Below are 111,546 nucleotides of genomic sequence, written 5' to 3'. Positions count from 1 at the left end.
GGCGGTTGTTGAGGCGGACGGCGGCAGCGCCGTCGGGCAGCTTGTCGACCGTAGCGCCGGTGGCAGCGTCGACGATCTTGCCGTCGCTCTTGGTGATGAACACCATCTTGCTGGCGGGATCGGCCGACAACCGGCCGTCCTGCAGCGCGCTGATGATGGGGGACGCAAGCGGATTGCCTGACGACGCGACCTCGCCGATCGCGGCCTCCGTGTCGGAGAACTCGTCATTGGCGAATTTTGCGACGGAGTCCTCGAACGGCCCGGCCAGCGCCGGCACCACGAAGCAACCCAGCAGCAAGATAGAGAGAAGCAGCGCGCGAGCGCGATCGATACAATAAACAAACACCTGAGGACCCCGGCAGGAGTGTGGGGAGAAGGCGGCGAACGGTGCCGCCTTCCCCGGTGTTGGAAGGTGATGTGTCGTGGATTGAGTCAGGAGCGCCCGATCAGGAGCCCTGGCCGCCGCACTTGTTGGTCTTGACGTTGTAGTTGCCGCACTTCTTCTCGACCCAGTCGCCGATCAGGTCCTTGGAGCCATCAAGCTCCTTCGACCAGGCGTCGCCGGCGACGAGGCCCGGGGTCTTCCAGACCACGTCGAACTGGCCGTTGCCCTTGATCTCGCCGATGAACACCGGCTTGGTGATGTGGTGGTTCGGCAGCATCTTCGAGACTCCGCCGGTCAGGTTCGGCGCCTCGGTGCCGGGAAGCGCGTCGATCACCTTGTCCGGATCGGTCGACTTCACCTTCTCGACCGCCTTCACCCACATGTTGAAGCCGATCACGTGCGCTTCCATCGGATCGTTGGTCACGCGCTTCGGGTTCTTGGTGTAGGCCTGCCACTCCTTGATGAACTTCTCGTTCTCCGGCGTCTTGATCGACTGGAAGTAGTTCCAGGCGGCGAGATGGCCGAGCAGCGGCTTGGTGTCGATGCCGGCGAGCTCTTCCTCGCCGACCGAGAACGCGACCACCGGAATGTCGGTCGCCTTGATGCCCTGGTTGCCGAGCTCCTTGTAGAAGGGAACGTTGGCGTCGCCGTTGATGGTGGAGACCACGGCGGTCTTCTTGCCGGCCGAGCCGAACTTCTTGATGTCGGCGACGATGGTCTGCCAGTCGGAGTGACCGAACGGCGTGTAGTTGATCATGATGTCGTCCTGGGCGACGCCCTTGGACTTCAGGTAGGCTTCCAGGATCTTGTTGGTGGTGCGCGGATAGACGTAGTCGGTGCCGGCCAGCACCCAGCGCTTCACCTTCTCTTCCTTCATCAGGTAGTCGACGGCGGGGATCGCCTGCTGGTTCGGCGCGGCGCCGGTGTAGAACACGTTGCGCTCGGACTCTTCGCCCTCATACTGGACCGGATAGAACAGGATGTTGTTCAGCTCCTTGAACACCGGGAGCACGGACTTGCGCGACACCGAGGTCCAGCAGCCGAACACGACCGCGACCTTGTCCTTGGTGATCAGCTCGCGCGCCTTTTCCGCGAACAGCGGCCAGTTCGAGGCAGGGTCGACCACGACGGCCTCGAGCTTCTTGCCGAGCACGCCGCCCTTCTTGTTCTGCTCGTCGATCAGGAAAAGAATGGTGTCCTTCAGCGTGGTCTCGCTGATGGCCATGGTGCCGGAAAGCGAATGCAGGACGCCCACCTTGATGGTGTCGTCGGCCGCTTGCGCGGGCGAGAACGACGAGGACGCTGCCAGGCCCATAACCAGGCCGGCGGCCGCCGCGAGAGCGCGGCGACGGGTCATCGTCGCTATATCGTGAGTAAGCTGAGTAAGCATGAAATGTCATCTCCCTGACGCAGGCGTGGAACGCTCGCGAAACGGCCGTCTGGCCGCCTGCGGTTAAGGGAATCGCAAGAACTATGCCACGCCTCGCGGGCGCGTTAAGCCAATGAACCGGCTAGGTAATTTCGCGTACTCCGGGTAAATACGGGGCCGATTGCTCAATCCTTGAGCCACGAAAATGGATGCTGAAAAGGCAACCTGATTATTAAATAGGCAAAAATGGCGATTTGGCTAAATTTCCGGCACCCGATTGTGACGCGCGTGCGCGATCGTTGATCGGCCGGCTTTAACCCGCGGCGGCGCCGATAACACCTTGAAAGCGCCGTGTTCCTGCGCCATATCAGTGGCGTTGCCCGCGTGAATCGCGGTGCACCGCGCGAGCTGCGTGTTCCAAGCCGTCCCAACGGCTTCTGGCTCGCCTTTCAGCTAACCCAGCTTGATGCCCCAGACACGCGGGTGTCCCGACGCCCTCGTGCGATCCTGGCAATATTGGCCGGGACGACGACTGTTTTATGGAAAGAACGACTTTTGACCTCCTTTCAGGATTTCGGCCTGGCCGATCCCATCGCCCGCGCGCTTCGAGAAGAGAACTATCTCACGCCGACCCCCATCCAGGCCCAGACCATCCCGCTCGCGCTCACCGGGCGTGACGTCGTCGGTATCGCCCAGACCGGCACCGGCAAGACCGCGTCCTTCGCGCTGCCGATCCTGCACCGGCTGCTCGAGAACCGCATCCGTCCGCAGCCGAAGAGCTGCCGCGTGCTGGTGCTCTCCCCCACCCGCGAGCTGTCCGGGCAGATCCTCGACAGCTTCAACGCCTATGGCCGGCACATCCGGCTCTCCTCGGCACTCGCCATCGGCGGCGTGCCGATGGGCCGTCAGGTCCGCGCCGTGATGCAGGGCGTCGAGGTGATGGTGGCCACCCCCGGCCGCCTGCTCGATCTCGTGCAGAGCAACGGCCTCAAGCTCAACCAGGTCGAGTTCCTGGTGCTGGATGAAGCCGACCGCATGCTCGACATGGGCTTCATCAACGACATCCGGAAGATCGTCGCCAAGCTGCCGATCCGGCGCCAGACGCTGTTCTTCTCGGCCACCATGCCCAAGGACATCGCCGAGCTCGCCGAGGCGATGCTGCGCGACCCCGCCCGCGTGGCGGTGACGCCGGTGTCCTCGACCGTCGACCGGATCGCGCAGCGCGTCATCCAGGTGGATTTCGCGGCCAAACCGGCGATTCTCGCCCAGCTTCTGAAGCAAGAACCGGTCAATCGTGCCCTGGTCTTTACCCGCACCAAGCATGGCGCCGACAAGGTCGTGAAGACCTTGGCGAAGGCCGGCATCGAGGCCAATGCGATCCACGGCAACAAGTCGCAGAACCACCGCGAGCGTACGCTGGCGGCGTTCCGCTCCGGCGAGATCCGCACGCTGGTCGCGACCGACATCGCCGCCCGCGGCATCGATGTCGACGGCATCAGCCATGTGGTGAATTTCGACCTGCCGAACATCCCGGAGACCTATGTCCACCGCATCGGCCGCACCGCGCGCGCCGGTGCCGACGGGGTCGCGATCTCGCTGGTCGCCGGCGCCGAGGAGATGGGTTATCTGCGCGATATCGAGCGGCTGATCCGGATCACGGTGCCGCGGGAAGACCGCCGCACACCGGGCAGCCGCGAGGCCGCAGCGCCGGCCCAGGCGCCCCAGCCGCACCGCGGCGGGCGCTCCGCGCCGCGAGCCCACAATGTCCGTGGGAACGAGGCCACCCAGAGCGCAAAAGGGCCTCGCCGCCGCCGCCGTGGAGGTGGTAACAATGGCGCGCCGCAGACGAACCGGGGCGAGTCGCCGCGTCCGTCGCAGGCCGGCAACAGCGAAGGCATTCAGGGCGTCGCCTTCTTGCATCGCGAGAGCCGGCCAAAACCGCAACACCACCGCAACAACCGACCGAAGCACTAGCCGTCGCTCGATCTGGAGAACCAAATGGCTAAGGAAGAGCTGATCCAGTTCGAAGGACTGGTGACCGAAATCCTCCCCGACGCTCGCTACCGGGTCCAACTCGACGCCGGGCACGAGATCGTCGCCTACACCGCCGGCAAGATGAAGAAGAACCGGATCAAGACGCTGGCCGGCGACCGCGTCACGATCGAAATGTCACCCTATGATCTGGAAAAGGGCCGCCTGATATTCCGCCACAAGGACGAGCGGCCGAGCTCGCCCGGCGGTCCGCCGCGTGGGGGAGCGCAGCGCGGCGGCCAGTTCCGCCGCCGGTAAGCGCGGACTTTGCAACCGTGGCGCGCATGACCGGTCGATGTCATGCGTGATAATGGCCGGCGTCCGCGCCGGCCAAAAAATCGCGCACGTCAGGATTGTTTTGAGGCCTTCTATCGAATAATATCCTACCCATCGATTTTCGGCCGGACGACATTAGCTAATACCGGTACAGCCGGTCCAGACGCTGACGACCCTTCCAAAAATTCGATCTCACCACCCCGCCGACTAGCGGGTCTTGAACTTGTATATCTGAGAAGGGACTACCCACGTGAGCATGGGAACCGTGAAGTGGTTTAACGCAACCAAGGGCTACGGCTTCATCCAGCCGGATGAAGGCGGGAACGACGTGTTCGTGCACATCAGTGCCGTCGAGCGTGCCGGTCTTGGCACCCTGCGTGAAGGCCAGAAGATCTCCTACGAGATCGTGGCTGACCGCCGTTCGGGCAAATCCTCGGCCGACAATCTTCGCGCCGCCGGATAAGCCGATTTCCTGCCGAGCGTGAGCTCCGGGAAATTGCCTTAGGCAACGTCAAAGCAATGATGGCCGCTCCTTCGGGGGCGGCCATTTTGTTTGGATCGCGCCTTGTTTGGATCGCGTTTGTCCGGATCGTGCCGCCTTCCGAATGGAGCGCGGCGCGGCTGATGCCGTCAGGTCGTCGGACAGGACGTAACGGTTCCCGCAGCCGGCGTCGGATAGATCACGCATTGCGATTGCCGCGGGCGGGTGTAGGCGACGTCGCTGAGATTGATGCCGTCCTTGCCCATCACATAGCCGACCGCCGGCGTGTAGATGTAGCTGACCTCGCTGAAGATCAAAAAGGTGTTCGGGATCAGCAGCGCCGACGGAATGACGCTGGTGACGTCCTGCCCGTTGGTGCGGGTCGAGGTCGACAGCGTCGCCTGCGTGGCGCCGGCAGCAATCGTCGCGGCCTTGGTCCACTTCACCTTCGCGATCTTCGTGGCATCGACGTAGACCTCGGTCAGCTGCGCCTTGGTCGGCGACGGGTCATACGGCGTCATGATGCCGACGCTGGCGCTGAAATAGTTGACGAGATCGGTGTCCGCCACCGTCTGGGACTGCGAGGCCAGGTCGGACAGCGTGCGGGCCATCAACGTCACCTTGCGGTCGACCGCGACACCCGACGAGAACTCGACGGTGCCGAAGAACAGCAACAGCATCACCGGCAGGATCATCGCCAGTTCGACGGCGGCAAGGCCCCGGCGGTCGTTCTTGAACGATGCAACGGTGCGGAGAAACACAGGCAGGATCTTCATGACCTTGCTCATGAGCATGTCGTCCCGGAGGCGCCGGAGGGTTCGTTCTTGAATGCCGCGCTCGCGGTCAGCAGCCGCTTGCCGTTGGCGAGGTTGGAGATATTGAAGCCGAGGTTGGTGACGAACAGCGGCCATTGATAGAACAGCCGCACCACGACGACGTCGCCCTCTTTGCCCGGGCACCATTTCATGTCGGGATTGAACGCCCTGGTGGCGTCGATCGGCGGCGCGATGTTGACGGAGCTGAAGCCGTTGTTGGGATAGCTGCGCACGTCGACATAGATTCCGTTGGTGCAATCGAACAGCGCATTGACCTTGCCGCAGACGTACTGCTTGAACTGCGCTTGGGTGTAGGCCGCATTCTGTGCCTGGCCGGTCATGATCATGCGCGCGGAGTCCTGCGTCACGGTCTCGAGCACCTGGCCGGCGAAGAACACCATCGCGACCTCGATGATCGCGAACAGCAGCGCGAAGAACAGCGGCGCCACCAGCGCGAACTCGACCGCGGCCGAACCCCGGCGGTTACGGCGGAAGCGGCGCAGGAGGTGGAGGAAGGAACGGGCGGGCAACGACATCAACGACCCCGGAATTTCATGGCGCCAACAACTACCGAAAACTCATTGTTGAAGTGTTTCGCCGGATCGAGACAGAACCACCCGATCCGTTAGGCCCGTGTTAACCATGTCGTGTGGATCGCCCGGCGATCGGCCCAGGCGCCTGCGGGCGCCTGGCCGGCCATGCGTCAGTTGGCGGGCTTGCCTGCCGCGGCGCCCGACCCGGAGGCCTGGCTGCTCAGCGAGCCTGCCTGGTCCATCGTCGCCTTGAAGTAGTTCTCACCGTCGCCGAGGGTGACACGGCGCTGGCAGACCGGCATGCAGCTGTAGGTCTCGCGGTCGATGCCGCGATAGACCGTGACGAGCTGGTCGGTCGGGCCTTCGACCTGGATCTGGCGATCCACCAGCACCTGACCGGTGCGGTCGAGTGCGATGAAATTGGTTGCGCCATAGCCCTTGCCGGTGACCACGACGACGCCGCCATTCTGCAGCGTGACGTCGGCGATCAGGGGATTACCGACCACGATCGTGGCGATGCCGGTGGGCAGCTTGACGAGCTTGGCCTGGTCGACATTGACCGCGATCCTGTCGGGATCGGGCGCAGCCGTGGAGACCGCCGGCCAAAGCAGCATGGCTGCGGCCGCGAAGATGATTCCGACGCGCGTGACGGCGCGAATACGCTGGGACTTAAACGACATACTCTACCCCGGGACGTTGACAAGCCGGCAAAAGCGATACGCAGCGGACCGGCGCCCGACAGTGGCGAATCTGACCGGAATTCATTTAAGAAGAGCAAAAATCCGCCCGCGAATTGCGCGGATGGAGCAACTTGCCCGGCGCGAGAAAGCCGCCGGGCGCCTTACCGCTCGGCAACCACCGGACTGAGGCGCAGCGGCGACCCTTCGGTTGCACGCTGGCGGCGCAGCACCAGCACGATCAGCGCGATCGTCAGCAGCGGGGCGAACCTGCTCGCGGCAATCAGGGCGGGCGGGCTGATCGTCGGCACCAGCCAGAGCATCAGCGCGAATGTCCAGCACCAGGACGGCTGCACCGCAGACCCCGCCACCGTCAGCCAATAGGCCGCGGCCACCACCAACAGGGCCTGGTCATAGGGCCCGGAGTGCGGCGCAGCGAGCACTGTGGCGGCAAGGAACACCACCATCTTTTCCTTGATGCCGAGCCGCGACCGGAACGCGACGACGACCGAGGCGGCGGCAAACAGGATGGCCGCCAGCTGCAGGGCCGAGGCCAGCCGCTGCGGCGCGCCGAGCAGCACCGTGCAGGTGTAGACGCTGTTGCCCCACATGCGGCCATACTCGATCCACTTCGCATCGGGACTGATCAGGTTCTGGATGATGACGGGAAACCAGCGCAGCCAGAGATCCCAGCCGAAGATCAACCCGCTCGCAGCCGCCAAAGCCAGCGCGGACAGGCCGGATGCCCAGAGTGCACGCCACTGCCCCGCAGCGATCAGGGCCAGCGGCACCAGGATGCAGAACTGCGGCTTGAACGTCAGCAGCCCGAGGACCAGTCCGCCCAGCACCGGACGGCTGTCGAGGAGGCGCAAGCCGCCGACGATCAGTGCCGCCACCAGAAAGACGAGTTGGCCGTCGATCACGTTGATGACGGCGCCCGGACACAGCAGCGCGATCGCGAGCAAGACACCGTAGGCCGCCCAGCCATCGCTCCTCGAGCGCAACGCCAGCGCCAGCAGGCCGGCGCTGACCAGCTGGAACGCGACATAGGAGCCGAAGAAGCCGAGCGGCGCGAACGGCAGCAACATCACCAGGAAGCTCGGCGGATAGGCCCAGGGCCGGAACGCCAGCGGCTGCGACAGCCAGTCTGCAAAGGAGCTGTTGAGGAACGCGGTGAAGCGGTCGCCGTCGAACAGCAGTTCCGCGTGGCCATCGAGCACCGCGCGGATCGCCCCGTAGAACACCATCCAGTCGGTGCCGAGGGTGTTGTGGTCGAACCCGATCTTGCCGGGATGATGAATGGTCGTGACCAGCAGCGCCACGGCGTAGAACGAGGTGACCACACCGGCGATGAACACCACCATCGGCGGCCGCAGGATCGGCCCGGTGATCGACGGCACGGCGGCGCCAGCTAGCTTGTTCATCGCACGATCCATCACGTGGTGGTGACAACGGCCTTCGGCCCGCGGCCGGCCGCGGCAAGCGCATGGCCCAGCCGAATGAAGTGGCGCTCGATCCTGGGCTCGATCAGATAGACGCTGAACGCCAGCGACACCGCAGACGCCACCAGGAACAGCGGCACCGTATCGAGCGAAACGGCAGACACGATCGCCGACACGACGGCGAAGTGGATCAGATAGATCGCGTAGGAATGCCGGCCCAGCAGCGCCATCCACGACGCTGAGGCGTTCGAGAGCAGGATCACGAACGCGATCGCGGCCAGCACGAGCAGCTCCGCGCCCCAGGTCGAGCACAGCGCCGCGCCGCACAGCAGCAGCGCCCCGACGACCGGCCTGCCCTTCAGCTCGACGATGTCGTACATCAGGATGCCGAATGCGAAGCAGATGATCTGGCGCGGCAGCCACGAGGTCGAGATGCCGTCGGCGAGATAGGCCTGGCTGCCCGGCAGCGACGCGGCCAGCCACGGCGTCACATAGTGATCGGCGGCGAGCTGGCCGGTGACCGCGACGAGGGCGAGCAGCGCGTAGCACTGCATCGGGCCATTGGGCCGCCGGAACAGATAGAGCAGCAGCGGAAACAGCAGATAGAACTGCATCTCGACCGCGATGCTCCAGCCGCCCGGCACCACCGAATTGTAGGCGGTGACGCTGGTCCAGTGCAGGAACAGGAAGGTGAGCAGCACGTCACGTGCGCTGACGCCGTCCGGCGCGAAGTTCCTGATGCCCTGCCCTTTCGTCAGCAGCAGATAGAACACGATGGCGATCCAGAACAGCGGCACGATCCGGAAGACGCGCCGGATATAGAAGGAACGCGTCGCGGCGAGATCGACCGTGCGGCCGAAGGTCAGCATCATGGTGTAGCCGCTGACCATGAAGAACAGCGGCACGCCGAGCTCGCCGCAGCGCTGCGCGAACCAGGCCAGCGCCGGGCCGGCGCTCTTCGCCTCTTCCTGGCAGTGCACCAGGACCACCATCAAAATGGCCATGCCGCGCAGCAGATCGAGCGACGCATTGCGCCGCGTCGCGGAGCCGCCGGTCGTGTCCATGCTCATTTCAGCACACCGGGAGCGGCGGGCTCGCCGGCAGCGCGGACGTGCACCACGACGTCGCCGTCGGCGTAGATGCGCCGCCAGCCGCCAAGACGGTCGAGCAGCTGCACCGCGGGCGTCGCCGGCTCGAGCATCACGGCGTCGATGTCATAGGTCTTGAGCAGGCCGAGGAAGCCGTCGACGTCCTTGAGCTGGAGCGCGCGGTAATAGTTCATCTCGAACTTCTCGCCGTAGAGCTCGGCGCGGCCATCGACGAACACCGGCACCTGCCGCCAGATCAGGTAGCCGCCGAACGGCAGGTCGTTGAGCACCCTCTTGGCGCCGTGCGCCTTCAGCGCATCTACAGCAGTCGCGGGCGACCAGGCCACCGGCGGTGCGATGTCGCGACGAGCTGCGACGGCATAGGTCGAGGCGCAGAGGCCGGCGACCAGCAGCACCATGGGCACGACTTGTAACCGGACGGCGGCGGCGCCGCGCCAGCCGAACTGGGTCGCCACCGGGGTGAGGACCACGAGCGGCAGCAGCAGGGCGAAGATCTCGATGTTCCTGGTGTGCGACAGCACCATGTGCAGCAGCCCCAGCACCAGCGCGATCCGCGGCAGCGGCAGCCGCACGCCGCAATAGAGTCCGCCGCCGATCAGGCCGAGCAGGGCCAGCTCGAGCGGCCCGATGCGGCCGAAATCCGCCGGCATCCATTCCGCGATCAGGCGCAGCAACTCGCCGAGGCTGAGGATCTTCAGCGACGCCAGGATCGAGCCCCAGCCGTAGGGCGTCAGGCAGCAGGCGGCGAGCGCACCGATCCCGAACGCGGTCCAGCGCAGCGCCAGCGGCAGCCGCTGCTCCGGCGCGGCGTTCCACAGCGCGTCGAGCGCGAAGGCGCCGAGCAGCACGAGGCCGAACAGGAAGCCGCCGTGCAGATTGGCCCACAGCGCAATCAGCGGCAGCAGCCAGAACGAGGGCGCCTCGCGGCGTTCGCTGGCGCTCATCAGGCTGTAGGCCCACAGGATCATGACCGGCAGCACCAGCACATGCGGACGGGCGAGCAGATGCCCGCAGGCCAGCATCAGCGCCACCAGCGCGACGAGGCTGGCATGGAGCGCCGGCATGCGGCGGCTGAGGATCGAGGTGAGCAGCGCGAAGGCGGCGGCGATGCAGGCCGCGGCCAGCGCCGCAGGCCCGGCCCAGCCGGCCAGGTCATAGGCTTTCGCGAACAGGACCTGCGCGAGCCAGGACGACGATACCCAGGGCTCGCCGGCCTTGGTGAACGAATAGATGTCGGCGGTCGGCAGCGCGCGGTGGTCGAGGATCCAGCGGCCGACGGCGATCTGCCAGTAGGTGTCCGAATCGGCCAGCAGCCTGACGCCAATGATCAGGAGCGCCGCATAGACGCCGCACGCCATCCAGCACCAGGCCGGCACCGCACCGAATGCGGACGCCCTCTGCTGCGGGATCGTTGCGGTTTCAGAACTCATGACGGCAGGCGCCGATCAAGCGGTCATTGACGGAACGGATAGGCCAGCTGCCCGGGCAGCGCCGATGGAATCGCCTTGTCGTCGGCGCCGTAAGCCTCCGGCATCACATCGTCGGGCATGCGGAAGGTGCCGAACAGGATATCCCAGAGCGGAAACGTGCCCGCGAAATTGGTGTCGCCACCCTCTTCCGCCGCGGTGTGATGCCAGCGATGAAACACCGGCGTCGCGATCACGTATTTGAACGGCCCGAGCGTCCAGTTGAGGTTGGCGTGCACGAAGGCCGAATGGAAGGTGGTGAACGGGCCGACCCACAGCATGATGTTCGGGGAGATGCCGGCCATCAGCAGGATGACGTCGACCGTGATCGTGCCGATCAACAGATTGACGGGATGGAAGCGCGCCGCCGAGATCCATTCGAGATCTTCCGATGAATGATGGATGGCGTGATACTTCCAGAAGCCGCCGCCGTGAAACATCCGGTGCAGCCAGTAGAGCATGAAGTCGGAGGCGACGAGGAAGATGATCGCCTGCAGCCACAGCGGCAGCTCCGACAGCGGACCGTGGCCGTTGTCGTAGAACGCGACGAGCTCGTCGGCGCCATGGACGTTGAACACCGCCGCCGCGCCGACCACGAGCAGCCCGATGCGAAACACGCGGGCGAACACCGGCACGAAGAACCAGTAGCAGATGTCGGTGACGAGCTCGCGCTTGCGCCACCACGGCTTGCCGGGATTGCACGCCCAGAAATGGGTCAGCACGGTGAAGACGACTGCCAGCATCAGCGTGATCGGCAGCACCTTCACCAGGGTCTGGCCGATCATCTCGAGGATTTCAAACGGCAGTGTGGACATAGACCGGCCTCATTCGACGGGAAGTCTCATGGGTAACGCTCCGCGCTTAAAGAGCTGTGAATTTCGGCTGCCGGCCGGGCCGCGGAAACAATGCGCAATTTGAGCAAGTCGCTTAATGCCAAATTTACTTTGCGCAACAACAGCCGGTTCCCACCGAGTTTACGCAATCAAATTAACTGCAACGAAATCGTCGAACCGTACGTTGCCGCAATGGTCACGGTGCTGAGAACGCCGGGCAGACCTAATCGAGTTCGACCAGCCACGTGTTCACAGGAGCAAATTTATGAAGAACCTCGTCTCGCGCTTTTTGAAGGATGAATCGGGCGCGACCGCCATCGAATACGGCCTGATTGCAGCCGGCATCGCCATCGCGATCATCGCTGCGGTCAACGGCGTCGGCACCCAGCTGTCCACCAAGTTCAACACGATCTCGTCGTCGCTGAAGTAAGCCGGCTCCGGCACTTCGTAATCAAAGGTCCCGGTATCCCCGGGACCTTTGCTATTTGTCGGGAACGGTTCGCCCCCTTGCCCGCAGCGCGCGGGCGATCCTTTCCCGATTGTTCACCATTGGCCGCTAGCGTCGGTTACCGACCTCAGCTCCCGGCTTGACGGCGTACACCCATGATCCTCGACCTCGCACGCTTGATGCTGTTTCCGGCCCTGATGGCGTTCGCCGCGGCGAGCGATCTCTTGACCATGACGATCCCGAACCGGATCTCGCTGGCGCTGCTGGCCGGCTTCGTGATCATGGCACCGCTCTCCGGGATGGGGCTGCACGAGATGCTCAATCACGCCGGCGCCGGCGCGCTGGTGCTGGTGGTGGCGTTTGGCATGTTCGCGATGGGCTGGCTCGGCGGCGGCGATGCCAAGGTCGCGGCGGCGGCCGGGCTGTGGTTCGGGTTCGACCATCTGCTCGCCTATCTGGTGTTCGCCTCGCTGTTCGGTGGCGCGCTGACCGTGCTGCTGTTGCAGATCAGGCAGTATCCGCTGCCCTACCCGCTGACGTCACAGGCCTGGCTGATGCGCCTGCACGACAAGCAGACCGGGGTGCCGTACGGCGTCGCGCTCGCGCTCGGCGCCCTCGTGGTCTATCCGGAGACCGACTGGATCAAGGCGATCGATCTCGCGCGCTTCGCCATCGGTTGAATCCGGGGCCAAGGCCGGCCGGACAGCGGGTAACCTCCCGTTAAGGCGATTTAGATACGCCTCATTAACCATGCTTTGACGAATAGCTGGTCAACTCCCATCACGGCGGCGGCAGCGTCGCGGCGTCATGTGGAAAGTGAAGCGTAATGAATACGGCCCGCATTCTGGTCCTTGCTATCGCAGGCTGCGCCGGCCTCGCCGCGCTCTATCTGGCGAGCGGACGCGACGAAAAGCCGGCGCCCGCTCCGCAGGTCGTGCAGCTGCCGACGGTCGACATCCTGGTCGCAAAGACCGATATCGGGCTCGGCCAGGCGCTGAAGCCGGAAGATCTGCAGTGGCAGACCTGGCCGGCCGCGACCGCCAGCACGAATTTCCTGCGCCGCGACACCAACGCCGAAGCGATCAGGGACGTCACCGGCTCGATCGCCCGCGCTCCGTTCATCCAGGGTGAGCCGATCCGCGAGCAGAAGCTGGTCAAGTCCGACGGCAGCGGCTTCATGGCGGCGATCCTGCCGAGCGGCATGCGCGCGGTGTCGACCGAAATTTCGCCCGAGACCGGTGCCGGCGGCTTCATCCTGCCGAACGACCGGGTCGACGTGCTGCTGTCGAAGCGGGAAAAGAATTCCGATCGCACCGGCGCCGACATCGTCAATTCCGAGGTCATCCTGACCAATGTCCGCGTGCTCGCGATCGACCAGGCTCCGAAAGAGAAGGACGGCGCCAACGCGCTCGTCGGCAAGACGGTGACGCTGGAGCTGAAGCCCGAGCAGACCGAGACGCTGGCGCGCGCGCGCCAGAGCGGCGTGCTGTCGCTGGCACTGCGCAGCATCGCCGACGTCCATGCGCCCGAAGTCAAGACCGAGGACCTTCACAACAAGCGCGGCGAGACGGTGAACGTCATCCGCTACGGGGTTGCCAGCCAGGCAACCATGCAGAAGTGACGATGAGGGCAGACCAGATGAAGTGCGGGGCAACTCAACGGACGATGCGGACCCTCCTGGTCCGCGCCCTGTCGTTTTCGGCCGTCGCGGCGCTCACGCTCAACCCGGCGCTGACACCGGTGGTGGCGAGCGACTACCGCGCCGCCGCACCCGCGGCCGCGGACGGCAACACGATGAACGCGCGCTTCCTGGCGCTCGGCATCGGCAAATCGGTGGTGATCGATCTGCCGCGGGACATCAAGGATGTGCTGGTGGCCGATCCCAAGATCGCCAACGCCGTGGTCCGCTCGGCGCAGCGCGCCTATATCATCGGCGCCGCGGTCGGCCAGACCAACATCGTGTTCTTCGACGCCAACGGCCAGCAGATCGCGGCCTATGACATCGCGGTCAAGCGCGATCTCAACGGCGTGCGGCAGGCGCTGCGCGCCTCGCTGCCGAATTCCGACATCACGATCGAGGGCGTCGGCGAAGGCGTCATGCTGACCGGAACTGCGGCGAGCCCGATCGAGGCGCAGCAGGCCGGCGAGATCGCGGCGCGGCTCGCCGGCGGCGCCGACAAGGTCGTAAACTCGATCGTGGTCCGCGGCCGCGACCAGGTGATGCTGAAGGTCACCGTCGCCGAGGTGGCGCGCAGCCTGATCAAGCAGCTCGGCATCGACCTCACCGCCAATCTCAATTACGGCACCGCGGTGGTGAACTTCACCAATTCCAATCCGTTCACGGCCTATGGCCGCACGCTGACCAACAACACGCTCGGCACCTCGTTCGGCGCCACCCCGTCGGTGTCGGCGACGCTGCGCGCGATGGAGAGCGCCGGCGTGGTCCGCACCCTGGCCGAGCCGAACCTGACCGCGATATCGGGCGAATCCGCTACCTTCATCGCGGGCGGCGAGTTTCCAGTCCCCGCCGGCTACTCCTGCGACCCGACCACCCATGTCTGTACCACGCAGATCAGCTTCAAGAAGTTCGGCATCTCGCTGAACTTCACGCCGGTCGTGCTGACGGAAGGGCGAATCAGCCTCCGGGTGATGACCGAGGTCTCGGAGCTCTCCAACGAAAACTCGATCACGCTGTCGCAGGCGGTGACCGCCACGACGGTCAACTCGCTGACGGTGCCCTCGATCAAGACCCGCCGCGCCGAGACCACCCTGGAGATTCCCTCCGGCGGCGCCATGGCGATGGCCGGCCTGATCCAGGAGCAGACCAAGCAGGCGATCAACGGCTTCCCCGGACTGATGCAGCTGCCGGTGCTCGGCACGCTGTTCCGCAGCCGCGACTACGTCAACAGCCAGACCGAACTGATGGTGCTGGTGACGCCCTATGTGGTGCGCGCAGTGGCGCAGAAGGACCTCTCGCGTCCGGATGACGGCTTCGCCAACGCGGCCGATCCGCAGGCCGACCTGCTCGGCAGCATCAATCGCGTCTATGGCGTGCCTGGCCGGACCGAGCCGGCGCGGAATTACCGCGGCACCTACGGCTTTATTACGGACTGAGGCGGGACGATGACAAAGACGACATCCACGACTTCGGCCCAACGCAGGCACCCGCTCGGTCTCGCAGCGTCGCTGATCGGCCTCGCGGTGACGCTGGGCGCCTGCCAGCACGCCGCCGACAACAGCCTTGCCTATATCGACGCGCCGGCCGACTACCGCCAGCGGCATCCGATCGCGGTGACCGAGGCCGATCGCTCGATCGTGGTGTTCGTCGGCCGCAGCCGCGGCGGCCTCACCGCCGAGCAGCGCGCCGAGGTGATGGGAATGGCACAGGACTGGATGCGCGAGGGCACCGGCGCCGTCACCGTCGACGTCCCCATCAACACCGCGAACGCGCGCGCCGCCCAGGAATCGCTGCGCGAAATCCAGGCCAGCTTCGCCGCCGCCGGCGTGCCGCCGCGCGGGATCATCGTCCGCAATTATCATCCCGAGGACCCGCGCCAGATGCCGGCGATCCGGGTCAACTATCCGAAGATGACGGCAGTCGCCGGGCCGTGCGGCGTGTGGCCGGAGGACCTCGGCCCGTCGATCTACAACAAGTCCTATACGCAGAACAAATCGTACTACAATTTCGGTTGCGCCAATCAGCGCAACCTCGCCGCGATGGTCGCCGATCCGACCGACATCGTGCAGCCGCGCGCGGAAACTCCGGCCTATACGTCGCGCCGCAATATCGCCTTCGAAAAATATCGCAAGGGTAACACCACCGCGACGACCTATCCCGAGGCCGACAAGGCCAAGCTCAGCGACACCGGCAAATGATCACCTACGCGCGACAAAACTCCGAAGAGCAAACGGACGACACGCCGCCGGCCGCGGAGGATCATATCGCGCCGGCGCCGCGGGTTTCCGTCCAGGCATTCTGCGAGACGGTCGAGACCGCCGCCGCGGTGCAGTCGGCCGGCGAAGACCGCCGGCTCGCCAAGGCGCATCTCAAGATCCAGATGGGCGGCCTGCCGGCCGCCGTCGAGGCCTATCGCTCGGCGCCGACGCCCAACGTCATCATCCTCGAGACCGAGGGCCGCAACGACATACTGAACGGGCTCGACCAGCTCGCCACGGTGTGCGATGCCGGCACCCGCGTGATCGTGATCGGCAAGATCAACGACGTCACGCTGTACCGCGAGCTGGTGCGCCGCGGCGTCAGCGACTACGTGATCGCGCCGGCGCAGGCGATCGACGTGGTGCGCGCGGTCTGCAGCCTGTTCACGGCGCCTGAAGCCAAGGCGGTCGGCCGCATCATCGCCGTCGTCGGCGCCAAGGGCGGCGTCGGCGCCTCGACCATCGCCCACAACGTCGCCTGGGCGATTGCCCGCGATCTGGCGCTGGATTCGGTGGTCGCCGATCTCGACCTCGCATTCGGCACCGCCGGCCTCAACTACAACCAGGACCCGGTGCAGGGCATCGCCGACGCGGTGTTCTCGCCCGACCGCGTCGACACCGCCTTCGTCGACCGCCTGCTGTCGAAATGCACCGACCATCTCAGCCTGCTGGCCGCGCCGGCGACGCTCGACAAGGTCTACGATTTCGGCACCGAGGCGTTCGATGCGATCTTCGACACGCTCCGCACCACGATGCCCTGCATCGTGCTCGACGTGCCGCATCAATGGTCCGGCTGGACCAAGCGGGCGCTGATCGCGGCCGACGACATCCTGATCGTGGCAGCGCCCGATCTCGCCAATCTGCGCAACGCCAAGAACATGTTCGACCTCCTGAAGGCGTCGCGGCCCAACGACCGCGCGCCGCTGTACTGCCTGAACCAGGTCGGCATACCGAAGCGCCCGGAGATCGCGGCCGGCGAATTCGCCAAGGCGATCGAGAGCGATCCGATCGCCACCATCCCGTTCGATCCGCAGATCTTCGGTTCGGCCGCCAACAACGGCCAGATGATCGCGGAGATCGCCGCCAATCATCGCGCCGTCGAGATGTTCCTGCAGATGGCACAGCGGCTGACCGGCCGCGCCGAGACCAAGAAGCCGAAAGGATCGTTCCTGTCGCCGCTGCTCGAAAAGCTGCGGGCGAAGTAGCGAACCGCATGGAGTTACGTCGTGTTTGGTAAGCGTAGCGGAAACGATGGGGACGTGCGGGCGCCCAAGCCCGCATATCAGGCGCCGGAACCTGCCGGCTCGCCGGCGGTGGCGCGCGAGCCCGCGGCGCCGGTGATGCCGTCTCCGCCGCTGGCACCCGCCAAGCCGCCGCCCGCGCCCGTCGTCGAAGCCCGCCGCTCGGACAATTACTACCAGGTCAAGGCGACCATCTTCGGCGCCCTGATCGAGGCGATCGACCTCGCCCAGCTCGCCAAGCTGGACAGCGAATCGGCGCGCGAGGAAATCCGCGACATCGTCAACGAGATCATCGCGATCAAGAACATCGTGATGTCGATCGCCGAGCAGGAAGAGCTGCTCGACGACATCTGCAACGACGTGCTCGGCTATGGCCCGCTGGAGCCGCTGCTGTCGCGCGACGACATCGCCGACATCATGGTCAACGGCGCCGGCACCGTGTTCATCGAAGTCGCCGGCAAGATCCAGCGCACCGGCATCCGCTTCCGCGACAACCAGCAGCTGCTCAACATCTGCCAGCGCATCGTCAGCCAGGTTGGTCGGCGCGTCGACGAATCCTCGCCGATCTGCGACGCCCGCCTCGCCGACGGCTCCCGCGTCAACGCCATCGTGCCGCCGCTGGCGATCGACGGCCCCGCGCTCACCATCCGCAAGTTCAAGAAGGACAAGCTGACGCTGGACCAGCTGGTCAAGTTCGGCGCGATCACGCCGGACGGCGCAGCCATCCTGCAGATCATCGGCCGGGTCCGCTGCAACGTGCTGATCTCCGGCGGTACCGGCTCGGGCAAGACCACGCTGCTGAACTGCCTCACCAACTATATCGAGCACGACGAGCGCATCATCACCTGCGAGGACGCCGCCGAACTGCAGCTGCAGCAGCCGCACGTGGTACGGCTGGAAACCCGGCCGCCGAACATCGAAGGCGAAGGCCAGGTGACGATGCGCGAACTGGTGCGCAACTGCCTGCGTATGCGGCCCGAGCGCATCATCGTCGGCGAAGTCCGCGGACCGGAGGCATTCGACCTGCTGCAGGCGATGAACACCGGTCACGACGGCTCGATGGGCACGCTGCACGCCAACAACCCGCGCGAGGCGCTGTCGCGCTGCGAATCCATGATCACGATGGGCGGCTTCGCGCTGCCGTCGCGCACCATCCGCGAGATGATGTGCGCCTCGATCGACGTCATCATCCAGGCCGCGCGCCTGCGCGACGGTTCGCGCCGCATCACGCACATCACCGAGGTGATGGGCATGGAAGGCGAAACCATCATCACCCAGGACGTCTTCGTCTACGACATCGTCGGCGAGGACGCCAACGGCAAGATCATCGGCAAGCATCGCTCGACCGGCATCGGCCGGCCACGGTTCTGGGAGCGCGCGCGCTACTTCGGCGAAGAGAAGCGGCTTGCGGCGGCGATCGACGCCTCCGAAGCTCCGCCGCCGGCCTAACGGGAGCGCGCGATGCAAACGCAAACCCTCGCTCTGGCCTTCCTCGCCGCCACCACCGTGGGCGGCATCGCCTGGGTGTTCCTGTATCCCTATCTCTCCGGCGAGAAGAAGGCTGCATCCCGCCGCGCGTCGGTGGCGCGCACTGAGCCCGCGGCCGCCCGCGGCGCCGACCGCACGCAGCGCTCGCGCCGCGAGCAGGTCGAGGGATCGCTGAAGGAGCTCGAGGCGCGCAGCCGGCAGGACAAGAAGGTCCCGCTCAGCCTGCGCATCTCGCAGGCCGGGCTGGAATGGTCCGAGCAGAAGTTCTGGATCATCTCCGGCGTGCTCGGCCTCGTCGGCTTCGGCGTCGCATTCATGGCCGGCGGCGGGATGCTCGGCGCAGCCGGCATCGGCTTCGCGATGGGTCTCGGCGCACCGCGCTGGCTGCTCAGCTTCAAGAAGAAGCGGCGCGAAAAGGCCTTCCTGAAGGCGCTGCCCGACGCCGTCGATGTCATCGTGCGCGGCATCAAGGCCGGCCTGCCGCTGTTCGAATCGATCAAGGTGGTGGTCAACGATTCGCCCGAACCGCTGCGCAGCGAGTTCCGCCAGATCATCGAGACCCAGGCGATCGGCATTCCGCTCGGCGAAGCCTGCTCGCGGCTCTACGAGCGCATGCCGCTGCCGGAGGCGAACTTCTTCGGCATCGTGATCGCGATCCAGCAGAAGTCCGGCGGCAACCTGTCGGAAGCGCTCGGCAACCTGTCCAAGGTGCTGCGCGACCGCAAGAAGATGTCCGAGAAGATCCAGGCGATGTCGATGGAAGCCAAGGCCTCCGCCGGCATCATCGGCTCGCTGCCGCCCATCGTGATGCTCCTCGTGTTCATCACGACGCCCGACTACATCGCGCTGTTGTGGACCAATTCGTTGGGCCAGCTGATGCTGGTCTGCTGTCTCGTCTGGATGTCGATCGGCGTGATGGTGATGAAGAAGATGATCAATTTCGATTTCTGACGGTGCAGCATGATTGATTTCCTGATCGCCAAGCTCCACGATCCCAGGTTCATGACCATGATGCTTGCCTTCTTCGCGGCAAGCGCGACGGTCTATACGCTGGTGATGCCGCTGTTCGCCGGCAGCGATCTCAACAAGCGCATGAAGGCCGTCGCCAGCGAGCGCGAACGCATCCGCCAGCGCGAGCGCGACCGGCTCGCCAAGGCGGAGAAGGTCACGCTGCGCCAGACGCCGAAGCAGGTCGTCTCCAAGGTGGTGGACGATCTCAACCTCACCAAATGGCTGGCGCAGGAATCCGCGCTCGAGAAGCTGATCATGGCCGGCTATCGCGGCCATGCTCCCTACGTCACCTTCCTGTTCGCGCGCGCGATCGCGCCGATCGTGATGCTGCTGCTGGCGGCCGTCTACACCTTCCTGATCGCAGGCACGCACTGGTCGCTCACGCTCAAGATCGGCATCTGCATCGGCGCCGCCTATGCCGGCCTGCAGGCCCCGATGCTGTTCCTGAAGAACGCCATCGCCAAGCGGCAGCTCTCGATCAAGCGCGCCTTCCCCGATTCGCTCGACCTGCTGCTGATCTGTATCGAGTCGGGCATGTCGGTCGAAGTCGCCTTCCGCAAGGTGGCGAACGAGATCGCCGGCCAATCGCTGGCGCTGTCGGAGGAGTTCGCGCTGACCACCGCCGAATTGTCCTACCTGCAGGATCGCAAGGCGGCCTATGAGAACCTCGCACGCCGCACCGGGCTCGACGGCGTCAAGTCGGTGTGCATGGCGCTGCAGCAGTCCGAACGCTACGGCACGCCGCTCGGCCAGAGCCTGCGCGTGATGGCGCAGGAGAACCGCGACATGCGCATGAACGAGGCCGAGAAGAAGGCGGCATCGCTACCGCCCAAGCTGACCGTGCCGATGATCCTGTTCTTCCTGCCCTGCCTGTTCATCGTCATCCTCGGGCCGTCCTACATCAAGATCGCGAACATGCACTGAGCGGCAAACGCCCGGCCTGGCCGGGCGTTTTCTTTTGCGGGCCTGTGGGCATCAAGCCCAGCATCAAAGCTGCGATATGCCGCCGTCGACGACGACCTCCGATCCCGTCATGAAGGCAGAATCCTCGCTGGCGAGGAACAGCGCAGCCTTGGCGATCTCCGCGGGCTCGCCGAAGCGATGCAGCGGGACCTGGCTTTCGATCGCCGAGGCCGTTTCATCAAGTTCCTTAGCGGAGAGACCAAGCTTGCCGTGAAACGGCGTGCTGACCGGGCCGGGGCTGATGGCATTGACGCGAATGCCGCGCTGCGCAAGCTCTGCGCCCAGGGTGCGGACCAGCGAACGCACGGCGGCCTTGGTGGCGGACAGGATCGAAAGCCCGGGTGTGCCGACCTCGTTCAGGAATGAGGTCGTGATGACGATGCTGCCGCCCTTGGACAGCAGCGGCGCCGCCTTCTGAACGGTGAAGAAGACGCCCTTGAAGTTCACCCCGAATTGCGTGTCGATCTGATCCTCGGTAACGGCCTCCAGGGGAGCCGCCAGGCCCATGCCGGCGTTCGCGAACAGCACGTCGATACGGCCGAACTTCTCGCGGACCTGATTGATGACGCCTTCGATGTCAGCCGGCTTGGTCACGTCGGCACGCAGCGCGGTGACGCCTTTGCCGAGTTGGCTCGCCGCAGCGTCCAGCCGGGCCTGATTTTGCCCGACGATGATGACGTTGGCGCCTTCCTCCCGAAACAGCTTTGCAGCTTCGAGTCCAATGCCGGAGGTGCCGCCGGTGACGAGAGCGATTTTGTCTGACAGTTTCATGATCTTTCTCCTGGTTCCGATGTTTTTGAGGTCGTAACCGGAGCGCGCGATCCGTGAGCAGGACCATGATCGTTGACCTCGACGGTCACAACTGAGATGATCTGTGCTGGCGACGTAGAAAAAATTGCGCGGAAATTTATGAGAGCGCCCAATCACTTAAACGCGCTCCGCGCCTTCGAGGCGGCGGCCCGGCACCTCAGCTATGTGGCGGCCGCAGACGAACTCAACGTAACCCCCGCCGCGGTCGGCAGCCTCGTTCGCGGCCTTGAGGCGGTCGTAGGGGTCGAGCTGTTTCACCGCTCGCAGGCGGGCCCCGCGCGACTGGAGTTGACCGAGACCGCACGTGCCGTACTGCCCGAACTTCAGGCCGGTTTCGATCATCTGACGATCGCTTTCGAGCGCCTGAAGGCGTCGCGCGGCCAGATCACCATCAGCCTGACGGTCCCGCCTGCCTTTGCAGACAAGTGGCTGTTGCCGCGGGTCGAGCGCTTTGCGAGCAACCATCCACTCTACGAACTGCGCATCGACACCAGCGGTCGCCTCGTTGATTTTGCCGCTGAGCGGATGGACATCGGCATTCGCTATGGTGGTGGCCGCTGGCCCGGTCTCAAATCCACCTTTCTGTTACGCGACGCGTTTTTCCCGGTGTGCAGCCGCGCCCTGCTCGACGGCACGCACCCGCTGCGCGGTCCGGAGGACCTCAAGCACCACACGCTCATTCATGATCGCTCGATGGCGGCTGAGAGCGCATTTCCGACCTGGCGCACCTGGCTGCAAGCCGCGGGCCGTCCCGACATCAATTGCGAGCGAGGCCTGCAGATCAATGACTCGGCGGCAGCCTACCAGGCCGCGATGAACGGTAGCGGTGTCGCCCTGGGCCGAACGACGTTGGTCGCGCTGGATCTGGCCGCCGGACGCCTGGTGCGTCCGTTCGGTGAGGCGTTGGACTGCGAGCTCGCTTACTATCTTGTTCACCGGCCAAAGGCCGATAGCGATCCCGGCATCGCCGCGTTCAAGAACTGGATCTGCGCCGAAGCCGGGACGGATGGTGCGCCCTAATCGTCCTTGGCGACCACCGGCGCGGCACGCGACGCCGTCTTCGGGCCGTCCTTGCGGCTCAGCATGTCGCGCAGATAGGCGACGTTGGCGGCGGCCTCTTCCGGCGGCAGGTCGGCCTTGACGATGCCTTCGGCCTCCGCGAAGCGGCCCTGCAGGCCGACGACGAGCGCGAGGTTCTGCCGGATCCGGGTGTCGGCGCGCGCGCTGGCATAGGCGCGGCGCAGCGTCTCCTCCGCCTTCGGCAATTCCTTGGTCAGCATGTAGGAGAGGCCGAGATTGGACAGTACCGACGGCTCCTCCGGCGCGAGCCGCAGCGCGCTCGCATAGTAGCGGCGCGCTTCCTCGTTCTTTCCCATCCGGTCGAGCGTGGTGCCCTGCACCGAGAGGATCCGCCAATCCGGATTGTCGGGGCTGTGGGCGCGGCTCAGCACATCGAAGGCGGCCTGCGCATTACCGTTGTCGGCGAGCGCGCGGCCATAGGCGGCGAGCAGCGGCCGGTTGCCGGGATTGGCGATCGTCGCCTGCTCCAGAACCGCGCAGGCCTGTGCGCGCTGGCCGGAGGTGCGCAACGCCTGGCCGTAGGCAAGGGCGGCGTCGACATTCTTGGGATTCTTGCGATAGCGCTCGCCGTAGACTTCGAGGGCACGCTGCGGATCGTCAGGCACCCGGTCGTTGCGGGCGGTCAGCGACCCCGTCACATCGGACATGGTCTGGCAGCCGCCGAGGCCTGCGCCCAGGAGCGCCACAAGGGCCGCGAAGGCGAGATGCCGGGCAATGGGCCGGACCGGGTTGGACTGTCGACGCATGGCACTTTGACTCATGAAATCGGGCGAATGGACCGAGCCGAATGGGTCAGCAATAGACTGTTAACCCTAACGTCTGGTTAATTGGCGATCGCCGCCTTGTGCTGCGGCATTCCTCACGCCGTGCGGACGCGCTACCCACCGCGGCGAAAGGCGTGTAGTAGCGAGCACGAGGCCAGAACAGCCGAGAGCCGCATGCCATCGATCTTCGAAACTGCCCCCAGTTCCGCCGCCATACCGATCACCTTCGTCACCAAGGCGACATGGGATGCGATCCGGACCGCGTTGCCGGCCCCTGCGCGGCCATTCGCCGACGCCAACGGCTTCGCCGCCAAGCCCGGCAAATACCTCGCCTTGCCGGCGGCCGACGGCAGCATCGCGCAGGTGCTGTTCGCGCTCGAGGAGGCGACAAGCAAGGCCGTCGATCCGTTCCGGCCGGGCGCGCTGCCCGGCCTGCTGCCTCCCGGCGTCTATCGCTTCGACAACGCGCCGCACGACACGCGGCTCGCCTCGCTGGCGTTCGCGCTCGGCTGCTACCGCTTCGGCCGCTATCGCAAGAACGACGTGCCCGAGGTTCGCCTCGTGCCGCCGGACGACGTCGACGCCGCCGATATCACGCGGATGGCGGATGCGGCGGCGCTGGCGCGCGACCTCATCAACACGCCGTCCAACGACATGGGGCCCGCTGAACTCGCTGACGCCGCGCGCGAGCTCGCGGCGCGGTTCGGTGCCAGCTTTGACTGCATCACTGGCGAAGCGCTCGAACAGGGCTTTCCGCTGATCCACGTCGTCGGCATGGCGTCGACGCGCTTGCCGCGACTGATCGACTTCACCTGGGGCGATCCCGCCCATCCCAAGGTGACGCTGGTCGGCAAGGGCGTCTGCTTCGACACCGGCGGGCTCGACCTCAAGCCGTCGAGCGGCATGCTGATCATGAAGAAGGACATGGGCGGCGCCGCCAACGTGCTGGCGCTGGCGCAGATGGTGATGGACGCCAAGCTGAAGCTGCGGCTGCGCGTGCTGATCCCGGCAGTCGAGAACGCGGTCGCCGGCAATGCATTCCGCCCGCTCGACATCTTCCGCTCGCGCAAGGGCGTCACCGTCGAGATCGGCAACACCGACGCCGAGGGCCGGCTGGTGCTCGCCGACGCGCTGGCGCTGGCCGACGAGGAGAGGCCGGAGCTGCTGGTCGATCTCGGCACGCTGACCGGCGCAGCGCGCGTGGCGCTCGGACCGGACCTGCCGCCGTTCTACACCAATGACGAGACGCTCGCCGCCGATGTCGCCGCCCACGCCAAGGGCGAGAACGATCCGCTGTGGCGGATGCCGCTGTGGCCGGCCTACGATGCCTGGCTCGACTCCAAGACCGCCGACATCAACAACGCACCGTCGGGCGGCTTCGCCGGCTCGATCACGTGTGCGCTGTTCCTGCAGCGCTTCGTCGAGCACGCCGGACAATGGCTGCATGTCGACATCTACGGCTGGACGCCGTCGGCAAAGCCCGGCCGCCCCGAAGGCGGCGAGTGCCAGGCCGCGCGGACGATCTACAAACTGCTGAGCCAGCGCTATGCATGACCCGCGCCTGACACCGGCCCGCGACGACCTCGCGGCAAAGTATCTCGAAGGCAAGGTCAAGGCCGCGCGCTTCGTCGAGGGCCAGGAGTACGAGATCGCAGAGGCCATCGTACCGCTGCGCCAGGCGCCTGCGGCCGATGCCGAGCAGATGACGCAGGCGCTGAAGGGCGAGCGCGTCACGATCTACGACCGCAACGGCGAAGGCTGGGCCTGGGGGCAACTGGCCGATGACGGCTATGTCGGCTGGATTGCCGAGGCGGCCTTGACCCGGCCGGGCGCCGCGCCGACGCACAAGGTGACGGCGCTGCGCACGCTGGCGTTTCCGGGGCCGTCGATCAAGCTGCCGCCGATCGAGGCGCCGGTGATGGGAACGAAGCTGACCGTGATTCGTGAAGACGGTGCCTTTGCGATCACCCGCGAAGGCTGGTACCTGCCGCGTCAACATCTCGCCTCGCTCGATGCGATGCAGCCGGATTTCGTCGCGATCGCCGAACGCTTCGCCGGCACGCCGTATCTATGGGGCGGCAAATCGAGCCTCGGCATCGACTGCTCCGGCCTGGTGCAGGTCGCGCTGTCCGCCGCCGGCACCGGCTGCCCGCGCGACAGCGACATGCAGCAGGAAGGGCTCGGCCGAGAACTGACGGACGCCGAAGCGAAGCATCTAAAGCGCGGCGATCTGATCTTCTGGAAGGGTCATGTCGCGATCGTTCGCGATGCGTCCACGATCGTGCACGCCAACGCGCACCACATGGCGACCGTGGTGGAGAACACGCAAGCAGCGATCGCGCGGATCAAGGCAGCCGGAAGTGAAGTGAGCGCGATCAAGCGCCCGACCTGAACCACAAGAGAACCCACGCCTCCCTTGTGAGAGGCTTGGCTTGGCTTGGCTTCGGGAGCTGTCTCGATTTCTGCAAGGATCGCGGCTGGGAGGCTGCTGTAGCCTGCCAGAGCAAGACCACGCGTGAGAAACAGAATCGTCTGCAAGCACGTCCCGCGTAACTGAACGGAACAAAGCTCGATTTTTGTTCAAACCGATCGCCGGACGGTCTTCCCACCGGAATATTGAGGAGGAGGAGGCGGCTCTTGAATGGGGGCGGGCGGCAAAGTGGGCATCATTAGTCTCCTACATTACGAACTTCGCGAGCGTCGGTAGAAACAAGATCAGCAAACCAACTATTGTTGCGGTAGGAACAGCAATCGCAGTGAGAAATAGAGTCTTTTTCAGCGAGATTGCATTCAAGGATAAGGTTTGAACATTTTTTCGAGCCTGATTTTCGTAGACCGACGCCTGAGACAACAGGGCCTCAGCTAGCGAACCCCGAAGTTCCGATTCAGACCAGCTACTCTTGAAATTTCCGGTAATATTGAAGTTGCGCGGCCGAACGCTGCGGACCGAGAAAATCAATGCCGTCGCGAACATGCCACCGCACCAAAGCGCGGCAACGCCGAGCGCCACTTTTTGATTATCGATCGTTGTCATCGCCAGCAACGTGGAAGCGCCATAGCCGACGAGCAGCGTCGACGCAGCAGCGAGCATGCCTGAGATGCTGAGAGCCCTGCTGTCGGCAGCAAGCGACAGGCGAAGAGTGCCGTCAACGTATAGTTCGTTCAACCTCATAACTTCCCGTGCAACCTCGGGCGTTATGTCGGCCTGCGGGGTGGTCATAACGAAATGCCTTGGTGGTTCACTATGACCACCAGTTTAGCACAGATCGTTAAATCGCGTCTAGGTAGAAAACAGATCGCGCAACACGCTTAAAAAAGAGATGGATGGAGTTCGGATTGCTTGAGCGCAATCCGGAGCCGTCCGCCGCTTTCACGAGAGCAAAAGCGGGGAAAGGTCGTCGGCTTCCCGCGTTACGTCGCGACTGCGCCGCCGCTATCCGCCTCGATCCGGAACGCGGCGGCGAACAAGGCGCGGGTGTAGTCGCTCTTCGGGTTCTTGAACAATTGGGAGGCCGGTCCCTCCTCCTCGACCTTGCCGGATTTCATCACGATCAGATGGCTCGCCAGCGAGGCGACCACGCGCAGATCGTGCGAGATGAACATGTAGGTGAGATCGCGCTTGCGCTGCAGGTCACGCAGCAGGTCGACCATCTGGGCCTGGAACAACATGTCGAGCGCCGAGGTCGGCTCGTCCAGCACGATGAAATTCGGCTCCAGCACCACCGCGCGGGCGATCGAGATGCGCTGGCGCTGGCCGCCGGAGAACTCGTGCGGATAGCGGAAGCGCCACTCCGGATCGAGGCCGACGTCCTTCAAGGCCTTGATCACCCGCGTCTCGCGCTCCTCGCGCGACAACTGCTTCTGGTGCACCTCGAGCCCTTCGTCGATGATGTCGGCCACCGACAGGCGCGGGCTGAGCGAGCCGAACGGATCCTGGAACACGATCTGCATGTCGCGGCGGAACGGCCGCATCTGCTTGAAGCGCAGGCCTTGAATATCGTTGCCAAGGAACACGATCGGGCCGTCGGAAGAAATCAGCCGCAACAGCGCCAGCCCGAGCGTGGTCTTGCCGGAGCCGGATTCGCCGACCACGCCGAGCGTCTCGCCCTTGCGCACGGCGAGGCTGACGCCGTCGACCGCCTTGATGTGGCCGACGGTCGAGCGCAGCAGCCCGCGCTTGATCGGAAACCAGACCTTGAGATTGTCGGCCGACATCACCACCGGCGCATCGGGTTGCGGCGGTGCCGGATCCGGCTTCGGCTCGGCGGCGAGCAGCGCGCGGGTGTAGGCATGCTGGGGCGCGGTGAAGACCTGCTCGACCGGGCCCTGCTCGACGATCTTGCCGTTGTTCATCACGCAGACGGTGTCGGCGATGCGGCGGACGATGCCGAGATCATGGGTGATGAACAGCAGGCTCATGCCGAGCCGCGCGCGGATCTCGGCCAGCAGCGCCAGAATCTGCGCCTGCACGGTGACGTCGAGCGCGGTGGTCGGCTCATCCGCGATCAGCAGGTCAGGCTCGTTGGCGAGCGCCATCGCGATCATCACGCGCTGGCGCTGGCCGCCGGACAATTGGTGCGGGTAGCTCTGCAGCCGCGTCTCCGGTTCGGGGATGCCGACCTGGCGGAGCAGTTCCAGCGTCCGCGCCCGCGCCGCTGAGCCGCCGATGCCCCGGTGCAGCGACAGAATCTCGCCGATCTGGGTCTCGATGGTCTGCAGCGGATTGAGCGAGGTCATCGGCTCCTGGAAAATGATCGAGATGTCGTTGCCGCGGACCTCGCGCATCTCCTGGTCCGACGCGGTGAGCAGGTCGCGGCCGCGGAAGCGGATCGCGCCCGACGGATGCGACGCCGCCGGATAGGGCAACAGCTTCAGGACCGACAGCGCGCTGACCGATTTGCCCGAGCCGGACTCGCCGACCAGCGCGACACACTCGCCGCGCTTGATCGAGAACGAGATGCGGTCGACCGCGAGCGAGCGGCCGAACGCGACCGAGAGGTCGCGGACGTCGAGCAGGGGCTGGTTGATGGTGTCCATGCGTCGGCCCTTCGCTCAGCCCTTGGAGAACGTCTTGCGCGGATCGAAGGCGTCGCGTGCGGCCTCGCCGATGAAGATCAGGAGCGACAGCATGATCGCCACCGAGAAGAAGCCGGTGAGGCCGAGCCACGGCGCCTGCACATTGGCCTTGCCCTGCGACAGCAATTCGCCGAGCGACGGCGAACCGGGCGGCAGGCCGAAGCCGAGGAAGTCCAGCGCCGTCAGCGTCATCACCGAGGACGAGACGATGAAGGGCAGGAACGTCATGGTCGCGACCATCGCGTTCGGCAGCAGATGGCGGCGCATGATCACGGCATTGGAGACGCCGAGCGCGCGCGCCGCCTGGATGTACTCGAAATTGCGCCCGCGCAGGAACTCGGCACGCACCAGGCCGACCAGCGAGACCCAGGAGAACAGCAAGAGGATGCCGAGCAGGATGAAGAAGCCCGGCGGCAGCACCGCCGAGATGATCAGCAGCAGATAGAGCGAGGGGATCGCGGTCCAGATCTCGATCAGCCGCTGGAAGATCAGATCGGTCCAGCCGCCGAAATAGCCCTGGACGCCGCCGGCGGCGATGCCGATGATCGAGGACAGGATGGTCAAGGTCAGGCCGAACAGCACCGAGATGCGGAAGCCGTAGATCAACCGCGCGACGACGTCGCGGCCCTGGTCGTCGGTGCCGAGCCAGTTGTATTCGAGGTCGCGGCAGCCGGTCAGGCCCTTGCGCTGCACCACGTCCTTGCACTGCGCTTCGGTCAGGAGCCAAGTCGGCTTCGAGGGCACCGGCGTCGGCGGATCGAGGTTGCGGGTGTCGTAGGAGTAGCGGATCGGCGCCCAGACGATGCTGCCGCCCTTGGCCGCGATCTGCTTCTGCAGATAGGGATCGCGATAGTCGGCTGCGGTCTCGAAGTCGCCGCCGAAGGTGGTCTCGGCGTAGCTGAACAACACCGGCCAGTAGAGCCGGCCGTCATACTTGACCATCAGCGGCTTGTCGTTGGCGATGAAGTTGGCGAACAGCGACACCACGAACAGGACGAGGAAGATCCAGAACGACCAGTAGCCGCGGCGATTGGCCTTGAAGTTCTGCCAGCGCCGCTTGTTGAGCGGCGACGGCGAGAAGCCGTGGCGCGTGGCGGGCACGGCCTCGCCGAGCGGCGATTGCGTCGTGGTTTCGACCGGCTGGGGCGCGAGCAGCGTCATCAGACCTCCCGCGCTTCGAAATCGATCCGCGGATCGATCCACATATAGGCGAGATCGGACAACAGGTTCACCACAAGGCCGACCAGCGAGAAGATGAACAGCGTTCCGAACACCACCGGATAGTCGCGGTTCAGCACACTCTCGAAGCCGAGCAGTCCGAGCCCGTCGAGCGAGAAGATGGTCTCGATCAAGAGCGAGCCGGAGAAGAAGGCGTGGATGAACGCGCCCGGGAAGCCCGCGATCACGATCAGCATCGCGTTGCGGAAGATGTGGCCGTACAGCACCTGGCGCTCACTGCAGCCCTTGGCGCGCGCCGTCATCACATATTGCTTGCGGATCTCGTCGAGGAACGAGTTCTTGGTCAACAGCGTCATGGTGGCGAAGGCGCCGAGCGCCATCGAGATCAGCGGCAGCGTGAGGTGCCAGAAGTAATCGATGATCTTCCAGTACCAGGGGAATTGCGACCAACCGTCCGAGGTCAGGCCGCGCAGCGGGAAGATGTTGAAGAACGAGCCGCCGGCGAACAGGATGATCAAGAGGATCGCGAACAGGAAGCCCGGGATCGCAAAGCCGACAATGATTATGGCCGACGTCCAGGTGTCGAACCGGGAGCCGTCCTGCACCGCCTTGCGGATGCCGAGCGGGATCGAGATCAGGTAAGTCAGCAACGTCATCCAGATGCCGAGCGACATCGAAACCGGCAGCTTCTCCTTGATCAGCTGGATCACGCTGACGCTGCGGAAATAGCTGTTGCCGAAATCGAAGCGGGCGAAATTCCACACCATCAGCGCGAACCGCTCCGGCGCCGGCTTGTCGAAGCCGAACTGCGCCTCGAGCTTCTTGATGAAATCGGGATCGAGCCCCTGCGCGCCGCGGTACTTCGAGTTGACCGAACCGGACGCGTTGGCGCCCTGGCCGCGCTGGGCGCCGAAATCGCCGCCGCCGCCCGAGACACGCGAGGTACCGCCGGTGTCGGCGCCGTTGATCTGCGCAATGACGCGCTCCACCGGCCCGCCGGGCGCGAACTGCACGACCACGAAGGAGACGAACATGATACCGAGCAGCGTCGGCAGCATCAGGAGAATACGGCGGGCGATATAGGCGCTCATGAGCTACTTCGCCTGCTCGAGCTTCGCTGCCTTGGCGGGATCGTACCACCAGTTTTCCGGCGCACCGACGCCCTGCGCATATTTCGCCGGCTTCTCCGGATGATCGAACTGATCCCAATAGGCGATCGGATGCGTGTTGCGGTACCATTGCGGCACCCAATAGCGACCGGCGCGGAACACGCGGTCGAAGGCGCGGCAGGCGATCGTCAGCTCCTTGCGGTCGTTGGCGCCGATGATCTTCTCGATCAGCGCATCGATCGCGGGATTGGCGATGCCTGCGAGGTTGTAGGAGCCCTTGGTCTTCGCTGCCTGCGATGAGAAGAACGGCCGCATGCTGTCGCCGGGCGTTGCCGACGAGCTGAAGCGCTGCATCGTCATGTCGAAATCGAAATCCTCGACGCGCGCGCGATACTGCACGGCGTCGACCAGGCGGAACGTCGCGGCGATGCCGAGCGTTCCGAGGTTCTTGATGTAGGGACCGTGATGCGGCTGCAGCGAGGGTTCATCGACGAGAAACTCGATGGTGAAAGCCTCGCCGTTCGGCAGCACCCGCTTGCCGTCCTTGACGGCACAACCGGCATCGTTGAGCAGCTGCGCGGCCTTGCGCAACTGCGTCCGATCCTGTCCCGAACCGTCGGACTTCGGCGGCACGAAGGGCAGGCTGAACACCTCGTCGGGGACCTGGCCGCGGAATGGCTCGAGCAGCGCGAGCTCTTCCGGAGACGGCGGGCCGCTGGCCATCAGGTCCGAATTCTGGAACGGCGATACGGTGCGCGCATAGGCGTCGTACATGATGGTCTTGTTGGTCCACTCGAAATCGAAGGCATCGATCAATGCCTCGCGCACGCGCGGATCGGTGAACTTGTCGCGGCGCATGTTGATGAACCAGCCCTGCGCGCCGGACGGCGTATCGTCAGGCAGGATCTCGCGCTTGACGCGGCCGTCCTTCACGGCGGGAAAATCGTAGCGCGTCGCCCAGACCCGGGCGGTGAACTCCTCGCGGAACAGATAGCTCTTCGCGGTGAAACCCTCGAAGGCCACGTCGCGATCGCGATAGTACTCGTAACGCACGGTGTCGAAATTGTAGCTGCCGCGATTGACCGGCAGGTCGGCGCCCCACCAATCCTTGACCCGCTCATATTCGACGAAGCGGTTGATCTCGAACCGGCCGACCTTGTACGGCCCCGAGCCGAGCGGCGTATCGAGCGTCGATTCCTCGAACGAGCGTTTCGCGTAATAGGCCTTCGAGAAGATCGGCAGGCTCACGACATAGAGCGGCACGTCGCGGGCGCGCCCCTCGGCGAAGATCACGACAAGTGTCGAATCGTCGAGCGCCTCGGCCTTCACGAAGTCGCGCAGCTGCACCTGGATCAGCGGGTGCCCCTTCTCCTTCAGCGTAATGAGCGAGAAGGCGACGTCCTGCGCGGTCAGCTTCGAACCGTCGTGGAAACGCGCCTCCGGGCGCATGGTGAAGCGATAGGTGAGCTTGTCCGGCGAGATCTGCACCGACTTCGCGGCGAAGCCGTACATCGCATCGGGCTCGTCATTGGCGCGCGACATCAGCGTCGCGAACGTCATGTCCATGCCCTGCGCGCCCTCGCCTTTCAGGGTATAGGCGTTGAACGAGTTGAACGTGTAATAGGACTGGTTGTAGGCGCGCACCCACGGAATCACCGAGAAGGCCCCGCCCTTCGGCGCCTTCACATTGACGTAGTCGAACTGCTGGAAATCCGCCGGATACTTCAGGTCGCCGAACACCGACATGCCGTGCATCTGGGTTCCGTTGTCGGCCGCCGCCGGCGCCACACGTAATCCTGCAGCGCTCAACGCACCGATGCCGAGACCGAGTGCGTGCCGACGGGAAAATAGCGCCATGCGCGAATCCTTGACTTATGAACGCTTGAGCTTGGCCGCCTTGTCGGCGTCGTACCACCAGAGATTCGGGAATCCCGAGACGCCATATTTCGGCAACGGGTCGGGATGGCTGAAGCGATCCCAATAGATGTAGCGCTGCTTGTCGTAGTTGAAGTGTGGAACGCAATAGAAGTTCCAGAGCAGCACCCGGTCCATCGCCTTGGCGGCAGCGATCTGCTCGGCGCGGCTCTTGGCGAAGATGATGCGCTCAATGATGGCGTCGACCGCCGGATTCTTGATGCCGGGAAGATTGTTCGAGCCGGTCCGGTCCGCGGCCTGCGAGCCGAAATTGTCGCGCTGCTCATTGCCGGGCGAGAGCGACTGTCCCCACACCTGGGTGACCATCTCGAAGTCGAAATCGCGGATCCGGTTCTGATATTGCACGGTGTCGACGGCGCGCAGATTGATGGTGATGCCGAGGCGCTCGAGGCTCGGCTTGTAGAACAGCGAGATCCGCTCCATGCCGGGATCGGCGCTGGCGCCGAGCAGCTCCACGGTGAACGGCTGGCCCGATTGATCGACCAGCTTGCGATCGCGAACCTCGAAGCCGGCTTCCTTCAGCAGCCGGGTCGCCTCTCGCAGGTTGGCGCGCACGTTCTCCGGCGTGCCGCCGACCGGATCCTTGTACGGCGTGGTGAAAACCTCGGCCGGCACCTTGTCGCGCACCGTGTTGAGGATCTCGAGCTCCAGCCCCTCCGGCAGACCGGTTGCCATCAGATCGGGGATACCGTCGAAATAGCTGGAGTCGCGATGATAGTCGCCGTTCGACAGCGTGCGATTCATCTCCTCGAAATCGAACGCGTAGTTGAAGGCGCGGCGCAGCCGGGGGTCGGCAAACTTCGGCCGACGGAGATTGAACACCCAGCCCTGCATCCGTCCGACGTTGCGGACCGGGAACAGCTCCTTGATCAGCCGCCCGTCACGCACCGAGGCGACATCGTAGGAGGCGGACCATTCCTTGGCGCTGCGCTCGCCATACCAGTCGAACTGGTCGGCCTTCAGCGCCTCGCGTCCCACCGTATCGTCGCGGAAATATTCGTAGCGCAGCTCGTCGAAATTGTTCTGGCCGACTGCGATGGCGTTGTCCTTGCCCCAGTAGTCCTTGACCCGTTCGAGCACCAGCGAGCGTCCGGCGACGAATTCCTTGATCTTGTAGGGGCCCGAGCCGAGCGGCGGCTCCAGCGTGCTCGCGGTGACGTCACGCTTCTTGCCCTGCGCGTCGGTGCCTTCCCACCAATGCTTGGGCATGATGATGAGCTGACCGGTGATCATCGGCAATTCGCGGTTGCCGGGGCTGTCGAAGGTGAACTTGATGTCGCGGTCGCCGATCTTCTCGGCTTTCTCGATGTGCCGGTAATAGCTGCTGAACATCGGGCTGTTGCCCTTCAGCGCCTCGAACGAGAAGATCACGTCCTCGGGCGTGACCGGCTTGCCGTCATGCCAGCGCGCATTCGGGCGCAGGCGGTAGATCACGTAGGAGAAGTCGTCGGGAAACGCCGCGGCTTCGGCGAGCTCGCCGTAATACGTGTCGGGCTCGTCGAGCGAGGCTTCCATCAGCGATTCGTAGATGCGGCTGACGCCCGCTGCGAGCGTTCCCTTCAGGCCCGCCACGACCAGGTTGAAGCTGTCATAGGTGCCGAGCTGGAACAGCCGCACCACGCCGCCCTTCGGCGCGGCCGGATTGACATAGTCGTAATTCTTGAAGCCGGCGGGGTATTTGGCCTCACCATAGGTCGAGACGGCGTGGCGCCATTGCAGCCCGTTGGGGGCCTCGTCGGCGAGCGCCGGCGTGATCGCGGAAATTCCGGGCTTAAATCCGAGCGCCGGCGCCATTGCGGCTAGCGCGCTGCCTTGAAGGAGGTGTCGTCGGGTGATCGCCAAAATTCGCTCTTCCTGCTCGCGGCCCCCGCCTACATGGGACCCAGTATAAGGCAACGGTTCGACAGATTACGTTGCTTTTTCCTCATGATGATCGTCCGGGAACCGTTCCGGTGCGGCGAAACGTCCCGATAACAAGCCTGCGATGCGGATTCTCCATGCGAAAACGGCCAGGCAGTGCCTGGCCGTTTGATCCCTTTTCGATCCCTTGCTGACTCGCAAGAAGCGAACCGTTACTTCGAGGCGGTCGGCAGCGGAGCCGGATGCTCCGAGTTCGAATTCAGATAGGCGATGATGTCGGCGCGCTCGCTGTCCTTCGGCACGCCGGCGAAGCCCATCGCGGTGCCCGGAATGAACGCCTTCGGATTGGTCAGGAACTTGTTGAGGTCGTCGAAATTCCATTCGCCGCCCTTGCCCTTCATGGCAGCCGAGAAGTTGAAGCCGCGGCCCTCGCCCTTCTTCTCGCCGACGACGCCGTAGAGGTTCGGACCGACGCGATTCGGGCCGCCCTTTTCGAAGGTGTGGCAGGCGCCGCACTTCTTGGCGGCGGCTGCGCCCTTCTCGACCGAGGCGGTCTGCAGCAGCTTCTCGATCGGCTCGGACGGAGCGGCGGCCGCGCCACCACCACCGTGGGTCTCTTCCTTCACGGCGATCTCGAAGCCCGGCTTCTCCGGCGCCTTGGCCGAAATGATCGACCCGGCAGCAAAGCTCATCACCAGGACGAAAATGCAGGTGCCGAGAACCGCACCGAGAATTTTGTTGAGTTCGAAGGAGTCCATTTCGGGTCAGGCTCCGGGCCTTGAATGTCGACTTCAGGCCGGGAAACGGCCGGGGGGAAAGACCTGGGAATCGGCCTTTGTACCGCCCCCCAAGCAGGGTTGAGATATCGGTTTGCCCGCGCTCTGGCAACCCGTATAAACGCGCCGGATTTCACCCCCTCCCCATCAATTTCCGCAGGCCGGACGGGCCTGGAGCCGAATGACTGATCCGCATACCTTGGTGCTGATTCCGGCCCGCATGGCCGCGACCCGACTGCCCGGAAAGCCGCTGCTCGACATCGCCGGCCAGCCGATGATCGTCCACGTGCTGCGGCGGGCCGAGGAAGCCGGAATCGGCCGGGTTGCGGTCGCCACCGACACGCCCGAGATCGCGGCCGCGGTGAAGGCCGCCGGCGGCGAGGCCGTGATGACCCGCGCCGACCATCCGTCCGGTTCGGACCGGATCCACGAGGCGATGACCATCCTGGACCCGAACGGCACGGCCGAGATCGTGGTCAATCTGCAGGGCGATTTCCCGACCATCACGCCCGAAACCATCCGCAGCGTGATGCCGGCGCTGAGCGATCCCACCGTCGATATTTCGACGCTGGCCTCGCAAATCCATACCGAGGACGAGGACCAGGCCCCCAGCGTGGTCAAGGCGGTCGGCTCGCCGATCGGGCCGAACCGGCTGCGCGCGCTCTATTTCACCCGCGCCACCGCGCCCCATGGCGACGGACCGCGCTACCACCACATCGGCCTCTACGCCTACCGCCGCGCCGCGCTGGAGCGGTTCGTGGCGCTGCCGCCCTCGCCGCTGGAGCAGCAGGAGAAGCTGGAGCAGCTCCGCGCGCTGGAGGCCGGGATGCGGATCGACGTCACCATCGTCGACACCGTCCCGCGCGGCGTCGACACCCCGGCGGACCTCGAAACCGCGCGCAGGATACTTTCCAAGACCTGAGCGGGTGCTAAAAGGCCCCGCAGGACAGAACCCATGACCCAGAAACTGAAAATCGCGTTCCAGGGCGAACCTGGCGCCAACTCCCATATTGCGATCGCGGAGGCTTATCCCGACGCCGAGCCGATGCCCTGCGCGACCTTCGAGGACGCGCTGGCCGCGATCTCCTCGGGCGAGGCCGACCTCGGCATGATCCCGATCGAAAATTCGGTCGCCGGCCGCGTCGCCGACATCCACCATCTGCTGCCGGCCTCGGGCCTGTTCATCATCGGCGAATGGTTCCTGCCGGTCCGTCACCAGCTGATGGCGGTCAAGGGCACCAAGCTTGCCGACATCAAGAGCGTGGAAAGCCATGTCCACGCTCTCGGCCAGTGCCGCCGCGTGATCCGCAAGCTCGGCATCAAGCCGATCGTCGCCGCCGACACCGCCGGCAGCGCCCGCGACATCTCCGAACGCAAGGACAAGAGCGTCGCGGCGATCGCCTCGCGCCTTGCCGCCGAGATCTACGGCCTCGACATCCTCGCCGAGGACATCGAGGACGAGGCCCACAACACCACCCGCTTCGTGGTGCTGGCGCGCGAGGCGAAATGGGCCGCGCAGGGCTCCGGGCCGCTGGTCACCACCTTCGTGTTCCGGGTGCGCAATCTGCCCGCCGCGCTGTACAAGGCGTTGGGCGGCTTTGCCACCAACGGCGTCAACATGACCAAGCTGGAAAGCTACATGGTCGATGGCAATTTCTTCGCCACGCAGTTTTACGCCGACGTCGACGGCCATCCCGACGACCGCGGTCTCGCCTTTGCACTGGAGGAATTGAAGTTCTTCTCGCGCGAATTCCGCATCGTCGGCGTCTATCCCGGCCATCCGTTCCGCGCGACTTTCAGCGAGACGCGGGAATAGGCCGAGCTGTCACTCCAGCGTCGTCCCGGCGCAAGCCGGGACCCATAACCACGAATGTGGCTTGTTGAGCGACGTTGGAACGACGAGTCTCTTTCCCAACGGGGGCCGCGGGGTATGGGTCCCGGCCTGCGCCGGGACGACCATCGTTATGCTGCTGCCATCTTGCGCAGCCCGAATGCCTCAGCCAGCAGGCTGTACGACTTCTTCCTTGCCGCGTGGTCGTACACCGCGGTGATCACCATCATCTCGTCCGCCTTGGTCGCCGTGATCAGCGGCTGCAGCTTCGCCATTACCGTCGCCGGGCTGCCGACGAAGAAGCGGGCGCGGTTGCGGGCGATCGCGGCGCGCTCGGCGTCGGTGTAGGGATAGGCCATCGCCTCCTCGACGCTCGGCAGCGGCAGATACTGGCCGCGGTCGCGGCGCAGGCGGTTGAGGTCCATCGACATCGCGAGTTGTTCGGCTTCGGCATCGGTCTCCGCGGCGACGGCCGCGACCGCCAGGATCGCCTGCGGCGCGCTGCGCCAGCCCGACGGGGTGAAGTGCGCGCGATAATTCGTCATCGCCGCGACTGCATCATGGGTCGCGAAATGATGGGCGAAGGCAAAGCCCATCCCGACTTGCGCGGACAACTCGGCGGAGTAGTCGCTTGAGCCGAGCAGCCAGATCGGCGGCAGCGGCGAATCATCCGGCATCGCCACCACCTTGTTGTAGGGATGGCCCGCCGGGAAATCGCGCGTCTCCCACAGGGTGAGCTCGTGCAGCCGCTCGAGGAAATCGTCGCCCTCGCGCTTGTCGAGGCGGCTGCGCAGCGCGTAGGCGGTGGCGCCGTCGGTCCCGGGCGCGCGGCCGAGGCCGAGATCGATGCGGCCGGGAAACAGCGCCTCCAGCATCTTGAAGCGCTCGGCGACCACCAGCGGCGCATGGTTGGGCAGCATCACGCCGCCGGAGCCGACCCGGATGTGCTGCGTCACCGCCGCGATCTGCCCAATCATCAGATCGGGCGCCGGGCTCGCGACCGAGGCGAGGTTGTGGTGTTCGGCGAGCCAGTACCTGACATAGCCGATACCATCGACATGGCGCGCCAGATCGATGCTGTTGCGCAGCGCGGCCGCAGGCTTGGTGCCTGTGGTGACGACGGAGAGATCGAGGACGGACAACGGGATCATGGCGGCAACCTAGAGTGCCCCCGAGAGCCGACAAAGGCCCAGGCCGCGCAGATCAGGCCCGCGTCGAAAGGTAGCTAGCGGCTGTTCCGGCGCTCGATTGGCTTGGGACGAAATACGACACTTCATTGACGTCTCCGCTCTGCCCACACTGATTTTCGACCCGAACCGGGAGCATTTCTCATATTTTATGTTGCACATTCAATATATTGATGGCTAGACACACAACAGACCGGATTGCCCACTAGGCGTTCCATAAGACTGAGAACCGGACAAATCCATCCCATAGTGGGCAATTTCCCATATCGGATGGGCTGTCTGGTTGGACCAGTTTCGCCTATCTTGGGGCACTCAATCACAGGCCAGACGTCTGCCCAGCTGTTGCGGAGCCCTTGCGTATCATGACCGAGACCCTTTCCGCCGTGCCGAACCGGCAGCGCGCGCCAAAGACTCCGAAAATCTCCTTCGAGTTCTTCCCGCCGAAGACCGAGGAGATGGAGCGCAATCTGTGGGAGACGATCAACCGTCTGGCGCCGCTGACCCCGAACTTCGTCTCGGTGACCTACGGCGCCGGCGGCTCGACCCGCGAGCGCACCCATTCGACCATCTCCCGCATCCTCAAGGAGACCGAGCTGCTGCCGGCCGCGCACCTGACCTGCGTCAGCGCCAGCCGCGGCGAGATCGACGAGATCGTCGACCGTTACCATGAGGTCGGCGTCCGCCACATCGTGGCGCTGCGCGGCGATCCGCCCGGCGGCATCGGCACGCCCTACTTCACCCATCCCGACGGCTACCAGAGCTCGGCCGAGCTCGTCGCCGGAATCAAGAAGCGCCACGCCGACATCGAGATTTCGGTGTCGGCCTATCCCGAGAAGCATCCGGAAGCCGCGAGCTTCGATGCCGATATCGACACGCTGCAGGCCAAGGTCGACGCCGGCGCGACGCGCGCGATCACCCAGGTGTTCTTCGACAACGACCTCTACCACCGCTACGTCGACCGGGTGCGCGCGCGTGGCATCGATATCCCGATCGTGCCGGGCATCATGCCGATGCACAATTTCAAGCAGGCCCGCAATTTCGTGACGCGCGCCGGCACCAGCGTGCCGGACTGGCTCGCGGAGAAATTCGACGGCCTCGACAACGACGCCGAGACCCGCAAGCTGGTGGCGGCCACCGTCGCCGCCGGCCAGGTGCAGAAGCTGTTCAAGCACGGCGTCGACACCTTCCACTTCTACACCATGAACCGCGCGGACCTCGTATTCGCGATCAGCCATCTGCTCGGCATCCGGCCGAATGGCGCCCAGAAAGCTGCCTGAACCATGACAGTGCCTGTTTCTTCCAAGCGTACCGCTTTGCTCGCGGCTGCCCGCGAACGCATCCTCGTGCTCGACGGCGCCATGGGCACGATGATCCAAGGCCTGCAATACGACGAGGCCGCGTTCCGCGGCGCGCGCTTTGCCGACTTCCATCGCGACATCAAGGGCAACAACGATCTTTTGATCCTGACCCAGCCCGAGGCGATCACGGACATCCACGCCGCCTATTTGCGCGCCGGCGCCGACATCGTCGCGACCAACACCTTTTCCTCGACCTCGATCGCGCAGGCCGACTACGACATGTCGGACCTCGCCTATGAGCTGAACCTGCAGGGCGCGCGCCTCGCCCGCGCCGCGGCTGAGCGCGTGTCGGCCGAGGACGGCAAGCGGCGCTTCGTGGCCGGTGCGCTCGGCCCGACCAACCGCACCGCCTCGATCTCGCCCGACGTCTCCAACCCCGGCTATCGCGCGGTGACCTTCGACGATCTGCGCAAGGCCTACGGCGAGCAGGCCCGCGGCCTGCTCGACGGCGGCGCCGACCTGCTACTGGTCGAGACCATCTTCGACACGCTGAACGCCAAGGCGGCCCTCTACGCGATTTCCGAGATCATCGAGGAGCGCGGTATCGACGTGCCCGTGATGATCTCCGGCACCATCACCGACAAGTCCGGCCGCCTGCTGTCCGGGCAATTGCCAGAAGCGTTCTGGCATTCGGTACGGCATGCGCGGCCGATCACGATCGGCTTCAACTGCGCGCTCGGCGCCGAGGATTTGCGCGCCCACATCGCCGACATCGGCCGCGTCGCCGACACCTTGGTGTGTGCGTATCCGAACGCAGGACTGCCCAACGAGTTCGGCCAGTATGACGAGACGCCCGAGTACATGGCGCGGCTGATCGGCGAGTTCGCGAGCGCCGGCCTCGTCAACGTCGTCGGTGGCTGCTGCGGCACCACGCCGGACCATATCGCCGCGATCGCTGCCGCCGTCGCCCCGCACAGACCGCGCGCCGTGCCCGAGATCACGCCACGGCTGAAGCTGTCCGGCCTCGAGCCGTTCACGCTGACCGACGCGATCCCGTTCGTGAATGTCGGCGAGCGCACCAACGTCACCGGCTCGGCGCGCTTCCGCAAGCTGATCACCGCGGGCGACTACACCGCCGCGCTGCAGGTCGCGCGCGACCAGGTCGAGAACGGCGCCCAGGTCATCGACGTCAACATGGATGAAGGCCTGCTCGATTCCGAGAACGCGATGGTGACGTTCCTCAACCTCGTCGCCGCCGAGCCCGACATCGCGCGCGTACCCGTGATGGTCGACTCCTCGAAATTCCACGTCATCGAGGCCGGCCTGAAGTGCATCCAGGGCAAGCCGATCGTGAACTCGATCTCGCTGAAGGAAGGCGAGGAGAAGTTCATCCACGAGGCGACCGTCGCCAAGCGCCACGGCGCCGCCGTCGTCGTGATGGCGTTCGACGAGACCGGCCAGGCCGACACGTTCAAGCGCAAGACCGAGATCAGCAAGCGCGCCTACGACATCCTGGTGAACAGGCTCGACTTCCCGGCCGAGGACATCATCTTCGATCCGAACATTTTTGCGATCGCGACCGGCCTCGAGGAGCACAACAATTACGGCGTCGACTTCATCGAGGCGACGCGCTGGATCCGGCAGAACCTGCCCGGCGCGCACATCTCGGGCGGCGTGTCGAACCTGTCGTTCTCGTTCCGCGGCAACGAGCCGGTGCGCGAAGCGATGCACTCGGTGTTCCTGTATCACGCCATCAAGGCCGGCATGGACATGGGCATCGTCAATGCCGGGCAGATGATCGTCTATGACGACATCGATCCCGAATTGCGCCAGGTCTGCGAGGACGTCATCCTCAACCGCGACCCCGGCGCCTCGGAGCGGCTGCTGGCGCTCGCGGAAAAATTCCGCGGCAAGGAGAAGCAGGCCAAGGAGGCCGATCTCGCCTGGCGCGAATGGCCGGTCGAGAAGCGGCTGAGCCACGCGCTGGTGCACGGCATCACCGAGTTCATCGAGCAGGATACCGAGGCCGCCCGGCAGAACGCATCGCGCCCGCTCGACGTCATCGAGGGGCCGCTGATGGCCGGCATGAACGTGGTCGGCGATCTCTTCGGCGACGGCAAGATGTTCCTGCCGCAGGTCGTCAAGTCGGCCCGCGTGATGAAGCAGGCGGTCGCCTATCTGATGCCGTTCATGGAAGAGGAGAAGGCGCGCAACCTCGCCAACGGCGTCACCGGCGGCCGCAATGCCGCGGGCAAGATCGTGCTCGCGACCGTGAAGGGCGACGTCCACGACATCGGCAAGAACATCGTCGGCATCGTGCTCCAGTGCAACAATTTCGAGGTCATCGACCTCGGCGTCATGGTGCCCGCCACCAAGATCATCGAGACCGCGAAGGCCGAAGGCGCGGACATCATCGGCCTGTCCGGCCTGATCACGCCCTCGCTCGACGAGATGAGCTTCCTCGCCGGCGAGTTGGAGCGCCAGGGCATGAACCTGCCGCTCTTGATCGGCGGCGCGACCACGAGCCGGGTGCACACCGCGGTCAAGATCGACCCGAACTACAAGAACGGGCCGGTGGTGCACGTCAACGACGCCAGCCGCGCGGTCGGCGTCGCCTCCTCGCTGCTGTCGGCCGAGAAGAAGCAGGCCTATGCCGCCGAGGTGCGCGCCGAATATGCCAAGATCTCGGCGGCGCATTTCCGCGCCCAGGCCGACAAGAAGCGGCTGAAGCTCACTGAAGCCCGCGCCAACAAGGTCGCGATCGATTTTGCCAAGGCGCCGCCGAAGCGGCCGGCGTTCTTCGGGCTGAAGAGCTTTGACGCCTACGATCTCGCCGAGCTCGCGGACTACATCGACTGGACGCCGTTCTTCCAGACCTGGGAACTGACCGGACGTTTTCCGGCAATCCTCGACGATCCCAAGGTCGGCGAAGTCGCGCGCTCGCTGTATGACGATGCGCGCAAGATGCTGAATACGATCATCAAGGAGAAGTGGTTCACCGCACGCGCGACGATCGGCTTCTGGCCGGCCAATGCCGTCGGCGACGACGTCGAGGTCTATGCCGACGAGACGCGGAATCAGAAGATCGCGACCTTCCACACGTTGCGCCAGCAGCTCGAGAAGCGCGAGGGCCGTTTCAACGCCGCGCTGTCCGACTTCGTCGCGCCGAAGGAGAGCGGCGTGCCCGATTACGTCGGCGGCTTCGTCGTCACCGCCGGGATCGGCGAGGACGTGGTGGCCGACCGTTTCAAGAACGCCAATGACGACTATTCTTCGATCCTGTGCAAGGCGCTGGCCGACCGCCTCGCGGAGGCCTTTGCCGAGCGCATGCACCAGCGCGTGCGCAAGGAGTTCTGGGGCTATGCGCCGGACGAGACCTTCGCGTCGGACGAGCTGATCCTCGAGAAGTATGACGGCATCCGCCCGGCGCCGGGCTATCCGGCGCAGCCCGACCACACCGAGAAGAAGACGCTGTTCGCCCTGCTCGACGCGGAGAACACCGCGGGCGTGAAACTCACCGAGAGCTTTGCGATGTGGCCGGGCTCCTCGGTCTCGGGGCTCTATTTCAGCCATCCCGAGAGCTTCTATTTCGGCGTCGGCAAGATCGAGCGCGACCAGGTCGAGGACTATGCCGCGCGCAAGAGCATGACGGTCGCCGAGGTCGAGCGCTGGCTGGCGCCGGTGCTGAACTACATCCCCGCGCAGGACGGCGCGAAGGAAATCGCGCCGGCCGCAACGCCCGCCAACGACGCCGCGGACCTCGCCTCGCATCCGAAGGGCTGCACCTGCGCCGTGCATCTGGCGTGGCGCAAGAAGGCGGTGGGAGCGGGATAGCGTCCCTTCCTCTTGTGGGAGCGCCCGTAGCCCGGATGCAGCGAAGCGTAATCCGGGACAGCTGCCGACGCGGTGACGATCCCGGATTTCGCTTCGCTGCATCCGGGCTACGGGTCCAAGGCTCTCAAAGACGTGTCATCGCCGGGCTTGACCCGGCGATCCATCTTCAAGGACATTTCCGAACGATGGTTGCCGGGCTCATCTAGCGTGAAGACGCGCTTCGCGCTTTCAGCCCGGCATGACGCGGAGTGCCCAATGAAATTCTTCTCCTTCTGGCGATCGCTGGCGAGCTTTCGGGTGCGGATCGCGCTCAATCTCAAGCAGGTCCCGGCGGAGGTGACCTTCGTCGACCTCGATGCCGACGCGCATCGCGCCGAGGCGTATCGCAAGGTCAATCCGCAGATGGCGCTGCCGGCGCTGGTGCTCGATGACGGCACGGTGCTGTTCCAGTCGCTCGCGATCGTCGACTATCTCGACGAGACCTATCCCGATCCGCCGCTGCTGCCGGCCGATGCGCTCGGCCGTGCGCGAGTGCGCGGGCTGGCGCTGATCGTCGCCTGCGAGGGCCATCCGCTGCTGGTGCCGCGGGTGCGGCGCTATCTCGACCGCGAACTGGATTTGCGCGACAGCCAGCAGAACGCCTGGCGCCGCCACTGGACCGTCGAGACGCTGGCCGCGCTCGAGGGCCACCTCGCCGGCCACAAGGCGACCGGAAAATTCTGTCACGGCGACACGCCCGGCCTCGCCGACATCTGCCTGGTCGGCCATGTCACCGCGGCGGTCAACCAGCAGATCAACCTGTCACCCTGGCCGACGGTGAAGCGCATCCACGAGACCGCGATGGCGCTGCCGGCATTCGCCAAGGCGCATCCGTCGATGCAGCCGGACACGCCGGAAGCGATGCGGCCGAAATAACCCTGAAGGATTTTTGGAACCGGAAGTTCCGTCGGGCGTTTGGGTAGAGCTGTTGCTTAGCCACCCATTGCGCTCACCATCAAGGATTCCGGATGCCGGAAATCGCAATTCCGACGCCGTCTCATATCGTCTCCAACCGTTTCGCCGGTCGACCTCCCTCCCTTCGCAGTGTCCTGAAAGCCGCCACGGCGACGGACCACGCGAAGCTCGACGCCATGCTTGGCGCCTTCGATCTGTGCTCGCTCGCGGGATACCGTCGCTTCCTGGAGATCAACGCCGCTGCGCTGCTGCCGCTGGAGGGCGCGCTGGTGGCGGCCGGGGTTCGCGACCTCGTTCCCGACTGGAGCCGGCGCGCCCGCAGCCGCGCCATGCTGGCCGATCTCGCCGCGATCGGCGGCACAGTGCGACCGCTCGACCCGCCGATCCTGATCGATCGCCCCGCCATGCTCGGCACGCTCTACGTGCTGGAGGGCTCCCGTCTCGGCGCGGCCCACCTGCTCAAGCGGATCGATCGCACCGCCGGTCCCCGCATTCGCACCGCCACCGCCTATCTCGGCCACGGTGCCGGTCAGCATCTTTGGCCGAGCTTCCTGGCATTGCTGGAGAGCCATGCATCGGAGCTGTCCGCGGAAGACGACATCATCGAGCCCGCCCGCCGCGCCTTCGACCTCTTCGCCAGCGCGGCAAGACAGCCATGAAGCTGCAAGTCGACCTGACCAATTGCGACCGCGAGCCGATCCACATTCCCGGCAGCGTCCAGCCGTTCGGCTTCCTGATCGCGCTGCAGTCGGACTTCACGATCTGCATGGCTTCGGACAACGTGGCGGCGTATCTGGGCCGCGGCCCCGCGGAAATATTCGGGAAGCCGCTGCTGGGCGTCTTCTCCGAGGCCGCAATCAGCGCCGTCCGCACCCGGGTCGACTATCTCGCCGGCCCGGATGCGACCGAGCGGCTGTTCGGCGTCGTGCTGCAGGATGGCGGCAAACCATTCGATATCGCCATCCATTTCTCCGGCCCCTACCTCGTGATCGAGGCCGAGCCCTCAGTGATCGAGCCTGACGTGAATTCCGGGGAACTGGTGCGGCTGATGCTCGGCCGCGTCCGCAAGACCCGCGGCATCACCGAGCTCGCCCAGGAGGCCGCGCGCCAGGTGACCATCCTGACCGGCTTCGACCGCGTCATGGTCTACCGTTTTGCCGCCGACGGCTCAGGCGAAGTCATCGCCGAAGTCGCGAAGGCCGGCCTCGAATCCTTCCTCGGCCTGCACTATCCCGCCTCCGACATCCCGCAGCAGGCGCGCACGCTGTATACTCGCAACTGGCTGCGCATCATTGCCGACATCAATGCGGCGCCGGTGCCGCTGCTGTCGACCGCGACCCACAGCGCGAGCCTGCTCGATCTCTCCATGAGCACGCTGCGTTCGGTGTCGCCGATCCACATCGAGTACCTCCAGAACATGGGCGTCGGCGCCTCGATGTCGGTCTCGATCCTGCGCGACGGCAAGCTGTGGGGGCTGTTCGCCTGCCATCATTACTCGGCCCGCCACCTCTCGTTCGAGCGCCGCACCGCCGCCGAGCTGTTCGGGCAAATGTTCTCCTGGATCCTCGAGACCCGCGAGCGCGAAGCGACCGTCGCCTACGAGAGCCGCGCCCAGCAGATCCAGGAACGGCTGATCGAGGCCGCTGCGACCCACGAGCACAGCCGGCGCGCGATCTTCGATTTCGTCGACGACTACCGCAAGATGATCGAGTGCGACGGCATCGCGATCTGGTCCGAGGGCGAAATCAAGCTGTCCGGCGAGGCGCCGACCGAGGCGGAGGTGAAGGACCTCGTCGCCTTCATCAACCGGACCTCGCCGGGCCGCATCGTCGCGAGCGCGGAGATCGCCAAGGTCTATGCCGCCGGCGGCGCATTCCGCGACCGTGCAGCGGGCTTCCTCGCGATCCCGATCTCGCGGACGCCGCGCGACTGCCTGATCTTCTTCCGCCGCGAGGTGCAGCGCTCGGTCAATTGGGGCGGCGCGCCGGAAAAAGTCTACGCAACCGGCCCGCACGGCCCGCGGCTGACGCCGCGCAAGAGTTTTGAGCTCTGGCAGGAAGTGGTGCACGGCCAATCGAAGCCGTGGACGCAGGCCGACCTGCACATCGCCGAGAGCCTCCGCATCACCCTGCTGGAGGTCATTCTGCAGCTCGCCGATCTTGCCGCGCGTGAGCGCAAGGGCGCGCAGGAGCGCCAGGAGCTGATGATTGCCGAGCTCAATCACCGCGTCCGCAACATCCTCGGGCTGGTGCGCGGGCTGGTCGCACAGAGCAAGGACACGGCGCAGAGCGTGGAGGAGTTCGCCGGCGTGCTCGGCGGCCGCGTCCAGGCGCTGGCCCGTGCGCACGACCAGATCACCAGCCTGAACTGGGCGCCGGTGGCGCTGAGGACGCTGGTCGAATCGGAGGCCGGCGCCTATCTCGGCTCGCGCGCCGGGCGCGTCAGCATGGGCGGGCCGGACGTCGCGCTCGATCCCAAAGCATTCGCGACGCTCGCGCTCGTGGTCCACGAGATGATGACCAATTCGGCCAAATACGGCGCGCTGGCCGATTCGACCGGCCAGGTCGAGATCGCCTGGAAGCTCGACCGTAATTCGAGCCTCGTCATCGACTGGAAGGAGAGCGGCGGCCCGCCGGTGCAGCCTCCCTCGCGGAGGGGTTTCGGCACCACCATCATCGAACGCTCGATCCCATTCGATCTCAAGGGCGATGCCGAGCTGCGCTTCGACCTGCTCGGCGTGCAGGCGCGTTTCACGATCCCCTCCAACTTCGTGGAGCTGATGTCGATGTCCGGTATCGCGACCAGGCTCGAAGCCGAGGCCGAGGCTGCGCCTCGGATCACCGGCACTGCGCTGATTGTCGAGGACAATCTGATCATCGCGATGGGCGCTGAAGTGATCCTGCTCGAGCTCGGCGCGCGCCACGTCGAGACCGCAGCTTCCGTATCGCAGGCGCTCGCCGCGATCCAGCGCAGCGCGCCAGGCTTCGCGCTGCTCGACCTCAACCTCGGCGCGGAGAACTCGATCCCCGTCGCGATGAAACTGTCCGAGCTCGGAATCCCCTTCGTGTTCGCCACCGGCTATGGCGAGCGCGCGCCGATTCCGCCCGAGCTGCAATCCGCGCCCGTGGTGCAGAAGCCGTATACCCGCGACGTGGTCGAAGCAGCACTCGGCAGGCTAGGCGACACGGGGAAATAGCCGGCGGCGCGAAGGCCCGCGAGGCGGGATCGGATTCGCGGGTCAAGCTGCTTGCTCAGTGTCATCGCCCGGCTCGACCAGGCGATCCAGTATTCCAGAGGCAGTAGTGATTGAGCCGATGGGCCTCGGCGTACTGGATCGCCCGGTCAAGCCGGGCGATGACGGCGGTGGGTGGGGATGCATTATCCCACCCTCTTGGTCCGTTCATCCACCAACGCGCGGCCCGTTGGCAGGCCCCGAAATGACCAGTCGAGAGGGGTCACAACACCTGATGCACGTCGATGACGACGCGGTCGGCGTGGCGGGCGGCGGAGGCGATGAAGAGGTGGTGCATCAGCCAGCGATAATTCTCGGCACCGGTCTCGAATTTCGGGACGGTGCGGAAATAGATCAGCTTCGGATCGACCGGCTCGCCGCGCTTCAGCTTCTGCAACAGATCGACCGGCCCGAAGCGGACGCCGCGGTTTTCGACATAGACCACCGCGCCGTCGTCGGTCTCGAAGGCGTATTTCGCTTCCAGTTCGATCAGCTCGTTGGGGCGGATGATCTGGAAGTCGGCGCCGAACGGCAGCACCTTGCCGTTGACCGCTTCACCCCTCACCTCGCCGCCGATGATCGGGATGATGCGGCGGATACCGGTGCCGATGTCGCCGGCGGAGGTCACCTCGGCAATGTGGGCCGTGATCGTGAACACGTACTTGGTCTGAATCTCGGGCGTCATTGAGCTAACCTATCATGCGTTGCGGCAGCCAGGTCGCGAGCAGCGGGAACAGGATCAGGATCACCAGCCGGATCAGGTCGGTGATCACGAAGGGCAGCACGCCGACGAAGATCGTCGACATGTTGACGTCCTTGATCACGCTCTTGATCACGAACACGTTCATGCCGACCGGCGGATGGATCAGGCCGAGTTCGACGGTCATCACGATGATAATGCCGAACCAGATCGGATCGAAGCCGAGCGCGGTGACGACAGGAAATACGATCGGCACGGTGAGGATCACCATCGCCATCGCGTCCATCAGGCAGCCGAGCACGAGGTACATCAACAGGATCAGCGCCAACACGCCATAGGGACCGATGCCGAGCCCGGTGAGGAATTCAGTGACGTTCTGCGGCGTCTGGGTGATGGTGAGGAAGTAGCCGAAACAGAGCGCGCCGATCAGCACCGTGAACACTGCGGCGGCGGTGCGGGTCGCCTGCAGCAGCGACTGCAGGATGCCGTCCCTGGTCAGCTTGCCGCGGAGGATACCGATGATGAAGGCGCCGACGGCGCCGACCGCGCCGGCCTCGGTCGGGATGAAGAACCCGCCATAGAGGCCGCCGATCACGAACAGGAACAGCAGCAGCGGCGACCAGACGTCGCGCAGTGCGACCAGGCGCTCGCCCCACGATGCCTTCACGCCCGCCGGCAGGAAGCCCGGCCGCGCGATGCCGATGATGCCGATCGTGATCATGTGCATCAGGATCGCGAGCAGGCCGGGCACCACGCCGGCGATGAACAGTTTTCCAATGTCCTGCTGGGTGATGATGCCGTAGACCGCGAGCACGGTGGACGGCGGCAGCATCGCCCCCAGCGTGCCGCCGACCGCGATCACGCCGGTCGCGAACGACTGCGGATAGCCGAAGCGGCGCATCTCGGGATAGGCGACCGCCGAGAAGGTCGCGGCGGTCGCGACCGAGGAGCCGGAGATCGCGGCAAAGCCGCCGCAGGCGCCGATGGTCGCGATGCCGAGGCCGCCCTTCCAATGGCCGACAAAGGTGTTGGCGGCGCGGAACAGCTCGCGGCTGATGCCCGAGACCGACACGAAAGCGCCCATCAGCAGGAACATCGGGATCACGCCGAAGGAATAGTCCGTCACCGTGCGCATCGTGGTCTGACCGACCAGCTTCAGCGCCGGCGCGAAGCCGGTGAGATAGCCGAAGCCGGTGATGCCGACGAGGCCCATCGCCATGCCGACGGGAACGCGGAGCAGCATCAGCACGAACAGGCTGACAAAGCCGATGACGGCAACGGCCTCGGGACTCAGATCAAGACTCATGGCCGTCTACTCCGCAGTCTTGATCTTGGCATCGTGGATCTCTTCCGGATGGAAGATCAGGCGCCAGGTGCGGATCGCGATCAGCAGCACGGCCGAGACGTCGCCGAGCCACGACACCAGGAAGAACGGCCAGATCGGCACGCCGAGATCCATGGTGACGATGTGGCCGTTTTTGGTGTCGATCACCTTGTCGATCAGCGTGTAGGTCTGCACCGTCACCACGAACAGCAGCACCAGCGTCGCGAAGATGTCGATCCAGCGCTGGTAGCGCGGCCTGACATTGGCCCAGACCAGATCGACGGTGATGTGGGTGCCGCGATAGCTGGTCGCCGCGATGCCCCAGAAGATCAGGATGCCGAGCAGGAACTGGCCGAAATTGTAGTAGTCGGGGATCGTGACCGCGAAGAACTTGCGCATGAACACCGCGAGGAAGGTGTTGAGCGCGACCACGCCAACGAAAAAGGCGGCCACCCATTCGATCGAGTCGATGAAGCGGTCCATGAAATTCTTGCGCGCCGGCTCGGGTGGGCCGGTGATCGCGCCGTCTTGGGAGACTTCGGAATTGGCAGTCATGGTAACGACCGTTGTGAGAAGCCGTCATTCCGGGGCGCTCGCGAGCGCGAGCGAACCCGGAATCTGGAGATTGCGGAGCGGGATTCCGGGTTCGCGCGTCGCGCGCCCCGGAATGACGATCTCAGATCCCCGCCTCGAACTTCTTCAGCGTGGCCTGCAGATCGGCGTCGATCTTGGCGGCGTCGCCGCCGGCCTTCTTCACCGCCTCGGCCCAGCTGTCGCGCAGCGGCTTGACCGCCTTCTTCCACTCGGCGAGCTGGTCGGCGGTGAGCTGATAGACCTCATGGCCCTCGAGCGCCTTCATCTTGGTGCGGCCGTTGGCCTCGAAATCGGTCCAGGGATCGGTGACCTTGGAGGCCCATTCCGGCGTGCAGTGATCGTCGATCACCTTCTTCTGCGCGTCCGACATGGAATTGTATTTGGCGAGGTTCATGTTGTAGGTGAACACCGTCGAATACAGCGGCACGTCCATGTGGTACTTCACCACCTTGTCGATGCCGAACAGGAAGATCGAGCCCCAGGGGAAGGTGATCTCGTCGGCAACGCCGCGCTCGATCGCATCGCGCGATTCCGGCGCCGAGGCCTGCACGTTGGTGCCGCCGAACATCTTCACCATTTCACCGATCGTGCTCTGCGCGGGGCGCACCTTGACGCCGGAAAGATCGCTCGGCAGCACGATCTTCTTCTTGCCGTGCAGCGCGCCAGGATCGTGGATGAAGGCGAAGCAGAGCTTGGTGTCCTTCATCTCGGTCGGCGCGTATTTGTGGTACCACTCGTTCAGCGCCAGCGTGCCCTTCTTGCCGTCGGAGAAGGTGAACGGCAGCTGACCGGCGGCCGCGATCGGGAAGCGGCCGGGCTGATAGCCGGGATTGACATAGGTGACGTCGGCAATGCCGTCGCGCGCCATGTCGTAATGGTCGAACGCCTTGCCGAGCTGCTCGGAGGGGAACACGGTGACCTTGATGGTGCCGCCCGAGGCCTTCTCGATGTCCTCGGCCCACGCCTTGGTCGCCGGCACCAGCGGATGCGCCGGCGGCACCCACAGCGACACTTTGAGATTGACGGTCTTGTCCTGCGCCGAAGCAGGCTGAGCCGCCGGCACGACGGCCGCGGCCACGAGCAGCGCCAACAACGATTTCCTCATCGCATCTCCTCCTCTCCATGACTGCGGGCTTTGCGCCCGCTTAGTTAGTTAACATGTTATATAATTTGCGCGTCCGATCAAGACGGAATGTGCGCTGCGGACGCCACGTCGCACCCCGCAGCCCGCTTCCCGCCGCGGCATCTTGCGTTGCGGGACACGATTTCCCGACGCAAACATGCCTTGCCAAAACCGTTATATGATATAGTTGCCATAGCAAGTTTGACGGCGGCGGCCCGGCGCGGGCGCCTCGCAGCAGCCTATCCGATCGGGAGGAACAGGTATTGCGGACAAAAGTAGCAATCATCGGCGCAGGTCCGTCCGGACTGTTGCTTGGGCAACTACTTCATACTTTCGGCGTAGACAACATCATTCTGGAGCGGCAGACTCCGGAATATGTGTTGGGGCGGATCCGCGCCGGCCTGCTCGAGGAAGGCACGGTGTCGCTGCTGAACGCGGTCGGCGCCGGCGCCCGCCTGCATGAGGAAGGCCTGATCCACCACGGCGTCGAGCTGGCGTTCGGCGGCGCGCGGCACCGCATCGACATGCATGCGGCGACCGGCAAGACCGTGACGATCTACGGCCAGACCGAGGTAACGCTCGACCTGATGAATGCGCGCAAGGCCGCCGGGCTGACCTCGGTGTATTCGGCCGCCGACGTCAAGCCACATGATTTCGACACCGACCATCCGCGCGTGACCTATGTGAAGGACGGCGTCACGCACGAGATCGCCTGCGATTTCATCGCCGGCTGCGACGGCTTTCATGGCGTCAGCCGTGCCAGCGTGCCGGCCTCGTCGATCACGAGCTATGAGCGGGTCTATCCGTTCGGCTGGCTCGGCATCCTCTCGGAGACGCCGCCGGTGTCGCCGGAGCTGATCTACAACAACCACGAACGCGGCTTTGCGCTCTGCACCATGCGCTCAAGCCACCGCAGCCGCTATTACGTGCAGTGCCCGCTCGAAGATCATGTCGACCAGTGGTCGGACGAGCGGTTCTGGGACGAGCTGAGGCGCCGCCTCGATCAGAAGGCAGCGGACGAACTCATCACCGGGCCCTCGATCGAGAAGAGCATCGCGCCGCTGCGCAGCTTCGTCGCCGAGCCGATGCGGTTCGGCAGGATGTTCCTCGCCGGCGACGCCTCGCATATCGTGCCGCCGACCGGCGCCAAGGGCCTGAACCTTGCGGCCAGCGACGTGCATTATTTGTCGCAGGCGCTGCGCGAATATTACGACGAGAAATCCTCCGCCGGCCTCGACGGCTACTCGGCCCGCGCACTGGCGCGGGTCTGGAAGGCGGTGCGGTTCTCGTGGTGGATGACCTCGATGCTGCACAGATTTCCCGACGAGGGCGATTTCGCCGCGCGCATCCAGATCGCGGAACTGGACTATCTGGTCAGTTCGAGGGCCGCCTCGACCTCGCTGTCGGAGAATTATGTCGGCCTGCCGTTCTAGCGGGAGGTCCACAGGGTGGGCAAAGCGCAGCGTGCCCACCATTCCCGGTGTGCTTTCAAACATCGGCGCAAATCCCGTTTAAAACTTTGTAGGCGGTGAAACCGTCATCGACATCGCGGACAATGGCGGCAACGCAACGCCATATGCGAGATTCAGATGACCACCGATGCATCCGTCGTGACCGACATTCCCCAGAATGTCCCGGAAGGCTTCGAGCCGCATTTCCGCAAGAGCCCGCTCACCGAACCCTGGGAACCGCTCTACGCCAAGAAGACCGACAAGGCCGTCGTCATCGGGTTGCGGCTGGCACGGCCGCACACCAATGGCCGCGGCCTGATCCATGGCGGGCTGATCGCGGCGCTCGCCGACAATGCGATGGGCTATAGCTGCGCGCAGGCCACCGGCTGGCGCACCACATTCGTGACGATCTCGCTGGCGGTCGATTTCGTCGGCACCGCGAATATCGGGCAGTGGCTCGCGGTCGAGAGCGACGTGATCAAGACCGGCAGCACGATCTGCTTCGCGCAGTGCCTGATCAAGGCCGACGACATGACGATCGCCCGCGCCAACGGCACGTTCCGCGTGGTGCCGAAGAAGGAGACCTAAGGCGTTTTCAAGCGAAGTGGGCACCGGTTCGCGTGAAGAAAACGCGTCAAACAAGAAGCTAGCCGAAATGCCAGTCGGTGATCTCGGTCACGAGATCGATGAAGGTGCGCACCTTGGCCGAGAGCAGCCGCGTCGTCGGATAGACGACGTGGATCGGCACCGCCGGCTGCTCGAATTGCGCGAGCACGATTTTCAGCCGACCGGCCTTGAGCGATTCGGCGGCCTGGTACGCCATCACCCGCGTCAACCCGCCATCCTGCTCGGCATACTGGATCGCGGCATCCGAGCTGTTGCTGGTGAAGCGCGGCAAAGGGCCGACGCGGACCTCGCGCCCGTCCTCGACGAAGCGCCAGTCCGGCTCCGCGGTCATGGCGCCGAACTGGATGGTGTCATGGGCCGTGAGGTCCGCGGGCCGCTTCGGCTCGCCGCGGCGCTTGAGGTAGCCGGCCGACGCCACCACGATCCGGCGCATCTGGCCGACATGCCGCGCCACCAACGTCGAATCAGGCAGATGGCCGATCCGGACCGCGAGGTCGACGCCGTCCTCGACGAGGTTGATCCGGCGGTCCGACAGGCGCAGGTCGACGCCGACATCCGGATAGCGCTTCAGATAGGCGGTCACGACCGGACTGACATGCAGCCGGCCGAAGCCGAACGGCGCCGAGATCACCAGCCGGCCCTCGGGACGGGTCCGTTCGCCCTCGATGGCGTCCTCGGCCTCATCGACGTCGGCGAGGATGCGGCGCGCCCGCTCGAGGTAGCGCGAACCGGCATCCGTCAGCGTCACCTGGCGGGTGGTCCGCTGCAGCAGCCGCGCGCCGAGCCGCTCCTCCAGTGCCGCGATCAGCCGCGTGACGGCCGAGGGCGAAAGGCCGAGCTTGCGCGCCGCGGGAGCAAAGCCCTGCAGGTCGGCCACGGCGACGAAGGCCTGCATGGCATCGAGACGATCCATGAGACCATTGCATAATCAGCAATAGTGAAGTGTCAATCATCCAGATTGATTAGAATATGGAAACGTCCATCTTACGGAGTGAAGGACGGCCGTGAATGGCGCCCGTTAAGGGAGACTCAGATGTCAGACATTCATGCCATTTCCAGCGATGTCGCGTTCAGCCCGGCGGTGAAGGCGATCCAGAGCCGCAAGGGCTCGCGCGACGGCTACGCCGAGATGGAGGCGAGCGGCGGCTTCCGCACCGAGATCGACCAGAACCTCGCGGCGTTGCTTGCGGGTGCCAACAGCTTCTATCTTGCGACCGCATCGGCCGACGGCCAGCCCTATATCCAGCACCGCGGCGGGCCGGCCGGCTTCATCAAGATCCTCGACAAGTCGACGATCGCGTTCGCCGACTATGCCGGTAACCGGCAATTCATCACGCAGGGCAATCTCTCGGAGAACCCGAAGGCCTACATCTTCGTGATGGACTATGCGCATCGCCGCCGCGTCAAGCTGTGGGGCGAGGCGCGCGTCGTGGAGGATGATCCGGCAATGACGCGCGCACTGATGCCGCAGGGCTACCGCGCGCGGCCGGAGCAGGTGATCGTGTTCAAGGTCGAGGCGTGGGACACCAACTGCCCGCAGCACATTCCGCAGAAGTTCGACGCAGCCGATGTCGCGGCTGCGCTGGGCTCGCGTGATGCGCGGATCGCCGAGCTCGAGGCCGAGCTGGCCGCATTGAAGGGCCAGCCCGCGCCCGCGGCAGGTTAAGCAGCCTGCTGCTGTAACGGCGCCCAGGCGAACTCCGGATAATATTGCAGCATCATCCGGTCGACATAGGCCGTCAGGTTATCGAACTTCTCGACACGACTGCGCAGCGGCGAATCGAAGAACGGCGTCAGAATTCCCGCAATCGCTCCGAACGCGGTGGCGTCGGTGCCGCACGGCGTCTTGCCCATCAGATAGGGCTTGTCGCCGAGCTGGACCGACAGCGCGAACAGCGACCTGACCGCGAGATCGACGTCCTCGTCGGGCGCGTGACGGCCAAGACCGCTGAGCAGATAGTTCTCGGCGACGCGGAACTGGGCATCCTCGCGCATCTTGTCGCGCATGTGATCGGGCGCGCCGTCGAAGAAATGCGCCGGCCCCTTGGCGAAATTGGTGTCGTCGACCCAGCGCGCGCCGACCAGCGCCCAGTAGACGTGATGCTCGATCATGCGCTCGAACGCCCAGGCTTGCGCGCGTGCCTGCAGGCTGAGCGGCGCGTCGAAGTCGAAACCGTATTTGCCCTCGATATGGGCGCGGATGAAGGTCGAATCGGCAATCGTCTCGCCGTCATCGGTCATGAACGGCAGCTGGCCCTTGGGAGAAGCCGGCGGCATCGCCTTTTCCTTGACGTAGGGCAGCCCGGCCATCTTGAGCTGGACTTCGGTCTTGGTCACGAAGGGGCTGATCTCGGGCAGGCCGAACCCCGTGCCGAAACCAAAAAGCGTAATCATATGAAGCTCCTGATTGCCTGGTCGTAAATCGAGGCTAGCGTCCCCCTGCTGCCACCATGGTGTCAGCAGTAGTGGCATTCACTGCTGAGGGTGCGGGCGGGAGCGAGGCGGCGAACCGCCTCGCTGACACGCTTGCTCACCCGCGCCCGCCCGTACGACCACGCCGCGGCAACCGATTGCGCGAGCAGCACAACCAAGGCCCAGCGCATGTCGCCGGAGGCGGAGTAGACCGTGATCATTTGTTCCAGCGCGGAGCTCTGCGCCTGCCGGAAATCGAGTTCATCAAGATTCGTCATGGACAAATTCCCTTCATTTGAGGTGTTGTCCGGGTATAGCCCCCGCCTGCTGCCAACATGCTGTCAGCAGCAGCGCGGCGGGATCCGAAAATGTCGGCAGACCGCCGGACCGGGCGAGCTGCCGATCGAGCGACCAAGAGACGTAAGAGAATTCAGATGAGACGCGCCGACCGGCTGTTTCAGATCATCCAGGTGCTCCGCCGCACCCGCAAACCCCTCACCGCGGACGCGATCGCGGCCGAGCTCGAGACGTCGAAGCGCACCATCTATCGCGACATCGCCAGCCTGATCGAGCAGCGGGTGCCGATCCGCGGCGAGGCCGGCATGGGCTACATCCTCGAGAAGGGTTTCGACCTGCCGCCATTGATGCTGACACCCGACGAGATCGAGGCCTGCGTGCTCGGCGCGCAATGGGTGGTCGGCCATGCCGATCCGGCGCTGGCACGCGCCGCCGAGGACCTGATGGCCAAGATCGCCGAGACCGTGCCGGACCGGCTGCGGCCGTTCGTGCTGGAGCCCGCGAGCCGCGCCCGCTCGGCCTGGAACCGGGAGCCCGACCGCATCGACATGGTGAAGACGCGCAGCCAGATCCACGAAGGCAAGAAGATCACGCTGAACTACCGTGACGAGCACGGCCGCGATTCCGAGCGCACGATCTGGCCGATCGCGGTCGGCTATCACGAGGCGACGCGGCTGCTCGCGGCCTGGTGCGAGCTGCGCAAGGATTTTCGCAGCTTCCGCACCGACCGCGTGGTGACCGCGACCTATCACGAGGAGAAATACCCTGAAAGGCGCGATCTGCTCCGGGCGCGCTGGCGGCGCAGCCTGGTCTGGGAAGCGCCGAAGGTGACGTGATGGTTGATCGCGAAATCGAATCGGCAGAAGCGAGCCCCTGCCAGTCCTGCGGCGCCTGCTGCAGCTATTCGGAGAACTGGCCGCGCTTCACCATCGAAGACGACGACCAGCTCGATCTGATTCCACCCGAGCTCGTCAACGCGCGCCAATCAGGCATGCGCTGCGACGGCGACCGCTGCGCGGCGCTGTCGGGCAAGGTCGGCGAGGCGACGTGCTGCACTATCTATGCAGTGCGGCCGGAGGTGTGCCGCACCTGCATGCCGGGCGATGCCGAATGCGCGATGGCGCGGCGCCGACACGGACTGCCGGTGATCTAGAGACGCGTGAGAAGTGATCGAGCCCTAAACCGTCACCACGTCGCCACCCACATCCTCGTCATCGAGCTCGTCGATGATCGGCGCGAAGGTTGCGAGCGGCTTGGTCGACAGCGTGATCGGCTTGCGGTGGCCGTGCGAGGCAGTCGTGGTGCGGGCCGGCTCGCGCGCCAGCGCGTAGAGCGTGGAGCCGACGCGGCCGCCGAAATTGATCAACTCGCGCTCAGTGCAGCTCGAGGCGATCGCGAGTGCGAGCGCATGCAGATGGCTGCGCTTGTAGCAGAACAGCGCCAGCCGCGCCCGGTCGTCCGGCGCGACGTTCGCGACCAGCAGCGACAGGCCATTCGGATTGGCGCGGTACATCTGGCCGAGCAGATCGTCGGCCACCGGGCAGGCATCGTTCTCGAAGGCGTCGCGGCTTGAAAACATTTGCAAATCCCCCTCGGTCCGGAAGATGCAGCGCAATTCCATAACGAAAGGTTAACCACGGCCTCCGGTCGATCCCGGAGGCTCTTGCCCGTTGCACGCGAATCACATTCGCGCGCCGCGGCGGCAGATCGATGGGGCCGGCATGTCAGGAGGGAAGCGAGCCGCTCAGTTCGCGGCCATGTAGATCGACAGGGCAAAGCCAGTGAGGTGGTGCAGCGCCTGGTCGACGCCGATCAGGGTCCAGAACCAGGGATGTCCGGACTCCAGCGTGATCCCGAAATGCGAGGCGCAGATTCCCTTGGCGCGGTCGACGATGAGGTGGATGACGAAGTCGACGACGGCGACGTACCAGAACCGCGGCGCTACCAGCAGGATCAGCACGAGCGCGACGGCGAGATGGACGAGGCAGTGCGCGAGCAGCGGCAGTGCCCAGCCCTTCTTCTGGTCCTTGCCGATCGCCATCCAGGCGTTCTGCAGCATGAAGTCGGCGATGATGTGCTTCGTCGTGAGAAGCAGCATCCATCCCGCCAGGGCACCAACCGACACCGACGATGACAGGGAGGGAAACAACAAGCTGACGCCCTTCGCTGGGATGAATGTGTTCGCAAATAATCCGGGTCAGGCCGTCGTCAGCACAATCTCGCAAGCCAAAGCTTGTCTCATTTATGACATCTCCGGCGGCCGAATGCACCTGTAGCCATTGCGAAAAGCATATGTGTCCCCACCGCGATAGTGGCGAACGTCATGCGGCATCGCGGCGCAGGTCCTCGCCGGTTAAGGTTACGGCCAGGGGGGCGGTTTGCATTCCACCGAGGGAGGTATATCGTCCCCGGATCGTACGAAATTTTCTTTCTTTTATAGTGATTTACGGATTCGCCGGGCAGCGCCGCGCCGGCTCGGCTGTGGCATACGGGATTCCCGGACGGGTGACGAGCCATGAGTGCTGAAGCCCCCACGCCTCCGCCGGCCCCACCTCCGGCGCGTGCGACGGTCGCCAAGAGCAACCGCGCGCAGATCATCCTCTTCTCGCTGCTGACCGTGCTGCTGACCGCCGCCACCGTGTGGGGCGGCCGGATCTGGCTGCGCAATTCGGAGATGCTGGTGTTCGCGGTCGGCGAGGCGAACGGCCCGGAGGCGAAATTCGCCGCCAAGCTCGAGACCGTGCTGAAGAACAATTCCTCGCGGCTGCGGCTCAAGATCGCGCCAAACCCCGACAATACCCGGGCGCTGGCCCAGTTCGACCGCCGCGACGCCGCGCTCGCGATCCTGCGCACCGACGCCAAGGTGCCGCCGCGCGCCCGCGCGCTGGCGATCCTCGAGCATGATCTGGTGCTGGTGCTCAGCCCCGGCGGCAAGAAGATCAAGTCGCTCACCGAGCTGAAGAGAAAGAAGATCGCGGTGATCGGCGACGGCGACAACAGCGTCGCCTTCGTGCGCAGTGCGCTGGAGATCGCCGACAGTCCGGACGCGGCGCAGCGGGTGCAGCAGGCGCCGGCGAACACGCCGTTCGACAAACTGTTCGCATCGGGCTTTTCCGCCGTGATCGCGATCGAGCACGCCTCCCGGATCATCAAGGACAAGTCGTACGAGCAATATGCGCGGCGCAGCGGCGGCTTCACGCTGAACCCGATCGACGCGGCCAAGGCGCTGGCCCGCAAATATCCGGCGATATCGGAGGAAACCGTCTCGACCGGCATGCTGTCGTCCTCGCCGGCGATCCCCGACGATGAGCTCGACACCATCGGCCTGGAGTGGCTGCTGGTCGCGCAGTCGCGGATGCCGACCACCACGGCGAGCGAGCTCGCCCGCATCATCTACGAGAACAAGGCCGAGCTTGCGCTGAGTGACGGCTTCGCCTCCAAGATCGAGCCGGCCGAAACCGACAAGGATGCCTTCATCATCGCGCATCCCGGCGCCGCCGAATACATCAACGACGACACCAAGTCGTTCATGGATCGCTACAGCGACATGATGTATCTCGGTGCCGCCGCGCTCAGCATCATCGGCACGATCTTCGCGGCGATCTACGCCAAGATCACCCGCATCGCGCCGAAGCGGGCGAGCGAACTCGCCGGCGCGATCCTCGGCATCGGCGAGCGGGTCGAGCATGCCACCTGCGTCGAACATCTCGACGAATTGCAGGACGAGCTCGAGGCGATCCTGCGCCGCGCGGTGGTCGGCCTGCGCGACGGCAGCGTCTCCAGCGACGGGCTCGATACGTTCAAGCTCGGCTACGAGTTGGTCCGCGACGAGATCGCCCTGCGCCGCGACCACCTCAAGCGCCACCCGCCGGCGCAGGACGACAATGTCGTGGTGGTGAAGGCGGCGAGCGGGTGAGCTGCGCGGTAGCCGCGTCGGTCTCGCTACTCCACCGGTGTCGTCCCTGGGAAAGCAGGGACGACACCGAATTTGCGGTGCGGCCGCCCTTACGCCACCCCCGCCAATACCACCCCCGCGATCGCGCTGAAGGCGACCACCACGAGCGGCGGCGCGCGCCAGACCGTGAGCAGGACGAACCCGACCAGCGCGACGGCGAAGTCGCGCGGGCCGAGCACCGCGCTGGTCCAAACCGGATGATACAGCGCCGCGCCGAGGATGCCGACCACCGCCGCGTTGACGCCGCGCATCATCGCCTGCGCACCCGCCCGCCTGCGGAACGTGTCCCAGAACGGCAGCGCGGCGAGCAGGATCAGGATGCCGGGCAGAAAGATGCCGACGAGGCCGACGATCGCGCCGGCAATGCCGTGCGGCGCGATCGTCACGACAGTGCCCAGATAGGCCGCGAAGGTGAACAGCGGTCCGGGCACGGCCTGCGCGGCGCCGTAGCCGGTCAGGAATGCATCGTCGGTCACCCAGCCCGGCGCGACGACCGCCTCGCGCAGCAGCGGCAGCACCACATGGCCGCCACCGAACACCAGGGCGCCGGAGCGGTAGAAGGCCTCGAACAGCGCAACGCCTGAATCCGGCACGAGCCGCGCCAGGATCGGCAGGCCGATCAACAGAAGCGAAAAAGCCGCCAGCGCCGACAGTCCCGCGAACCGCGATACCGGCATCGCGAGATGGCCGCCTGCATGGGCCTCGCCGTTGCGGCAGAGCGCAAACCCGGCAATGCCGCCGAGCAGGATCGCGCCGATCTGCGCGATCGACGAGGTGCTGAACAGGATGAGCAGCGCCGCGGCGACCGCGATCGAGGCGCGCGTGCGGTCCGGACACAGCGTGCGCGCCATGCCCCACACCGCCTGCGCCACGATCGCGACCGCCACCAGCTTCAGCCCGTGCACCAGGCCGCTGCCGAGAGGGCCGCCGAGCGCGCCGGCGCCGTAGGCGAACAGCACCAGCACGATCGCCGACGGCAGCGTGAAGCCGGTCCACGCCGCCAGCGCGCCGCCATAGCCCGCGCGCATCAGGCCGAGCGAGAAGCCGACCTGGCTGCTGGCCGGACCGGGCAGGAACTGGCAGAGCGCCACGAGATCGGCATAGGCCTGCTCGTCGAGCCATTTGCGGCGCTCGACGAACTCATGCCGGAAATAGCCGATATGGGCGATCGGCCCGCCGAACGAGGTCAGGCCCAGTTTCAGGAATGCCGCGAACACTTCGCCGATCGTGCCCTCGGGCCGCTTGTCAGCCATCATGCAATTGCCGTCGAGATTTCCTGCGGAGCCCGGTTCGGCATCTATCATATCGCAGAAGATATGAAACGGGTTCGATGCGATCGTCCGGGCCGGGCAGCGTCGCAAACTCAATTGATAATCGACCCATATTTCAATATTCGTTGAGACCATCGGACGACCGCCTGAAAGGACCGACCATGAAGCGCCTGCATGTTCACGTCTCCGTCGAGGACATTTCGCGATCGATCGGTTTCTACTCGGCGTTGTTTGCCGCCCAGCCCTCGGTGGTGAAGTCCGACTACGCCAAATGGATGCTCGACGACCCGCGCGTGAACTTCGCGATCTCGACACGCGGGCGCGAGCCCGGATTGGATCATCTCGGCATCCAGGTCGAGAACACCGAGGAGTTGCACGAGGTCTACGGCCGGCTGCAGCAGGCCGGCGGCAACGTCATCGAGCAGGGGCAGACCACCTGCTGCTACGCGCAATCCGAGAAGGCCTGGATCGACGATCCCGCCGGCATCGCCTGGGAGACCTTCCACACCACCGGCGAGAGCGCGGTTTACGGCGACGGCAGCGGCGAGAACCGCGCCCGCGTCGCGCATGAGAAGCAGACCGTCTGCTGTGCGCCTCAGGCGGCGACGAAGCCGTCGTCGGCGTGCTGCTGAGCGCAACAGCGATGGACGTGATCATCTATCACAATCAAGCTTGCGGCACTTCGCGGAACACGCTCGGCATGATCCGCCATGCAGGCATCGAGCCGCACGTCGTCGAATATCTGAAGACGCCGCCGGCCAAGGCCATGCTGCAGCAGCTGGTCGCACGCATGGGAATTTCCGTGCGCGAGCTGCTGCGCGAAAAGGGCACGCCCTACACCGAACTCGGATTGGGCAACAGGGCGCTGACCGATGACGAACTGCTGGATGCGATGCTCGCACACCCGATCCTGATCAACCGGCCGATCGTCATCACGCCGAACGGGGTGCGGCTGTGCCGGCCGTCCGAGATGGTGCTCGACCTGCTGCCGCCGCAGCGCGGTGAATTCGTCAAGGAGGACGGCCAACGGGTCAGGCTCGACCGCGGCGCCTGATATCCCCTCCCTCGCCTATCGCCCACGCGACGAGATGGAAGTAAGTAACATGCGAACAATCTTCACGGCCCTTGTGGGCATACTGGCGTGGTGTGCGGCCGCGAGTGCGCAGGAGCGAACGATCACGGTTGCCTCAACGACGTCGACGGAGCAGTCCGGCCTGTTCGGCCATCTGTTGCCGCAGTTCACCAAGGCGACGGGCATCGGCGTCAAGGTCGTTGCCGTCGGCACCGGCCAGGCCCTCGATATCGGACGGCGCGGCGATGCCGACGTGGTGTTCGTTCACGACAAGCCGGCCGAGGACAAGTTCATGTCCGAGGGGCAAGGCGTGAAGCGCTTCGACGTCATGTACAATGATTTCGTCATCGTGGGGCCGAAGGCCGATCCGGCGCACATCGCCGGCGGCAAAGACGTCGCTGATGCGCTGCGAAAGATCGCGGCGGCGAAAGCGCCCTTCATCTCGCGCGGCGACCGTTCCGGAACGCACCAGGCCGAGCTGCGGCTCTGGCAGGATGCCGGCATCGACCTCTCCGCCGCGAAGGGCGACTGGTATCGCGAGATCGGCCAGGGCATGGGGCCGGCGCTCAACATGGCATCATCGACCGGCGCCTATGTGCTGTCTGATCGCGGCACCTGGCTGTCGTTCAAGAACCGCGGCGATCTTGCGATCCTGACCGAAGGCGACAAACGGCTGTTCAACCAGTACGGCGTGATGCTGGTCAACCCGGCGAAGCATCCAAGCGTCAAGGCGCAGGACGGCCAGGCCTTCATCGACTGGCTGATCTCGCCGGCCGGGCAACAGGCCATCGCCGGCTACAAGGTCGGCGGCGAGCAGCTATTTTTCCCCAACGCGGCCCACGAGCAGAAACGCGACGGTTGAGACCGCGACGCTCAAAGCAAGCAGGATCAGTCCGAGCCCGAGCGCCAGCGGCAGGTCGCCCTTGCTGGTTTCGAGCGCGATCGCTGTCGTCATGGTCCGCGTATAGCCGCTGATATTGCCGCCGACGACGATGATGGCGCCGACTTCGGCAATGGCCCGGCCGAAGGCGGCGAGAAAGGCGGTCAGCAGCGAGGCCCGCCCCAGCGCGAACAGCAGCAGGATGCTGCGCGGCAGCGACAGGCCGTCGGTGCGTGCGAGATCGCCATACTCCATCCATAGCAGCGACGACGGCCGGTGCACCAGCGCGACCACGATCGGCGTCGCGAGCAGCGTCTGGGCGATCACCATCGCGGTCGGCGTGAACAACAGGCCGGCCGATCCGAACAGCCCGGACCGCGACAACATGAGATAGAGCGCGAGCCCGACCACGACGGGGGGAAGGCCGAGCAGCGCGTTGGTCAGCACGATGACGACATGGCGGCCGCGAAACCGGGCGATGGCAAGCCAGGCACCGATCGGCGCACCGATCAGCAAGGCAAGGATGCTCGCCGTCAGGCTGACGCGCAGCGACAGCGCGACGATGCCGAGCAGCTCGGGATCGGCGCGGCCGATCAGGGACAGCGAGGCACCGACCGATTGCACGAAGTCGCTCATCCCCCGCGCGTGCCTCGCCGGCTGTGGGGGATGAGGCCGTACATGCGCTTCATTGACGGGGACCTGCGAGATTGGCGGGAGGCAGCATCGGCCGGGCACGCTTGGCGCCAGCCGGTTGCGGAACCATAGCGTAGATCGGGCGTAGCAGGTCAAGCAGCCGGCCCGACGCGAGCCCGGACGGCCCCGCCTATGGCGGGACCCGCAGCCGCATCATCCCGCCGCGGCGTCGACGATCCCGGCGTCGAGCTGCCGCCCCTCGTGATCCATGTGCAGGTAATTCGGATTGAACAGGCCCGCCTGCATCAGGCGGTCGAGATCGGGGACGGCAAGGGTCCGGCCCTTGAGCACGATCAGCCCGGCGGCACGCAGCTCCTGCAGCGTCCGGTTGACATGCACCTTGGAAAGGCCGGTGGCGTCGGCGAGATCGGCCTGGGTCAGCGGAAACTCGCAGCTGTCGCCCTTGGTCAGTCCGGCGAGGCGCAGGCGGAGCCAGATCTCGCAGAGCAGATGGGCGGTGCGCTCCAGCGCCGTCCGCTGGCCGAGATTCATCGTCCATTCGCGCTGGATCGCGGCATTGACCAGGGTGTCCCACCACAACGCGGTGGCGATGCGCGGGTGTTGTGCAGCGACCTCGTCGAAGAATTCGCGCGGCAGATCGGCGGTCGACACCGCCGTGATGGTGCCGATCGAATGATCCATTTCGCGCAGGATGAAGACGTTGACGTCGCAGATGTCGCCCGGCAGGAAGAACGACACCACCTGCCGGCGGCCATCCTCGAGCTGCTTGTAGCGGCAGGCCCAGCCCGACAGGATCAGGTGCACGTCCTTCGGCTTCTCGCCTTCACGCACGATATCGACGCGCGGAGCAAAACGGCGCACGCGCTCGGACGAGGCTCGACTGAGGATGGCATGATCGACGGCAGAGAGCCGGACGAATTGCTCCAATTTACGAACTAGCGATGCCAACGACATGGTCTCCCGGCACGTTCATCGGGTAACCACCGGGCCGGCTTCAATAACCCATGTTACATTGCACAGATATTGGCGAATGTTCACAAGTGTACACACGCGCCGATTAATTCGGCGCCGGACAACAGGCCGCGACACGCGGCCTGTTGTGATTGCGCACCCGATTCAGACGAACGGCACGCCGTAATAGTCGTTCACTGCGCGCGTGGTGCCGGTGTCGGACCAATTCCAGTCCCGCTCATTGCCGTATCTCGGCGCGCCGCGCAGCTGGTCTTCGGTGACGCCGGTGACGTAGCCGCCGAGCCGCGTGTCGTATTTCAGCGACTGCCACGGCAGCGGATAGTGATCATTGCCGACGCCGAGAAATCCGCCGAAGCCGAGCACGGCATAGGAGACGCGTCCGCTCTTCTTGTCGATCATGACGCGCTCGATCGAACCGATCTTGCGTTCGCCGGCGCCATAGACCGCAGTGCCTTCGACCTTGTCGCTGCCGATGAGATTGCCGGTTTCCTGCTCGTCGACGTTCATGCTTTCCTCCATTTGCTGCGCAGATCCGCAACGACCGATGCAGCTCATCGTTCCTGCGGCACTTTGCTCGCTCGGCGGCATTCTGCGCGCTCAGCCCGTCGGTGCTTCACTCTCGTCACCGGACGTCATGCCCGAGCCCGGCGTCTTGTCGCCGTCGTTCAACTTCGGATCGCGCGTCGCCTCGCGCGAAGGTGACGCCGTCCCGGGCCTGGTCTTGTGAGCGGTTTGCGCCCGCCGTTTATCAGCCGGCTGCTCCTGGCCCTTCTCATCCCTGACGATGCCGTGGTTGGAATGTTTCATTGGCAAAAATCCTCGAAGCCGATCGTTGAAGTCCCTTGAAGCCATGCGGGCCCCGGCGCCGAAAATGCGCCGAGGCCCGTCACCGGAGTGGTCCGCTGCTCTCGGGGAGCAAAGCAGCGAACGCACTTGGCTTACGCGTCGCAGCGCAGATCGTTCCTGCGCGGTCGCGCGCGATTTTCACGCATCGATGTCATGGGTTAACGACGCACCCAAAGGAACCTGCCTAGAATTTCGTGTTCCAGGTTGGAGACGGCATGACCAAGAAGAAACGCAACCGGGCGCGGCCCGCCGGATCGTTCGAGGACCGTTTGCAGCGGTTTGCCGAGAACGCCCGCATCGCAGCACGCGGCATGCCGCCGGGACGGGAACGCGAAGCCTTGATGAAGAAAGCCAGGCAGACCGAGGCGGTGATGGAGGTCAGCGAATGGCTGGTGCCCCGCAAGTAACGCACGGGCATGCCGAGGAGCAGACGTCATGATTGAGGAACGATTTGACTCGCGTACGCTCGCCACCATGAACGCGGCGCTCGACCGCGTCTGCGGGGAAACGCCGCACGGCGAGGAACATGCCACGCGCAGGCGCGTTGCCCGCTACATCATCAAATGCGCCAAGAGCGGCAGAACGACACTCACCGAGCTGACCGAAGCCGGACATCAGGCGCTGGTCAAGCTCACCGCCGCGGCAGGATAATCATCGCACCTGCGCCTGCCGCTCTCGGCCATCAGCAGAGGCGGCAACCCATGCGCATCGCAATCAGCATCGGCCTGCTGGTCGTCTTGATCGCCGTCGGAGCCTATGTCTATCAGGGCCTGACCGTGCCGGACGCGCCGGTGCCGGCCTATGGCATCATGCTGTTCACGATCGGCATCGCATTGATGGTCGTCGTCGGCGTCGGCCTGATGGGACTGCTGTTCTACTCCAGCCGCCACGGCTACGACGAGCCGCCGCACATCGAGCGGTAGGTTGCGGGTGCGTAGCAGAGCCCGACGCCATTAGTCCCGTCATCCTGAGGTGCGAGCGCAGCGAGCCTCGAAGGATCGACGGCCACCAGACGGGCCGATTCATCCTTCGAGGCTCGCTGCGCTCGCGCCTCAGGATGACGGGTATGTCGTCATCGGATGACTTCAACCTCTCAGCGCGACAACTTCGCCGCCGGCACCCGGGCGCGGATCTCAGCGATCTTGCGCTTCAGCGCGGCCTGGCGCGGATCGGGCATCGCGGCGGCCCGCGCCTCGGCGATGGCATCGGCGAGATCGGGCAGCGCCAGCACGCCGTCGAAGGTCGGCTTGGCGAGCCCGTCGATGATCGCGTGCCAGTCCGCGATGCCCTGGCGATATGGATCGCCGTAGCCGCGGACCATGGTCGCGGTGTGGATCACCGCCGAAGCCGCAGCCGGCTGCTTGGTCAGGCTACGGTCGATCATGTGCAGCCAGCGCTCGACCCAGACGCGCTCCTTGGCATAGCGGATCGAGAACAGCCGCCAGCGCTTCAGGCCGGCCTCGATCCGCAGCCGGCGCACGCTGAAGCGGCTGTTGGCGGAAAAACGGATCGACACCCGGCGCCGCCGCCAGCCGAGCCGCTCTAGCAGGCCGAGGATCGGATCGGCGACCACAGCCGGCAAGGCATCGATCAGCTCGTCGAGACGGAATTTCTTGACGTCGTCGGCGGAGCGCGCCGTGAGCACGCCGGCCGCGTTGACCTCGGCGAGCTTGAGCTGCGCGATGCGGATCGGATCCTCATAGGCCATGCGCTGCGCCATCAGCTGGGCGATATCGGCAAGCATCGCGTCGCCGACGCCGTGGCGGCCGACGAAGCGGTTGAGCCGGTCGACATAGAGCTGGGCGTATTTCGTGCTCTGATATTCGATCATCAACTGGATCGCTGCACTGACCGCAGGACCAAGATGCACCGGGCAGGCGTCGGGCAGCACCGGCGGCCCCTCGTCCTCGTCGCCGATGATGTCGGCGAACAGGTAACGGAGCGAAGCCAGCAGACCATCGTCGTCCGGCACTGCGGTTTCTCCAGAACTCGTCATCGCCGGCTCATGCGGGCTTGGGCTCCGCCACCGGTCGCGCCGTATGCTGCGCCAGCTGTTGCTCCAGTGTCGAGATGTTCTGGAACAGACGGGCGCTGGCGAGACGCAGGAAGTAGAACCCGAACGCCGGGTTCTGCACGTAGAGCTGCTCGACCTGGTCATAGGTCACCGACAACACCGTGCCGTTCTCGACGCATTCCAGCGTCTGGGTTCGGGTGTTCGACGGCGACAGCATGCCGAACTCGCCGACCAGGGCGCCGACCGGCAGCTCGATGCCGGACTCGACCAGGCGGAAGCGGCCGCTGACGATGTAGAACATGCTGTCGGCGTTCTCGTCCTTGTAGAACAGCACCTCGCCCGCGGTGTATTTGCGCTCCGTCGTGAACGGCCGCAGCCACTCCATCGACAGGTCGCTGTTGACCGACTTCTTCACGCTGCGGACCAGCTGGAGCATCTGGTGCAGGCGATAGGTGTTCACCGGCAGCAGCACGGTATGCAGGATCAGCACCGCGTAATTGTGGGTCGGTATCGCGGTCGCGATCAGGATGATGTTGGTCAGGATGGCGAAGACGCGCAGCGGGATCATGGTGCGCATCGACAGCGTGGCGACCACGAAGATCGATGCGAAGAGGCTGCCGGCGGCGCCGGCGTGCTGCGCGAGGTGTGAGGTATCCATCGGAAACCAACCCAATTCTCAGGAAGTGAATCAATCGCTTATTAGTCGCTGCACTGCGGCCGTGGTCGCATCGATCGGACAGCATCCCTGATATACGGGGAAAAAGCGACGATTTGTCCGGATTCTCACACTTGCCGGAGGCGAAATCGAGTCAGGATGGCTAGGCCATTCGTCCAACCGATGGCGCCTGCCGCCAGCGCGCCCGCGTTGACGGTCTCGGCCGGGGCAGGCAGGTTGTCGGCTATCAGGTTATCGGCAACCGGCCTCGGCGTCTCGCAGAGCGGGGTCAGGCACTCACCGACAGGCAAGCTAACGTTCGATGTCCAAGCGGCTCTTCATCCCGGCGTTGGAGCGCTTCATTTCGGCCACCGCCGGCCGCAACATGACCACGGCGGCCTATGCGGCAGTCGCGCTCGGCGTCGCCATGATGGCGCTGCTGACGATCGCGCCGGCCTACGACGCGGCGGCGCGCTGGGTCGATGCGCTGCTGTGGGCGTGCCTGATCTACTTCGTATTCGAATGGCTGGTCCGCCTCCGCCACATGGGACGGCAGGGCAAGTTCTGGTTCTACGCGCTGTCCAGCGCCGGGGTGGTGGACGCGATCGGCGCGCTGGCAGTGCCGGTCGCCCTGATCTGCGGCGTCGAGCCGAAGACCGCATGGCTGCTCGGCGTGCTCTGGGTGCTCAAGGTGGTGCCGGGGATTCCGGGGCTGCGCCAGTTGCGGCGCGTGCTGGTGGTGGAGTCCGGGCCGCTCGCCAGCGTGCTGGTGATCTTCCTGATGGTCGTGTTCCTCGCCTCGGTCGCGGAATATTACCTGGAGCGCGATGTGCAGCCGCAGACCTTCGGCAGCGTGCCGGCGGCGCTGTGGTGGGCGGTGGTGACGCTGACCACGACCGGCTATGGCGACGTGGTGCCGATCACCCCGCTCGGCCGCGTGGTGGCGGCCATGGTGATGATCTCGGGCCTCGGCGTGTTCGGGCTGTGGACCGGCATCCTGGCGACCGGCTTTGCCGCGGAGACCCGCCGCGACAACTTCCTGAAGACCTGGGAAACAGTAAGCAACGTGCCGTTCTTCACCCATCTCGGGCCGGCCGCGATCGCCGACGTCACCCAGATGCTGCGGACCATGGACCTGCCGCCGCGCACCATGATCATCCGCAAGGACACCAACGGCGACTGCATGTATTTCGTCGCCGCCGGCGAGGTCGAGGTCGACCTGCCCGGCCGCAAGGTGCCACTCGGTGAAGGCGCGTTTTTCGGCGAGATGGCGCTGCTCGGCAACGCCAAGCGCGGCGCCAGCGTGTCGACCACCAAGGTGACGCGGCTGTTGGTGCTTGACCTCGTCGATTTCCGCCTGTTGATGGCACGGCATCCCGAGCTCGCCGAGACCATCGACGCCGAGGCGAAGCGGCGCGAACGCGAGAATCAATGATGGAGACCAAGATGGCCGATGCGGCCGATACCGGCAGCGGACCCGTGCTCGAGATTTCCGGCGCGCGCGCAACCATCCGCCTCAACCGGCCGAAACACCTCAACCGCCTGCAGGCCGAGGATCTCGGCGAGCTCGTGAAACTGTTCGAGCGGATCGAGGCCGATCCGGCGATCCGCGTGCTGGTGCTGACCGGGACCGGGCGCGCGTTCTCGGCCGGCTACGACCTCAATTCGGTGGCCGAGCGCGCGGTGAGCGCGAACGAGCAGCAGAGCGCGGGCTCGGCGTTCGAGGTCGTGGTCAATCGCCTCGAGGATCTCTCCGTGCCGACGATCTGCCGGCTCAATGGCGGCGTCTATGGCGGCTCGACCGACCTCGCTTTGGCCTGCGACTTCCGCATCGGCGTCGACACCGCGGAGATGTTCATGCCGGCGGCGCGGCTCGGGCTGCATTATTACCGGAGCGGCATCCAGCGCTACGTGACGCGGCTCGGCGTCGACAATGCCAAGATGCTGTTCCTGACCGCGCAGAAGATCACGGCGCCGGAGATGCTGCGGATCGGCTATCTCACCGCGATGGTGCCGCTGGAGCTGCTCGACGAGGAAGTCGACAAGCTCGCCGCGATGCTGGCCGGCAACGCGCCCAAGGCGATGGCCGGCATGAAGCGCGCCATCAACGAATTTGCCCGCGGCGAACTGGATGAGGCCGCCGCCGACGCCCGTCACCGCGAGAGCATGCGCGGCGACGAGATCAAGGAAGGCATCCAAGCGTTCGCTGAGAAGCGGGCACCGCGGTTTTAGTTTCGTGCCGCAGTCCCTCTCACCGTCATCCTGAGGTGCGAGCGGAGCGAGCCTCGAAGGATGAATCGGCCCGGCCGGTGGCCGCGCATCCTTCGAGGCTCGCAAGAGCTCGCACCTCAGGATGACGGGACTGATAGCGCGCTTCGTTTCACCTAATTCACCCCCGCTTGCTCCGCATCGCGCGCGTTTGCGCGAGCTCCGGGTCCGCGGCCAGCGCCTGGTAGCGCTTGCTGCCGACGGCGTAGATCGCGATGCGGCCGTCGGCGTCGGCGTGGACGCCCCAGCCGAAGCGCTTTCCCAGCGGCGAGGCACGCATGCAGGCCTGGCCCTTCGAGAAGAACGCCTCGCGAGCGAGGCCGCGCTCCTGCTTCGTCGCTTTCGCATCGAGTGCGCGGCCCGGCGCCGACGTGGCGAACACCACGTCGTCGGAGGTGAATTTGTACGGCGCGGCCGCGATCATCGCATATTGCAATGTCGCGACCGTTGGCTGGCCACCCCGCGGCTGCGGCTCCTCGCCGCCGCGCGCCGGGCAATCCTCGGCGACGCGGATGAAGGTGTTGACGACGTTGGTGGTGTGCAGCGCCTTGGCCATCAGCGCAGCGTATCACACACCAGCCGCCGCGGCGTGCGCGGCCGCCATCTCCTGATCGGCAGCCGTGACCCGCTGATAGGCGGGGCGCGACGTGATCCGCTCGGCGTAGCGCACGAACACGTCCCGCTTCGGCACGATGCCGAACGTCATGGTCCAGTTGAACGCGATGCCCCAGAGGATATCGGCCGCCGTGATCTTGTCGCCGAACAGATACGGCCCCTTGGCAAGCTGCGCTTCGAGCGCGCCCAGCATGGTGTCGTAGTCGGCATAGGGCGACTGCGTGATCGGCGCCGGCTCGCGCTTCATGAAGTGGTCGATCACCGCCGGCTCGAACGATGAGCCGTAATAGGCGGTCCAGCGCAGATACGGGCCACGGCGCGGATCGTCGAGCGCGGGCGTCAGGCCGGCCTGCGGGAACAGGTCGGAGAGGTAGATGAAGATCGCCACCTGCTCGGTCACCAGCGCATCGCGATGGCGGATCGCCGGCACCTTGCCGAGCGGATTGATCGCCAGATAGGCGTCCTTGCGCTGCTCGCCCGCCTTCATGTTGAGGACGTGCAAATCATACGGCGCGCCGAGTTCCTCCAGCAGCACGCGGGCGCCGGTGGCGCGGCTCTGCGGCGAGTAATACAGCGTGATGCGGTCGGTGGTGGTCATGGCAGTCTCCTTGCGCCGTTCGGGGTGCGCCCCCGTTATGCCTGCCTATACCTGACATCTTGTGTCAGGTATGATGTCGCCATGCGCGCGAGCCGGCTGTTTTCCATCCTCACCACCCTGCAGGCGCGGGGCCAGGTCACCGCGCCCGAACTCGCCGAGGCCTGCGAGGTCTCGGTGCGCACGATCTATCGCGATATCGACGCACTCGCCGCCGCCGGGGTTCCCGTCTATGCCGACCGCGGCGCCGAGGGCGGCTACCGCCTGCTCGACGGTTACCGGGTGCGGCTGAACGGGTTGTCGCAGGGCGAGGCCGAGGCGCTGTTCATGGCCGGCCTTCCGGGACCCGCCGCCGCGCTCGGCCTCGATGCCGCGATGGTGGCCGCACAGACCAAGCTGATGGCCGCACTGCCGGAGAAGCTGCGGCCGAATGCCAACCGGATGCAGCAGCGCTTCCATCTCGATGCGCCCGGCTGGTTCGGCGCGTCCGAGGAGCCGAAGCATCTGCGCGCCATCGCCGGCGCGGTGTTGCGCGAAAACCTGATCGAGATCCGCTACCAGAGCTGGAAGGCCGAGAAGCGGCGGCGCGTCGCGCCGCTCGGCCTCGTGCTGAAGGGCGGCAGCTGGTATCTCGCCGGTCTCGTCGACGGCAGCGTCCGCAGCTATCGCGTCGCGCGCGTGCTCGATTGCACCGCGCTGGACGAGGCATTCGCGCGGCCGGCGGATTTCGACCTCGCCGCCTATTGGCGCGCCTCGACCGAACGGCTCGAAGCCGAACTGCATCCGAACCAGGCGACCGTGCGGCTGTCGCCGCTCGGCGTAAAACTGTTCAGCGTGTTGGCACATCCTTATGTCAAGGCGCGGATGCAGCTTGCCGAGACCGCCGATGCCGACGGCTGGCGGATTGCCACCATGCCGGTCGGCAAAACGGTGTGGCACGCCGCGTCCGAGCTGCTGCGGCTCGGCGCCGAAGCCGAGGTGCTGGAGCCGCACGAGTTGCGCGAGAAGATGGCCGAGATGACCGGCGCGATGGCGGCGCGCTATACCGACGCGCCGGCACGAAGGCTGGCCGCGCGCCGCGCCTGAGCGTCTATTCGTCGACGAAGGTCACGCTATCGGCCGGCGCCGCGCGCGAGGTGCGGTAGCTGTTCACCTTGTGCGCATGGTCGGCATAGCCGAACGAGATGCCGCAGACGATCTTGCGGTCATCGGGCAGGCTGAAATGGCGGCGGATCAGGCCGGAGTGGCGGGCGATCGCCGCCTGCGGGATGGTGCCGAGGCCGAGCGCCTGCGCCGCCAGCATGAAGTTCGAGACATAGCCGCCGCAATCGATCGCGCCGTAGATGCCGAGCGGCTCGTTGCTATGGATCACCGCGACATGCGGCGCGCCGAAGAAATTATAGTTCTCCAGTGCCTGCTTCGCGTAGGCGGCCTTGTCGCCGCGTGCGATGCCGAGCGTGTTGTAGAGCTGAAAGCCGCTCTCGCGGCGGCGCTCCAGATAGACGCCGACATATTCGCGCGGCGGTGTGAAATCGTAATCCTCGCCGAGACCACGCGAGGCCTCGGCATAGATCGCCTCGCGGAAGCTCTCCTTGGCCGCACCGGAGACGATCAGCACCTGCCAGGGCTGGCTGTTGCACCAGGACGCGGTGCGCTGTGCCGTGGCGAGCACATGCTCGATGGTCTCGCGCGGCACCTCGCGGGGCTGGAACGCGCGCACCGAGTAGCGCTCGTTGAGCAGCTCTTCGAGCGCGCCGATGCGGTCTTCGCTCGAATAGCGGGGATTTGGTGTCTTCGCGTCCATCGTCGAACTCGCTTTCGTGCCCCGGACGCGGCGCGGCACGAAGTGACGCGCGGCAGAGCCGGGGCCCATGGAAGGGGAGGTCCCGGCTCTGCGAAGCAGCACTGCGTGCTGCATCGCGTCCGGGACACGAGAGGTCAACGCCCCTTGGTCGGGATCTTGTTGTAGGGCACGTCCTTGTCGACCCGGATATCGCCGGGCAGGCCGAGCACGCGCTCGGCGATGATGTTGCGCAGGATCTCGTCGGTGCCGCCTGCGATGCGCATCGAGGGAGACGACAGCAGCATCTGCTGGAACTGGCCGTGCACCAGTTCTTCGCTCTCCCCGGTCAACGCGCCCGAAGCGCCCTGCAGATCCATCGCGTAGGTCGCGATGTCCTGCAGCATCATGCCGGAGACCAGCTTGCCGATCGAGTTCTCCGGTCCGGGGCGCTCGCCCTTCGACAGCGCCGAGATGGCGCGGTAGCTGGTGTATTTCAGCCCGCTCGACTTCACCGCCCAGCTGGCGAGCTTGGAGCGCACCGCGGGATCATCGATCGCAAGGCCGTCCTCCAGCATCAAATTGGAGCAGAACTCGAACATTTCAGGGACGCCGGTCGCAAGCCGCGAACCGATCGACATGCGCTCGTTCATCAGCGTGGTCAGCGACACGCTCCAGCCCTCGCCGACCGCACCGAGGCGCTGGCTGTCCGGGATCACGACGTCGGTGAAATAGACCTCGTTGAACTCCTGCATGCCGTTGGCCTGCTTGATCGGCCGCACCTCGACGCCCGGGCTCTTCATGTCGAGGAAGAACATGGTGAGGCCCTTGTGCTTGGGCACGTTCGGATCGGTGCGCGCGATCAACAGGCCGTAGTCGGAATAGTGCGCGCCGGAGGTCCAGATCTTCTGGCCGTTGACGACCCAGTTGTCGCCCTGCTTCTCGGCGCGGGTGCGCAGGCCGGCGACGTCGGAGCCGGCCGACGGCTCGGAGAACAGCTGGCACCAGATCTCCTCGCCCGCGGCGAGCTTCGGCAGATAGCGGCGCTTGGCGTCCTCGCTGCCCCACGCCATCACGGTCGGGCCGCACATGCCCTCGCCGATCTGGAACGGCTGGGTCAGCTTGCCGTAGACGCCCTCCTCCTGCTGCCAGATCACGCGCTCGATCGGTGTGGCACCGCGGCCGCCATATTCCTTCGGCCAGTGCAGGCAGGCCCAGCCGCCTTCGGCCTTCTTCTTCTGCCAGGCCTTGCCGACCTCGACCATGTCGTGCTTGGCGAGCTTGATGCGTCCGAGCGAGGACTTTGACAGCTCCGCCTCGAACTCCTTCGGCGCGTTGACCGCGACCCATTTGCGGGCGATGGCGCGGAACTCGGCTTCCTGCGGCGTGTCGTCGAAATTCATGGCGAACCTCTCTCGTTGTTCCGACGCCGTTACGCGCGGCCCTTGGTCGGGATCTTGTTGAAGGGAACGTCCTTGTCGACGCGGATGTCGCCGGGTAGGCCCAGCACGCGCTCGGCGATGATGTTGCGCATGATCTCGTCGGTGCCGCCCTCGACGCGGGTACCCGGCGCGCGCAGCAGCATCGCCTGGAATTTGCCGGCGACCTCGGCATCTTCGATCCCGTTCAGCGCGCCGGCGGCACCCTGCAGGTCGAGCGCGTAGGCCGCGACGTCCTGGATCATCGATCCCGCCACCAGCTTGCCGATCGAGTTCTCCGGTCCCGGGCGCTCACCCTTCGACAGCGCCGAGATCGCACGCATGCTGGTGTATTTCAGGCCGCTCGCCTTCACCGCCCAGTTCGCGAGCTTGGAGCGCACCGCGCGGTTCTCGATCGCGGGGCCGTCCTCCAGCATCAGGCTGCTGCAGAAATCGAACAGCTCAGGGAAGCCGGTGGCGACGCCGGCGCCGATCGACATGCGCTCGTTCATCAGCGTGGTCAGCGACACGTTCCAGCCGTCATTGACATTGCCGAGCCGCTGCGAGTCCGGAATGCGCACGTCGGTGAAATAGACCTCGTTGAAGTCGGAGGCGCCGCTGGCCTGCTTGATCGGCCGCACCTCGACGCCCGGGCTCTTCATGTCCAGGAAGAACATGGTGAGGCCCTTGTGCTTGGGCACGGTCGGATCGGTGCGGGTGAGCAGGATGCCGTAGTCGGAGTAATGCGCGCCCGAGGTCCATATCTTCTGGCCGTTGATCACCCATTCGTCGCCGTTCTTCTCGGCACGGGTGCGCAGGCCAGCGACGTCGGAGCCGCCGGCCGGCTCGGAGAACAGCTGGCACCAGATCTTCTCGCCGGAGGCCAGCGGCGGCAGGTAGTTGCGCTTCTGCTCCTCGCCGGCGAACGCCATCATGGTCGGGCCGCACATGCCGTGGCCGATGATGAACATCGCGCTGAGGCGGCCGAACGGGCCCTCCTCCTGCTGCCAGATCACGCGCTCGATCGGCGAAGAACCGCGACCGCCATACTCCTTCGGCCAGTGCAGGCAGGCCCAGCCGGCATCGGCCTTCTTCTTCTGCCAGGCCTTTGCGACCTCGAGGATGTTTGCGCCCTTGAGCTGGACGCGGCCGAGCGAGGCCTTACGCAGCTCCTCTTCGTACTGCTTCGGCGCATTCGCCGCGATCCAGGCCTTCGCCTCGGCGCGGAATGCGGCTTCCTGCGGGGTGTCGTCGAAATTCATGGTCTCAATCCTCGGCCGCGCCATTTGCGTCGTAGGATGGGTGGAGCGCAGCGATACCCATCTCTTTTGCCGCACAATATGATGGGTATCGCTTCGCTCCACCCATCCTACGATTTACGCCGCGTTCTTCTTGCGCATGCGGTCGATCAGCGCGTCTTCCCAATAGGACAGGCTGCCGAGGCCGACCGCGACTGCGTTGGCGCGGCGGTAGTACATGTGGCAGTCGAACTCCCAGGTGAAGCCCATGCCGCCATGGACCTGGATGTTGTTCTTGGCGCAGTGCTGGAACGCCTGCGTCGCGCTGATGCGCGCGGCGGCCGCCGCTTCCGGCAGCTCGCCGGCATTGGTCGAGAGCGCCCAGGCGCCGTAGTAGCAGTTGGAGCGCGCCAGCGTCGCCGAGACGTACATGTCGGCGAGCATGTGCTTGACCGCCTGGAACGAGCCGATCGGACGGCCGAAGGCGATACGGTCGAGCGCGTAGTCGCGGCCCATCTCCAGTGCACGGTCGGCGCCGCCGACCTGCTCGAACGCCATCAGCACGGCTGCACGATCAAGCACCTGGGTGATCACGCTCCAGCCTTCGCCGGCCGCGCCGAGCGGTTCGGCCTTGGCGTCCTTGAAGGTGATCTCGGCCTGGCCGCGCGTGAGATCGATGTTGGTCAGCGGCTTGACCTCGACACCGCCGGCCTTGAGGTCGACGATGAACAGCGAGACGTCGGACTCGCGCCCGCCGGTGCCGGTGCGCGCGGCAACCACGGCAAAGTCCGCGATCGCGCCGTCGGCGACCGGCTTCTTGATGCCGTTGAGCACGCCGCCATTGGCAGTCACGTTGATCGCCTTCGGCGACGGATTGCCCTTGCCCTCGAACAGCGCCAGGGTGCCGATCGCATCGCCGGAGGCGATCTTCGGCAGCCATTTCTGCTTCTGCGCGTCACTGCCCGCGATCAGGATCGCTTCGGCGGCGAGATAGACCGTCGACGAGAACGGCACCGGCGCCAGCGCGCGGCCCATTTCCTCCGCGATCACGCAGAGCTCGAGATGACCCGCGCCCGCGCCGCCGAACTGCTCGGGGATCGCGACGCCGAGAAAGCCCATCTCGGCGAGGCCCTTCCACAGCGACCTATCATAGGGCGCCTTGCCGTCGAGCACCTCGCGCACGGCCTTCGGCGGGCATTGCTCGGCGAGGAATTTGCGCGCCTCGTCGCGCATCTGCTTCTGTTCGTCGGAGAAATCGAAGTTCATGGCGTATGACCCACGTTGTTGCTTGCTTCGTAGGATGGGTGGAGCGAAGCGATACCCATCACGTGCTTGGTTTCGAATGATGGGTTTCGCTACGCTCTACCCATCCTACGGTCAGTTCAAAACGATCACCTCGTCACACGGCGTCTCGGCATAGAGCTTCTCCACCAGATCGGCGCGGCGCTCGAGGCCGGCGCGCTGGTTGATGTAGCCCTTGTCGGTGAGCTCGTTGCCGTCGATCGAGGGCGGCTCGACCATCAGCATCGCGCGCGCGATGCGCATGCTGCTGCCGGTCGCCGATGCATTGTGCGCCTGTAGGCCCTTCCTGAGACAGTCGATCACCGCGGGATGCGCAATCACGTCCTGATAGGTGGCGTTGGCGTCGCCGACGAGCTGGCGGCAGGCATGCAGGTTCGGCCAGCACAGCAAGCCGATCGAGCAGCGGTCCTGCCCGGCGACCAGCGCGTCGTGCACCACCGGCGTCGCGGCGGCGATCGCATCGGTGCGCAGCGATCCGACATGGACGAAGGTGCCGGTCGTCAGCTTGAAATCCTCGACCACGCGCCCGGCGAAGATGATGCCCTGCAGCGGATCATCGGGATCGACGAACACGCCGGCGTCGCCGATGCAGTAGAAGCCCTCCTCGTCGAACATCTTCGCGGTGAGGTCCGGCTGGCCGAAATAGCCGGGCGTGACGTTGACGCCGCGCAGCCGCAATTCGTACTTCGCGCCGCACGGCACCATCTTCAACTCGACGCCGGGGAACGGCAGGCCGATCAGGCCGACGCGCTCTGTGTCCCAATAGGTGCCGGTCGAGGTCGGCGCGGTCTCGGTCGAACCCCAGCCGGTGTAGAACACGATGCGCTCGCCGGTGGTCTTCACCGCCAGCGCCTGCATGCGGTCGTAGAGATCGTCGGGCAGCCGCGCGCCGCCATAGGCCATGATCGAGAGGTTCTTGAAGAAGCTCTGGCAGAGGCCTTCATCCTTCTCCATCGCCGCCGCCAGCGCGGCATAGCCGGCCGGGACGTTTGCGTAATAGGTCGGCGACACCTCGCGCAGGTTCCTGATGGTCTCCTCGAGTTGGCCCGGCATCGGCCGGCCGTCGTCGATGTAGAGCGTCCCGCCGTCGACCAGCACCGGATTGAACGCGGCATTGCCGCCCATGGTGTGATTCCACGGCATCCAATCCAGCACGGTCGAGATCGGTCCACCCGCCTCGCGCGGGCGCACCTGCATCATCATCGCCGCGTTGGCGCACATCATCTCCTGGGTGTTGATGACGGCCTTGGGCATGCCGGTCGAGCCCGAGGTGAACAGCAGCTTGCCGACGGTCTTGGGCGTTATCTTCGCGATCGAATCTTCGACTGCTGCGGTCACGGGCGTCGCCGCGAGATCGGCGAACGCGACGCTCTTGACGCCGTCGCAGGGCCGCAGCACGTGCACGACGGTGATGCCGGTGAGGTCGAGTGCCTTCAGCGCCTTTTCGAAGGTCGGTCCGTCCTGCACCATCACGACGGCGGGCTTGATCAGGTTGAACAGATATTTGAGCTTGAGGTGATCCTGGCTCATCAGCGAATAGGCTGGCGACACCGGCGCTGCCGGCAGCCGCGCCTGCATCGCGGCCTGCGTCATCAGCGCATGCTCGATCGAATTGCCCGACAGGATCGCAACGGGACGGCCTTCATCGAGGCCGAGATCGAGCAAGCCTTGCGTCAGCGCATCGACGGTGCGCTTCGCTTCACCGTAGGACACCTTGCGCCACTGCCGCTCGGGTCCGCCGCGCTGCGCCAGCCAGATCCGCTCCGGCGCCTCCTTCGCCCATTTGGCGAGCGAGGCCGGGACATGCGTCGCATAGGCCTGCAGCGGAATCCGCGACTTCAGCACCACGGTGCCGTCGTCGCGCCGCTCGACCGCGATGTCGCGCGCCAGCCAGTCCACCTTGCGAAAGGCCGGCTTGCTCAGCACCGTTGCCGCGTCACCATCCATTTTGCGTCTCCCGGAATTCTTTGTCCTTTGCGGATCTTCTGTCAGCGCCTGATATAGACAGGCTTTCGTTTCTCTAGGAAGGCCCTGATGCCTTCCTGAAAATCTTCCGAGCGGCTGCACAGCACCTGATTGCGATCCTCCATCGCAATCACCGCCTCGATCGAGCCTGCATCGACGCTCATGTTGATGCATTCCTTCGAGAGGCGGAGACCAACCGGCGAGGCCGTCATCATCGCATCGACGTAAGGATTGGCCGCGGCATCGAGATCGGCGGCCTCGACCACTTCGGAGACGAGGCCGACGGCGAGCGCGCGATCGGCGTTAATGAAGCGGCCCGTGAGGATCAGCTCCGATGCAACGGAGACGCCGACGAGGCGTGGCAGGAAGTAGCTGGTGCCGATGTCGCAGCCGCCGAGCCCGAGCTTGACGAAAGCGCAGTTCATCCGCGCGCCTTTCGCGGCAATGCGGATGTCGGCCGCGAGCGCCAGCGCGAAGCCGCCGCCGGCGGCCGCGCCCTGCACCAGCGCGATGATCGGTTGCGGACAGCGCCGCATCAGCATCACGATGTCGGCAATGCGGCGCTGCGAGTCGAGCGAGTCGGCGACGCTGGGCGGCTCGGCCTGCCCGCCGCGGCGCGCCATCGCGTGCTTGAGGTCGAGACCGGCGCAGAAATTGGCGCCGGCGCCCTTCAGCACCACGACGCGGGTATCACGGTTGCGCTGCAGGCCCTGGAAGTAGACGTTGAGCGCGTCGATCAAGGATGGATCGAGTGCGTTGAGACTGTCCGGGCGATTGAGCGTGACCCAATCGACCCCGTCGTGATGTTCAATCAGCAGCGGTTGAGACACGCGTCACTCTCCTGCATCTGCGAAGGCGGTGCCGGTTATTGCGCCCTCTCCCCTGGTGGGAGAGGGCATGTGCGGCCGTGCCGCGTGCTCGATTGGGTGAGGGGTCTGTCTCCGCGGAGAGATACCCCTCATCCGTCGCGGACTGCGTCCGCGCCACCTTCTCCCACAAGGGGAGAAGGGAAGTGCAGCAGAGCTTGCCGCTACCGCGGGGCCATGCGGATGGCGCCGTCGAGGCGGATGGTTTCGCCGTTGAGCATCGGGTTCTCGACGATGTGCACGGCGAGCGCGCCGTATTCGCTGGCGTCGCCGAGGCGGGCCGGATGCGGCACCTGGGCCCCGAGGCTCTTGCGGGCTTCCTCATTGAGACCCATCAGCAGCGGCGTCAGGAACAGGCCCGGCGCGATGGTGTTGACGCGGATCTTCAGGCTGGCGAGGTCGCGCGCGGCCGGCAGCGTGAGGCCGACGACGCCGCCCTTCGAGGCCGAATAGGCGATCTGGCCGATCTGGCCTTCATAGGCCGCGACCGAGGCTGTGTTGATCGCGACGCCGCGCTCCTCACCGATGGTCTCGAGCGTGGCCGCACGCTCCGCGAACAGGCGCAGCACGTTGAAGGTGCCGATCAAATTGACGTTGATGATGCGGACAAACTTCTCCAGCGGATAGACGCCGTCCTTGCCGACCGTGCGCTGCGAGCCGCCGATGCCGGCGCAGTTCATCAGCACGCGCGCGACGCCGTGCGCGGCCTCGGCCTTGGCGATCGCCGCCTTGATCTGCTCCTCGCTGGTGACGTCGGCATGCAGCGCGACGCCCTTGACTTCCGCCGCGACCTTCTCGGCGTTTTCCTTGTTCTGGTCGATCACGCCGATCTTGGCGCCCTTGGCCGCCATAGCGCGGGCGGTGGCGGCGCCGAGGCCGGAGCCACCGCCGGTGATGAGAACGGCAACGTCTTTCAACTGCATGGGAACAACCTTTCCTTGAGCGTTTCTTCTCTAGACTTCGAACTTGTTATCCGGCCGCGATCGCCGCCGTTTCCGTCTTCGGATTGAGCACGCCGCCGAAGATCAGCGCTTCCATATGCTTGATGTAGTCGCGGCAGACCTCGTCGGTGACCGGACCGACGCCGACCGCGCGCGACATCGCATGGCGGCCGAAGAACAGATGATCGCAGGCGCCGATCAGGCTGGTGTAGAACAGCACCGGATCGATCTTGCGGAACTCGCCGGCCTTGATGCCTTCGGCCAAAAGGCGGCGATGAAAATCCAGCAGCGGCGCGACGAAGAACTTCGACACCTCGTCCGCGGCCTCCGGCGAGCTCTCGTGCAGGAGATAGTGGATCAGCCGGTTCATGTAGGGGAACTGGTGATAGGCCCGGATGATGCCACCGATATGGTGCCGCAGCTTGGCGCTCGGCGTGATCGGCTGCGCCAGCAGGTATTCGAGCTGCGACATCTCGGTGGCGGCGTCGCGCGCCAGCAGCGCCAGCAACAGCCCGTCCTTGTTGCCGAAATGATATTTCACCAGCGCGGCGTTGACGCCCGACTTCTGCGCGATGTCCGACAGCGACACCTCGATCGAGGCGCGCTCGATCATCAGCTCGCTCGCCGCCACCAAAAGCTTGTCGGCGGTGGCGTTTTTGCTCGGGGCAAGTCTCGTCGGTACGCTGGTATTCAACTGCGCTCAGGTCCCAAGCTCGCGGGGCGGGTCGAGGGCGCACATAAACCCATGGCGGGGCTGCACTCAAGAGTTAATTGATTGATTGACTAAATGCGGGACCGCCCCTTAAAACCGCCCCAACTTGCAAACCCCAATCCAGAACATCAGGGAGATCAGACATGGCCGAGGCATATATCGTCGCCGCCGCTCGCACCGCGGGCGGCCGCAAGGGAGGGCGTCTTGCCGGCTGGCATCCGGCCGATCTGGCCGCGACCGTGCTCGACGCGCTGGTCGAGCGCAGCGGCGCCGACCCGGCGCAGATCGAGGACGTGATCATGGGCTGCGTGATGCAGGCCGGCGAGCAGTCCACCAACATCGCGCGCAACGCGGTGATGGCCTCGAAGCTGCCGGAGAGCGTGCCCGCGACCTCGGTCGACCGCCAGTGCGGCTCCTCGCAGCAGGCACTGCACTTCGCGGCGCAGGCCGTGATGTCTGGCACCATGGACTGCGTGATCGCGGCCGGCGTGGAATCGATGACCCGCGTGCCGATGGGCCTCGCCTCCTCGCTGCCCGCCAAGAACGGTTTTGGCCACTACAAGAGCCCGGGCATCGAGGCGAAGTATCCCGACATCATGTTCAGCCAGTTCACCGGCGCGGAGATGATGGCCGAGAAGTACGGCCTGTCGAAGGATGAACTCGACGAATACTCCTACAACAGCCACCAGCGTGCGATCGCGGCGACCCAGGCCGGGAACTTCAAGGACGAGATTGTCCCGCTCAAGATCACCCGCGCCGACGGCTCGACCGACACCCACTATATCGACGAAGGCATCCGCTTCGACGCCAGCCTCGCCGGCATCAAGGGCGTCAAGCTGATCGCCGAGAACGGCAAGCTGACCGCGGCCAGCGCCAGCCAGATCTGCGACGGCGCCTCCGGCGTGATGGTCGTCAACGAGAAGGGCCTCAAGGCGCTCGGCGTCAAGCCGATGGCGCGCATCCACCACATGACGATGATCGGCCATGACCCCGTCATCATGCTGGAAGCCCCGCTGCCCGCCACCGAGCGTGCGCTGAAGAAGGCCGGCATGTCGATCGACGACATCGACCTGTTCGAAGTCAACGAGGCCTTCGCCTCGGTGCCGACCGCGTGGCTGAAGACCACCGGCGCCGATCCGGCCAGGCTCAACGTCAATGGCGGCGCGATCGCGCTCGGCCATCCGCTCGGCGGCAGCGGCACCAAGCTGATGACCACGCTGCTCAACGCGCTGAAGCAGCGGGGCAAGCGCTATGGTCTGCAGACCATGTGCGAAGGCGGCGGCATGGCGAACGTGACGATCGTCGAGCGGCTGTAACTCTCAAGAACGTCCGCGTCAGCGGCCACACAAATGGTGTCGTCCCGGCCTAGTGCGCAATTGCGCACGGGAGCCGGGACCCATAACCACAGCTGCCTGTGGTGAGGCTCGGCTGGGGCCACAACCCAGCCCAACAACAAAAATCGGTGGTTATGGGTCCCGGCCTTCGCCGGGACGACCACACTTGCTTGAGGAAACGCTGTGACCCATCCGTCGATCCACGCGCGTACCCATCCGGACAAGATCGCCTACCAGATGGCGGGCACCGGCAAGGCCATCACCTATCGCGAGCTCGACGAGCTCTCGAACCAGGGCGCGCATCTGTTCCGCTCGCTCGGCCTGAAGGCCGGCGACCACATCGCGCTGTTGATGGAAAACCGGCTCGCCTTCATGGAGATCTGCTGGGCCGCGCAGCGCTCGGGGCTGTATTACACCGCGATCAGCCGCTACCTGACCGAGGACGAGATCGCCTACATCATCAGGGATTGCGGAGCGAAGGTATTCATCACCACGCCGCAGTGCGCCGACAAGGTCAAGGGCCTGATCAAGGGCGAGCCTGGCGAACCCTTGTTCTACATGATGGACGAGCCCGCCCCCGGCTTCCGCTCCTACGACAGGGAGGCCGGCGCGCAGCCGACGACGCCGGTTGCCGACGAGGTCGCAGGCTACGACATGCTGTATTCGTCCGGCACCACCGGCCGGCCAAAGGGCATCAAGAAGCAGTTCGAGGGCAACCGGATCGACGTGCCGAACCCGTTCCTGCGCATCCTCACCGCCGACATGTGTGGGATGAACGCCGACACGGTCTATCTGTCGCCGGCGCCGCTCTATCACGCGGCTCCGCTGCGCTTCAACATGATGGCGACCGTGTTCGGCGGCACCTCGATCATCATGGAGCATTTCGACGCCGAGGAATTTTTAAAGCAGGTCGAGCAGCGCAAGGTGACGCAGTCGCAGCTGGTGCCGACCATGTTCGTGCGCATGCTGAAGCTGCCCGACGAAGTCCGCACCCGCTACGACGTCTCGTCGCTGAAGGGCGCAATCCACGCCGCCGCGCCCTGCCCGGTCGACGTGAAAGCGAAGATGATCGACTGGTGGGGACCGATCCTGATCGAATATTACGCCGGCTCAGAAGGCAACGGCGTCACGGTCTCGACCTCACGGCAATGGCTTGATCATCGTGGCACGGTCGGCCGCGCCGTGGTCGGCAAGGTCAAGATCTTGGACGAGAACGACGAGGAGGCGCCGATCGGGCAGATCGGCCAAGTCTATTTCGCCGACGCGCCTGCCTTCACCTATCACAACGATCCGGAGAAGACGAAGAAGGCCTACAATGCCAAGGGCTGGTCGACGCTCGGCGACGTCGGTTACCTGGATGAGGAAGGCTTCCTCTATCTCACCGACCGCAAAAGCTACATGATCATCTCCGGCGGCGTGAACATCTATCCGCAGGAGACCGAGGACGTGTTGATCACGCACCCCGCGGTCTCCGACGTCGCGGTGTTCGGCGTGCCGAACGAGGAGATGGGCGAAGAGGTCAAGGCCGTGGTGCAGCCGCACGACATGGCGAGGGCCGGCAAGGAACTGGAGGCCGAGTTGATCGCGTTCTGCCGACAGCAGCTGTCACCGATCAAATGCCCGAAGAGCATCGACTTCGAGGCCGAGCTGCCGCGCACCCCGACCGGCAAGCTGGTGAAGCGCCACCTCCGCGACCGCTACTGGCCGAAGCCGGCGGGCAAGGCCTGATCTTGTAGGGTGGGCAAAGCCAACGGGGCGCGCGTACGCGCGACCCGTTGGCTTTGCCCATCCTACGGATTACTGCGTGTTGCGAAACTACTGATACCAGCCCCACGCCCAGAGCGAGGACGCCGGCCGGCGCTGGGCCTTCAGCGCGGCAACTTCGTCGACCGAGCGAAGATAGGGGCCGTAGAGCGCCGGCGGATAGACGTCGTCCCAGAGCACGTAGCCGGTCCTGTAGGCAGGTGCTGCCGCCGCGCGATGCGCGCGCGGCACCGCCAGTTCCGCCGCCGAGGCCATGTCGGCCGCAACCGAAAGGCCGGACGTGCACAACAGGACGCTCAGGATCAATGCTCGGGCGCGCATGCGGGGATATCCTTCTCGATCACCGTGGTGAACTCTAATCCGGACCGGCCGCGATCGGTTCCGGTGTTTCTCATCTCTCGCTGGCAAACGCGGCTACAGCGAGGCGGCCGGCTCGCACGCGGCCGATGACGCCGCGCGCAGATGCAGTCGTCCGCGCTGGCCGGAGGTCGTCGTGGTCCATTCCGCATCGATGCGCTGCAGATCGTTCGACAGCGTGCCGCGATGGCTGCCACCGGTCTCGAAGGTGCTGTTGCCCTCCGGCGACAGCTCGAGGATCTCGACCGTGAGATCGGACAGCCGGACGAACATCTGCACCTTGATCCTGGTCACCCGGTGGCCGGCCTCATACGAGCCGCAACCGAGCGCTTCCGCATTCCGACCGTTCAGCGCACGGACCTTGTCGAAGGTGATCACGACGTTCTGCACCGTCTTGTCGCCCTCCCACTGGAATTCGCCGATAAAGGCGCGCGGCAGCTTGCCGGTGAGCTGCCTCATGTCGGTCGCGTGGACGGCCGGCGCGAGCAGCAGCACTGCCGCCGCGATCATGACCGCGAGGCGGGATATCCAGCCGGGCAAATTCGTGGTCCCTGTGCGGCGCATGCGGCATGCATCCCGTGAACAGATTTTGCTATCGTTCGATCTTGAACGTTCTCCGGCTAGTCCGTCGCGACAGGACCCGTATCGGTTCATCCGGTCACCGTCGGCACAAAATCGAACGCACTGCGTCAGCGGTGACGTTGAACCAGGTGATTTGTCCAATGCAAACGCTTCCCGACGTTCCGCTCCCCTCCACCATCCGCTCGCGCTATGTCGACGGGATCAACGGCCTACGCATGCACGTGCTCGAGGCCGGTTTCGAGACGCCGGGCCGGCCCTGCCTGTTGCTGCTGCACGGATTTCCGGAGCTGGCATTTTCCTGGCGTAAGGTGATGCCTGAGCTGGCCGCCGCCGGCTATCACGTGATCGCGCCGGACCAGCGCGGCTATGGCCGCACCACCGGTTGGAGCGCCGACTATGACGGCGATCTCACGCCGTTTCGGCTGCCGAACATGGTGCGCGATGCGCTCGGGCTGGTAGCGGCGTTCGGCTACCGGCATGTCGATGCGGTGATCGGCCATGATGCCGGCTCGTCGGTCGCGGCGTGGTGCGCGCTGATCCGCCCCGATGTGTTCCGTGCGGTCGCGATGATGAGCGCGCCGTTCGCGGGGCCGCCGTCGCTGCCATTCAACATCGCGAATGGCCCGGCGAAGCCTGCGACCGAGGACCCCGTGCACCGCGAGCTGGCGGCGCTGCCGCGGCCGCGCAAGCATTATCAATGGTACTATTCGACACGTCCGGCCAATGCCGACATGCATCGCGCGCCGCAGGGCGTGCACGATTTCCTGCGCGCCTACTACCATCACAAGAGTGCGGACTGGAAAGACAACAAGCCCTATCCGCTGCAATCATGGTCGGCGGGCGAGCTGGCGAAGCTGCCGACCTACTACGTCATGGATCTGGCGAAGGACATGGCGGCGACCGTCGCCGAGGAGATGCCCTCGCGCGAAGCGATCGCGGCCAACCAATGGCTGCCGGACCACGAGTTGTCCTATTACAGCGCCGAGTACGGCCGCACCGGATTCCAGGGCGGGTTGCAATGGTATCGCTGCGGCACGTCGGGGGCCTTCACACCGGAATTGCAGACCTGGAGCGGCCGCACCATCGACCAGCCCTCCGCCTTCATCTCCGGCAAGCAGGATTGGGGCACCTATCAGCGGCCCGGCGTATACGAGGCAATGCAGAACAGGGCCTGCACGAAGATGATCGGCTGCCACCTGGTCGATGGCGCCGGCCATTGGGTGCAGCAGGAGCAGCCGGCCGAAGTCAGCCGCCTTCTGCTCAAATTCCTGCGTGAGGCCAAGGCGAATTGACCCGTTCGGTGCCCGTCCTATATAGTTTAGAATTATTCTAAACTAAGGAAGCAGGCGCCGCCGTGAAGAATTTCGCCGATCTGACCGAGCGCGAGGTGCTGGCGGTCGCGATCGCCTCCGAGGAGGAGGACAGCCGCATCTACATGACGTTCGCCGAGGACCTCGCCGAACGCTATCCCGATACCGCAAAGATCTTCGAGGAGATGGCCGACGAGGAACGCGGCCATCGCCACCGGCTGCTCGAACTCTACGAGCAGCGCTTCGGCCAGAACCTGCCGCCGATCCGGCGCGAGGACGTGAAGGGCTTTCTGCGCCGACGCCCGGTCTGGCTGACGAAGAACCTGCCGCTCGACACCATCCGCAAGGAAGTCGAGACCATGGAGCTGGAGGCCGAGCGCTTCTACGCCAAGGCCGCCGAGAAGGCCGAGGATGTCGGCGTGCGCCGGCTGCTCGGCGATCTCGCCGAGGAGGAGAAGCACCACGAGAACCTCGCGGTGCAGCTCACCGACGAGATCCTGCAGCCCGACGTGCGCGCGGAGGAAGACCGCACGCGGCGGCGGATGTTCGTGCTGCAATATGTGCAGCCGGGTCTCGCCGGATTGATGGACGGTTCGGTCTCGACGCTGGCGCCGCTGTTCGCCGCCGCCTTCGCCACGCATCAGAACTGGCAGACGTTCCTGGTCGGGCTCGCCGCCTCGATCGGCGCCGGCATCAGCATGGGCTTTGCCGAGGCGCTGTCCGACGACGGCTCGCTGACCGGCCGCGGCTCGCCCTTGCTGCGCGGCCTGACCTGCGGGTTGATGACGACGCTCGGCGGCCTCGGCCACACCATCCCTTATCTCGTGCCGGACGCGTGGCCGAACGCATTCTGGATCGCAACCGCGATCGCCGGCATCGTGGTGTTCTTCGAACTGTGGGCGATCGCCTTCATCCGCGCGCGCTACATGGACACGCCGTTCCTGCAAGCGGTGTTCCAAATTGTGCTCGGCGGCGCGATCGTGCTCGCGGTGGGGATATTGATCGGCGCGGCTTGATGCTCGGCGATCCCCTCTCCCCGTTCTTACGGGGTCGAGACGAGCGAAGCTCGCTCTTAGGGGGTCGGGGTGAGGGCCCTCTCCGCGAGCACGCGTGTGGAGAGTCCCCCTCACCCGGACCGCATTCCGTTTCGCTCCATGCGGTCCGACCTCTCCCCGCAGGCGGGGCGAGGTGAACGCGCGCCGCTTCTGATTTCGCAAAGCAATTCCGGTCAAACGCGGCGGCCTGGGTGTCGCTACAAGCGCGAAGACGGCCCACACGCCGCGCCAATCGCGCGCCGCTTGCGGGCCGTGGGCAAACTGCGCATCATCGATGCCAACAACAGACCGGGAGCACGCCGTGGCCAAATCGCAATGGAGTTTCAAGACCGCCGTCGAATTATCGGCGGCGCTGCGCAACAAGCAAGTCTCGGCGGTCGAGCTTGCCGAGGATACGATCGGCCGCATCGAGCGGCACGACGGCAAGGTCAACGCGGTCTGCGTTCGCGACTTCGAGCGCGGCCTCGCCGCCGCCCGCGCCGCCGACGCCGCGATCGCGCGCGGCGAGCACAAGCCACTGCTCGGCATCCCCATGACGGTGAAGGAATCCTACAACGTCGCGGGCCTGCCGACGACCTGGGGTTTCCTGCCGCAGAAGGATTTTGTGCCGCCCGAGGACGCGCTGCCGATCACGCGCGTGAAGGACGCGGGCGGCGTGATCCTCGGCAAGACCAACGTGCCGGTCGGGCTCGCCGACTGGCAGAGCTACAACGAGATCTACGGCATCACCAACAACCCCTACGATCTCGGCCGTACGCCGGGCGGCTCGTCCGGCGGCTCGTCGGCGGCGCTCGCCGCCGGCTATGGCGCGCTGTCGCTCGGCTCCGACATCGGCGGCTCGCTGCGCGTGCCGGCGTTCCACTGCGGCATCTATGCACACAAGCCGACCTTCAACCTGCTCGCTTCGCGCGGCCACACCGCGCCGCCGGCCGCGCCGCTGAGCTATGAGCGCGACCTCGCCGTGATCGGCCCGATGGCGCGCGGCGCGGCGGACCTGTCGCTGTTGCTCGACGTGATGGCCGGTCCCGATCCGCAGGAGGCCGGCAAGGCCTATCGTCTCGAGCTGCCGGCGGCACGGCACACCAGCCTGAAGGATTTCCGCATCCTCGTCATCGACAGCGATCCCGTGATGCCGGCCGACAAGGCGATCCGCGGCACCATCGACAAGCTTGCCAGCAACCTCGACAAGGCCGGTGCGAAGATCTCGCGCTCCAGCCCGCTGCTGCCGGACTTCGCGGCATCGTCGCGGCTCTATATGCGGATGCTGCTGTCGTTCCTCGCCGCGAATTTTCCGCCTGAAGTCTATGCCGGCGCCTGTGCCGCGGCGGCCGCGCTGCCGGCCGGCGACAACAGCCTGCAGGCCGAGCGGCTGCGCGGCATCGCGCTCAGCCACCGTGACTGGGTGCACGCGTCGGTCGCGCGCACCCGGCTGCGCGCACAATGGCGCGAGCTGTTCAACGCGTTCGACGCCGTGATTTGCCCAATCATGCCGACGCCGGCCTATCCGCACGATCATGCGCCCGACCAGGAACAGCGCCGGATCCTGATCGACGGCGAACCGCGGGTCTACACCGACCAGCTGGCCTGGCCCGGCATCGCCACCCTGCCCGGCCTTCCCGCAACGGCAATTCCGACCGGCTTTGCCCCCGACGGATTGCCGGTCGGTGTGCAGATCGTCGGCCCCTGGCTGGAAGACCGCACGCCGCTCAAGCTCGCCGAGCTGATCGAGCGCGAGTTCGGCGGCTTCGTGCCGCCGACGATGTTTGATGATTGAGTGGAGCCCCAACCGTCATTGCGAGCGAAGCGAAGCAATCCATATATCCGCGAGCGCGGAAGCATGGATTGCTTCGTCGCTTCAGCGCAAAATTGCTTTGCAATTTTGTCGCGAGCGCCTCGCAATGACGATGGGTGAGACGGGAGGAAACCAATGAGCAACGACCTCGAGGAGCTGACGAAGCTCAACAAGGACTACGTCGACTCCGTGCAGAACAGCGACGTCAAGCGCTTCGACGAAATCCTCGCGCAGGATTTCTATTGCAGTAATCCCGACAAGAGCCTGGTCGACCGCGCCGCATTCCTGAAGCAGACCGCGATCCCCGTGAAGATCAAGGAACTGAAGGCCGAGGACGTCAGGATCCGCATCCTCGGCGATTTCGCCATCATCCACGCCCGCACCAGCTATCTCAACGCCGAGGGCGAGCAGGCCTATGGCCGCTACACCGATTGCTGGGCGAGGCAGGACGGTAAATGGCTCGCGGTGTGCGCGCACGTCGCGCGATAGGTTCTTCACCTCTCCCCGCGGAAAGAGCCTCCAACGCAGCACGATCGTGCCCGGCCCCTCACCCGGATCGCATCTTGCGATGCGATCCGACCTCTCCCCGCAACGCGCGGGGAGAGGTGAAGAGATCGCTCAGCTGTCGAACATGATGACGCTGCGCAGCGTCTTGCCCGCCTTCATGTTGGCGAAGCCTTCGTTGATCTCGGACAGCTTCAGCTTGGCCGAGATCCAGTCTTCCAGGTGCAGCTTGCCGCGCATGTAGAAGTCGACCAGGCGCGGCATGTCGACGCGGAAGTGGTTGGAGCCCATCGACGAGCCCTGAATCCTGCGCTCGCGCAGGAAGTCGAAGCCATGCAGCTCGATCTTCTGGCCGAACGGGATCATGCCGACGATGGTGGCGGTGCCGCCGGGCGCCAGCATGCCGAAGGCCTGCTCGGCGGTGTCCTTGCGGCCGAGCACCTCGAAGGAGTGCTGCACGCCGCCGCCGGTGAGCTCGCGCACCTGCTGCACGACGTCGCCGCGGGCCGGATCGACGATGTCGGTGGCCCCGAGCTTGGTGGCGAGCTGCAGCTTGGCCGGGTTGGTATCGATCGCGATGATGCGGCCGGCGCCGGCGATCTGCGCGCCGTTGATCGCGGCCATGCCGACGCCGCCGCAGCCGATCACCGCGACGGTCTCGCCGGCGGTCACCTTCGCGGTATTCACCACCGCACCATAGCCGGTGATGACGCCGCAGCCGATCAACGCGGCGAGATCGAGCGGCATCTCGCGCTTGATCTTCACGATGGCGTTCTCGTGCACCAGCATCTGCTCGGCGAACGACGACAGGTTGAGGAACTGGTGCAACTTCTCCGACCTGTTCCAGGACATGCGGTTGGAGGCGCCCGGCAGCATCTTCACCGTGGTGTCGGTGCACAGCACGGTGCGGCCGGTGGTGCAATTGTCGCAGGTGCCGCAGAACACCGAGAGACAGGTGACGACGTGATCGCCCGGCTTCACATAGTTGACGTCGGAGCCGACCTTCTCCACCACGCCGGCCGATTCATGGCCGAGCACGGCGGGCAGCGGATGCGGATACAGCCCTTCCATGAAGTGCAAATCGGAATGGCAGAGGCCCGCAACCGCGGTGCGGATCAGGACCTCGCGCGGCCCCGGGTTGGGCAGGCTGACATCCTCGATCACCAGCGGCTTGTTGACTTCATGCAGGACGGCGGCCTTCATCGGGGTCTCCCTTGACGTTTTTGATTGTTTGAAAAGTGCGTTCGTGCCGCAGCCTACGCTGCGACAAGCAATTCGCCAACCTCGGCCATGCCGACGGCGCGATCGCCGAGCAGGCGCTCGGTCATCGCGCGCTGAATGGTATTTTCCGTTAGCCGGAACGGATCACCCGGCGTCACGCGGTGGTCGATCACCATCCGTGACAGCAGCAGCCTGCGCGCATCGCCGCGCATCGCATGGATGCGATCGCCCTCCCACGCCAGCGCCACCGCGCTTGCGACATGATAGAGCAGGCTGGTGGCGCGGCGCGCATCGCCCTCATTGTCGACGCGGCTCGCAACCTCACGCGCGAAGGCGATTGCGCGGTCGCTGAGATCGGCGAGGCGGTTGCGCCAGGCCTGCGGCACGTTCGGGCTGTCATCGAGCCGCGCATGCAGGTCGGCGGCGAGCGCGCTGTCGGCGCCGTGGCGGCCGACAGCGCGCTTCAGCGCGTCGATCGCGACGATGTTGCCGGTGCCTTCCCAGATCGAGCCGAGATGCGCGTCGCGCAGCAGGCGCGGCGTGACGAATTCCTCGATGTAGCCGATGCCGCCGCGCATCTCCATTGCGTCGCCGCAGACTTTTCTGGCATCGCGGGTGGCGCGGAATTTCAGCGTCGGGGTGAGAATACGGAGTAGCGCCGCGGCGTCCTGGCTGCCGGCCTCGGCACGGTCGAGCGCATCAGCGGTCAGGAAGCTCATCGACAGCGCCTGCTCGGTCGGCAGCATGATCTTCATCAGCTGGCGCCGCGCCAACGGCAGATCGATGATGCGCTGACCGAACACCATGCGATTCCGCGCCACCGTGATCGCATCGTGCCAGGCGCGGCGCATCAGCGCGGTCGACTTCACGCCGTTCGACAGCCGCGACGAATTCACCATCTCGGCCATCTGAACGAAGCCGCGGTCGAGCTTGCCGACGGCGTAGGCGATCGCGCCGTCGAACTTGATCTCGCCCGAGGCCATCGAGCGGGTGCCGAGCTTGTCCTTCAGCCGCACGATCCGGTAGTGGTTCTGCGAACCATCATCGAGGAAACGCGGCATCAGGAACAGACCGACGCCGCGCGTGCCGGGCCCCGCGCCCTCCGGGCGCGCCAGCAGCATCACCACCTTGGCGTCGGCGTTCGAGCAGAACCATTTCTCGCCGTAGAGCCGCCAATGATCGCCCTCCTGCACCGCGCGCGTCGTCAGCGTGCCGACGTCGGAGCCGCCCTCCTTCTCGGTCATGAACTGGCCGCCCTGCGTCAGCTTGCTCATGTCGGTCTGGGTCAAGCCGTCGAGATATTTTGCCTTCAGCACCTCGCTGCCGAAATTCGCCAGCAGCTTTGCGCAGCCGTCGGTGACGTTGATCGGACAGCCCATGCCGAATTCGGTCTGGTTGAACAGGAAGGTGAAGGCGTGCTTGGCCACGACAGGATATTTTTCGGGCCAGCCCATGATGCCCTTGCGCAGCGACAGCGCGTGAATGCCGAATTCGCCGAACGCAGCCTTCTCGATCTCGCGATAGGCCGGGTGGTATTCGATATGCTGCACGTCGCGGCCGAACTTGTCGCGCGCATGCAGCACTGGCGTGTGACGATCGGCGAGCCGTGCGCATTCGTCGAGATAGCCGCCGGCGAGGCCGCCGAGCCGGTCGAGATGCGGCTCGATGTGACGGAACAAAGCCTCGGGCAAATGCAGTTTCAACAGATCGGTCAGCGCCGGATCGGCCCGATAGAAGTTCATTCCCGTCGTGTCGGGGGCCAACAATCCCGGCTGGCCGGCCGAAGAAGAAAAATCCTGCTTGAGCTGCTGCATTGAATTCCCGGCTGCGTTCCTCATCTCTTCAGGCAAGACTATCCTCCTCCGGCCGAGCAAAGGAAAGCCCAATGGACATACCAAAGTACAAGATCGCCCTGATCGTCGGGGCCGGTGAAGGGCTGAGCGCCTCACTGGCCCGGCTATTTTCGCGAGAGGGAATTCGCGTCGCGCTGGCCGCGCGCAGCATCGAGAAGCTCGGCGCGCTCTGCACCGAAACCGGCGCGCGCGCCTATGCTTGCGACGCCACCAAGGCCGAAGACGTCGAGCGGCTGTTCGGCCTCGTCGAGCGCGAGATCGGAACACCCGACATCGTCGTCTACAATGCGAGCGGCCGCTCGCGCGGACCCTTCGTCGAGTTGGTGCCGTCGGAGGTCGAGAAGGCGATCGCGATCTCGGCGTTCGGCGGCTTCCTCGTCGCACAGGAGGCGGCGAAGCGCATGTTGCCGAACAAGAAGGGCGCAATCCTGTTCACCGGCGCCTCCGCCAGCGTCAAGGGCTATGCGCAATCGGCGCCGTTCGCGATGGGCAAGTTCGCGCTGCGCGGACTGGCGCAGAGCATGGCGCGCGAACTGTCGCCTCTAGGTATCCATGTCGCGCATTTCGTCATCGACGGCGGCATCCGCAGCGCCGCGCGCACCGAGCCCGCCGACCGGCCGGATTCGATGCTCGATCCCGACGCGATTGCGCTGAGCTACTGGAACGTGCTGCAGCAGCCGCGCAGCGCCTGGAGCTGGGAGCTCGAATTGCGGCCCTGGGTGGAGAAGTTTTGAGATGACGGACAACATGTAAATCCGTAGGGTGGGCAAAGCGCAAGCGTGCCTACCTTCACGAGCACGCTAGGGATGGTGGGCACGACGCTTCGCGTCTTTGCCCACCCTACGAAACAAACCATTCACGGGGAGCGACATGACCAGCGAAATCAAGATCGAGACCGGCACCGACGAACTGCTCTGCGTGATCCGCGAACGCGTCGCGACCATCACGCTGAATCGCCCCGACGCCCGCAACTCGCTGTCGGATACGCTGACGCCGGCGCTGCGCACCATGATCCGGACCTGCGGAGAAAACCCCGAGGTCGGCGTGCTGCTGCTCACCGGCGCCGGCAAGGCGTTCTGCGCTGGCGGCAACGTCAAGGGCATGGGCGCCCATCGCGATCCGAAGAAGCTCGAGATGTCCTACGAGGACAAGGTCGCCGATTTGCAGGAGCGGCAGCGCCTGCTCACCGGCGCGCTGGCCTCGGTGCGCAAGCCGACCATCGCCGCCCTCCCCGGCCCCGCGGTCGGCGCGGGGCTCGCGATCGCGATGGCCTGCGATATCAGGATCGCCGCGCAATCCGCCTTCGTCTCGACCGGCTATCTGCGCGTGGCGCTGAGCGGCGATTACGGCATCGCCTGGCTCCTGACGCGTCTGGTCGGCACCTCGCGCGCCCGCGAACTGATGTTCACCTCAGAAAAGGTCGACGCTGCCAGATGCGAGCAGATCGGCCTCGTCAACCGCGTGGTGCCCGACGAGGTGCTGCAGGACGAAGCGTTCGCGCTCGCGAAGTCGATCGCCGAGGGCCCGACCCTGGCGCTGCGCTACATGAAGGACAATCTCGACGAGGCCCTGCAGTTCGACTTCGCCACCGCACGCGACCACGAGGCCGAGCGGCTGGTCCGGCTGACGACGACCGCGGATCACAAGGAGGCGGTGCAGGCGTTCATCGATAAGCGCAAGCCGGTGTTTCGCGGGAGCTGATGCTCCTTCTCCCCGCGAGCGGGGAGAAGGTCGGGATGAGGGGGAGTCTCCGCGTAGCCGGCGAGAGGGGTGCCTGCGGAGACTCCCCCGTCACCCGGATCGCATTGCATGCGATCCGGCCTCTCCCCGCGAGCGGGGCGAGGCGAAGCGGACTTGTAGCCCGGATGGAGCGAAGCGAAATCCGGGACAGGCCCTCCGCGGGAAGACTGCCCCGGATTTCGCTTCGCTCATCCGGGCTACGGGTGTCCGCCCCGCGAAAAATCAACGAAGGCGCGCAGCGCAGCCGGCAGTTGGCGACGGCTGGGGTAGTACATGAAGAAGCCCGGATAGGCCGGGCACCAGTCGGCGAGCACGCGCACCAGCTTTCGCCTGGCGATCAGTTCCTCGACCTGCGCTTCGAACACGTAGGCCAGCCCCGCCCCATCCAGCGCGGCGTCCACCATCAGGTCCTGGTCGTTCAGCGTCAGCGGGCCCTCGACATCGATATCGACCTCGATCCCGCCGCGCTCGAACTCCCAGCGGTACATCGCGCCGCTCGAAAATCGATAGCGGATGCAGGGCAACCCTTTCAGATCATGCGGCGTGGCCGGCGGCTTGTGCGCCTTGAAGACAGCGGGCGAGCCGACCACGGCGAAGCGATGCCGCGGGCCGATCGGGACTGCGATCATGTCGGCGGCGATGGTCTCGCCGAAGCGCACGCCGGCGTCGAAGCCCGCGGCGACCATGTCGATCAGCGCGTCGTTGATCATCACCTCGACGCTGACATCGGGGAACGCCTTCAGGAAGCGCGTGACGATCGGCAGCAGCACCAGTTGCGCGGACTGGCGCGCCGCGGTGAAGCGCAGCCTGCCCGCCGGGCGGCCGCGGAAATTGTTGAGGTCCTCCAGCGCATCGTCGATGTCGCGGAAGGCTGGACTGATCCGCGCGAACAACCGCGCGCCGGCCTCGGTCAGCGCCACGCTGCGGGTGGTGCGGTTGACGAGGCGCAGATCGAGCCGTTCCTCGATATTGCGCAGCGCATGCGACAGCGCCGATGCGGAAACGCCAAGCTCGGTCGCCGCCGCGCGAAAACTCTGGTGGCGGGCGATCGCGAGGAAAGTGGCGAGGTCGGACGGGTCGATCCGCATTGATGAATTCTACTCAGTAGCTTTGAGAAAATATAGCGGATTATCTCATCTATGGGGAGCCGCTATCCCTGTGCCCATCAGGCCGGCATCGCGCTGGCCATTTGAGGAAAGGGCAAGATCATGCGTGTCTGGTTCATCACAGGAGCTTCCCGAGGCTTTGGCGCCCTGATCGCCGAGGCCGCGCTCAAGGCGGGCGATGCGGTGGTTGCCACCGCGCGCGATCCCAGGACCGTCACCGCCCGGCTCGGCGCGCACGAGCGGCTGCTGGCGACCCGGCTCGACGTCACCAGCGAGGCCGAGGCCCATGCCGCGGCCGGCGAAGCGGTGAAGAAGTTCGGCCGCATCGACATCCTGATCAACAATGCCGGCTATGGCCTGCTCGGCGCGATCGAGGAGGCAAGCGCCGAAGAGACCCAGCGGCTGTTCTCAACCAATGTGTTCGGCCTGCTTGGCGTCACCCGCGCGGTGCTGCCGCATATGCGCCGGCAGCGCGCCGGTCACATCATCAACATCTCCTCGGTCGGCGGCTACACCGGCTATCCCGGTTGGGGTGTCTATGGCGCGACCAAGTTCGCGGTGGAAGGCATCAGCGAGGCTCTGGCGGGCGAAGTCGCCCCGCTCGGCATCAGGGTGACGGTGGTGGAGCCCGGCTTCTTCCGCACCGACTTCCTCGACGAGAGCTCGCTGTCACGCACCGCGCAGCAGATCGAGGATTATCATGCGAGCGTCGGCAAGACCCGCGCGGTCGCCGACGACGTCAACCACGGCCAGCGCGGCGACCCGCGCAAGCTCGCCGGCGCGCTGCTGCAGCTCGTCAATGCGAAGGAGCCGCCGCTGCGCCTGCCACTCGGCAGCGACACGGTGGAGCGCATCGAGGCGAAGAATGCGTTCGTCGCGAGGGAGCTGGCGGAATGGCGGACGGTGGCGACGTCGACGGATTTTGCTGACTAGCAGCGTGAGCCCGTAGCCCGGATGGAGCGCAGCGTAATCCGGGAAACTGCTTCTGCGGAGAGACTGGTCCCGGATTGCGCTTCGCTTCATCCGGGCTACGGGAGTTCGATCAAAAAGAAAAAAGCCCGGTTCTGGGGAGGCCAGAACCGGGCCGAGTTTGTCAAACCGCAAGCGAGGACATCGCGGCAGTGCGCGAGATGGCGGCAAGCCGCCAGCTGGCACAGGGAATGTCTTGCGGTTCGACGTGGATCTGTTTCTCGAAACGCACCAGCTTCCAGTCGCCGGGGCTGTTCGTGAATGAGTAATCGGACTTGCGGGCGAGGCCGATCATCGTTGTGTTGGAGCGCAGCGTGTCGCCGAAGATGCGCGCGGCTCCGAAGGACGCCGCGCGGCATTCGAGATTCTTCAACAGCGCCTTGCCGATGCCATAACCCTGCCACCGGTCGGAGATCGACAGGCCAAACTCGACGCTCGACGTCTCGGCATGGAAGGCATAGCGGGCTTCGCCGACGATGGTCTCGAAGCCGTCGACCATGATCGTCGCGACCACCGTGAACCGGTCAGCCTCGCCGACATGGATGAAGCGCTCGAGCTCCGTCTTCGGCAGCTCACTCAGTGCACCCAGGAAGCGGTTGTAGCGGGACCCCGAGGAGAGCGAGCGGATGTAGTTCTGCAGCTCCTCGCGGTCGCGCGGCTCGACGAACCGCACCTTGATCTCGCTGCCGTCCTTTGCGCGCAGCAGGTCGGAATATTGCTTGAGATCGTCGAGATGCAGCGCAGTCATGACACGCTCCTCGGGGGTGAAAGATGACCCGGCGCCCCTCTAGGGAGGCGGCGCCGGGGATGGCGTCCTGATCAGGCCCGCCAGAACGGCTTTTCGGTTTCGAAAGCCACGTCGCTCCGGGACACGCCAATGTCGTGCAGGTCGCGATCCGTCCACTGCGACAGCTCGCGGCGGCGCTCGTAGCGCTCCCACCAGACGTGCAGTGTTTCGCCGACCTGGTTCAGCAAACCTGAGGCGTGATGAATTGGGGCATGATGATTTGTCATCGATTCATGGGTGAAAATGGACATTTACGGCTCCTATCGGTAACCTGTTGGCTGTAATATCTGCCCGGCCGGAGCCTTCTACAAACGACACTTTGTACCGTTTCGCATGAATTAACGTCATGAATTGGGAGCCATCCGGAGATGACCAGCCGGCTGCCGTCGCTGAACGGATTACGGGCCTTCGAGGCCGCCGCACGGCACATGAGTTTTACGTTGGCAGCGTCCGAGCTGAACGTGACGCAGACCGCGATCAGCCATCAGATCCGCCGGCTCGAGGAGGAACTCGGCGTCCGCCTGTTCGTCCGCCAGAACCGCTCGCTGAGCCTGACCCCGGAAGCCGCCGAATACCTTCCCGGCGTGCGTGCCGCCTTCAACGATTTGCGGCTGGCAACCGACCGCCTGCTGCGCCGCGACGATGATCACGTGCTGACGGTGTCGACGCTGGCCTCACTCGCCGCCAAATGGTTGCTGCCGCGGCTGTCCGCCTTCCAGGAGGCGCATCCCGGCATCGATGTCCGCATCACCACCTCGACCAGCCTGGTCGACTTCCAGCGCGACAAGGTCGACGCCGCCATCCGCTACGGCCGCGGCCAATGGGCGGGGCTGCGCGCCGACTGGCTGATGGCGGACGAGCTGTTTCCGGTCTGCAGCCCATCGCTGCTGGAAGGGACCAGGCCGCTTAGGGCTCCCGAGGACCTCAGGGACCACACGCTGCTGCACACCAGCAATGCCAACAGCGACGACTGGCGGCTGTGGCTAACGGCGGCCGGCCTGCCGACCGATATTTCCCGGCAGCCGGGCGTGACCTTCGACCTGCTGTTCGTGACCATCCAGGCCGCCATCGACGGCATCGGCGTCGCGATGGGCCGCACCTCCTATGTGCGGGACGACATCACGAAGGGCCGCCTCGTGGTTCCCTTCAAGATCGCGCTGCCCGCCGACGCCGGCTTCTACCTGGTTTCGCCGCAGGGATGGGCGGATTCGCGCAAGCTCGCCGCGTTCCGGACCTGGCTCAACGCCTCGGCGCACGCGCCGGCCTGACCCCGCTGCACACCGCGCGGGAGATTTGGACCTCCCCTTTTTTCCAATGGCCCATGTCCCGTTTCGGGGTTGGTGGCGCTGGTCAGCCGTGCCAAATTGTCGCACAAGGCGGGGTAACCGCCTTGGCCCGCGGGACAATTTGCGCCGGGCTTCGCGCCACGGGGAGGATAAGGACGTTATGTCGCAGTCGAGTTCATCGCAAACACCGCAAATCAAATCGCGCCTCGGCGCCATCCTGCGCGCGACCAGCGGCAATTTCCTCGAGCAATTCGACTTCTTCCTGTTCGGCTTCTACGCGCCGCTGATCGCCAAGGCGTTCTTCCCCTCCGAGAACGAGACCGCGGCGCTGCTCAACGCGTTCGGCGTGTTCTGGCTCGGCGCCCTGATGCGCCCGGTCGGCGCGATCGTGCTCGGCGCCTATATCGACCGCATCGGCCGCCGCAAGGGCCTGATCGTGACGCTCGCGATCATGGCGGTCGGCACCGTGGTGATCGCGGTCTGTCCGACCTATGCGACGATCGGCATCGCCGCCCCGATCATCGTGCTGATCGCCCGCCTGCTGCAGGGCTTCTCGGCCGGCGTCGAGCTCGGCGGCGTCTCGGTCTATCTCGCGGAGATCGCAACGCCCGGCAACCGCGGCTTCTACACCTCGTTCCAGTCGGCGAGCCAGCAGGTCGCGATCTTCGTCGCCTCGATCCTCGGCTTCATCCTGAGCGAGAGCATGCCGGCCGCGACCGTCGCCGCCTGGGGCTGGCGGATTCCGTTCTTCGTCGGCTGCCTGATCATTCCGGTGATCTTCTTCCTGCGCCGCACGCTGGAAGAGACGCCCGCGTTCCTGGCGATGAAGAAGCATCCGACCGCGAGCGAAACATTTGCCTCGGCGCTGGCGAACTGGCGCATCATCGTTTTGGGAATGATGATCGCGGTGCTGACCACCACGACGTTCTACTTCGTCACGGTGTACACGCCGACCTTCGGCAAGACCGTGCTGAAGCTGTCGACGCAGGATGCGCTGCTGGTGACGCTGCTGGTCGCGGTCACCAACTTCATCTGGAATCCGGTCGGCGGCGCGGTCTCCGACCGGCTCGGCCGCAAGCCGGTGCTGCTGACGATCGCGGGCCTGTCCTTCGTGACCGCCTATCCGGCGCTGCACTGGCTGGTCACCGATCCCTCGTTCGGCAAGATGCTGGCGGTCGAGATGATGTTCTCGTTCTATTTCGGCGTCTACAGCGGCACCATGCTGGGCTGCCTGGTCGAGATCGTGCCGGCACATGTCCGCACCACCAGCTTCTCGCTGGCGTTTGCGCTCGCGGCCGGACTGTTCGGCACCTTCACGCCGTTCGCCTCGACCTGGCTGATCCAGCAAACCGGCGACAAGGCCTCGCCCTGCTACTGGCTGATGTTCGGCGCCGCACTCGGCATCGTCGCCGCACTGATCGTCTATCGCGGCGGCCAGACCATCGAGCAGCGCGAGGCGGTTGCGGCCTGATCTTGCGCATGCAATCGGGGCAGACTCTCGATTTGAGCATGATCTTTCGGAAAACCGCTACACACTTTTCCGGATCATGCTCATTCGCCTGCCCCTGTTGCTTTCCATGCCAACAACGATAACAAGAGCGCATGGTTGATCTGACGCGCAGGTTCGACGTGCTGGTGATCGGAGGCGGCAATGCCGCGCTCTGTGCTGCGATCTCCGCGCGGCGCGCCGGCGCCTCGGTGCTGGTGCTTGAGGGCGCGCCGAAGTTCTACCGCGGCGGCAACACCCGCCACACGCGCAACATGCGCTGCGCCCATGATGCGGCGACCGAGATCCTCACCGGCCCCTACACCGAGGAGGAGTTCTGGAAGGATCTGCTGCTGGTGACCGGCGGCCAGACCGACGAGGAACTGGCGCGCTTCATGATCCACGAGTCCAAGGACATCCTGAACTGGATCGTCGAGCAGGGTGTGCGCTGGCAGCCGTCGCTCGGCGGCACGCTCAGCCTCGGCCGCACCAACTCGTTCTTCCTCGGCGGCGGCCGCGCGATGCTGAACGCGCTGTATCGCACGGCCGAAGAGCTCGGCGTCGACATCCTCTACGATGCCGAGGTGATCGACCTCAACATCGAGGACGGCATGTTCCTCTCGGCGCAGCTCAAGCAACCGGTCGGCGGCAAGACCGAGGTGCGCGCCTCGACGCTGGTCGCGGCCGCCGGCGGCTTCGAGGCCAACATCGAATGGCTGAAGCAGTATTGGGGCGAGGCGGCCGACAATTTCCTGATCCGCGGCACGCCGTTTAACCGCGGCGCGATCCTGAAGATGCTGCTGGCCAAGGGCGTGCAGGAGATCGGCGATCCGACGCAGTGCCATGCGGTGGCGATCGATGCGCGCGCGCCGAAGTTCGACGGCGGCATCATCACCCGGCATGACTCGGTGGTGTTCGGCATCGTCGTCAACAAGCATGCCGAGCGCTTCTACGACGAGGGCGAGGACATCTGGCCGAAGCGCTACGCGATCTGGGGCCGCCTGGTCGCGGCGCAGCCGGACCAGATCGCCTACATCATCTTCGACTCCACCGTCGTCACCAGCTTCATGCCGACGCTGTTCCCGCCGATCGCGGGCGCGACGATTGCCGAGCTCGCCGGCAAGCTCGAGCTCGATGCGGCGGCGCTGGAAAAGACCATCACCGAGTTCAACGCCGCGGTGCAGCCCGGCACCTTCGACCACACCATCCTCGACGACTGCCGGACGGAGGGCATCACGCCGCCGAAGACGCATTGGGCGCGCAAGATCGAGACGGCGCCCTATCTCGCCTACCCGGTACGGCCGGGCATCACCTTCACCTATCTCGGCACCCGCGTGAACAAGCAGGCGCGGATGCTGATGAAGGACGGCAAGCCCGCCGCCAACATGTTCGCGGCCGGCGAGATCATGGCCGGCAACGTGCTCGGCAAGGGCTACGCCGCCGGCATGGGCATGACGATCGGCAGCGTGTTCGGCCGCGTGGCAGGACGAGAGGCGGCAAGGAATGCACGAAACTAGAATCCTCGAGGAAGCCGACCGTCTGATGACGGTGTGCAATTCCTGCCGCTATTGCGAGGGCCTGTGCGCGGTGTTTCCCGCGATGGAGATGCGTCGCGCGTTCTCCGACGGCGACCTCAACTATCTCGCCAATCTCTGTCATTCCTGCGGCGCCTGCTACACCGACTGCCAGTTCTCGCCGCCGCACGAGTTCAACGTCAATGTGCCGAAGACGCTGGCGGTAGCGCGCGCCGAATCCTACGCCGCCTATGCCTGGCCGCGGGCCTTCGCCGGCGCATTCGCGCGCAACGGCCTCGTCATCAGCCTGATCGCGGCGCTCAGCGTCGCCGCCTTCATCTTCGGCTTTGCTGCGGTCAATGATCGCGGCGTGCTCTATGGCATCCACACCGGGCCGGGTGCGTTCTACAAACTGATGCCGCACAATGCGATGGCGCTGCTGTTCGGCTTAGCCCTGCTCTACGCCATCCTCGCGCTGGTGATGGGCGTGCGCGCGTTCTGGCGCGACATTGGCGAGCCCGTCGGCATGACGACGAATGCAAGATCGTTGCTGCAGGCGATCCGCGACGCCGGCGAGCTGCGCTATCTCGACGGCGGCGGCGTCGGCTGCTTCAACGAGGACGATCGCCCAACCGACCGCCGCAAGCTGTATCACCATCTCACCTTCTACGGCTTCGCGCTGTGCTTCGCCGCGACCTGCGTCGGCACGCTGTACCACTACCTCTTGGCGCGCGAGGCGCCCTATGCGTGGTGGGACCTGCCGGTCGTGCTGGGAACGCTCGGCGGCATCGGCCTCGTGATCGGCCCGATCGGCCTGCTGATCGAGAAGGGGAAGCGCGACCGCGCGCTGGTCGACGAGCAGCGCATGGGCATGGACACGGCGTTCATCGTGATGCTGTTCCTGACCAGCGTCACCGGGCTAGCGCTGCTGCTGTGGCGCGAGACCGCCGCGATGGGACCGCTGCTGGCGCTGCATCTCGGCGTGGTGTTCGCGCTGTTCATCACGATGCCCTACGGCAAGTTCGTGCACGGCATCTACCGCTTCGTGGCGCTGGTGCGCTACGCGCGGGAACGGCAGATGATGTAGGAAAGGTACGCATCCCAAAATACCGAAAAACAACCCCATGCAAAGTAGCCGGCGGCCGCCGGAACGCTGAAAAGCGACTTGACGCGTCGGGCAACTCAGTGGTATTTTTTCATTATTCCGAAATTATGCAGATGTAGGATGGGTGGAGCGAAGCGATACCCATCGCCTTCGTGCCGCGCGGTGAGATGATGGGTATCGCTTCGCTCCACCCATCCTACGGCAGCCGTTGCCTGGCGAGACGGAATGACGGTGGCGGCTACAGGTCCACCACCACGTAATCGCTCTCCACCGCCACCTTCAGCGTCTCCGCGACATACGGGCCCTTCACCAGATTGGTGCCCGGTTCGACATTGACCGGATAGGCGCGGACGCGGAAGCGGCGGGGGTCGCAATAGGACTGGCCGGTGCGGATGTCGAACTCCCAGCCGTGCCAGGGACAGCGGATGATCTCGCCGAGCTTCGTATATTCGATCTCGCCGGGATCGGAGGATGACGCAAGGCCGATCAGCGGACCCTCGCACAGCGCCGCGCCCTGATGCGGGCAGCGGTTCAGCAAGCCGAAGAACTCGCCCTTGACGTTGAAGACGGCGATCGGCCGCCCGTCGATCTCCAGGAATTTTCGCGAGCCCGGCGGCAGTTCATCCACCGGGGCAATGACGTGACGCGCCATCTAGGAGATACCGTAAAGCTGCTTCGCGTTGTCGAGATAGAACGCCTGGCGGTTGGCGTCGCTGACGCCGGCCGGCAGCACGCGCGACGGCTCGTCGTAATCCCAATGCGGATAGTCGGTCGCGAACAACAACTTGTCCCAGCCGATCCATTCGATGAGCTGGAACAGGTGGTCGCGGCTCTCCGGATCCTCCATCGGCTGCGTGGTCCACCAGATGTGGTCGCGGATGTACTCCGACGGCGTGCGCTTCAGGTGCGGCACCTCGGCGTGCAACTTCGAAAACACCTTGTCGAGCCGCCAGGCCAGCGACGGCGCCCAGCCGAAGCCGGCCTCGACCATCACCATCTTCAGCTTGGGGAAGCGCTCGAACACGCCTTCGAGCACGAGGCTTGCGAGCGCGGTCTGCTGGCACTGCGAATGGCCGACCATCTCCTCGATGTAATAGCTGGGCCAGCCCGATGCCGTGATCGGGTTGCCGCCGAACCCGAAGGCGTGCACGCCGATCGGCAGCCCGGCATCCTGCGCGGCCTCATAGATCGGCCAGTAACGGCGCTGGCCGAGCGGTTCGACATTGCGGCTGAGCAGCAGCACCTGGACGAAATTCTTGTCGCCCGCGCGCTTGCGGATTTCGGCGGCGGCCGAGACGCCGTCCTCATTGGCGACGACGACGGAGCCCTTCAGCCGCGAATCCTTGCTGGTCCATTTCTCGATCTGCCAGTCGTTGATCGCCGCGCAGATGGCCGCGGCGAGATCCTGGTTGCGGATGCCCTGCCCGGTGTTGAGCGGATTGAGCACGCCGAGCGCGACATTGTTGGGATCGAGATGCTGCTTCTGCATGAAGGACAGCGAGGAGCCCTGCGGCCCGCCTTCCGGCGGGTAGGCATCGCGGCGCGAGGCATTGGGCTGCGCCTTCGGATAGGGCGGGCCTTCCATCATGCCCTGGTAGGCATGGACGCCGAAGGTTTCGAGATGGCTGTGCCAGCGCTTCGCCAGATACGGATACAGCTCGTCCTTGGTGGCGCGCGCCGGATGGATGTCGCAATCGGCGATCGCGGTCTTGATGCTGGTGGACGGAGCGGCTTGCGGAGGTTCGCGAAGCTGGACGTTCATGGCGTCGTCTCCTCTGTTGTTCCGGGCATGATCAGGTCCGAAGACCGGACGCCACTGTTCGCCTTCATGCCTTCAGGCGCGGGTAAGTCGCATGCGGATTGTCGATCATGATCTTGCGCACCAGATCCGCGGATAACCCCTTCGGCAGCACCTCGTCACCGTCGAACTGCCAATGCGGGTAGTCGGTCGAGAATAGGATCAATTCGTCCGACTGCATATGGTCGAACAGCCGGTTCAGCGTATCGCCCTCCGGCGGCGCGTCGACCGGCTGCAGCGAAAAACGGATGTTGCTGCGCACAATCTCCAGCGGCGCGCGGTCGACCCAGGGCGTTTCCATGCGCACGCCGCGCCAGAACTTGTGCAGCCGCCACAGGAACGGCGGCAGCCAGGTGAAGCCACTCTCCAGCATCACCATCTTCAGGTTCGGATGGCGCGCGAACACGCCTTCGACGATCAGGCTGGTGAGCTGGGTCTGGAACGCCTGCGCCTGCGCGACATAGTCCTCGATGTGATAGGAACCCCAGCCGACCGAGGTCGGCGGGTTGTGATAGGCGCTGCCGGCATGGATGCCGATGGGCAGGCCGAGACGCTCCGCCGCGGCATAGATCGGCCAGTAGTGCCGCTTGCCGAGCGGCATGTCGCCCATCACCAGCATCAGCACCTGCACGAAGCGCTGGTCCGCGGCGCAGCGCTCGATCTCGGCGACCGCCTTCTCGATGCTCTGCACCGGGATCACGATCGAGCCGCGCAGGCGCGCGTCCTTGTCGAGCCATTCCTTCGCCAGCCAGTCATTCAGCGCACGGCAGAAGGCATTCGCCATGTCCTCGGAGAACACCATCTGCACGCCGTAGAGCGGATTGCAGATGCCGTACGCCGTGCCGAACGGATCGAGCGCCTGCCGCTGCAGATCGGCGATGCCGGAACCCGGCTTGCCCTGCGCCGGCCGCCAGTCCGGCCGCGAGGAGATCGGCGAATTGACCGGATAGGATTGCGAGATCAGGTCGGTCATGCCGCGCGTCGTCACCTGGTCGCGCCAGTAGTCGTTCATGTACGGCAGCAGGCTGGTGAGATGAGGCACGGCGGGATGCAGGTCGCAATCCACGCCGCCCGCGATCGGCGACGCCATGGTGTTTCCTCTGCGACGCGCTTTCACGCCGGATCGGCCGGCGCGTCGCTTCGTTGTTGGGTCACATACAAGCAGGCCCGCCCCCGGCTCGCAACTCGGCAGGCGTCGGTCTGCTGTGCTAGGACAGCAGAACGCCCCAAGGATTTTTCATGGCAAATAACAAGAAAGGCCGCCGATGAACGCGCTCACCTCCATCGCCGAACAGGTTGCCGCGAAGCTGATCGCGAACAAGCAGACCATCTCCGTCGCGGAATCCTCGACCGGCGGCCTGATCTCGGCATCACTGCTCGCGGTGCCCGGCGCATCGGCCTATTTCCTCGGCGGCGGCGTGATCTACACCCGCGATGCGCGGCGCGCGCTGATGGATATTCCGGATGACGCAATGAAAGGCATCCGCTCGGCGTCCGAACCCTACGCGCAACTTTTGGCGCGCCAGATCCGCGGACGGCTTTCCACCGATTGGGGTTTGTCGGAAACCGGCGCGGCCGGACCGACCGGCAACCGCTACGGCGACGCCGCCGGCCATAGCTGCATGGCGGTGGCCGGCCCGCAGCACGAGGTGATCACGCTGGAGACCGGCAGCAACGATCGCGCGGCAAACATGCAGGCGTTCGCAACGGCGGCGCTGGAGCTGCTGCTGAAGAATTTGGCGCGGTAGTCGCCCCGGCGAAGATGCCGTAGCCCGGATGGAGCGAAGCGCAATCCGGAGCCACTTTATCCGCAGTGAGAGCGGCCCCGGATTTCGCTTCGCTCCATCCGGGCTACGAAGCTGAAGAATTTGCCGCGGTTATCTCCACAGCGTAGTCCCGGCGAAAGCGGGGACGACGCGTGGAGGAAGTCGTCAACACAGCCAAAGTCCGTAGCCCGGATGGAGCGTAGCGCAATCCGGGACCGCTGCGCTTCAGCTTGGCACGGCCATGCTGCACGCTAGCTCGGCGGCGCTAATGTCCTCGAGAGCGAGCCCGTACCCGGTCCCCTCATCGATCAAGCGGCAGCAGCGCGGCGATGCCGTCGGCGATCTCGTGGGGAGGGGCCAGCAGGCTGGTCGGCGGGCACGATCTCGTTCACCGCGCCATAGTCCGGCTGCGCGTATTGGCAGCGGGGTAGAATTTTCTACCCTTCCTAAAGCCGCCCTTTGGCTCAGAAAAACAAAAGATTGGCAAAAAATCCGAAGGATTTAGGCCGGGTCTTTTCTTACATCTGAGACGAGCGGTCCGGATGATCCAGAAGGATCAAGCGCAAACAGGCGACAATTATTTCGTTCGCACCAGCGCTCATTGTGGCTCCGTATCGACGAGCCCGCAGCCACAACGTCAGCCCGGATTTGGTCGGCTGTCGTCGCTGCCGCCGAGTTTCACTGGCTGGTGTTGGCCGCGTGGCTTGGCCGAATGGCAATCCGTCCGTTCTGGAGGTGACGTTTCGCCCTGCGCATCGCAGTGCGCAGTCCGAAGCGCCATCCCGGTGACTTCCTCAGAAGGAGTAACAACGAGACCATGAGACGACTGATCACCCTCGCCGCTGTCATGGCGGCGCTCACAAGCCCGGTCATGGCCCAAGGCACGATCAAGGTTGGCAAAGACGGCGCGACTGCGAATGCAGCGCCCGTCAACGCGCCGAAGCCCAAGGCCAACGTCTTCTTCCGCAACTGCACGGAAGCCCGCGCCGCCGGATACTCCCGCATACGCCGGGGCGAGCCGGGCTATGCGCCGCACCTCGACCGCGACAACGATGGCATCGCGTGCGAGTAGCCATGAAGCGATTGCTCGCGACAGCATTGACGTTCGCGATGCTCACCCCGGCGATGGCCGGGGTTCGCGTCGTCGATGGCGACACGGTGGAGATCGACGGGACGAAAATCCGCATCCTGTCGATTGACACTCCGGAGACGTTCCGGGCGCGCTGCGAGAACGAGCTGCGGCTCGGCCTCAAAGCCAAGGAGCGGCTCACCGAGCTGCTCGCCAGCGGCGAAATCTCGTACACCCCGGACGGCCTCGACCGATTCGGCCGCACGCTGGCCACCGTCTATGTCGGCGAGGTCAACGTCGCCGACGTGCTGCTCAAGGAGGGGCACGCTCTGCCCTACATCCCCGGCCCGGAAGCCAAGGCCAAGCGAATGACCACGTGGTGCCCGAGCCAGTCCGGGTGGGACGAAAGGCCCGCGAGGTCTGGGAGGGGACCAAATGCCCGCGACGAGCAGGACATTCCTAGACACGGCATGTCATGCTTCGGTAACGGTCCATGCGAAGCTGATTTGAGCAAGTTTCACTGGCCAAGTGACCATGATCCGCCTCCTTGACATATAGGCCGAGCAACGCAGAGCGGGGTTGACCCAAACCCGCTTCAAAACTGTTGCGAACACAGCACCTCGACAAGGCCGGTCACAGCGAAGCTGCACACCACGCCCGCCGTGCGTTGGATGCACTGCGCGAGATTGCCGCCGTTCAGTCTGATGAGCCCGCCTAGCACCCACTCTGAGCACCCTGACCCACTCGCTGGCTCATCAAGGCCGAGCAGCGAAAAGCGACTCGACCAAAGACCCCTTGCTCAACCTGTTCGGCCTCGAGCCTGTTGATCGAGCGAACAGTCGAACCACTCTCCACGAAGATGATAAGGACCAAGGATTTGATGAACCCTCGCTTCGAGTCGCGAGGCCCGGATTTCGCTTCGCTTCATCCGGGCTACAAGAGGCTACTTCTCGCGGAAGGAGCGCATGAACTGGTCGCTCAGCGGCTTCATCAGGTAGGACATCATGGTGCGGTCGCCGGTCTGGACGAAGGCTTCCACCGGCATGCCCGGGATGATCTTCACCTCGCCGCCGAGCCGCGCGACCTCTTCGGGCGGCATCGAGACGCGGATGGTGTAATAGCTCTGGCCGGTGCGCTGGTCGGTGGTGACGTCGGCGGAGACGCGGGTGACGACGCCGTTCAGTTCCGGCGTGGTGCGCTGGTTGAAGGCGGAGAGCCGCAGCACGGTCTTCTGCCCGACCTGCAGCTTGTCGATGTCCTGCGGGTTGACCTTGGCCTCGACCGACAGATCGTCGGCCTTCGGCACGATCATCATGATGGCATCGCCGGCGGTGATGACGCCGCCGACCGTGTGCACGGTCGATTGCAGCACCACGCCGTCCTGCGGCGCGCGGATGTCGATGCGGCGGAGCTGGTCTTCGGCGGTGACCTTGCGCTCGACGAACTCGCCGATCTTGTCGTTGGTCTCGCGCAGGTCCTTGGAGACCTCGGACAGCATGTCCTTGTCGACCTGGATGATCTGCAGCTCGGTTTCGGTGATCTTGCCCTTGGCCTGGGCGCGCGAGGCGATGTACTGCGCGCGCTCGCCGGCGAGCCGCGCCGCGTCGCGCTCCAGCGTGGTCAGACGGGTGAGCTGCACGAGGTGCTGCTCATAGAGCTGGCGAACGCCGACCAGCTCGGTCTTCACCAGGTCGATTTCCTTGTCCTTGGACTTCTCCTGCGCCTCGAGGCCAGAGATCTCCTCGTTGAGCTGGGTGACGCGCTCGCGCAGCTGCGCCTTCTGGCCGGTGCGGCCGTTGACACGGACCTCGAACAGCTTGGCTTCGTTGGTCATGATGTCGCGGACATCGGGATCGTTGGCCTGATCGGTGAGCTGCTTCGGAAACACGATCTTGTCGCGGCCCTGCTGCTCGGCCTCGAGCCGGGCCTGGCGCGCGTAGAGGCCGTTCAGTGTCTTGACCACGATCGCAAGGCTCGCCTTCACGACGGTCTCGTCGAGACGCACGACGATGTCGCCCGCCTTGACCGTGTCGCCGTCGCGCACCCGGACCTCGCCGACGACGCCGCCGGTCGGATGCTGCACCTTCTTGACGTTGGAATCGACCACCACCGAGCCGGGCGCGATCAGCGCGCCGGAGATCGGCACCGCGGCGGCCCAGCCGCCGACGCCGCCGCCGAGGATCAGGACCACGGCAAGGCCGACAATCAGATGCTTTCGGATGGAACGATGCGCGTCCCGCGGCTGATCGGTCATGACTTGGCTGCCCCGGCATCGGCGACGATCTTGATCGGTGTAGGCGCCGGCGGGGCGACCCGCTGCAGCACCTGCGCCAGCACGGTCTCCTTCGGCCCGAAGGCCTGCATGCGGCCGTCCTTCAGCACCAGGAGCTGATCGACGCCCTCGATGCCGATCGGACGGTGCGCGACCACGATGACGACGGCGCCGCGTTCGCGGGCGCCGCGCACCGCGCGGGTCAGCGCCTCGTCGCCCTCGCTGTCGAGATTGGAGTTCGGCTCGTCCAGCACGATCAGGAACGGATTGCCGTAGAGCGCGCGGGCCAGCGCGACGCGCTGCGCCTGGCCGGCGGAGAGCGCGGTGCCCTGCTCGCCGACCTGGGTGTCGTAGCCCTCGCGCATCTTGATGATCATCTCATGGACGCCGGCTTCCTTGGCCGCGGCGATGATGGCGTCGGACTTCGCATCGGGATCGAAGCGGGAGATGTTCTGTGCAACCGAGCCGCCGAACAGCTCGACGTCCTGCGGCAGGTAGCCGATATAGCGTCCGAGCACGTCCGACGACCATTGATCCAGCGCGGCGCCGTCGAGCCGCACCTTGCCGCGAACCGGACTCCAGACGCCGACCAGCGCGCGAATCAGCGACGATTTGCCGGACCCGCTCGGGCCGATCACGCCGACGCCGGTGCCGGCATCGACCGCAAAGGTAACGTCCTGCACGATGATGCGCTGGTCGCCCGGCGCGACCATGGTCACGCTCTCGACCGACACCTTCTTCTCCGGCGCCTGCAGCAGGGTCTGCGTGGCGCGCGCCGGCATCTGCTGCAGCAGGCGGTTGAGGCGCGCCCAGCTCTGCCGTGCCGCGACGAACCCCTTCCAGTGCGCGATCGCAAGGTCGACCGGTGCCAGCGCCCGCGCGCTCAGGATCGAGCCGGCG

General features: G+C 65.4%; 111 protein-coding genes (2 of these 111 cut by a window edge). 53 read left to right on the top strand and 58 right to left on the bottom strand.

Features of this window, described 5'->3' with window-relative positions; genetic code table 11:
• Both urtB and urtA read right to left on the bottom strand, forming a co-directional pair.
• Positions 1-331: the start of an urea ABC transporter permease subunit UrtB gene (gene urtB, locus JQ633_RS25855; protein ID WP_211987958.1), read on the bottom strand. Its footprint begins 1,268 nt before the window's first position; the window shows 331 of its 1,599 coding nt (coding positions 1-331); the start codon lies at positions 329-331; the stop codon falls past the left edge of the window.
• Positions 332-446: 115 nt separating this feature from the next.
• Complete coding sequence (gene urtA, locus JQ633_RS25850) at positions 447-1,775, bottom strand: urea ABC transporter substrate-binding protein (protein WP_211987905.1); 1,329 nt, start codon at positions 1,773-1,775, stop codon at positions 447-449.
• Between the two features lie 534 nt (positions 1,776-2,309).
• On the opposite strand from urtA, the gene JQ633_RS25845 reads away from it, so the two are divergent.
• From JQ633_RS25845 to JQ633_RS25835, 3 genes are all read left to right on the top strand, one after another.
• A complete protein-coding gene (locus JQ633_RS25845; RefSeq protein ID WP_211987904.1) occupies positions 2,310-3,728 on the top strand; it encodes a DEAD/DEAH box helicase in 1,419 nt (472 codons plus the stop codon).
• Positions 3,729-3,752: 24 nt separating this feature from the next.
• Entirely contained in the window at positions 3,753-4,043 is a 291-nt protein-coding gene (gene infA / locus JQ633_RS25840; protein WP_211987903.1) for a translation initiation factor IF-1, read from the top strand.
• Between the two features lie 268 nt (positions 4,044-4,311).
• Positions 4,312-4,524 (top strand): cold-shock protein, encoded by a 213-nt coding sequence (locus JQ633_RS25835; protein ID WP_016842648.1) that lies wholly within the window; start codon positions 4,312-4,314, stop codon positions 4,522-4,524.
• A gap of 167 nt (positions 4,525-4,691) precedes the next feature.
• Here the strand turns inward: JQ633_RS25835 and JQ633_RS25830 are convergent, their stop codons facing one another.
• The 7 genes from JQ633_RS25830 to JQ633_RS25800 form a co-directional block, all read right to left on the bottom strand.
• The gene (locus tag JQ633_RS25830; RefSeq protein WP_433995691.1) at positions 4,692-5,336 is read right to left on the bottom strand and encodes a TadE/TadG family type IV pilus assembly protein; all 645 of its coding nucleotides are present in this window, start codon (positions 5,334-5,336) and stop codon (positions 4,692-4,694) included.
• Positions 5,327-5,893: a TadE/TadG family type IV pilus assembly protein gene (locus JQ633_RS25825; RefSeq protein WP_211987901.1), complete on the bottom strand. Its 567-nt coding sequence runs from the start codon at positions 5,891-5,893 to the stop codon at positions 5,327-5,329. The genes JQ633_RS25830 and JQ633_RS25825 overlap by 10 nt, the downstream gene beginning before the upstream one ends.
• 167 nt (positions 5,894-6,060) lie before the next feature.
• Positions 6,061-6,570 (bottom strand): pilus assembly protein N-terminal domain-containing protein, encoded by a 510-nt coding sequence (locus tag JQ633_RS25820; protein WP_211987900.1) that lies wholly within the window; start codon positions 6,568-6,570, stop codon positions 6,061-6,063.
• Positions 6,571-6,731: 161 nt separating this feature from the next.
• A complete protein-coding gene (locus JQ633_RS25815) occupies positions 6,732-7,991 on the bottom strand; it encodes a glycosyltransferase family 87 protein (RefSeq protein ID WP_249159631.1) in 1,260 nt (419 codons plus the stop codon).
• Positions 7,992-8,002: 11 nt separating this feature from the next.
• Positions 8,003-9,079 (bottom strand): acyltransferase family protein, encoded by a 1,077-nt coding sequence (locus JQ633_RS25810; protein ID WP_249159630.1) that lies wholly within the window; start codon positions 9,077-9,079, stop codon positions 8,003-8,005.
• Complete coding sequence (locus JQ633_RS25805) at positions 9,076-10,548, bottom strand: hypothetical protein (protein WP_211987899.1); 1,473 nt, start codon at positions 10,546-10,548, stop codon at positions 9,076-9,078. Before JQ633_RS25805 ends, JQ633_RS25810 begins: the two co-directional genes overlap by 4 nt.
• 23 nt (positions 10,549-10,571) lie before the next feature.
• Positions 10,572-11,399, bottom strand: coding sequence for a sterol desaturase family protein (locus JQ633_RS25800; RefSeq protein ID WP_211987898.1), 828 nt, complete (start codon positions 11,397-11,399; stop codon positions 10,572-10,574).
• Positions 11,400-11,682: 283 nt separating this feature from the next.
• Between JQ633_RS25800 and JQ633_RS25795 the strand changes: the two genes are divergently transcribed.
• From JQ633_RS25795 to JQ633_RS25755, 9 genes are all read left to right on the top strand, one after another.
• Positions 11,683-11,847, top strand: coding sequence for a Flp family type IVb pilin (locus tag JQ633_RS25795; RefSeq protein ID WP_211987897.1), 165 nt, complete (start codon positions 11,683-11,685; stop codon positions 11,845-11,847).
• A gap of 173 nt (positions 11,848-12,020) precedes the next feature.
• Complete coding sequence (locus JQ633_RS25790) at positions 12,021-12,545, top strand: A24 family peptidase (RefSeq protein WP_211987896.1); 525 nt, start codon at positions 12,021-12,023, stop codon at positions 12,543-12,545.
• Between the two features lie 146 nt (positions 12,546-12,691).
• Entirely contained in the window at positions 12,692-13,486 is a 795-nt protein-coding gene (gene cpaB / locus JQ633_RS25785) for a Flp pilus assembly protein CpaB (protein ID WP_211987895.1), read from the top strand.
• 17 nt (positions 13,487-13,503) lie between these two features.
• On the top strand, positions 13,504-14,979 hold the full coding sequence (locus JQ633_RS25780) for a type II and III secretion system protein family protein (RefSeq protein ID WP_211987955.1): 1,476 nt from the start codon (positions 13,504-13,506) through the stop codon (positions 14,977-14,979).
• Between the two features lie 9 nt (positions 14,980-14,988).
• Positions 14,989-15,741 (top strand): CpaD family pilus assembly protein, encoded by a 753-nt coding sequence (locus tag JQ633_RS25775; RefSeq protein ID WP_211987894.1) that lies wholly within the window; start codon positions 14,989-14,991, stop codon positions 15,739-15,741.
• Positions 15,738-17,006 carry an AAA family ATPase gene (locus JQ633_RS25770; RefSeq protein WP_211987893.1) on the top strand — a complete coding sequence of 423 codons (1,269 nt, stop codon included), beginning with the start codon at positions 15,738-15,740 and terminating at the stop codon, positions 17,004-17,006. Before JQ633_RS25775 ends, JQ633_RS25770 begins: the two co-directional genes overlap by 4 nt.
• 21 nt (positions 17,007-17,027) lie before the next feature.
• Positions 17,028-18,491, top strand: a complete 1,464-nt coding sequence (locus tag JQ633_RS25765; protein ID WP_211987892.1) for a CpaF family protein — start codon at positions 17,028-17,030, stop codon at positions 18,489-18,491.
• A gap of 12 nt (positions 18,492-18,503) precedes the next feature.
• Entirely contained in the window at positions 18,504-19,481 is a 978-nt protein-coding gene (locus JQ633_RS25760; protein WP_211987891.1) for a type II secretion system F family protein, read from the top strand.
• Positions 19,482-19,490: 9 nt separating this feature from the next.
• Positions 19,491-20,465, top strand: a complete 975-nt coding sequence (locus tag JQ633_RS25755; RefSeq protein WP_211987890.1) for a type II secretion system F family protein — start codon at positions 19,491-19,493, stop codon at positions 20,463-20,465.
• Positions 20,466-20,528: 63 nt separating this feature from the next.
• Here the strand turns inward: JQ633_RS25755 and JQ633_RS25750 are convergent, their stop codons facing one another.
• Positions 20,529-21,431, bottom strand: a complete 903-nt coding sequence (locus JQ633_RS25750) for an SDR family oxidoreductase (RefSeq protein WP_349631609.1) — start codon at positions 21,429-21,431, stop codon at positions 20,529-20,531.
• Between JQ633_RS25750 and gcvA the strand changes: the two genes are divergently transcribed.
• Complete coding sequence (gene gcvA, locus JQ633_RS25745) at positions 21,414-22,334, top strand: transcriptional regulator GcvA (RefSeq protein WP_211987889.1); 921 nt, start codon at positions 21,414-21,416, stop codon at positions 22,332-22,334. The genes JQ633_RS25750 and gcvA overlap by 18 nt on opposite strands.
• On the opposite strand, the gene JQ633_RS25740 is transcribed toward gcvA, so the two are convergent.
• On the bottom strand, positions 22,331-23,140 hold the full coding sequence (locus tag JQ633_RS25740; RefSeq protein ID WP_211987888.1) for a tetratricopeptide repeat protein: 810 nt from the start codon (positions 23,138-23,140) through the stop codon (positions 22,331-22,333). The genes gcvA and JQ633_RS25740 overlap by 4 nt on opposite strands.
• A 192-nt stretch (positions 23,141-23,332) precedes the next feature.
• Here JQ633_RS25740 and JQ633_RS25735 point away from each other — a divergent pair, with 192 nt between their 5' ends.
• Positions 23,333-24,712, top strand: a complete 1,380-nt coding sequence (locus JQ633_RS25735; protein WP_211987887.1) for a leucyl aminopeptidase family protein — start codon at positions 23,333-23,335, stop codon at positions 24,710-24,712.
• Complete coding sequence (locus JQ633_RS25730; RefSeq protein WP_211987886.1) at positions 24,705-25,550, top strand: NlpC/P60 family protein; 846 nt, start codon at positions 24,705-24,707, stop codon at positions 25,548-25,550. Before JQ633_RS25735 ends, JQ633_RS25730 begins: the two co-directional genes overlap by 8 nt.
• Positions 25,551-25,835: 285 nt before the next feature.
• Here the strand turns inward: JQ633_RS25730 and JQ633_RS25725 are convergent, their stop codons facing one another.
• The 7 genes from JQ633_RS25725 to JQ633_RS25695 all read right to left on the bottom strand — a co-directional run bounded on the left by JQ633_RS25725 (position 25,836) and on the right by JQ633_RS25695 (position 35,075).
• On the bottom strand, positions 25,836-26,378 hold the full coding sequence (locus tag JQ633_RS25725; RefSeq protein WP_211987885.1) for a hypothetical protein: 543 nt from the start codon (positions 26,376-26,378) through the stop codon (positions 25,836-25,838).
• Between the two features lie 191 nt (positions 26,379-26,569).
• The gene (locus JQ633_RS25720) at positions 26,570-28,195 is read right to left on the bottom strand and encodes an ABC transporter ATP-binding protein (RefSeq protein WP_211987884.1); all 1,626 of its coding nucleotides are present in this window, start codon (positions 28,193-28,195) and stop codon (positions 26,570-26,572) included.
• A 15-nt stretch (positions 28,196-28,210) separates the two neighbouring features.
• Complete coding sequence (locus tag JQ633_RS25715) at positions 28,211-29,395, bottom strand: ABC transporter permease (protein ID WP_211987883.1); 1,185 nt, start codon at positions 29,393-29,395, stop codon at positions 28,211-28,213.
• Positions 29,395-30,504, bottom strand: coding sequence for a microcin C ABC transporter permease YejB (locus JQ633_RS25710; RefSeq protein ID WP_211987882.1), 1,110 nt, complete (start codon positions 30,502-30,504; stop codon positions 29,395-29,397). The genes JQ633_RS25715 and JQ633_RS25710 overlap by 1 nt, the downstream gene beginning before the upstream one ends.
• Before the next feature lie 3 nt (positions 30,505-30,507).
• Positions 30,508-32,379 carry an extracellular solute-binding protein gene (locus JQ633_RS25705; protein WP_211987881.1) on the bottom strand — a complete coding sequence of 624 codons (1,872 nt, stop codon included), beginning with the start codon at positions 32,377-32,379 and terminating at the stop codon, positions 30,508-30,510.
• 15 nt (positions 32,380-32,394) lie between these two features.
• Positions 32,395-34,251 (bottom strand): extracellular solute-binding protein, encoded by a 1,857-nt coding sequence (locus JQ633_RS25700; protein WP_211987880.1) that lies wholly within the window; start codon positions 34,249-34,251, stop codon positions 32,395-32,397.
• Between the two features lie 278 nt (positions 34,252-34,529).
• Entirely contained in the window at positions 34,530-35,075 is a 546-nt protein-coding gene (locus JQ633_RS25695; RefSeq protein ID WP_211987879.1) for a c-type cytochrome, read from the bottom strand.
• Between the two features lie 199 nt (positions 35,076-35,274).
• Between JQ633_RS25695 and JQ633_RS25690 the strand changes: the two genes are divergently transcribed.
• Complete coding sequence (locus JQ633_RS25690) at positions 35,275-36,015, top strand: 3-deoxy-manno-octulosonate cytidylyltransferase (RefSeq protein WP_211987878.1); 741 nt, start codon at positions 35,275-35,277, stop codon at positions 36,013-36,015.
• Between the two features lie 33 nt (positions 36,016-36,048).
• Positions 36,049-36,909, top strand: coding sequence for a prephenate dehydratase (locus JQ633_RS25685; RefSeq protein ID WP_211987877.1), 861 nt, complete (start codon positions 36,049-36,051; stop codon positions 36,907-36,909).
• Positions 36,910-37,055: 146 nt separating this feature from the next.
• Here JQ633_RS25685 and JQ633_RS25680 read toward each other — a convergent pair whose 3' ends face one another.
• Entirely contained in the window at positions 37,056-38,075 is a 1,020-nt protein-coding gene (locus JQ633_RS25680) for an LLM class flavin-dependent oxidoreductase (protein ID WP_211987876.1), read from the bottom strand.
• Positions 38,076-38,473: 398 nt separating this feature from the next.
• On the opposite strand from JQ633_RS25680, the gene metF reads away from it, so the two are divergent.
• From metF to JQ633_RS25655, 5 genes are all read left to right on the top strand, one after another.
• Positions 38,474-39,388, top strand: a complete 915-nt coding sequence (gene metF, locus JQ633_RS25675; RefSeq protein WP_211987875.1) for a methylenetetrahydrofolate reductase [NAD(P)H] — start codon at positions 38,474-38,476, stop codon at positions 39,386-39,388.
• A 3-nt stretch (positions 39,389-39,391) separates the two neighbouring features.
• Positions 39,392-43,243 (top strand): methionine synthase, encoded by a 3,852-nt coding sequence (metH, locus tag JQ633_RS25670; RefSeq protein WP_211987874.1) that lies wholly within the window; start codon positions 39,392-39,394, stop codon positions 43,241-43,243.
• Positions 43,244-43,498: 255 nt separating this feature from the next.
• Complete coding sequence (gene maiA / locus JQ633_RS25665; protein ID WP_211987873.1) at positions 43,499-44,158, top strand: maleylacetoacetate isomerase; 660 nt, start codon at positions 43,499-43,501, stop codon at positions 44,156-44,158.
• Between the two features lie 92 nt (positions 44,159-44,250).
• Entirely contained in the window at positions 44,251-44,856 is a 606-nt protein-coding gene (locus JQ633_RS25660) for a biliverdin-producing heme oxygenase (protein WP_249159629.1), read from the top strand.
• Entirely contained in the window at positions 44,853-47,393 is a 2,541-nt protein-coding gene (locus JQ633_RS25655; protein WP_211987872.1) for an HWE histidine kinase domain-containing protein, read from the top strand. Before JQ633_RS25660 ends, JQ633_RS25655 begins: the two co-directional genes overlap by 4 nt.
• A 259-nt stretch (positions 47,394-47,652) precedes the next feature.
• Here the strand turns inward: JQ633_RS25655 and JQ633_RS25650 are convergent, their stop codons facing one another.
• The 4 genes from JQ633_RS25650 to JQ633_RS25635 all read right to left on the bottom strand — a co-directional run bounded on the left by JQ633_RS25650 (position 47,653) and on the right by JQ633_RS25635 (position 51,152).
• A complete protein-coding gene (locus JQ633_RS25650; protein WP_211987871.1) occupies positions 47,653-48,114 on the bottom strand; it encodes a DUF3237 domain-containing protein in 462 nt (153 codons plus the stop codon).
• A gap of 4 nt (positions 48,115-48,118) precedes the next feature.
• A complete protein-coding gene (locus JQ633_RS25645; protein ID WP_211987952.1) occupies positions 48,119-49,423 on the bottom strand; it encodes a TRAP transporter large permease in 1,305 nt (434 codons plus the stop codon).
• An 18-nt stretch (positions 49,424-49,441) separates the two neighbouring features.
• The gene (locus tag JQ633_RS25640; RefSeq protein WP_211987870.1) at positions 49,442-50,008 is read right to left on the bottom strand and encodes a TRAP transporter small permease; all 567 of its coding nucleotides are present in this window, start codon (positions 50,006-50,008) and stop codon (positions 49,442-49,444) included.
• A gap of 121 nt (positions 50,009-50,129) precedes the next feature.
• Positions 50,130-51,152 carry a TRAP transporter substrate-binding protein gene (locus JQ633_RS25635; RefSeq protein WP_211987869.1) on the bottom strand — a complete coding sequence of 341 codons (1,023 nt, stop codon included), beginning with the start codon at positions 51,150-51,152 and terminating at the stop codon, positions 50,130-50,132.
• Between the two features lie 281 nt (positions 51,153-51,433).
• Here JQ633_RS25635 and pobA point away from each other — a divergent pair, with 281 nt between their 5' ends.
• Both pobA and JQ633_RS25625 read left to right on the top strand, forming a co-directional pair.
• The gene (gene pobA / locus JQ633_RS25630) at positions 51,434-52,603 is read left to right on the top strand and encodes a 4-hydroxybenzoate 3-monooxygenase (RefSeq protein ID WP_211987868.1); all 1,170 of its coding nucleotides are present in this window, start codon (positions 51,434-51,436) and stop codon (positions 52,601-52,603) included.
• A 156-nt stretch (positions 52,604-52,759) separates the two neighbouring features.
• Complete coding sequence (locus tag JQ633_RS25625) at positions 52,760-53,209, top strand: PaaI family thioesterase (RefSeq protein ID WP_211987867.1); 450 nt, start codon at positions 52,760-52,762, stop codon at positions 53,207-53,209.
• Positions 53,210-53,267: 58 nt separating this feature from the next.
• Here JQ633_RS25625 and JQ633_RS25620 read toward each other — a convergent pair whose 3' ends face one another.
• Positions 53,268-54,161, bottom strand: a complete 894-nt coding sequence (locus tag JQ633_RS25620; protein WP_211987866.1) for a LysR family transcriptional regulator — start codon at positions 54,159-54,161, stop codon at positions 53,268-53,270.
• A gap of 120 nt (positions 54,162-54,281) precedes the next feature.
• Between JQ633_RS25620 and JQ633_RS25615 the strand changes: the two genes are divergently transcribed.
• Positions 54,282-54,914: a pyridoxamine 5'-phosphate oxidase family protein gene (locus JQ633_RS25615; protein ID WP_211987865.1), complete on the top strand. Its 633-nt coding sequence runs from the start codon at positions 54,282-54,284 to the stop codon at positions 54,912-54,914.
• Here the strand turns inward: JQ633_RS25615 and JQ633_RS25610 are convergent.
• Both JQ633_RS25610 and JQ633_RS25605 read right to left on the bottom strand, forming a co-directional pair.
• Positions 54,911-55,642, bottom strand: coding sequence for a glutathione S-transferase family protein (locus JQ633_RS25610; protein WP_211987864.1), 732 nt, complete (start codon positions 55,640-55,642; stop codon positions 54,911-54,913). The two genes, JQ633_RS25615 and JQ633_RS25610, sit on opposite strands and share 4 nt — an antisense overlap.
• 62 nt (positions 55,643-55,704) lie before the next feature.
• Positions 55,705-55,938 (bottom strand): hypothetical protein, encoded by a 234-nt coding sequence (locus JQ633_RS25605; RefSeq protein ID WP_211987863.1) that lies wholly within the window; start codon positions 55,936-55,938, stop codon positions 55,705-55,707.
• Positions 55,939-56,094: 156 nt separating this feature from the next.
• On the opposite strand from JQ633_RS25605, the gene JQ633_RS25600 reads away from it, so the two are divergent.
• Both JQ633_RS25600 and JQ633_RS25595 read left to right on the top strand, forming a co-directional pair.
• Entirely contained in the window at positions 56,095-56,793 is a 699-nt protein-coding gene (locus JQ633_RS25600; protein WP_211987862.1) for a helix-turn-helix transcriptional regulator, read from the top strand.
• Complete coding sequence (locus JQ633_RS25595) at positions 56,793-57,110, top strand: YkgJ family cysteine cluster protein (RefSeq protein ID WP_211987861.1); 318 nt, start codon at positions 56,793-56,795, stop codon at positions 57,108-57,110. The genes JQ633_RS25600 and JQ633_RS25595 overlap by 1 nt, the downstream gene beginning before the upstream one ends.
• Positions 57,111-57,134: 24 nt before the next feature.
• Here the strand turns inward: JQ633_RS25595 and JQ633_RS25590 are convergent, their stop codons facing one another.
• Together JQ633_RS25590 and JQ633_RS25585 are read right to left on the bottom strand one after the other, a co-directional pair.
• Positions 57,135-57,536, bottom strand: coding sequence for a hypothetical protein (locus tag JQ633_RS25590; protein ID WP_211987860.1), 402 nt, complete (start codon positions 57,534-57,536; stop codon positions 57,135-57,137).
• Between the two features lie 165 nt (positions 57,537-57,701).
• A complete protein-coding gene (locus JQ633_RS25585; RefSeq protein ID WP_211987859.1) occupies positions 57,702-58,055 on the bottom strand; it encodes a DUF3307 domain-containing protein in 354 nt (117 codons plus the stop codon).
• Between the two features lie 417 nt (positions 58,056-58,472).
• Between JQ633_RS25585 and JQ633_RS25580 the strand changes: the two genes are divergently transcribed.
• The gene (locus tag JQ633_RS25580; RefSeq protein ID WP_211987858.1) at positions 58,473-59,873 is read left to right on the top strand and encodes a TAXI family TRAP transporter solute-binding subunit; all 1,401 of its coding nucleotides are present in this window, start codon (positions 58,473-58,475) and stop codon (positions 59,871-59,873) included.
• Positions 59,874-59,962: 89 nt separating this feature from the next.
• Here JQ633_RS25580 and chrA read toward each other — a convergent pair whose 3' ends face one another.
• Positions 59,963-61,168 carry a chromate efflux transporter gene (chrA, locus tag JQ633_RS25575; RefSeq protein ID WP_211987857.1) on the bottom strand — a complete coding sequence of 402 codons (1,206 nt, stop codon included), beginning with the start codon at positions 61,166-61,168 and terminating at the stop codon, positions 59,963-59,965.
• Between the two features lie 176 nt (positions 61,169-61,344).
• On the opposite strand from chrA, the gene JQ633_RS25570 reads away from it, so the two are divergent.
• Genes JQ633_RS25570 through JQ633_RS25560 form a run of 3 tightly spaced genes read left to right on the top strand, consistent with a single transcriptional unit; the run spans position 61,345 to position 63,117 of the window.
• Entirely contained in the window at positions 61,345-61,815 is a 471-nt protein-coding gene (locus tag JQ633_RS25570; protein ID WP_211987856.1) for an ArsI/CadI family heavy metal resistance metalloenzyme, read from the top strand.
• Between the two features lie 11 nt (positions 61,816-61,826).
• A complete protein-coding gene (gene arsC, locus JQ633_RS25565) occupies positions 61,827-62,237 on the top strand; it encodes an arsenate reductase (glutaredoxin) (RefSeq protein WP_211987855.1) in 411 nt (136 codons plus the stop codon).
• 49 nt (positions 62,238-62,286) lie between these two features.
• On the top strand, positions 62,287-63,117 hold the full coding sequence (locus JQ633_RS25560) for an extracellular solute-binding protein (protein ID WP_211987854.1): 831 nt from the start codon (positions 62,287-62,289) through the stop codon (positions 63,115-63,117).
• Here the strand turns inward: JQ633_RS25560 and JQ633_RS25555 are convergent.
• The 4 genes from JQ633_RS25555 to JQ633_RS25540 form a co-directional block, all read right to left on the bottom strand.
• Positions 63,073-63,771 (bottom strand): ABC transporter permease, encoded by a 699-nt coding sequence (locus tag JQ633_RS25555; RefSeq protein WP_211987853.1) that lies wholly within the window; start codon positions 63,769-63,771, stop codon positions 63,073-63,075. The genes JQ633_RS25560 and JQ633_RS25555 overlap by 45 nt on opposite strands.
• Before the next feature lie 210 nt (positions 63,772-63,981).
• Complete coding sequence (locus tag JQ633_RS25550; protein WP_211987852.1) at positions 63,982-64,737, bottom strand: Crp/Fnr family transcriptional regulator; 756 nt, start codon at positions 64,735-64,737, stop codon at positions 63,982-63,984.
• A gap of 168 nt (positions 64,738-64,905) precedes the next feature.
• The gene (locus JQ633_RS25545) at positions 64,906-65,268 is read right to left on the bottom strand and encodes a PRC-barrel domain-containing protein (RefSeq protein WP_211987851.1); all 363 of its coding nucleotides are present in this window, start codon (positions 65,266-65,268) and stop codon (positions 64,906-64,908) included.
• A gap of 90 nt (positions 65,269-65,358) precedes the next feature.
• Positions 65,359-65,568 carry a hypothetical protein gene (locus JQ633_RS25540; RefSeq protein ID WP_211987850.1) on the bottom strand — a complete coding sequence of 70 codons (210 nt, stop codon included), beginning with the start codon at positions 65,566-65,568 and terminating at the stop codon, positions 65,359-65,361.
• 254 nt (positions 65,569-65,822) lie between these two features.
• On the opposite strand from JQ633_RS25540, the gene JQ633_RS25535 reads away from it, so the two are divergent.
• Genes JQ633_RS25535 through JQ633_RS25525 form a run of 3 tightly spaced genes read left to right on the top strand, consistent with a single transcriptional unit; the run spans position 65,823 to position 66,530 of the window.
• Positions 65,823-66,014 (top strand): hypothetical protein, encoded by a 192-nt coding sequence (locus tag JQ633_RS25535; protein ID WP_211987849.1) that lies wholly within the window; start codon positions 65,823-65,825, stop codon positions 66,012-66,014.
• Positions 66,015-66,042: 28 nt separating this feature from the next.
• Complete coding sequence (locus tag JQ633_RS25530; RefSeq protein WP_211987848.1) at positions 66,043-66,258, top strand: hypothetical protein; 216 nt, start codon at positions 66,043-66,045, stop codon at positions 66,256-66,258.
• Positions 66,259-66,308: 50 nt separating this feature from the next.
• Positions 66,309-66,530 carry a hypothetical protein gene (locus JQ633_RS25525; RefSeq protein ID WP_211987847.1) on the top strand — a complete coding sequence of 74 codons (222 nt, stop codon included), beginning with the start codon at positions 66,309-66,311 and terminating at the stop codon, positions 66,528-66,530.
• 170 nt (positions 66,531-66,700) lie between these two features.
• Here JQ633_RS25525 and JQ633_RS25520 read toward each other — a convergent pair whose 3' ends face one another.
• Both JQ633_RS25520 and JQ633_RS25515 read right to left on the bottom strand, forming a co-directional pair.
• The gene (locus tag JQ633_RS25520; protein WP_211987846.1) at positions 66,701-67,603 is read right to left on the bottom strand and encodes a DUF6537 domain-containing protein; all 903 of its coding nucleotides are present in this window, start codon (positions 67,601-67,603) and stop codon (positions 66,701-66,703) included.
• A 7-nt stretch (positions 67,604-67,610) separates the two neighbouring features.
• On the bottom strand, positions 67,611-68,279 hold the full coding sequence (locus JQ633_RS25515; RefSeq protein ID WP_211987845.1) for a Crp/Fnr family transcriptional regulator: 669 nt from the start codon (positions 68,277-68,279) through the stop codon (positions 67,611-67,613).
• A gap of 319 nt (positions 68,280-68,598) precedes the next feature.
• Between JQ633_RS25515 and JQ633_RS25510 the strand changes: the two genes are divergently transcribed.
• Positions 68,599-69,711: a cyclic nucleotide-gated ion channel gene (locus tag JQ633_RS25510; protein ID WP_211987844.1), complete on the top strand. Its 1,113-nt coding sequence runs from the start codon at positions 68,599-68,601 to the stop codon at positions 69,709-69,711.
• An 11-nt stretch (positions 69,712-69,722) separates the two neighbouring features.
• The gene (locus JQ633_RS25505; protein WP_211987951.1) at positions 69,723-70,508 is read left to right on the top strand and encodes an enoyl-CoA hydratase/isomerase family protein; all 786 of its coding nucleotides are present in this window, start codon (positions 69,723-69,725) and stop codon (positions 70,506-70,508) included.
• A gap of 157 nt (positions 70,509-70,665) precedes the next feature.
• Here the strand turns inward: JQ633_RS25505 and JQ633_RS25500 are convergent, their stop codons facing one another.
• A complete protein-coding gene (locus tag JQ633_RS25500) occupies positions 70,666-71,100 on the bottom strand; it encodes a DUF6157 family protein (RefSeq protein ID WP_211987843.1) in 435 nt (144 codons plus the stop codon).
• 12 nt (positions 71,101-71,112) lie between these two features.
• A complete protein-coding gene (locus JQ633_RS25495; RefSeq protein ID WP_211987842.1) occupies positions 71,113-71,757 on the bottom strand; it encodes a glutathione S-transferase family protein in 645 nt (214 codons plus the stop codon).
• A gap of 81 nt (positions 71,758-71,838) precedes the next feature.
• On the opposite strand from JQ633_RS25495, the gene JQ633_RS25490 reads away from it, so the two are divergent.
• On the top strand, positions 71,839-72,840 hold the full coding sequence (locus tag JQ633_RS25490; protein WP_211987841.1) for a helix-turn-helix transcriptional regulator: 1,002 nt from the start codon (positions 71,839-71,841) through the stop codon (positions 72,838-72,840).
• 4 nt (positions 72,841-72,844) lie between these two features.
• On the opposite strand, the gene JQ633_RS25485 is transcribed toward JQ633_RS25490, so the two are convergent.
• From JQ633_RS25485 to JQ633_RS25450, 8 genes are all read right to left on the bottom strand, one after another.
• Entirely contained in the window at positions 72,845-73,558 is a 714-nt protein-coding gene (locus JQ633_RS25485) for a nitroreductase (RefSeq protein ID WP_211987840.1), read from the bottom strand.
• A 134-nt stretch (positions 73,559-73,692) separates the two neighbouring features.
• Positions 73,693-74,937: an acyl-CoA dehydrogenase gene (locus tag JQ633_RS25480; protein WP_211987839.1), complete on the bottom strand. Its 1,245-nt coding sequence runs from the start codon at positions 74,935-74,937 to the stop codon at positions 73,693-73,695.
• 29 nt (positions 74,938-74,966) lie between these two features.
• Positions 74,967-76,214, bottom strand: a complete 1,248-nt coding sequence (locus tag JQ633_RS25475; RefSeq protein ID WP_211987838.1) for an acyl-CoA dehydrogenase — start codon at positions 76,212-76,214, stop codon at positions 74,967-74,969.
• A gap of 114 nt (positions 76,215-76,328) precedes the next feature.
• A complete protein-coding gene (locus JQ633_RS25470) occupies positions 76,329-77,456 on the bottom strand; it encodes an acyl-CoA dehydrogenase family protein (protein ID WP_211987837.1) in 1,128 nt (375 codons plus the stop codon).
• A 111-nt stretch (positions 77,457-77,567) separates the two neighbouring features.
• Positions 77,568-79,439 carry an AMP-binding protein gene (locus JQ633_RS25465; RefSeq protein ID WP_211987836.1) on the bottom strand — a complete coding sequence of 624 codons (1,872 nt, stop codon included), beginning with the start codon at positions 79,437-79,439 and terminating at the stop codon, positions 77,568-77,570.
• 41 nt (positions 79,440-79,480) lie between these two features.
• Positions 79,481-80,287 (bottom strand): enoyl-CoA hydratase/isomerase family protein, encoded by an 807-nt coding sequence (locus JQ633_RS25460; RefSeq protein ID WP_211987835.1) that lies wholly within the window; start codon positions 80,285-80,287, stop codon positions 79,481-79,483.
• A gap of 200 nt (positions 80,288-80,487) precedes the next feature.
• On the bottom strand, positions 80,488-81,246 hold the full coding sequence (locus JQ633_RS25455; RefSeq protein ID WP_211987834.1) for an SDR family NAD(P)-dependent oxidoreductase: 759 nt from the start codon (positions 81,244-81,246) through the stop codon (positions 80,488-80,490).
• Between the two features lie 46 nt (positions 81,247-81,292).
• Positions 81,293-81,958, bottom strand: coding sequence for a TetR family transcriptional regulator (locus tag JQ633_RS25450; RefSeq protein WP_211987833.1), 666 nt, complete (start codon positions 81,956-81,958; stop codon positions 81,293-81,295).
• A 161-nt stretch (positions 81,959-82,119) separates the two neighbouring features.
• Between JQ633_RS25450 and JQ633_RS25445 the strand changes: the two genes are divergently transcribed.
• The gene (locus JQ633_RS25445; protein WP_211987832.1) at positions 82,120-83,292 is read left to right on the top strand and encodes an acetyl-CoA C-acetyltransferase; all 1,173 of its coding nucleotides are present in this window, start codon (positions 82,120-82,122) and stop codon (positions 83,290-83,292) included.
• A 201-nt stretch (positions 83,293-83,493) separates the two neighbouring features.
• Entirely contained in the window at positions 83,494-85,038 is a 1,545-nt protein-coding gene (locus tag JQ633_RS25440) for an acyl-CoA synthetase (RefSeq protein WP_211987831.1), read from the top strand.
• A gap of 87 nt (positions 85,039-85,125) precedes the next feature.
• Here the strand turns inward: JQ633_RS25440 and JQ633_RS25435 are convergent, their stop codons facing one another.
• Both JQ633_RS25435 and JQ633_RS25430 read right to left on the bottom strand, forming a co-directional pair.
• Positions 85,126-85,395 carry a hypothetical protein gene (locus JQ633_RS25435; RefSeq protein WP_211987830.1) on the bottom strand — a complete coding sequence of 90 codons (270 nt, stop codon included), beginning with the start codon at positions 85,393-85,395 and terminating at the stop codon, positions 85,126-85,128.
• Between the two features lie 93 nt (positions 85,396-85,488).
• Complete coding sequence (locus JQ633_RS25430; RefSeq protein ID WP_211987829.1) at positions 85,489-85,995, bottom strand: hypothetical protein; 507 nt, start codon at positions 85,993-85,995, stop codon at positions 85,489-85,491.
• Positions 85,996-86,153: 158 nt separating this feature from the next.
• Here JQ633_RS25430 and JQ633_RS25425 point away from each other — a divergent pair, with 158 nt between their 5' ends.
• The 4 genes from JQ633_RS25425 (at position 86,154) to JQ633_RS25410 (ending at position 90,659) form a co-directional block, all read left to right on the top strand.
• Complete coding sequence (locus JQ633_RS25425) at positions 86,154-87,305, top strand: alpha/beta fold hydrolase (RefSeq protein ID WP_211987828.1); 1,152 nt, start codon at positions 86,154-86,156, stop codon at positions 87,303-87,305.
• A gap of 62 nt (positions 87,306-87,367) precedes the next feature.
• Positions 87,368-88,339 (top strand): iron exporter MbfA, encoded by a 972-nt coding sequence (gene mbfA / locus JQ633_RS25420; RefSeq protein WP_211987827.1) that lies wholly within the window; start codon positions 87,368-87,370, stop codon positions 88,337-88,339.
• 340 nt (positions 88,340-88,679) lie between these two features.
• The gene (locus JQ633_RS25415) at positions 88,680-90,152 is read left to right on the top strand and encodes an amidase (RefSeq protein WP_211987826.1); all 1,473 of its coding nucleotides are present in this window, start codon (positions 88,680-88,682) and stop codon (positions 90,150-90,152) included.
• Positions 90,153-90,305: 153 nt separating this feature from the next.
• Positions 90,306-90,659, top strand: a complete 354-nt coding sequence (locus JQ633_RS25410; RefSeq protein WP_211987825.1) for a nuclear transport factor 2 family protein — start codon at positions 90,306-90,308, stop codon at positions 90,657-90,659.
• A 129-nt stretch (positions 90,660-90,788) separates the two neighbouring features.
• Here the strand turns inward: JQ633_RS25410 and JQ633_RS25405 are convergent, their stop codons facing one another.
• Complete coding sequence (locus JQ633_RS25405) at positions 90,789-91,877, bottom strand: Zn-dependent alcohol dehydrogenase (protein ID WP_211987824.1); 1,089 nt, start codon at positions 91,875-91,877, stop codon at positions 90,789-90,791.
• Positions 91,878-91,930: 53 nt separating this feature from the next.
• The gene (locus JQ633_RS25400) at positions 91,931-93,709 is read right to left on the bottom strand and encodes an acyl-CoA dehydrogenase family protein (protein WP_211987823.1); all 1,779 of its coding nucleotides are present in this window, start codon (positions 93,707-93,709) and stop codon (positions 91,931-91,933) included.
• Positions 93,710-93,780: 71 nt separating this feature from the next.
• Between JQ633_RS25400 and JQ633_RS25395 the strand changes: the two genes are divergently transcribed.
• Both JQ633_RS25395 and JQ633_RS25390 read left to right on the top strand, forming a co-directional pair.
• Positions 93,781-94,482, top strand: a complete 702-nt coding sequence (locus JQ633_RS25395) for an SDR family NAD(P)-dependent oxidoreductase (RefSeq protein ID WP_211987822.1) — start codon at positions 93,781-93,783, stop codon at positions 94,480-94,482.
• Between the two features lie 136 nt (positions 94,483-94,618).
• Entirely contained in the window at positions 94,619-95,449 is an 831-nt protein-coding gene (locus tag JQ633_RS25390; RefSeq protein ID WP_211987821.1) for an enoyl-CoA hydratase, read from the top strand.
• Between the two features lie 236 nt (positions 95,450-95,685).
• On the opposite strand, the gene JQ633_RS25385 is transcribed toward JQ633_RS25390, so the two are convergent.
• The gene (locus tag JQ633_RS25385; RefSeq protein ID WP_211987820.1) at positions 95,686-96,576 is read right to left on the bottom strand and encodes a LysR family transcriptional regulator; all 891 of its coding nucleotides are present in this window, start codon (positions 96,574-96,576) and stop codon (positions 95,686-95,688) included.
• Between the two features lie 120 nt (positions 96,577-96,696).
• Between JQ633_RS25385 and JQ633_RS25380 the strand changes: the two genes are divergently transcribed.
• Positions 96,697-97,527, top strand: a complete 831-nt coding sequence (locus tag JQ633_RS25380) for an oxidoreductase (RefSeq protein WP_211987819.1) — start codon at positions 96,697-96,699, stop codon at positions 97,525-97,527.
• A gap of 160 nt (positions 97,528-97,687) precedes the next feature.
• Here JQ633_RS25380 and JQ633_RS25375 read toward each other — a convergent pair whose 3' ends face one another.
• Positions 97,688-98,311 carry a GNAT family N-acetyltransferase gene (locus tag JQ633_RS25375; protein WP_211987818.1) on the bottom strand — a complete coding sequence of 208 codons (624 nt, stop codon included), beginning with the start codon at positions 98,309-98,311 and terminating at the stop codon, positions 97,688-97,690.
• 71 nt (positions 98,312-98,382) lie between these two features.
• Entirely contained in the window at positions 98,383-98,601 is a 219-nt protein-coding gene (locus JQ633_RS25370) for a DUF1127 domain-containing protein (protein ID WP_211987817.1), read from the bottom strand.
• 117 nt (positions 98,602-98,718) lie between these two features.
• Between JQ633_RS25370 and JQ633_RS25365 the strand changes: the two genes are divergently transcribed.
• The 4 genes from JQ633_RS25365 to tcuB all read left to right on the top strand — a co-directional run bounded on the left by JQ633_RS25365 (position 98,719) and on the right by tcuB (position 103,723).
• The gene (locus tag JQ633_RS25365; RefSeq protein WP_211987816.1) at positions 98,719-99,618 is read left to right on the top strand and encodes a transcriptional regulator GcvA; all 900 of its coding nucleotides are present in this window, start codon (positions 98,719-98,721) and stop codon (positions 99,616-99,618) included.
• A 178-nt stretch (positions 99,619-99,796) separates the two neighbouring features.
• Positions 99,797-101,107, top strand: a complete 1,311-nt coding sequence (locus JQ633_RS25360) for an MFS transporter (RefSeq protein ID WP_211987815.1) — start codon at positions 99,797-99,799, stop codon at positions 101,105-101,107.
• 131 nt (positions 101,108-101,238) lie between these two features.
• Positions 101,239-102,639 carry an FAD-dependent tricarballylate dehydrogenase TcuA gene (gene tcuA, locus JQ633_RS25355; RefSeq protein ID WP_211987814.1) on the top strand — a complete coding sequence of 467 codons (1,401 nt, stop codon included), beginning with the start codon at positions 101,239-101,241 and terminating at the stop codon, positions 102,637-102,639.
• Complete coding sequence (gene tcuB, locus JQ633_RS25350) at positions 102,626-103,723, top strand: tricarballylate utilization 4Fe-4S protein TcuB (protein WP_211987813.1); 1,098 nt, start codon at positions 102,626-102,628, stop codon at positions 103,721-103,723. Before tcuA ends, tcuB begins: the two co-directional genes overlap by 14 nt.
• A 256-nt stretch (positions 103,724-103,979) precedes the next feature.
• On the opposite strand, the gene JQ633_RS25345 is transcribed toward tcuB, so the two are convergent.
• The 3 genes from JQ633_RS25345 to JQ633_RS25335 all read right to left on the bottom strand — a co-directional run bounded on the left by JQ633_RS25345 (position 103,980) and on the right by JQ633_RS25335 (position 106,629).
• Positions 103,980-104,393 carry a Rieske (2Fe-2S) protein gene (locus tag JQ633_RS25345; RefSeq protein WP_211987812.1) on the bottom strand — a complete coding sequence of 138 codons (414 nt, stop codon included), beginning with the start codon at positions 104,391-104,393 and terminating at the stop codon, positions 103,980-103,982.
• Positions 104,394-105,503: an amidohydrolase family protein gene (locus tag JQ633_RS25340; protein WP_211987811.1), complete on the bottom strand. Its 1,110-nt coding sequence runs from the start codon at positions 105,501-105,503 to the stop codon at positions 104,394-104,396.
• Positions 105,504-105,567: 64 nt separating this feature from the next.
• A complete protein-coding gene (locus JQ633_RS25335) occupies positions 105,568-106,629 on the bottom strand; it encodes an amidohydrolase family protein (RefSeq protein ID WP_211987810.1) in 1,062 nt (353 codons plus the stop codon).
• Between the two features lie 175 nt (positions 106,630-106,804).
• Between JQ633_RS25335 and JQ633_RS25330 the strand changes: the two genes are divergently transcribed.
• The 3 genes from JQ633_RS25330 to JQ633_RS25320 all read left to right on the top strand — a co-directional run bounded on the left by JQ633_RS25330 (position 106,805) and on the right by JQ633_RS25320 (position 108,925).
• Entirely contained in the window at positions 106,805-107,287 is a 483-nt protein-coding gene (locus JQ633_RS25330) for a CinA family protein (RefSeq protein WP_211987809.1), read from the top strand.
• A gap of 835 nt (positions 107,288-108,122) precedes the next feature.
• Positions 108,123-108,377 carry an excalibur calcium-binding domain-containing protein gene (locus JQ633_RS25325; protein ID WP_249159627.1) on the top strand — a complete coding sequence of 85 codons (255 nt, stop codon included), beginning with the start codon at positions 108,123-108,125 and terminating at the stop codon, positions 108,375-108,377.
• Between the two features lie 2 nt (positions 108,378-108,379).
• Positions 108,380-108,925: a thermonuclease family protein gene (locus tag JQ633_RS25320; protein WP_211987808.1), complete on the top strand. Its 546-nt coding sequence runs from the start codon at positions 108,380-108,382 to the stop codon at positions 108,923-108,925.
• 248 nt (positions 108,926-109,173) lie between these two features.
• On the opposite strand, the gene JQ633_RS35605 is transcribed toward JQ633_RS25320, so the two are convergent.
• The 3 genes in view from JQ633_RS35605 to JQ633_RS25305 are tightly spaced (at most 15 nt apart) and all read right to left on the bottom strand, a layout consistent with a single transcriptional unit that may run on beyond the window.
• Entirely contained in the window at positions 109,174-109,302 is a 129-nt protein-coding gene (locus JQ633_RS35605; RefSeq protein ID WP_211987807.1) for a GIY-YIG nuclease family protein, read from the bottom strand.
• Positions 109,303-109,317: 15 nt separating this feature from the next.
• The gene (locus tag JQ633_RS25310) at positions 109,318-110,628 is read right to left on the bottom strand and encodes an HlyD family type I secretion periplasmic adaptor subunit (protein WP_211987806.1); all 1,311 of its coding nucleotides are present in this window, start codon (positions 110,626-110,628) and stop codon (positions 109,318-109,320) included.
• Positions 110,625-111,546, bottom strand: the 3' portion of a protein-coding gene (locus JQ633_RS25305; RefSeq protein ID WP_211987805.1) for a type I secretion system permease/ATPase. It continues 830 nt past the right edge of the window; 922 of the gene's 1,752 nt are visible here — the last part of the coding sequence; the start codon falls outside the window, past its right edge; the stop codon is at positions 110,625-110,627. The genes JQ633_RS25310 and JQ633_RS25305 overlap by 4 nt, the downstream gene beginning before the upstream one ends.

This window comes from Bradyrhizobium tropiciagri (genome assembly GCF_018130505.1).
Classification (GTDB): domain Bacteria; phylum Pseudomonadota; class Alphaproteobacteria; order Rhizobiales; family Xanthobacteraceae; genus Bradyrhizobium; species Bradyrhizobium tropiciagri_B.
This window is presented reverse-complemented; position numbering and strand designations above follow the sequence as displayed.

Bases quoted from the DNA above. Each gene is read 5' to 3' on its own strand.
- JQ633_RS25735 (WP_211987887.1), top strand. From the start codon at position 23,333: ATGCCATCGATCTTCGAAACTGCCCCCAGTTCCGCCGCCATACCGATC.
- cpaB (WP_211987895.1), top strand. From the start codon at position 12,692: ATGAATACGGCCCGCATTCTGGTCCTTGCTATCGCAGGCTGCGCCGGC.
- JQ633_RS25345 (WP_211987812.1), bottom strand. From the start codon at position 104,393: ATGGCGCGTCACGTCATTGCCCCGGTGGATGAACTGCCGCCGGGCTCG.
- JQ633_RS25715 (WP_211987883.1), bottom strand. From the start codon at position 29,395: ATGACGCTGCTCGCGCCCCAGCCGGTCGAAACCACGACGCAATCGCCG.
- JQ633_RS25600 (WP_211987862.1), top strand. From the start codon at position 56,095: ATGAGACGCGCCGACCGGCTGTTTCAGATCATCCAGGTGCTCCGCCGC.
- JQ633_RS25330 (WP_211987809.1), top strand. From the start codon at position 106,805: ATGAACGCGCTCACCTCCATCGCCGAACAGGTTGCCGCGAAGCTGATC.
- JQ633_RS25610 (WP_211987864.1), bottom strand. From the start codon at position 55,642: ATGATTACGCTTTTTGGTTTCGGCACGGGGTTCGGCCTGCCCGAGATC.
- JQ633_RS25695 (WP_211987879.1), bottom strand. From the start codon at position 35,075: ATGGACTCCTTCGAACTCAACAAAATTCTCGGTGCGGTTCTCGGCACC.
- JQ633_RS25365 (WP_211987816.1), top strand. From the start codon at position 98,719: ATGACCAGCCGGCTGCCGTCGCTGAACGGATTACGGGCCTTCGAGGCC.
- JQ633_RS25400 (WP_211987823.1), bottom strand. From the start codon at position 93,709: ATGCAGCAGCTCAAGCAGGATTTTTCTTCTTCGGCCGGCCAGCCGGGA.
- JQ633_RS25490 (WP_211987841.1), top strand. From the start codon at position 71,839: ATGCGCGCGAGCCGGCTGTTTTCCATCCTCACCACCCTGCAGGCGCGG.
- JQ633_RS25560 (WP_211987854.1), top strand. From the start codon at position 62,287: ATGCGAACAATCTTCACGGCCCTTGTGGGCATACTGGCGTGGTGTGCG.
- JQ633_RS25520 (WP_211987846.1), bottom strand. From the start codon at position 67,603: ATGACGAGTTCTGGAGAAACCGCAGTGCCGGACGACGATGGTCTGCTG.
- JQ633_RS25815 (WP_249159631.1), bottom strand. From the start codon at position 7,991: ATGAACAAGCTAGCTGGCGCCGCCGTGCCGTCGATCACCGGGCCGATC.
- JQ633_RS25410 (WP_211987825.1), top strand. From the start codon at position 90,306: ATGAGCAACGACCTCGAGGAGCTGACGAAGCTCAACAAGGACTACGTC.
- JQ633_RS25725 (WP_211987885.1), bottom strand. From the start codon at position 26,378: ATGACCACCCCGCAGGCCGACATAACGCCCGAGGTTGCACGGGAAGTT.
- JQ633_RS25530 (WP_211987848.1), top strand. From the start codon at position 66,043: ATGATTGAGGAACGATTTGACTCGCGTACGCTCGCCACCATGAACGCG.
- JQ633_RS25545 (WP_211987851.1), bottom strand. From the start codon at position 65,268: ATGAACGTCGACGAGCAGGAAACCGGCAATCTCATCGGCAGCGACAAG.
- JQ633_RS25375 (WP_211987818.1), bottom strand. From the start codon at position 98,311: ATGACTGCGCTGCATCTCGACGATCTCAAGCAATATTCCGACCTGCTG.
- JQ633_RS25570 (WP_211987856.1), top strand. From the start codon at position 61,345: ATGAAGCGCCTGCATGTTCACGTCTCCGTCGAGGACATTTCGCGATCG.
- tcuB (WP_211987813.1), top strand. From the start codon at position 102,626: ATGCACGAAACTAGAATCCTCGAGGAAGCCGACCGTCTGATGACGGTG.
- JQ633_RS25700 (WP_211987880.1), bottom strand. From the start codon at position 34,251: ATGGCGCCGGCGCTCGGATTTAAGCCCGGAATTTCCGCGATCACGCCG.
- JQ633_RS25430 (WP_211987829.1), bottom strand. From the start codon at position 85,995: ATGCGCCGCACAGGGACCACGAATTTGCCCGGCTGGATATCCCGCCTC.
- JQ633_RS35605 (WP_211987807.1), bottom strand. From the start codon at position 109,302: ATGAAGCGAAGCGAAATCCGGGCCTCGCGACTCGAAGCGAGGGTTCAT.
- JQ633_RS25705 (WP_211987881.1), bottom strand. From the start codon at position 32,379: ATGGCGCTATTTTCCCGTCGGCACGCACTCGGTCTCGGCATCGGTGCG.
- JQ633_RS25540 (WP_211987850.1), bottom strand. From the start codon at position 65,568: ATGAAACATTCCAACCACGGCATCGTCAGGGATGAGAAGGGCCAGGAG.
- JQ633_RS25335 (WP_211987810.1), bottom strand. From the start codon at position 106,629: ATGGCGTCGCCGATCGCGGGCGGCGTGGATTGCGACCTGCATCCCGCC.
- JQ633_RS25475 (WP_211987838.1), bottom strand. From the start codon at position 76,214: ATGAATTTCGACGACACCCCGCAGGAAGCCGCATTCCGCGCCGAGGCG.
- JQ633_RS25325 (WP_249159627.1), top strand. From the start codon at position 108,123: ATGAGACGACTGATCACCCTCGCCGCTGTCATGGCGGCGCTCACAAGC.
- JQ633_RS25510 (WP_211987844.1), top strand. From the start codon at position 68,599: ATGTCCAAGCGGCTCTTCATCCCGGCGTTGGAGCGCTTCATTTCGGCC.
- chrA (WP_211987857.1), bottom strand. From the start codon at position 61,168: ATGATGGCTGACAAGCGGCCCGAGGGCACGATCGGCGAAGTGTTCGCG.
- JQ633_RS25515 (WP_211987845.1), bottom strand. From the start codon at position 68,279: ATGGATACCTCACACCTCGCGCAGCACGCCGGCGCCGCCGGCAGCCTC.
- JQ633_RS25385 (WP_211987820.1), bottom strand. From the start codon at position 96,576: ATGCGGATCGACCCGTCCGACCTCGCCACTTTCCTCGCGATCGCCCGC.
- JQ633_RS25525 (WP_211987847.1), top strand. From the start codon at position 66,309: ATGCGCATCGCAATCAGCATCGGCCTGCTGGTCGTCTTGATCGCCGTC.
- JQ633_RS25370 (WP_211987817.1), bottom strand. From the start codon at position 98,601: ATGTCCATTTTCACCCATGAATCGATGACAAATCATCATGCCCCAATT.
- gcvA (WP_211987889.1), top strand. From the start codon at position 21,414: ATGAGAGCGCCCAATCACTTAAACGCGCTCCGCGCCTTCGAGGCGGCG.
- JQ633_RS25395 (WP_211987822.1), top strand. From the start codon at position 93,781: ATGGACATACCAAAGTACAAGATCGCCCTGATCGTCGGGGCCGGTGAA.
- JQ633_RS25760 (WP_211987891.1), top strand. From the start codon at position 18,504: ATGCAAACGCAAACCCTCGCTCTGGCCTTCCTCGCCGCCACCACCGTG.
- JQ633_RS25480 (WP_211987839.1), bottom strand. From the start codon at position 74,937: ATGAATTTCGACGACACGCCGCAGGAAGCCGAGTTCCGCGCCATCGCC.
- JQ633_RS25615 (WP_211987865.1), top strand. From the start codon at position 54,282: ATGTCAGACATTCATGCCATTTCCAGCGATGTCGCGTTCAGCCCGGCG.
- JQ633_RS25590 (WP_211987860.1), bottom strand. From the start codon at position 57,536: ATGTTTTCAAGCCGCGACGCCTTCGAGAACGATGCCTGCCCGGTGGCC.
- JQ633_RS25660 (WP_249159629.1), top strand. From the start codon at position 44,251: ATGCCGGAAATCGCAATTCCGACGCCGTCTCATATCGTCTCCAACCGT.
- urtA (WP_211987905.1), bottom strand. From the start codon at position 1,775: ATGCTTACTCAGCTTACTCACGATATAGCGACGATGACCCGTCGCCGC.
- JQ633_RS25310 (WP_211987806.1), bottom strand. From the start codon at position 110,628: ATGACCGATCAGCCGCGGGACGCGCATCGTTCCATCCGAAAGCATCTG.
- JQ633_RS25810 (WP_249159630.1), bottom strand. From the start codon at position 9,079: ATGAGCATGGACACGACCGGCGGCTCCGCGACGCGGCGCAATGCGTCG.
- JQ633_RS25800 (WP_211987898.1), bottom strand. From the start codon at position 11,399: ATGTCCACACTGCCGTTTGAAATCCTCGAGATGATCGGCCAGACCCTG.
- JQ633_RS25360 (WP_211987815.1), top strand. From the start codon at position 99,797: ATGTCGCAGTCGAGTTCATCGCAAACACCGCAAATCAAATCGCGCCTC.
- maiA (WP_211987873.1), top strand. From the start codon at position 43,499: ATGAAATTCTTCTCCTTCTGGCGATCGCTGGCGAGCTTTCGGGTGCGG.
- JQ633_RS25780 (WP_211987955.1), top strand. From the start codon at position 13,504: ATGAAGTGCGGGGCAACTCAACGGACGATGCGGACCCTCCTGGTCCGC.
- JQ633_RS25820 (WP_211987900.1), bottom strand. From the start codon at position 6,570: ATGTCGTTTAAGTCCCAGCGTATTCGCGCCGTCACGCGCGTCGGAATC.
- JQ633_RS25795 (WP_211987897.1), top strand. From the start codon at position 11,683: ATGAAGAACCTCGTCTCGCGCTTTTTGAAGGATGAATCGGGCGCGACC.
- JQ633_RS25830 (WP_433995691.1), bottom strand. From the start codon at position 5,336: ATGCTCATGAGCAAGGTCATGAAGATCCTGCCTGTGTTTCTCCGCACC.
- JQ633_RS25605 (WP_211987863.1), bottom strand. From the start codon at position 55,938: ATGACGAATCTTGATGAACTCGATTTCCGGCAGGCGCAGAGCTCCGCG.
- JQ633_RS25470 (WP_211987837.1), bottom strand. From the start codon at position 77,456: ATGAACTTCGATTTCTCCGACGAACAGAAGCAGATGCGCGACGAGGCG.
- JQ633_RS25595 (WP_211987861.1), top strand. From the start codon at position 56,793: ATGGTTGATCGCGAAATCGAATCGGCAGAAGCGAGCCCCTGCCAGTCC.
- JQ633_RS25620 (WP_211987866.1), bottom strand. From the start codon at position 54,161: ATGGATCGTCTCGATGCCATGCAGGCCTTCGTCGCCGTGGCCGACCTG.
- JQ633_RS25635 (WP_211987869.1), bottom strand. From the start codon at position 51,152: ATGAGGAAATCGTTGTTGGCGCTGCTCGTGGCCGCGGCCGTCGTGCCG.
- JQ633_RS25805 (WP_211987899.1), bottom strand. From the start codon at position 10,548: ATGAGTTCTGAAACCGCAACGATCCCGCAGCAGAGGGCGTCCGCATTC.
- arsC (WP_211987855.1), top strand. From the start codon at position 61,827: ATGGACGTGATCATCTATCACAATCAAGCTTGCGGCACTTCGCGGAAC.
- JQ633_RS25740 (WP_211987888.1), bottom strand. From the start codon at position 23,140: ATGCGTCGACAGTCCAACCCGGTCCGGCCCATTGCCCGGCATCTCGCC.
- JQ633_RS25425 (WP_211987828.1), top strand. From the start codon at position 86,154: ATGCAAACGCTTCCCGACGTTCCGCTCCCCTCCACCATCCGCTCGCGC.
- JQ633_RS25585 (WP_211987859.1), bottom strand. From the start codon at position 58,055: ATGCTGCTTCTCACGACGAAGCACATCATCGCCGACTTCATGCTGCAG.
- JQ633_RS25680 (WP_211987876.1), bottom strand. From the start codon at position 38,075: ATGATCCCGTTGTCCGTCCTCGATCTCTCCGTCGTCACCACAGGCACC.
- JQ633_RS25755 (WP_211987890.1), top strand. From the start codon at position 19,491: ATGATTGATTTCCTGATCGCCAAGCTCCACGATCCCAGGTTCATGACC.
- JQ633_RS25650 (WP_211987871.1), bottom strand. From the start codon at position 48,114: ATGACGCCCGAGATTCAGACCAAGTACGTGTTCACGATCACGGCCCAC.
- JQ633_RS25535 (WP_211987849.1), top strand. From the start codon at position 65,823: ATGACCAAGAAGAAACGCAACCGGGCGCGGCCCGCCGGATCGTTCGAG.
- JQ633_RS25500 (WP_211987843.1), bottom strand. From the start codon at position 71,100: ATGGCCAAGGCGCTGCACACCACCAACGTCGTCAACACCTTCATCCGC.
- JQ633_RS25390 (WP_211987821.1), top strand. From the start codon at position 94,619: ATGACCAGCGAAATCAAGATCGAGACCGGCACCGACGAACTGCTCTGC.
- JQ633_RS25710 (WP_211987882.1), bottom strand. From the start codon at position 30,504: ATGAGCGCCTATATCGCCCGCCGTATTCTCCTGATGCTGCCGACGCTG.
- JQ633_RS25465 (WP_211987836.1), bottom strand. From the start codon at position 79,439: ATGGATGGTGACGCGGCAACGGTGCTGAGCAAGCCGGCCTTTCGCAAG.
- JQ633_RS25340 (WP_211987811.1), bottom strand. From the start codon at position 105,503: ATGAACGTCCAGCTTCGCGAACCTCCGCAAGCCGCTCCGTCCACCAGC.
- JQ633_RS25320 (WP_211987808.1), top strand. From the start codon at position 108,380: ATGAAGCGATTGCTCGCGACAGCATTGACGTTCGCGATGCTCACCCCG.
- JQ633_RS25685 (WP_211987877.1), top strand. From the start codon at position 36,049: ATGACCCAGAAACTGAAAATCGCGTTCCAGGGCGAACCTGGCGCCAAC.
- JQ633_RS25640 (WP_211987870.1), bottom strand. From the start codon at position 50,008: ATGACTGCCAATTCCGAAGTCTCCCAAGACGGCGCGATCACCGGCCCA.
- JQ633_RS25790 (WP_211987896.1), top strand. From the start codon at position 12,021: ATGATCCTCGACCTCGCACGCTTGATGCTGTTTCCGGCCCTGATGGCG.
- JQ633_RS25495 (WP_211987842.1), bottom strand. From the start codon at position 71,757: ATGACCACCACCGACCGCATCACGCTGTATTACTCGCCGCAGAGCCGC.
- JQ633_RS25825 (WP_211987901.1), bottom strand. From the start codon at position 5,893: ATGTCGTTGCCCGCCCGTTCCTTCCTCCACCTCCTGCGCCGCTTCCGC.
- JQ633_RS25690 (WP_211987878.1), top strand. From the start codon at position 35,275: ATGACTGATCCGCATACCTTGGTGCTGATTCCGGCCCGCATGGCCGCG.
- JQ633_RS25655 (WP_211987872.1), top strand. From the start codon at position 44,853: ATGAAGCTGCAAGTCGACCTGACCAATTGCGACCGCGAGCCGATCCAC.
- JQ633_RS25455 (WP_211987834.1), bottom strand. From the start codon at position 81,246: ATGCAGTTGAAAGACGTTGCCGTTCTCATCACCGGCGGTGGCTCCGGC.
- JQ633_RS25775 (WP_211987894.1), top strand. From the start codon at position 14,989: ATGACAAAGACGACATCCACGACTTCGGCCCAACGCAGGCACCCGCTC.
- JQ633_RS25770 (WP_211987893.1), top strand. From the start codon at position 15,738: ATGATCACCTACGCGCGACAAAACTCCGAAGAGCAAACGGACGACACG.
- JQ633_RS25730 (WP_211987886.1), top strand. From the start codon at position 24,705: ATGCATGACCCGCGCCTGACACCGGCCCGCGACGACCTCGCGGCAAAG.
- JQ633_RS25380 (WP_211987819.1), top strand. From the start codon at position 96,697: ATGCGTGTCTGGTTCATCACAGGAGCTTCCCGAGGCTTTGGCGCCCTG.
- JQ633_RS25555 (WP_211987853.1), bottom strand. From the start codon at position 63,771: ATGAGCGACTTCGTGCAATCGGTCGGTGCCTCGCTGTCCCTGATCGGC.
- JQ633_RS25580 (WP_211987858.1), top strand. From the start codon at position 58,473: ATGAGTGCTGAAGCCCCCACGCCTCCGCCGGCCCCACCTCCGGCGCGT.
- JQ633_RS25445 (WP_211987832.1), top strand. From the start codon at position 82,120: ATGGCCGAGGCATATATCGTCGCCGCCGCTCGCACCGCGGGCGGCCGC.
- metH (WP_211987874.1), top strand. From the start codon at position 39,392: ATGACAGTGCCTGTTTCTTCCAAGCGTACCGCTTTGCTCGCGGCTGCC.
- JQ633_RS25505 (WP_211987951.1), top strand. From the start codon at position 69,723: ATGGCCGATGCGGCCGATACCGGCAGCGGACCCGTGCTCGAGATTTCC.
- JQ633_RS25435 (WP_211987830.1), bottom strand. From the start codon at position 85,395: ATGCGCGCCCGAGCATTGATCCTGAGCGTCCTGTTGTGCACGTCCGGC.
- JQ633_RS25720 (WP_211987884.1), bottom strand. From the start codon at position 28,195: ATGGACACCATCAACCAGCCCCTGCTCGACGTCCGCGACCTCTCGGTC.
- infA (WP_211987903.1), top strand. From the start codon at position 3,753: ATGGCTAAGGAAGAGCTGATCCAGTTCGAAGGACTGGTGACCGAAATC.
- tcuA (WP_211987814.1), top strand. From the start codon at position 101,239: ATGGTTGATCTGACGCGCAGGTTCGACGTGCTGGTGATCGGAGGCGGC.
- JQ633_RS25485 (WP_211987840.1), bottom strand. From the start codon at position 73,558: ATGGACGCGAAGACACCAAATCCCCGCTATTCGAGCGAAGACCGCATC.
- metF (WP_211987875.1), top strand. From the start codon at position 38,474: ATGACCGAGACCCTTTCCGCCGTGCCGAACCGGCAGCGCGCGCCAAAG.
- JQ633_RS25405 (WP_211987824.1), bottom strand. From the start codon at position 91,877: ATGAAGGCCGCCGTCCTGCATGAAGTCAACAAGCCGCTGGTGATCGAG.
- JQ633_RS25625 (WP_211987867.1), top strand. From the start codon at position 52,760: ATGACCACCGATGCATCCGTCGTGACCGACATTCCCCAGAATGTCCCG.